Source organism: Cupriavidus sp. 01L415 (assembly GCF_056400065.1).
In genome coordinates this window covers 1-108,527 of record NZ_JBFTSP010000018.1, presented here as the reverse complement: position 1 = coordinate 108,527, position 108,527 = coordinate 1, and the positions used below count along the sequence as shown (strand labels likewise).

Sequence of the window (108,527 nt, the reverse complement as noted above, 5' to 3'; positions counted from 1 at the left end):
TCATGTCCCCCTCCATCAATCCCCAGTTCTGTCTGCCGCTGCGCTCCAGAGGAGCCCAACAATTGTCAGAATCGCCCGGGAGGAACGCTGCGCTGCAACGCGTTACTTGACGCACTTTGCATGGCGGCCGAACCTTGAGAAAGCACTCTAAGTCTAGGTCATAACTTCACGCCCCTACATATCTTTTGCGAAACAGCAACAGTGGGAAGGCAGGCCATTAGATGTCCGCATGCGCCTCCCGGGCGCTAGTGATTACGCACTGCAGTATGCTGCGGCCCACAGTCGCGTTAGTAGCAATAGAGAAACGGCCAAAATTTGCAGAAGGTTGACCACGCGCTTAGCGGCACCGGCAATGCCGCCACAAGTGTCCGATCCTGCGCGCGCTGGAAGGCGTACTTGGGTACCCGGCGACGATCGACTAGCCTGAATGTCTTGGGGCGCTGCGTTACTTAATTTCAGCTTTTGAGGCAGGTGCAAGATGGACGAACTCAATTCTCCGCAGGAGTGTGCACTGGTGCTGGTGGATCCGCAGGCGGGCCTGGGATTCGCGGTGCAGTCCATGGACCGCCAGCAGCTACTCAATAATCTCGTGGCACTTGTCGAGACCGCCCGGACATTTGACGTCCCCACGATTCTCTCGACCTCGGCAACGAAGGTGTATAGCGGTCCTCCGTTTCCGGCCATTCGCGAGCTGTTGCCCGACGTTCCGGTGTACGATCGGCGCTCCATGAACCTATGGGAAGACGATGCCGCGCGGCAGGCAGTGATTGCCACCGGCAGGAAGAAGCTGCTGTTCGCGGGCATGCTGACGGAAGCCTGTGTGTGCTTCCCGGTCCTCTGCTGCCTGGCCGAGGGTTACCAGGTCTTTGTCGTGGCGGACGCCTGCGGCGGGGCGACCATCGATTCCCACCACTACGCACTGGACCGCATGCGTTCCAAAGGCGCGGAGGTGACGAGCTGGTTGCAGGTCCTGCTCGAGTTCCAGAGGGACTGGACGCGCAAGGAAACCTACGACCGGGCTCGCGGACTGGTGGAGCGCTTTGGCGGGGGCTATGGCATGGGCCTCAAGTACGCCAGGGATATGTTGGTCAAGCCATAATTCGGGCGCCTGTTTTCGACCGAGCTCGGACATAGGCCCATAGAATTCCTTTTTGGGCCGCATGGCGCTACCGCTAAATGCAGCTACCGACCCTCAGTCGTACACCTGGTTGTTTCAAGTGTCCGTTTCGGCGCCGTCATCGGACATTTGAAATTCTATTGGAGTGCGGATCGAAGGCGAGTTAGCGGTATCCGAATTGCGGTTGGCAGGCTTCCCGGGCACCGACGTCGCGACAACGTGTCTCGCCAACGTCTCCACACTTTCTTCCGATAAGTCATCGACGGTAATGATGCGTCGATTTGCCCAGTCGTAAAAGTGCTTTCGCTGGGATCGTGAATACGCAGGATCGTAGTGCCTGGTCGTTAGCTCGCCGAACAGGTCGGACAGATTGCCAAGCCGTGCCATGCTCTGCCAGGCTGCGATGGTGTCCTTGCCGTGCAATGGCTTGAGGATTTCGAGTTGTCCCGCTAGCCATTCGGGGCGGTCGCCCAGATAGGCATAGTCGCGCAATAGAAGCGCCAGGCGCGCGGGTAGCGATACCATGATCTCGACGCAAGGGCTTGCACGCATGCGCTCGACCAGCGGCACGGGTACGTTGAGGCGTCCGATGCGCGCTCCTTCGCCCTCCACAAAAAGTGGCCGAGACAAATCAATCTTCTCGATGACGGCCGCGATGCTGGTCTCGAATGCGATTTGAGAAGGCTGCTGGACGCTGGGAATCGCCCCAAGGAGGGAACCCCTATGCCGGGCTAGAGCTTCAAGATCCAGCGTTTGTTCGCCTTGCGCGGCCAGAGCCTGCAGGATCCGGGTTTTACCGCTCCCAGTCGCGCCGCAGATCACGATCAGCGGCAGTATTGGGGCGTGCGTTGTGATGGCGTCGATCACATGACGTCGCCACGCCTTATAGCCGCCGGCAAGTTGCTGGGCATCCCAACCGACCATACGTAGCCAGGTGGTCATGGCGCCACTGCGCATGCCACCCCGCCAACAGTAGATAAGTGGCCTCCAGTTGGAAGGACGCTCCGCGAAAACCCCACGCAGGTAGCGAGCCAGATTGGCCGCCACCATGGCGCCGCCGATCCGGCGAGCCTCAAATGCACCGACCTGTTTATACAATGTCCCCACGATGCGGCGCTCTTCGTTGTCGAGTACTGGGCAGTTCAATGCTCCAGGGATGTGGTCCAACTCGAACTCTGCTGGCGAGCGCGCGTCAATTATCGTGTCGAAAGTATGGCGATCGGTAACGCGTACAGGGGATTTCATGGCAGGACCACCAGCCCGGGCTCGCCGGCCTCGATCCGTCCGATGACAGCGGCGTCGACGAAGCCCTGCTCCTGAAATAGGCGCACGACGTTGTCTGCAGCCTGCGGCGCGCAACTGACGAGTAACCCGCCGCTGGTTTGCGGATCAGTGAGCAGCGACTGGGCGATCGCAGGCAGCGCAGTGTCAAGCTGAATCTCGCTGCCGTAGCTCTCCCAATTGCGCCGGGATGCGCCAGTGATATTGCCCTGCTCCGCGAGCGGCGCTATCCCGGGCAACAGCGGCAGACGGCCCCAATGAAGCACCGCCCTCAGGCCTGCGCCCCTGGCCAGTTCCAGCGTATGACCGGCGATGCCAAAGCCGGTCACATCGGTAAGCGCGTGGACATCCTCTAGTTCTGCAAGCGCAATGCCAGGGGTATTCAGCTTCGTGGTGGCATCGATCAGATGGCCGTACCCAGCTTCGCTGAGTGCGCCCTTTTTTAGCGCTGCGGACATGACGCCCACGCCCAGCGGCTTGCCAAGAACAAGCACATCGCCAGCGCGGGCATCGCGGTTGCGCCGGATCCTGGATGGGTGCGCCAGCCCCATGACGACCAGCCCGTAAATGGGCTCAATCGAATCGATGGTATGCCCGCCCGCGATCGGAATGCCGGCTGCGCGACATACGGATTGACCCCCCTCAAGCACCTTGCCGATCACCTCCACCGGCAACTGATTGATCGGCATGGCGACCAATGCAAGCGCCATGATAGGTCGCCCGCCCATTGCATAGATGTCGCTGATCGCATTCGTGGCAGCTATGCGGCCGAAGTCGAACGGATCATCCACGATCGGCATGAAGAAATCGGTTGTCGCAATGAGCGCCTGCTCCGCATTGAGTTGATAGACCGCTGCATCATCGGACGTTTCGATGCCAACGAGCAACTCCTTGGGCATGAATCCTGCCCCGCTGCCACGCAGGATTTCTGAGAGGACTCCCGGGGCGATTTTGCAACCACAGCCCCCGCCGTGAGAGAAGCTGGTCAGCCGCACTTGCGGCGGAATTGCCTGGTCCTGGGGAGTGGAGTTCATGCTTGTCTCGGTGCCGATGGAGCGGCACCAGCGCTATGGTGGAAACGCCATTATCGCCTTTCCGAAACCGCTGACAGGAGGAAGGCTCGACCGAGGTAGGGCAGCGCAGAGCAGAACGTTGGATCGGAGCAAGGGCAACGCCTGAGCTACGGATCTTCGCTTCCTGAACTTTAGGGGGTGCGGGCAGGAAGTGACAGACCCATTCGCATTGATCGGTGGGCGGCCGACTGACCGAAGAGCGTCTGGATATGGCCACTAGGCCACGACTGGCCGATGTCCGCTTGTGACCGGCAAGCGCCTGATCGACCCCGAGATCAGCTACGCCGGCGCCAGCCGGCAGGAGCCGAACTCGGTCGTCAGACCATCGGCCTGCCCAAGGCGGACCCTGCTGGACCGAGGATGACTAGTCGCAGCGTGTACTGCGGACCACGCAACGCATGGCGCAAAGATTGGTGCCGATGTGACAACAGCGTGGGCACCGTGGCAGCACTACTGACATGCCGTGCCTCAGTCTAGGATTCACTCCACGCAGTTTCTGCGGCAAGCAGAGCAGCGCAGGTTCGGTGAACGCAACGTCAGTCAGTTCACCCAGTATTCATTTTGACCCAACGTCTTAACGAGTTTCACCAGCCCTCAGAACTATCTAAGAAATTCATGGCAGTGCGTCTACTGCATCTGCTCGTGTTACGGAATTGAATGGAGAATCATTGTGTGTGAGACCCCAGAATTTCACGGCCGCCGTACTTTCTTGAAGAGCACGGTTGCCGCCGCCGCAGTTGCGTCTAGCCAACTGCCCTCGCTGGCCAACGCAGCGCCGGCCGGTGGCGTCGCCAAGTACGCAGATCCGTCCAAACCGGCGCTGCCCAAGACGGGCATGAAGCTTGACCTCGCGCGCGTTGCGTTCGTCGTCATCGATCCGCAGATCGATTTCATGAGTCCGAAGGGCAAGGCGTGGCCGGTGGTGGGTGAAAGCGTGACCGAGCAGAACATGGTGCAGAACCTGCTGCGCCTGTTCCAGGCGTCCAAGAAGGCCGGCATTACGGTGGCGATTTCTCCCCATTACTACTACCCGCAGGACCATCGGTGGCAGTTCCAGGGTGGGGCGGAGATATTCCAGCACAACCTCGGCCTGTTCGACCGTCCGAGCGCGCTGTCGCTTGAAGGCTTCCGTGGGTCGGGCTCGGACTTCCTCCCGGAGTTCAAACCGTACATCGAGGATGGCAAGACCATCATCTGCTCGCCGCACAAGCTCTATGGCCCGCAGGTCAACGACCTGAAGCTCCAGTTGGGCAAGCAGCGGGTGGACCAGGTCATTCTCGCGGGCATGCTGGCCAACCTGTGCGTGGAGTCGCATCTGCGCGATCTGCTCGAGCAGGGCTTTGAGGTGGCGGTGGTGCGTGACGCCGTAGCCGGGCCGAAGCTACCAGAAGGCGACGGCTATGGCGCTGCGCTGGTCAATTACCGCTTCATCGCCAATGGGGTCTGGACCACGGACGATACGGTAAAGATGCTGGAAGGCAAGGCGGCCTGACGCATTCCGACCCCGGCGCCCAGTCATGGGTGTCGGGGCAGCGCGATCTGAGCATAAAGCGCAGAATCTGCAGCGACTCTCGGTTAGTCGGCCGGATGTCTATGCTATGGCCAAACCGGTACGCAGGTAGCGGGAAGGTGCAGCCCATGGACGCGCACACCTCAAGGTACAACGTATGGACATCAGGGATGGATAAAGTTAGATCCCCCGACAGGCTGTTGTTGACTGTGGATTCAACTGGTCGATGCAACGGATGAGCTTCGCGCCTCGTCCGCTAGGCAAAGAGTGTGATGCTCAAGATGTCAAATCGCGTGAGCGCAGCCAAGTGAGCCATGCTTGATCTTCGATTTCATAGGTACCACGCGATTCCTTCCACAGGATCTCGCGCTCACGCAAGGCATCAATGGCATTCTGAACGGTAGCGGTGTTCACTGTTGCGTCCGGAGGAAGGAGCGACTTGTAGGCGCTTATAGCAGCCTCGCCAAACGGGGAAAACTGTCCCGCCTTCGACGCCATAACCCGTACCACGGCCTGTTGCACGGGCGACAGAGATTCAAAGTCGCTCTCGATGTCATGCCACAACCGTTCCTGAATCAGTGTGGCGTCCTCTCTTAGGCGCTGGCTCAGATAGGGAGATTCGTTAGCGATTGCGATGGACGAGATCAAATGACGGAGCAACTCCGGTCGATGACCCACCATCACAAATGCGTCAAAGACGGCGTCCGGCTCGAATTGGTTGCTTGGCGCAAGTGCTTGATTTACGCTCGCCGTGTACTCGTCGGTGAAGCTGCGATCCAGCAACGGGAAAGGGGTGACCAGCGAGCCAAAGAACGGCATGCGCGAATTCATGACCAAATGAGCGAGTTTGTCGCGGCTCGATCCGGTAAAGACCAGCATGAGTTCGGGAGCTTTGCCGGAAACGTTTATTGCGTCGCGAGCGGCCTTGAGACCGAACATCGCTTCTAGTCCTTTGTCGGTCGTGAGCGCATGTTGTGCCTCATCGACGATCAGCAGCACAGGCTTGTTAGCGGCCTTTCGCAACGCTTGCAAGGCTTGCGTGAGCGTGACGCCCGCCGGCAGTCCCGTGGCGCTCACATCGAGGCCTAACGTTCCCATGACCGTCACCTTGGTCAGGCCAACTGCCTTGGCTGCTTTGCTGACGATGCCGGCGAAGTCCGCGATCTTGCGTTTAATGCCGTCCGCAATGAGTTCGCCAGGATCCTGCGCCTTGTTCGACCACAAGTCCACATACACCGTTGTCCAGCCCCGGCTTTCCGCTGCAGGAACGAGATCCTCCCGGAGAAAGGTCGATTTCCCGACCCGTCGAGGGGCTGCCAGAAAGAGCCCCGAGCGCGCATCCAACAGGGCTTCGCCGGTCAATGCCGCGCAGAAGCTGGCGGCCAAGGCGGGGCGACGAAACGTATAGCGCGCGGAAGCGGGGCTCGGCTGAGTCATAGGAGGGAGCAGAAAGATTTATCGCTAATTATCTTACGACGATAAATTATCGACGTCAAATAAATGATGATAAATGACTCATGAGGCTTTTTTTTACGCTTATCCTTATGGCCTACCGCCGAAATGTTGTTGAGTGAGAGAGCGCTGACCCTAAGCGGCTTTTGCCGGTCCATGCTAATCGCCGTCCAAATGCCTTTTCCAGTTGATCGGCGCGCCGCAGATCGTCGTCGTGCAAGTAGCGCGAGGTGATCGTGATGGACGCATGGCGCAGCCGGCTAAGGATCTGAGGGCCATGAGTGACCTCTTGGTTCCTCCGGCCATCCGGGCCTACCTGCCATTTGAATTCCGTGAATGGGGGAAATTTTGTCTGCGTGCGTACGAAGGCGTGCCGGTTCGTTCCGTCCTACCGCCAAATCGGGCCATCGACTTGAGCGGTGATTGGATCCCGGGGCAGCGGGTCGTTTATTGAGCTTACGATACTTCTGTTCCCATCGGATTGGTTGCAACACTGACGTGTGATGTACTAATCACCCTAATTAGGGTAAGGTCGGACATCCTGTTAGTAAGCGCTTGTCGGTACGATGCCCAACGGCGATTCCGGGGATAGCGCTGGCAGCGTTTGTCGACGGATGATCGGCGATCAGGTGCTGTACGGCTCGGGATTGGCTATGTCGACGCACATCTGCTGGGCGGCGTAGCCCGTCTTCTCGAATTCTCGGTCAATCGGGCCGTGACGACGTCGAAAGGGTGCGCCCAGCGTTAATGGGCCCCTCAGGGCTACCTTCTGTCCGCTTTGTTGGCTCAAATGGGTGCTTACGCACCCGCCAGGCGCATCGCCTTCATTGTCTTCGAGAAGCCGAGAATTCTGAGCACGCGCTTGAGGTTGTACGCGAGAACATGCAGGCTCATTTCAGTACCTACATTGGGTAGCGTGCGCGTAAGGAAGTGCGCGTAGCCCATCCAATGCTTGAAGGTTCCGAAGACATGCTCGACGGTTCTCCTTCGAACCGTCATTGCATCGGGAGTCTTATCAAGCCGGCGCTGGACTGCCTCTAGCACTTCCTCATGCTCCCATCTGGAGATGCGTCGGTAAGGACTCGGTGTGCATTGCGATCTCATGGCGCACTGCGGACAAGCACTACTCCAATAGCGGCGTAGCCGCAGTCCATGTTCCTCTCTCGTAAAGCGGTAGATCGCGCGTTCATCAGCGGGACACTGATATTCGTCGTCTCGGGCAATGTAGATGAAGTCGGCCCTATCAAACCGACCTCCCGCCTTCGCGCTAGACGTCGCTGGCTTGGGCAAGATGACAGCAATGTCCGTATCCGCGCATGCCTTGATCTCCTGCGCACTGAAGTAGCCACGATCGGCTATTCCCATTGCATCGCGAGCGGCTCGAGCCATCGCGCTGAGTTGCGCCTGATCGGTGCCTATATTGGTGACCTCATGAGAGACGATCAGATGGTGCTCGGCATCTACGGCCATGCGTCCATTCAAACCAGAACATGAGGACAAGGACTTTAGTGCTCTGAAGGATCCGAGCGGAAGGCTTATCTATGTGGGTGGAAGCCTTGGCCCTCCGACATGTCGATAGCTCGGAAATCACGATCACCCACGACACAGCGGACTGGCGGCCGGTGCCTTCGAGTAGATGGATTCGTCGAGCTATTAGCCGAGACTGGCCGAGTTATGTTGAGAGGGCGCAGACCGGCGCTTCCGGTCCATGGCAGTCGTTCGGCGCGTTCGTCAGAGACGCACTAACAGACGGAAAAGCGGATCGAAATCTGTCTATTCGACCCGCAACATCCCCTTCATCGTCGGATGGAGGCCACAGATATAGGGATAGGCCCCCCTTTGGGTCGCCCTGTACTTCCACGACTTGCCTGGCGCAATGCTTTTCGAGTCGAAGGCAGCGGCTTGGGCCGTCACCGTATGGGGGAAGGGGTCCTTGTTGACCCAGACAACCGTATCGCCCACCTTGATAGCCAGTTCCTGCGGCGAGTATTGAGTACTGTCTATCGTGACCGTGTGGGATGCCGGCCCGGCGCTGATGGTCCGCACCGGGCCGGCGAGCATCAATCCCAATGTCATCAGCAGGGGGATAGACGGGTTTCGCATGGTCTGAAGGAGTTACTTCTTGGCAAGCTCGGTCTGGATATGCTTTGCGTGCTCCAGATGCGCGACAAAAGCCGGGCGCACCTTGACCAACAATGCCTTCAGTTCCTCGTTCTTGGCGCTCGGAATGAGCGTTTTGTCCATGGCATCGAGCACCGACTGATGATAGGAGACCTCATTGTCGATGTAGGCGCTATCGAATTCTGCACCCTTGAGACCCTTTAGTTTCTGGATGTTCTTTTCGCCGCCCGACTTGAGGCTCTGGCTGGTAGGATTGTCCTCAGGCGTGACTTTCAGTTTCTTTACCAGGACGGTGGCCGATTTGTTGACACCGGTATGGTCGGTGACCATCTGCTTGCCGAATGCCTTTACGTCCTTGCTCGATCCTTTGGATTCGGCAAGCTTGCCAGCATCGATATCAACCTGGTTTGCCGTGACCACGATGGAGGCAATCTGAGCGTCGTTGGGGGCGGGTTCCTGCGCCGTGGCTGCATAGGCCGCAAAGATGAACATGCCGGGTAAAAGAATGCTTGCGATTTTCATCATGTTTGCTCTCCGATTGGTTAGTGCCCGATACACGGCTCACTCCGAATGTCGTCGCCATCAAAGCGGACAGACCATCCGCGCAGGTGAAGGGCGCCGAGCACACGATGGACCCCCGCGTCACAACGCGGACCTGAAAGCCGAACGTACTTTGAAGGTAGGGCTTCACCCCTTTCGGCAAGGGACTGACGCAGCATCGTGCGAGCTCGCAAGAAGCGCGTCTTGACCACGTCGTTGCTAACACCCTGCGGATTCAACCTAACCCAACTTTCGGCATCCGCAAAGATCCCTTGCGCAAATTGCGTACCCTGGCCAGAGTGAGGCAAGTGCAATGGGGGATCCCTTTGATGTGGAATCATGGCTCAGAGTGGCGCGCGTCCTGATTTCTCAGGCCTTTTTCACATAAGAGTTGCACCAACCATTTGCCGCAACTTGCTTACCACCGAAGATGGGGCAGGGTCCCCACGCGTCGCTGACCTTGCCTTGAAACAATTGGCAGTTACTGCACTTCTGGCTGGCCTCGTGTTTAGGAAACTTGGCCTTATCCACCTTTGTTGTGTCGTGCTTATATCCGAGTGAAACGGCTTGGGGATCGCTTGCATCAAGCTTTCCCGCTTGTGCGTTCGCCGGCGACTCGATGCCGGTCACTGCGGCCGTTACAACGCTCGATACTCCCTTCAGAAATGTTCGTCGAGTTGTCATCGCAGCACCTCCAGTTGAGAGGATCGTTGGGCGGCTTGCTTCGCGCCGACGGCATAGGCCCCCATTCTTCACGGTAGACGCTCGCGCTGGAAACACAAGCCTGATCCCGCGGATGGTCTCCGTGACCAGGTCGATGCCATGCCGCCCGCGCAGCTTTCGGCCGCAAGTGTGGAACGGAAGTCAGCATAGGTTCGATTCCACAACCGGCGCGGCGTCTGCCGTGGACTCAGGCCGAGCCGTGTTGCTGCGATACCTCGTCTTCAGATGTCCGTCCGCCGAGGAGCGTGCTGGCGCGCACCGCTGGCATTGCTACAATTCGGAAATACATCCCATCTTGATATATTTCCAGACGCCCAGAGGACCATCAATGGAAATGGATGTGAGCGATGCGCTGTCTCTTGTGACCCTCGAACAGGCGATTGTCGAAGCTGAAGCACGTTTATGCCGCCAGCGAGCCACGCTTGCGGAGCTGGACGCAGCCGCCGCCCCGATCGAGGCCTGTCGATCACTCATTGCAGCGCTGGAGGCAACGCTGGAGCGGCTAAGGGCTGCACGCATCGACGCCATTCGGGCTGAAGCATCCTCTCGCGTAACTCGATCTCCCGATGGGTCACCCGGGCCAATCGGTTGATGGGCCACGGCTGGAGGGGCCACAGACGCCTCAGTGATGTGCCGCTCCCCAGCCTTGCGACTGCGAGAGTCGGCAGCAGCTAACAACGGGAGAAACTGGCGTGCCCCCCAGTTGAGGGTGGCCCAAAGGCCCATTACCGGCTGAGCGCCCTAGATCGAGAGCAACCTGAGAGTGGTCGGCTCGGCCCGGGGGGGGTACCTGAAACCCCGGCGGCCGCTGCATCAGCCATTTCATCGCGAACGTAAGAGGGACCTTGAATTGCAATGCGCTGCGCGAGATCTGCTGCGGTACCCCGTCCCAGCGCAGTGAAGCTGCGCTGGCAAGTCGCAGCCAATTCGCGTGCCGCAATGTCCAGCCGCTGCGTTCCATGAGGCGTTTGCCTGCGCGTTCCTCAAGCTGGATACCTGTTGGCTGACGGCGCTCTGCGAGACACGCGGTGCCTCGACGGCGCGGGTGAAGCTGAGGTGGGCTGCCGCCTATGGGGCGCTATTGCCGGCATGACTAGCTTTGGATCTGGAAAGCGCTTACTGAGTCGGATGCCGGTCTGCTTCTGCTAGCAAGGTGAAGATGGCACGATGTGCGGTCGGCCGTCGTAGGACCGCCCCCATCGGACTCGTGTGCAACCTGCACGCTCCCGGTGCGTCCGCCATTTCGTCATCGCGCCGGATCAGCGACGAATCGCTTATGGTGGCTGGCGGCGCAAGCGCGAAGACGCTGGCGACTGCCAAACGAAATTAATGTGGGCACGACGTAATGGTGCCGCGATTCGCCTCGGACGTCACTTGCCTTTCAATCCGTCGCGCCAGGCGATCGCTTCGAGTTCGACCCGGACTGCGTCTTCGACGGCAATTACGGGGTGCGCCCGGAATTCAAATGCAGGGAATGTTGAGCAAGCCTTGTGAACCGTCAACGGATCGTCGCAGTCCACCAGCATATGCCCACCCCACTCACCCACGCGAATAACGAATAACTCGATCTTGAAATTGTCTGGCGCCTTCCATTGACCAAACACATCAAGGATTCGCTTTGGGGCATTCTCATACTCCGTGGCCGAGCCTTGTGGGCGTTCGAACCAACTGATTATGTATTTTTTGCCACCCTCGCTTAAAGCGTGGACGTCATCAGAACGGTATTTTCTGGACGGACTAGCGAATGAGCGCCATGAACTTTCGTGGCCCGTGTGCCAAGTTAGTTCGAAGCTTTAGGTCATCGCCAAAGACATGCCGAGCAAACGAATTTGCGGCATGCGGGTTCCGGCGTCGGCAAGTCCTCGGGCCGATGCCCGCTGGCCCGTTCGCAGTACGACGGTTTGCCAGCAAGCCCGCGTCGTCCAGATTGTGCTTTTCGAGCATGCGGGCGCGACTAGGGCACGGCTTCAAGAAAGAGTCCTCCATCGAGGAGACGGCCAGCGGGTGCGGTTCTTGGATTTCGACTGCGGTCGATCGATCGCTATTGCATGGTCCCCCGATCTCACTCCCGCCCAGGGGGTGATGCATGAGAAAAGTACTGCTGCGGTTCCTCGCTCCGCTTGAGGCAACCGTGATATACCCCATTGCCTCATTGAGCAGGCGACCGTGTGGTCCGTCAACCTCTACTTCTTGGGCCCATCCCCGGATTTGGAAGCCAACCTGATCAACCCCGAGGTTTGCCGCGCTCAAGGCAAACCTGCGCGAGCGAGGCTAGGGCGGTCCACCGCGTGGACTGGGCACCGCGGTGACTTCCACACTGTCGCTTTCGGCGTTAGGGGCGGCGGTCCGCACTGTATCCCCGGATGAATAACGGCTCGCCATGGGACAAGCTATTTATCGTCGCGCGGCAGCGAGACCTCTCCGGACCCCAAATTGCCGCACTTGACGGCGCACTTATTCAGGCCTATAACCATCCCACCGGATGGTATTGGGATGGTAAATGGATGGGTATGCAGACGTGGCCGGCGCTCAGCTTCCCTGAATTGCAAACTAGGAGAAAAATGGAAAGGCCTTATAACGCACAAATATCGACGCTTAGGCCGAAAGGAGGCGAGACGGAGAAAATCACCATCAACCTCGGCCCGGTCGATCTGGGCCGGATCGATTTGTTGGTGGAGGAAGGCTTCTATTCCAACCGAACCGATCTGATCCGCACCGCCATCCGCAACCAGCTAGCCGTCCACGCGCAGGCGATTCAGGAAACGGCAACGCGGCGGGCGCTGGTGCTGGGACTTCAGCATTTCTCTAAGCAAGACCTCGAGGCGGCATTGAAGGCCAACGAGAAACTGGCCATTCATGTGCTCGGTTTGGCGAGCATTGCATCGGATGTCAGCCCCGAACTGGCGTCGGCGACGATCGAGTCGGTCGTGGTGTTAGGCGCCTTTCACGCGCCAGCCGCCGTCAAAGCGGCGTTGGCTGGGCGCATACGGTAGTACGCGGCAATCTCGCCGCACCTGGTTCGCCAGGCCTGCAGAGACCTCAACATGAAGATGAACGACGCCTTCCTTGCCTCGATGCATGAGGCCATGCACCTGCTGCAGACAGCGGGCCCGATGGAGGCGACAGCCGTCATCCAGCGCGCACTTCGCGGCCAATCGCCAACTGGCGACACAGGCAAAGCGCGAGCGCCGATGCCGGCGCAAGTGGTCCAATCTTTGTTGACGGACAACACGTTGCAGGGCCGGTCCCATACAGCGCCATCTGGGGAATCCGCCGCGCCGCGCCGCGCGCCACCGACTGCAATGCCCGGCCACTTCAGCCGGCACACCTATGCCAACCAGGCCGGGCAACGGTCCTACAAGATCTACATCCCGGCCGGGCATTTGCAGAAGCCGATGCCATTGGTGGTCATGCTGCACGGCTGCACGCAGGATGCCGATGATTTTGCCGCCGGCACACGCATGAACGCGCTTGCGGACAAACTCGGCTTTGCGGTGGTGTACCCGAACCAGTCCGCCGATGCCAACACGTCGAAGTGCTGGAACTGGTTTCGTCCTGGCGACCAGCAAGCCGACCGGGGCGAGCCGTCGATCATCGCCGGCATCACCCGCCAGGTCATAGCCAGTAACCGCATTGATCCGGATCGGGTCTATGTCGCGGGGCTGTCTGCCGGTGGCGCGATGGCGGCGGTGCTGATTCAGCAGTATCCAGATATTTTTGCCGCCGGCGGGGTCCATTCGGGCCTGCCGATGGGGTGCGCGCATGACCTGCCTTCGGCGCTGGCGGCCATGAAGGGTGGCAAGGGACTTGGCGCTTCCAGACGAGGCGTCGCGCCCCCGGTGCGGCCGGTGCGTCCACTGATCGTGTTTCACGGCGATGCGGATCACACCGTGCATGCGTCGAACGGGGCGCGACTGATCGAGCCATATGAACAAGGCCACGATCACAAGCACACTGTGTGGGACACCGTCCGCGCGGGCCATGCCTACACACGATACCGGATCTCGCCGCCTGGCGGTGTGGATGCAGAATACTGGCTGATTCACGGTGCTGGGCATGCCTGGGCCGGTGGCGGCAGCGGCGGGTCATATACCGACGCAAAAGGGCCGGATGCCAGCACGGAAATGCTGCGATTTTTTCTCGCCCATCCTCGGCATTCCTGACGTTCCTGCGTCGCGCAAAAAAGACCGTGAGACATATCAAACGCGTGCGAGGGGCATGGCTGGCCGTCCTCGCTCGTGTTGACGGTGGTCTGCGGCCTGGTCGTCTCCAACTTCATTGACTCGGAAAAGCTCATCGAGCACTGATTCGAGTCATGGGATGGCACCTAAAGCGGTATGGGGGTATGAGTGCGACCTGACACGCGTTGCAGTGTCTGGCGAATGACCGGAGCTTGCCAATTGTCCCGACACGCCCGTTGGCTGTCGGGAAATATCGGGTGGCCGGCGAGAATGATTTCTTCGGCACCATGCTGAACGATGCGAGGACGCTGTCCCGTTCGTAGCCACCTTCGGCACGCCGAATGATCAGCGCGAAGTAGTCCGGCCACGCCTAGGCCAGAAAGGTAGATTCGTCAGACTGCCACCTTCTTCGCATCCTCGCGCTGCCACCAGCGGTGCTGTCCTACAGCGTCCAGGAATTCCCGATGGTGCTTGCCGTGCTCGCCCTTGCCGACAATTAGGCCTGGGCCGGCAAATCCGCCCTCGATGCCAGCGCGCCGTGCCGCCTCCGCTATCAGCATTGCGCCGTTGCCACCCGCGCCGACTGCCTTATAGTGTTTGTATGCCTCGCTGACGAACAGCAGCGCGGCGGGATCGGGGTCCGCTGGAGGATTGTTGTCATCGGCAACGTAAACGGCATCGAACAGTACCGAGCCGACCGATGCGAGCGCGTGATCCACGGGCAATGACATGCCGCTGGTCGTGGTGACGCTGCTCGCGCGTGGCCCGACGAGTCGAATGTTCGCGCCTGAGGCGTTGGCCAGCTGCTTCAGGGAATCGATGACGGCGTCGTTCACGCCGTCGTTGACAAGTACGGCAATGTTGCGGCCCGTGATGTCGCCCTTGGGCTGCGCATCGAGACTGAGCGCTGGCGAGGCTTCGATGCCGTAGTCGTCGATCTGGATGTCCGGGCCAACGGGCTGTACGTCGATGCCCAGGTTTTGCGCAACGCCTTCGGCAAGTTCCCGGGCGATATGCACAATCTGGCCGACCACACGCGCGCGGATGGCTGAATCCAGTACTTTCGACAACTCGAACGAATAGGCCGCGATGATTTGCTGCTGCTCGACATTGGACTGGCTACGCCAGAAGAGGTTGGCCTGCGAAAAATGATCGGCAAACGTCTGGCTGCGGACCCGGGCCTTGACCGCGCCGTCCTCGGCGGGGACAGGAAAGTGCCGATAGGCGTCCTTGTCACCCGCAAGGAACGGGCATCCGCCGCTCACCGAGTTGGGCTGGTAGCTTTCCTTGCCCTGCACGATGGTTTGCCGCATGAAGCCGTCACGCTGATTGTTGTGGACCGGGCACAGCGGTCGGTTGATCGGCAACTCGTGGAAGTTGGGGCCACCCAACCGTGTGATCTGCGTATCGATGTACGAGAATAGCCGTGCGTGAAGCAACGGGTCATTGGTGAAATCCATGCCGGGCAGGATATGCCCCGGGTGGAAAGCCACTTGTTCGGTTTCGGCAAAAAAATTGTCAGGGTTGCGGTCCAGCACCATCCGGCCCACACGCCGCACCGGCACCAGTTCTTCAGGGATCAGCTTGGTGGGATCTTGGAGATCAAAGCCGAGCGTGAGCATGTCGGTCTCTGGCACCAGCTGCACGCCGAATTCATATTGTGGATAGTGACCTGCCTCAATCGATTCCCAAAGGTCGCGCCGATGGAAATCGGGGTCCTTCCCGTTGATCTTGAGCGCTTCGTCCCAGACGAGCGAATGTGCGCCGCCCACGGGCTTCCAATGGTATTTCACGAGCGTGGCTTCGCCCCTCGCGCTGATCAGGCGGAACGTGTGCACGCCGAAACCCTCCATCGTACGGAAACTGCGTGGAAGCGCGCGCCCCGACATCGTCCACAGCACCATGTGCATCGACTCGGGTTGCAGCGAAACGAAGTCCCAGAACGTATCGTGCGCCGAAGCAGCTTGCGGGATTTCGTTGTGAGGTTCCGGCTTGACTGCGTGCACGAAGTCCGGGAACTTGATGCCATCCTGGATAAAGAACACCGGCATGTTGTTGCCGACCAGATCGAAGTTGCCTTGCCGCGTGTAGAACCTGGTGGCAAAGCCGCGTACGTCGCGCGCCAGGTCGGCCGATCCCCTCGATCCGGCCACCGTGGAAAACCGCACGAATACGGGCGTCTTCTCGCCGACGCGGGTTAGCAGATCGGCCGTCGTGTAATCCTCCAGGGACTCGTCGAGTTCGAAATAGCCGTGTGCCGCAGCGCCACGTGCATGAACCACACGCTCCGGTATGCGTTCGTGATCGAAGTGTGTAATCTTTTCACGGAGGTGGAAATCTTCCAGCAGGGTGGGGCCGCGCAGCCCAAGCTTCAGCGAATCGTCATCCTGTGGAATCTGCAGACCCTGGTTGGTGGTGAGCGTCTTGCCGGCATTCGATTCCAGGTTGCCGACGCTTGGCGAACCCAGTCGTCCGGGCCGAGTGGCAAGCCGGTCGGCGACGGCTTTCTCGTAAGTGCCGTCGTGATTGCTGCCGGCCGCACGGTTCTGGCTGGGGTTCGTATCGGGGCCCTGTTTCGCGGTCGACACCGGATTCTGTCCGCGATGCGCTTTCTCGCCGGTTGGCTTGCTCTTCTGGGACGGCTGTTTGGGCATGGCTGTATCTCCTCACGCAATGACAACTGTGGAATCGTGAGCGCTGCAGAATGTGTGCCACGCATTCAAACGCTAACGTCGATAGGGGGGCGCGCTGGCCTAGCGTGTTGGGTGGCGAGGGGGTGGCGGGGAAATGGCGCTGCAGGCGCGCGAAGCCCGAAACCGTCGACTTGTGTTGATTCCCAGACTTGGTGGCCGTTTCAAACAGACCTTGGCGTCGTTGCCAGTGGTTGCCACACTCGCTTGCCGATGGGCGAGCGGACAACCGTGTCGTTTGTGAGAATGCGCCGACAGCCAAACGGGACGCGCCACGCTGGCGGGCCGGCGCGGACACACCCTATCCTTGAGGGTATTCGACGACAAGGGAGATGACTTGGACTGGCTCGACGCGCTGCAATGGCCCGCCATGGCCATCACGGTAGCGGCCACGTGGCTGGTGGGTAGCCGCTCGACGGGACGGCGCCGGATTGGCTTCTGGGTGTTCCTGATCAGCAATGCGATGTGGGTGGGGTGGGGCCTGCACACCAGCGCCTGGGCGCTCGTGGTGCTGCAACTCGCGCTGGCCGCGCTCAACATACGGGGCATGGCGGAGGCCCGCAAGGAGCGGCGCGCGGCAGTCAATGGAGAACGACAATCCGCCGCATGAACAAGGATGCATGCCGATGGCGCACGATGAAGGCGCGCGCGGCGATCTGATCGTGGCGCGGCCGGAAGGGCTCTACTGTCCGCCCGGCGATTTCTATATCGATCCCTGGCGGCCGGTCGAGCGTGCCGTCATCACCCATGCTCATTCCGACCATGCCCGCCTGGGCCACGGCGACTATCTCTGCGCAGAGCCGGGCCGTGGCGTGCTGCTGGCCCGCCTGCCCGGCATCACGCTCGATACGCTGCCCTATGGCGCCAACATCCACCACCATGGCGTCACACTGAGCCTGCATCCGGCCGGGCACGTCCTGGGGTCGGCGCAGGTGCGGCTGGAACATGCGGGGCGGGTCTGGGTGGCCTCGGGCGACTACAAGGTAGAGGCCGACGGGACCTGCGACCCGTTCGAGCCGGTGCGCTGCGACACCTTCATCACCGAAAGCACGTTCGGCCTGCCGATCTACCGCTGGCCCGCTCAAGTTGACCTGATGGCCGAGATCTTCGCGTGGTGGCAAGGCAACGCGACGGCAGGGCGCGCGAGCGTGTTTCTCTATTCGGACCAGGTCGTGTCGACTTCCCGTAGCAAATGGCCGGCCAGGATGTAGTCCCCGAGCCTGGCGGCTTTTGCTTCGAGGGCCTCAAGTTCGCATACAGGCATGCCGCCGAGCTCAAACTGACAGTAGAGATTTCGTTGCCGGAACGTCACTTTTTGTCGCTTCAAGCCGGCAGCGAGCGCCGTTGGCGATTTGACAGCAATGCTCTCATGTCCACGATACTCCACGCGGATGCCAGCCAGGCGCCTGAGTTCGGCGGCGTCTCGCCAGCCAGTCTCGTAGTCGAGTTCGACGAGTCCAACCCCGGCAGCCTTGAGCAGGCAAATGGCCTCTCCTTTGGTCGTAGCTCGTGCCGTTGTCATTGTCGCTCCCGTTTGAAATGGTCTGTGGTGGCCCGCCGATTGGCATTTATCGTTTTGCGCTACGGGTATGCGCATTTTTTGCACACCGCTCGGTGAGTGCCCATCCCCCTTTTTGGATGAGCGTATGCGCCGATCATCAGGCGCAACTCACTCGCGACCGTCATCCTCCTTGACCTGCCTTTGTTGCCAACAGTCTCAGGCCGCCAAGTTTCCTGTTCGCGTGGCGCGTCGCTAAGAGACTATGCCTCCCGCTATTCGCCCAAGGAGATGCCGAACGGTCGGTCTGCACTGCGGAACAATTGAGAATGCATCATGTGGTGATACATGAGACAGCCCACCATCAGTCGATTGCATTACGGCCCGTAAGAGCAGCCGGGCACGCGCAGGCCTCTCCCTTTGCTTCAGATCGTACTCGAGTCGCGCCGCGCATGTCGGACCAGTAGGGGTCACGGTCGTAGTTCGTCCAGCGGGTTGTGCCAGGTGAAGAGCCCGGCCGCGGCTCGTTCACGTCCCGAGCGGCCACTGTGCGACAGGGCACATTCCGAAAGGGTGCGTTCGTCAGGCTGCTATTTAAAATTGCAGACGTACGACTAGCCGACATGAAGGGGTCTGTCATGTATGCAGCAAACTACAGGGGTTATACCGTGCGCGGATTTGCATTGCCCACGGGCGATGGTAATTTTCTTGCATCAGGTGGCGTTGACAAGAGCAGCAGGCGGCTGGAGGAGTCGGAAGGCCTCGGTTGCTTTTCCTCGAAGGATGCGGCCGCCGAAACCGCTCTCGCGTGGGCGAAGGCGTGAGCTAGCGCAGCACTGGCTGCCGCTGGCCGCTATTGGGGCACCTTATTTGGGGAATGGGAGGCGTTCGGCCACTTTCTGGACATGGCGCTAAGCTTTGTACTCGTTACGGTGGTGTTCGCCATGATCTACAAGATCATGCCGCATGCGGACGTCCGCTGGCCCGACGTGTGGCTGGGGGCCGCCGTTACGTCGATCCTGTTCTCAATCGGTAAGCTGCTGATCGGGCTTTACATTGGAAAGACTGGGGTCGCAACGGGCTATGGGGCAGCAGGCTCCCTGGTGGTCGTGTTGGTATGGGTCTACTACTCCGCGCAGATATTTCTGTTAGGCGCTGAATTCACCTGGCTATATGCCAACCAGTTTGGCTCGCTGCGCGGCCGGCGTGACGAGTCTCAAGCTTGCCCGGCATCGGTGCGACGTGCCCGACAGCGTCGATTGCCTCGAGCCTCATCTGGGTGATGACCGCGAGAATTCACCACTTCGCATGCCGCGTCCGGCGGCTTCAACAATTGCTGCAGCCGTGGACATCAGCCGACTGAATCACCGTCTGCAAAGCTGTAAGACCTGCTGGCAGGCGCAGGCCCTACTACTGGCTCCGCTTCCTAATCAGAGCGCGCCACGCACGTCGGTCCAGTAAGGATCACGCTCGTAGTAGCGGTAGACCGATGTCGCCCATTGGGGATCGGCCATGCTTGGCCAACTGTCCTTGTTAAACCCTGGGGCGTTCTTGATGCGTTCCGCCGTCAGGCCCAACCGGAAGCACTTTTCGTCGGTATCCATGACCAGTGCGCTCCATGGAATGGCGTGTAGGGTATCCCCGATGCCCAGGAAGCCGCCCGTGGTCAGCACGGCGTATGCCACTCGTCCGCTTTGTACGTCGATCATGATCTCGCTGATCTGGCCGACATGCTCATTGTCGGAAGCGTAGACCTTGGTCCCGTCCAGGCTGGAGGCAGCCATGACTTCAGGGCCGGGGCCTTCGCCCAGACCGCTGCCGACGATGGTAGCGCCTTGGCTGGGATCAAGGGTGGGGTTATTGGGGTTCATGGCCGTCTCCGGTTGTGGATTGGAGCCCGATATGGCGCAACAAACATGCCTGCGGCGGATCTGCGGCCGCGAGGCGTCGTTGCCACACCAGAGAGTTGTGCCGGTATCCAGTCTGCGCGACACATCGCGCGCAACGCAGCGGGCTTCGCCCGGCAACCCGCGTGAGGATCGTTCGGATGCGACTTCTCCGTTTATTCCGCGAGAACGGTTTTTTTTGCCAAACCGTAATGCCGTTGGGAGCTTCCTGGGTCGGCTCGTTCCTTGCTCGGATATCCGCGAGGATGTGAGGGAGCCTATAATGAGCGCCTTAGTCAAAACGATCGCGAAGCCGCTCGTACCGCTTCTGATAGGCATCGCCGGCGATGCTTGCCTGCGCTGGTATTGCAGCCGTTCAGGCACGACTCCGCAGAGATAACGTCACCGCCGCGGCCGCCCGCGCGATCCCCCGAAAGTTCGGCAGATGGTCAACATGAACCGGAAGGGTAGCCTTGTCCAGTCGGCTATTTCGCACCTCTTACAGCTGCCGAAGAACTGCTGGCCAATAACGGGGTCGGAGGCCGTTTAGTACGACATAGCAATTGCCTAACGCCTTGCCATTGTTGGCGAGCAGCATTGCAGGTTTTACACCCGAGCCAGGCGCGGCACCGCTCGTTTTGCCTCGTGCCGGGGCGTGGTGGTCCCGGCGATGCACACGCGGATCTCGCGCGAGATCTCGGTCGGTGGACACCGCAAACGAGCCGCACGAGACTGGCTGGTGGGCGGGCATTGCCGGCCGGGTTGCGCAATATCGCGTGTTCATTGAACAGTTCGGCTTCCCAGCCAAGCGCGGGCGCACGCCCAGCCACGCGCGGCACGGGGCGTGGAGGGCCGAGGAGTTGCGCGCCGCCGCCCTAGTTGGCCAACCGGTCGCGGCCGAATCCCCCGGCTGGTACGCCGCGGGGCCTGCAGGTGGGCGCGGCGCCGGACCCACAAGACGCCGCGCTCAAGGCCGCTAGGAAGCCGCGCCGGTCTTTCCGCATCGCGTCATTTAACCAGCCCTGCCGACTGAGGCAGAATTGAAGTTGCTTTGCCTTTCCAAGGAAGGATGATGCTATTTGCAGAAGGTCCCTCGGTTGTCGCCAAGTCCTATGACGCCAGCATGGGCGAGCAGATGTGATTGCTGTGAGTCGTAGCCGAGTTCGCTGAACTCCTTGCGGCACGCCTCGATCAGCAATTTGCATACCTTCCAGTGAAAATCCGCCGCGTTCTTTGGCCCGTTCCTTGCCGAGCAGTCTGAACAGGGCCCCCATTTAGGAGCGCGCCATGACTACCTTTTTCAACCGGGGTGTAAAAGCGCTGTTTCATAGGCGTAGCAGCGATGATTGTCGGTGCCGAAGTCGCCGCTATTCAGGGTCGGTTCCAACGTAAGGACGATGCCGTTGCCGCTGCCGTTTCGCGATCCTTCGGAAAATCAAATGGCCAATGGATGGCGAAATAGAAGGCGCTCCTTATGAGGAGCCCTCTCGCCGAAGTTCGCGCATACCAGGGATCGATTCGCCTTCGAGATTCTCGCCGCCAAACGCCTTAATTGGTGGTGGTAACCAGCACATTCCCGCGCCGCGCCAACACACTCACCACTACGCTACCGCCAGCACGCCGAAGCAAAACATCGGCCGATTGCTCGCCCAGTGTCAGACCATGCAGAGCCACTTCATCCATGAATGCGGGAAGACATGGGTGACGGAAGATGATCTCGCGGGCGGCAACGTCGAAATCCAGACTCAGGCAGGTGCAATAACGACAGTGGAGTTGCCGCGGACCAGGCTTGCGGACTACAGGCCACCGGATAGAGAGTTGGACCGCGGTTTCGCCGACGCACAAAACCACAGAACAGTTCCGGCAGCCGACGCAAGTCGATATGCGTGGCGGCCGCGAAGAGGCCCTCGAAGATGCGCAAGGTAGCGTCATGCAGCCCGTAGCGCGCGAGCCCTGCTGCGATGATGGCGTTATCGTGCGGCCAGACTGATCCATTGTGATAGCTCATGGGGTTGTAGCGCGCCTCCGTCGAGGCCACCGTGCGCACACCCCACCCGGAAAAGGATGCGCTCGCCATGAGCGTGGCCGCAACAGGCGCAGCGCGTTCTGGCAAGGCGATGCCGGTGTAGAGCGCGTGGCCCGCATTGGACGTCCGCACGCGACAGGGCCGCTTGTCGCCATCAAGCGCCAAGGCGTAGGTTCCGAGTTCGGGATCAAAGAAAACCTGATCAAAGTGCGCGCGCAGATCCTGTGCCTTGATGTCCAATGCGGCGACCAGCTCACCGTGACCCAATTGGTGTGCAATGCGGGCGGCCGCAATCCAGGCGCCGTAAACATAGGCCTGCACTTCCACGAGGGCAATGGGGCCATGCGCGAGCGTGCCGTCTGCATGGAAGATGGAATCACGACTGTCCTTCCAACCTTGATTGAGCAGCCCCTCCGCAGTATGGCGTCCATACTCGAAAAAGCCATCGCCGTCCCGATCTCCGTAATGCTCGATCCACTGCAGTGCGGCGTCGATATGGGGCCATAGCTCACGCACCGTGATGATGTCACGGGTGCGGTCCAGGTAGGCACCCGCGAGCATGACGAACAACGGCGTGGAATCAACACTCCCGTAATAGCGTCGGAACGGCACTTCGCCCAGGATGGCCATTTCCCCCTGGCGGCTTTCATGGAGGATCTTCCCCGGTTCTGCATCCGCCGCGGCGTCCACTGCTGTGGCCTGATGGGCGGCGAGATAGCACAGGACTCCGCGTGCGATGCCCGGGTCCAGCCACAGGGTTTCGAGCGCCGTGATCAGTGCATCGCGGCCAAAGAAGGTGCTGAACCACGGGATCCCGGCATAGGGATAAGGTCCGCAAGGCGTCTGGGTGTTCAGCATGTAAAGGTCCGACATGCTGCGGCCCGCCGCCTCGTTGAAGATCTCGTTGGAGGTGGTTACCGTCGCCGCGCCCGCCGACAGCGCTTGTAGGGAGCGCCGCGCGGCGCGCAGTGCCGTGGGAAACGCCCGACGCGGCGAGCGTCCATCCCGACGCGCGCCGGCACAGCAGACTTCGATGTACAGCAAATGGGTTTTCTGAGGGGCCAACTCCAGTTCGAAGACCGCCTCATCGTCAGTCAGACTTGTGGGTGGCGGATCGAAGCAAAGCTGTGTGGTGCGCGCGTGACCATCCAGTCCGGTATAGGACAGTGTGGCTCCGCCGCTGCATAGCTCCGTTGGATGACTTAACCCGCGGTTCACACGACGGGCGCCTCGCACCTCGAACAAATCGGCGAAATCGGCGGCAAAGGCCAGTTCGAGCCTGACGTGTCGGGGGCTGTCGTCATAATTCCTCACGGCCAGGCGTTCGTAGCAGGTATCGTCCCACAGGAAGCGCGAGCGTCGCAGGTGAATGAGATCGTGTGCCATCGCCAGCCGCCCGCTGGCATCGAAGAGGTCGGGGTTAGTCAGGTCAAAAGTGAGCGCGGCATTGTCGTCACGCAGCACGGAACTGAGCAGGATCGGACGCCAGCCTCCGAAGGTCAGATAGAAGTGCGACAAGTGACGGGTATCGCAGTAGTAAAGTCCATCCGAACCGCCTACGTCCGAGATCGCGTCGCCGTGCTGGTCGAACACCCCAAAAATGTCGCCGTGCTTGAGCGTACGGGGACGGCTTTCGCGCAGAGAGCGCGAGGCTGCAACGATGATGGGAGCAGCCGGAGTCGCTTCGGGCTTCTGCCCGCCCCCGTCTTCCGGAGTATCTAGCATCGTTTCCCCCGCGGGATCAAGCAGCGACGTGCAAGTCGGGGGGCGGCAGCGCCACGCGGTTGGCCGGCACCGGCTCGTACTTGCTGCAGTTGTAGAGCGCAAGATAATCGTATGCCATGCGTTCCGCGGTGAAACGCCGATTGAAGGTACGGCGTACGCCAGCGCGGTCAATCGCGCCGATGTGCCGGACAGCAGCCACCGCCTCCTCCACCGAATCCACAATGGATCCGGTTACACCATCATCCACGACTTCTGCCACCGAACCCCGCCGGAAGGCGATGACAGGCGTGCCGCATGCCATAGATTCAATCATGACGAGTCCGAAGGGCTCTGGCCAGTCGACAGGGAACAGCAGCGCGATCGCGTCGCCAAGAAAGCGCGTTTTCTCGCGCTCGCCGATCTCGCCGATGTACTCGACATTCGGGTGGCGCTCGATCAGTGGTGCGATCGTTGTGTCCCAGTACGGCTGGTCAACGCGGTCCACCTTCGCTGCAATCTTGAGCGCCATGCCCGCGCGCACGGCAATCTCGATGGCGCGGTCGGGTCGTTTCTCGGGGGAAATCCTGCCGAGGAAAGCTAGATAACCGCCGTGTGCAACGGCATTGAACGGAAGGAGGCATTCTGGCAACCCATGGTAGACATTGCCCAGCCAGGAGACTGGCGGCATAGGGCGCCGTTGCTCGATCGAAATGGACACCAGCGGGACGTCAGCGAACGCAGTATAGAAGTGCCTTAGATCAGGCAGGTCTAGCCGTCCGTGCAGCGTGGTCACCGTGCGGTGGGAAAAGCTCCTGATGAGTGGAAAGTGCAACAGGTCAGTATGAAAGTGCAGCACGTCGAACTCGTCCGCCCGCTGGCGGACCTCGTCCAGCATCATCAGATAGTAGGGCAATGGGTCCCTGACGCTGGGATTCGACCGTAGAGCCCGGTCGACGCAACTGACAAGGTGGGCGGGCGTCGATGAATCACCACTGGCAAACAGCGTCACATCGTGACCCAACCGGACGAGTTCGTCGGTGAGATAGGCGACGACGCGCTCGGTACCGCCATATTGCGTGGGCGGACAGCATTCCTGAAGCGGCGCAATTTGTGCGATCTTCATCTTCGAGATCTCCCGAACCGCTGAGAATAGAACTCGCGCGAGCGCTGCGTCCGATCGCCGTGAGTACAGGAAATGGTCGCTCGCCCATTGGCAAAGCAAAGGACATGCCGGTCCAAATTGCCACGCCAGCACTACCGCGACTCGCCGGGCAGGAGCCAATCCTTGGTTTGGTTCTGCCGCCAGCATTGCGGCTGCATGCCCTGAGGAAACTCGCCGCCGGGCGTGGATGCGCGGCAATGCTGTGGCCTCTTTGGGAGGCTCCGTCGCTTTTCTGACGCTCATTCTTACGACTGGCCTGTGGCCTTCGAAAATACGATGCCGGCCACGGAAGCAATCCCGACACCAAAAAATTCCCGATTTTGTAAAGCGGCAAAAAATCGATCCGTCGGCGCGTCTCGCTGACGCTCGTCTGGCGTCGCCCGATCAGCGTCCATGCCGGGCATGAAAGCTGCACTGCTTCTCGTTAGCGCGCAAGGATCCGCCTTCGCGCCAAGACGTTTAGCCATCTAGTACGGAGGAGGATCATGGAACAGTTAGAAACGGAAAGCACGCTTATCAGGGGCTTGGGAACGAGCCTAGAAAGGGAGACCTCGACGAGCAATGGGGAGTACCTTTCCAAGGTCCCGAGCGGTGGCGCAGATGGCGCGTCGGCTTCAATGGAGAAAACCGCATCGCAGGCCCTTTCAGACGCGCTTGACAAGCTGTTGGAGCGCCTTCCCGGCTTGGTTGGAGAAGACCGGACCAAGGCGAAGAAAGAATTTCTTGAGTTCGCGGCAAAGTCCCACAGTCGCCCCATGGAACTCGTCGCCAAGTCGGCGGAAGTCGCCAAGCGCGTCACCGGCGGCGTCAAGCAGGAGTGGGAAGCAGGGCGAGAGCGTGCAGATTCGTACGTTCATGCCAATCCATTCCGCGCGGTGGGCATCGCCGTGGGGATTGGTGTGTTGCTAGGTGCGATAGGGGTTGCCAGTTTGCATCGGCATTGAGTCGAAGGGTTAATTGCCAACCTCTCGTAGGACGTAAGCCCCAGAGAGGGCTGGCAGCTAATATTGGCAGGCGGTGGAAGCCGTGCTAAGAAAGTAGCGAGGCGGCTGCCAGGCCGCTTCGCCAACAATATGCCGCGGCCGGGGACCAATCTTGGCTCGGGAGACGCCCTACACGAATGGCGTAGGAGGTCTGCAGCACGCGGCCCCCCGCAGCTGTCGGTTTCGGTCCTGCGGAGCATTTTTGGGCCGCCGCTGGCCTCAAGGACTGACGTGCCATCTGGGGATGTCGCTCCCGGAGGTTGCTCCAGCTCGCAGCTCGCTGAAACGCGCGATTGCCGGCAAGGCGGAATGCGACGCGCCGCTGCCTGTCCAGATCCCGCTGCTCGCTCGATGACAAACTCATCGAAGTGGCGTCGGGTAGATGTCGGCCGAAACGTTCTCGTACCGGGTCCATCTCTGCGTCACCGCGCGAGTGATGGACGTGGAATGGGAACACGGAAGACTTACCGCTCCGCACCTGGATCGGACACGCTCTCCCGCGTATCGAGGCTTCGACCCATCGCACCCCTACCGGCCTCTGGTGGAGTCGGTCTGGCGCCGGTAGTGATACCGGGTTATGAAGTCAAATTTTGCGGCAGTTTGCCGCCATTAGCCGCAAGTTCGGCCATGACCTTCTTGTGCAGCCAGACGTTCATCGCGGCCGAGTCGTTGAAGTCTCCCGAATAGTTCAACTCCTTCGCCAATTCTTTGCGGTGTTCCAGACTGCTGTCGATACCGAGCGCCTTCATGGTATCGACGATCGAGGTTCGCCAGTTCAGTTGTTGCCCAGCTTCGCTTACGGCCTTGTCCATCACCGCCTCGACATCGACGGCGGACAGCGGCTTGGCCGGGCTGGCGGGGACTGCGGTGGCTGGGGCCGTTGCGCCCGAGTCAGGCAGATTCGGGCTGGCTCCCTGTGGCGTGGTGGGAGGCGTCCCGGTTGTGGTTCCCGCCTGCTGGGTCGGCTGGGATCTGTGGAGGAGCTTGTTCATCATGTCTTTGAAAATGCTCATAGCGCGACTCTCTAAAGCAATGGTTATTCGGGCGCCGCGTTGCGGCGCATGCGGGAGCTTCAACTGAGCAATTTCTGTTCCGACCCGGGCTGGGCGGGGCCCCGCCCCAGTCAACATTTGTATGGCTCGATATCGCGGGGTACTTCGGTTGCTGTCGAGACACAGGGCCGCACTTGGAACCTTCGCCACCGCGACGCCCGCGATGTTCTGTCTGGGTTGCCACACTGGATATCGTTGCTGGTGACGGCAATGCTTGCCTTGTGAGAAGCAGATCGCGGGCCGATATTCGGTAGGTCCTATCGAAATTGCAAAAATTGGAGTAGCAAAATTACCCCTGAGCCTGCGTGACGTGGCAGGAATTGTGTCTGCCCGTGAGGATGCGCAAGAGTGTGCGTCCACCGAGAATACGGCGCACGGCTTGGCATGCTGGTTGCAGAAATCGCTACATTCGATGCGATCGACACGGAGGATGAAATGTCCACGATCACTGCGAGCTTTTCCGAGCGGTCTGCAGCAGCCATTGCCTGTCAGGATCTGAGAGAGACTTATCCCGGCCTCGCCGTTACCGTGCAGCTTTCAGCGAAGTCGGGGGGCGAGGATAGCGAGGATGGTTTTATGCCCGCACTTCGCAGTCTGATGGTGGAAATCGTGGGCGCTCAGCACCCGGACGGCCACGAGGACTCAGGTGGCGATTCCGCGAAGCTGATCGTCACCGGCGTGGACATGTTGCACCTGGAAGGCGTGGAGGCCCTGCTATCGAAGCATCATCCAATGCTCATCAATGAATCGACAGAGAGAGCAGGCCATGACGGCAAATAGAGTAGTCCTTCGGGCGGCTGTGCCGGTCCTCGCCCAGGCGTTGGCATTTCTCTTGGGAATGGCGTGGGCAGCTTGGCAACGACGAAGGCGCACTGTCTCGCCTGCCGCCTCTCTTTGTCGACCTGGAAACCCCGATAATTCAGATACTAGCCCCTGATTCCGCGGGCGATTGAGAGGTGGAGAAAGTTCTGACTCCCGAGGGTTGTGCCACTGTGGGCGAGCTATGCGCTGGCGCATCGGAACAAGTCGGATGCCTTCATATGCGTCAGCTGTTTGTGGGCTCCAGGGATCCACACACCGCTTCGAGTTTTGCGAAACTGGCGTAAAGGCCACTGGGTTACGAAGCAGGCGCTTCGGAAACGATTTGAAGATGCAGACCGCTCCGGCGTCGCGCCGACGGGCGGTGTCAGCATTTGGGCGGCTTGCGGTTGATTGCGGGTGGAGAACGGCAGACGCAGAGGGGAATTGCAGATATTGCCGACGGTCACCCCTTGGCTCGCGGCGTCCTCGTTGGCCTCTGCGGCGCCTATGCGCAGATTGTCGACGCGATTACAGAGGTGCTGGAGGGAGCGCCAGCGCGCTGCCGGTCAGCCTAGGGAGGCGTCATGAACCCGTTTCGGGCAGGGAAACACAGCACCGTGATTGTTGGCTCAGCCAACATGACCCGCGGCGGATTTCTCTGAATCACGAGGCCTCAGCCTTAATTCCAGATCCGCACGGGAATCTGGTGGCTTCAGTCACTCAACACTTTCCACGTAATAGCCGGCAATTGATCCAGACCGGAACTCAGCTAGGCAACTACTGTGCGAACAATTGCGACGCCGGACAAGTACCAAAAATAAAGTTGTAATGGAAAGATGAGATGTGCTCCGCGGTTCAGTTCTTGCCATGGGGATGCGGACATCAGCCGCCGCATGTGGCCGCGTGTTGGCGTGCGGCCGGCATACACATCGGCCGCAATTTCCCCTTGACATACAGATCTGTCTACTCAACACTAGTAGACAGATCTGTCTCATTCGGTTTTTGGTGAGGCAGGTTTTTCAGAATCACCTGATTCCCGCCTTCCAAGGAGCTTTCCCATGTCGAGCCAACCTGAAGTCCGCCCGCCGCTGCCCCCGTTTACGCGTGAAACCGCCATCGCCAAGGTCCGTGGTGCCGAAGACGGCTGGAACAGCCGCGATCCCAACCGTGTGGCGCTGGCCTACACCGTCGACAGCGCGTGGCGCAACCGCGCGGAATTCGTCAATGGCCGTGAAGCTATCGTCGCCTTCCTCGCGCGCAAATGGCAAAAGGAGCTGGACTACCGGCTGATCAAGGAATTGTGGGCGTACGAGGGTAACCGCATCGCGGTGCGCTTCGCCTACGAGTGGCACGATGATTCCGGCAACTGGTACCGGTCGTACGGCAATGAGAACTGGGAATTTGACGAGAATGGCCTGATGCAGCGCCGCTTTGCCTGCATCAACGACGCGCCGATCCGCGAGGCGGACCGCAAGTATTTCTGGCCGCTGGGCCGTCGCCCGGACGACCATCCTGGCCTGAGCGACCTCGGTTTCTGAGAGGCACCTGGAAACAAAAAAGGGGCGATGGCATTGCTCCATCGCCCCCTTTGATGCCGGCCGGATACCAGGGTGTTACTGCATCGCGTCGAGATTGCCGATTCGCACGAGCATTTCCGTGAACATCTGCATGTCCAGGTTCAGGTCGGCCACTTCCTTATATTCCTTGGCGTTGTGCGCGGTGTACTTCTTGCCGGGCATGGCCGGGCCGAAGTTGATGGCGTTTGGCATCAGCTTGGCGGTGGTGCTGCCGGCGGTGGGCACCGGCTTGGCCTCGAGCCCGGTGGTGTCGCCGTAGATATTGAGCAGCGTGGAAAGCCAGGCACCCTTGGGATCGCGCGCCATCCAGTTGCCCTGGTCGTGCTGGATCTCCACGGTCGAGTGCGTGGCGGTAGCCCAGGTGTTGATGCGGGCGGCGATCTTCGCGCGCAGCTCGTCCGGCGTGGTGCCGCGCGGCATGCGCACATTGGTCGTCACTTCCAGCTTGCCGTTGCGCTCGCGGATCAGCGTGGGCGACATCGTCAGCGGGCCCATGAAGTCATCGCGGTAGTCGACTTCCATCTTCTCGCCGAGGTAGCCGGTGCCGTAGAGATCGCCAAGGTAGCGGATCGCGCGCGCGTACTGGTTATCGGCAAACGCCACACCGGACGATTGCAGGAACAGCGCCAGTCGGGGCACCGGATTCACGCCTTCCTCGGGCCGGGAGCCGTGCGCCGAGGAACCCGTCACCTTGATGTCGATGCCGTCGGCGCCGCGCGCGACGTCGATCGAGAACTTGCCTTGCGCCTCGTGCTGGCTGATGAACCCCGCGCGTGCCTTTTCCAGCGCCGCAGCCACGGCGGCCAGGTCGCCACCGGTGATGCGTGCCGTGGCCGTCTGCGGGATCGCGTTGGCCGATGCCGCGCCCGCCATGGCAACGATCGCCGCCGTCTTGCCGTCCGCCGGCTGGTTCGGGAAGCGGACCGTCAGCGCGCCGGAGCCTTTCTCCGCCACGACGGCCGGGTACTTGCTGTCGAGCACGATGTTGTACTCGGGCAGGGTGGCGTGTTCGCGGTAGTACTTCATGCCGTCGCCGCCGGTTTCCTCGGTGGTCTCGATCATCAGGCGGATCGTGCGGGCCAGCGGCACGCCGCTCTCGCGCACGGTCTTCATGGCAAAGAGCGCGGCCGCGATGGAACCCTTGTCGTCGATCGTGCCGCGCCCGTAGAGGTAGTCGCCCACGCGCGTGACCTTGAACGGATCCAGCTTCGTGCCATCGTCGAGCACCCATTCGTCGGCCACCACGGGCACCACGTCCGCATGCGTCAGGATGCCGAACGTCTCCTTGCCGGTGCCGGGCAGGGTGACCTCGAACACGCGGTTATCCACGTTGCGGAACGCGAGGCCATATTCCTTCGCCATCTTTTCGACGAGCTTGCCGAATTCGATGATGGCCGGGCTCTCGTGCGGCGGCACGCGGTCGTCGCGCACGGTGCGGATGGCGACCATCTCGCTGATGCTGTCCAGCACGGCCTTTTCGTTGTGGAGGCGGTTATAGACGCCCAGCAGGCGGCCGATGTTGGTCAGGTCGTCGCCCTTGAGCGGGCGCTTGGCGCGATACGCGCCGACGGCGGGGGCCAGCTTCGGGTCGGCCTTCACGGCCGCGTTCAGGAAGGCGTTGAAGCTGACCGGCGGGGTGGCGGTGCCGGTGGCGACCAGGCGGTCCAGTTCGGTCTTGCCGATGGTGGCGGCCAGCGCGGCCTGGGTGGCGGACTGGATCAGCAGGGCGGCAGCCAGCATGGCGGCCAGTGGCAGGCGGGTCATGGATTGTCTCTTCGATGTTTTTGCGTGCCCGAATGATAGCGATCCCGGAGGGCCTGCGAAAGCGCCTTCAAGTCATCGTCGATAGTCTGTGTCAATCGGAGATGGCTGATTGATAATAGTTATTCCTAATCGAGGTGGTTGAAATGATGAATTGTACAAATCACTTCGGCATCTTCAGAATTCACCCCATCGCTGCAACACGTAGCGCCCCTTTAAACCCCCTGGAGTCATACCGATGCTGCAATCCCGTGAAGGCCAACGCGTTCCCAACGTGACGTTCCGTGTACGTGACAACAATGAGTGGAAGAACGTGACCACGGCCGACCTGTTCGACGGCAAGACTGTTGCAGTGTTCTCGCTGCCGGGCGCCTTCACCCCGACGTGCTCGTCGACCCACCTGCCGCGCTACAACGAACTGGCGCCGGTCTTTGCCAAGCACGGCGTGGACGCCATTCTGTGCGTGTCCGTCAACGACACGTTCGTCATGAACGAATGGGCCAAGGACCAGGAGTCCGAGAACATCGTCATGATCCCCGACGGCAATGGCGAATTCACCGACGGCATGGGCATGCTGGTCGACAAGGCCGACCTGGGCTTCGGCAAGCGCAGCTGGCGCTATTCGATGCTGGTCAAGAACGGCGTGGTGGACAAGATGTTCATCGAGCCGGAAGAGCCGGGCGACCCGTTCAAGGTGTCCGACGCCGACACGATGCTGAACTACATCGCGCCGAACGCCAAGAAGCCGGATCAGGTGGTGGTGTTCTCGAAGATTGGTTGTTCGTTCTGCGCCAAGGCCAAGCAGCAGCTGTCCGACAACGGCTACGAGTACATCGACGTGCCGCTGGAGCACAAGATCCGCGGCAAGGTGCTCGGCGCGGTCTCGGGCAACATGACCGCCCCGCAAATCTTCATCAACGGCACGCTGATTGGCGGCGCCGAAGCGCTCGAGCAATACCTGGGCCGCTGATTCTGGCCCCACCCGGGTCCGGTTCCCCGGCCGGAACCCGGGATTTTTCCCCGCGTGACCGCTCGCGCAGTCCGGCAGTCGCCGGACCCGATGGCATCGTCTTGCCCGTTGCAGGACAACCCCGTGCCATCGCGTCCAACGATTGATGCAGATTCGCCAAGTTCTCAGATCAGGAAAACGCAAAATGAAGACCATCCAGACCGATGTCGCCGTGATTGGTGCGGGCACCGCGGGACTCGCGGCGTACCGCGCCGCCATCGCGGCCGGCAAGCGCGCCGTGATTATCGAAGGAGGCGCCTATGGCACCACCTGCGCCCGGGTGGGATGCATGCCGTCGAAGCTGCTGATCGCGGCCGCCGAGGCCGCTCACGAGGCGCGCCACACCGCCGCGTTCGGCGTGCATGTGGATGGCCCGGTCCGGATCGATGGCCGCGAAGTCATGGCGCGTGTGCGCAGCGAACGTGACCGCTTCGTCGGCTTCGTGGTGCGCGGCGTGGAGAACATTCCCGAATGCGATCGCCTGCTTGGCCATGCGCAGTTCATCGACAACACGATCCTGCAAGTGGGCGCCGATACGACGGTGCGCGCCAGCCGCGTGGTCATCGCCACGGGTTCGCGTCCGGCGGTGCCGAAGGCCTTCGACGTCTTTGGCGATCGCCTGATCATCAACGACGACGTGTTCGCGTGGGAAGACCTGCCGCGCAGCGTGGCGGTCTTTGGCCCGGGCGTGATCGGGCTGGAGCTGGGGCAGGCGCTGTCGCGCCTCGGCGTGAGGGTGCGTGTCTTCGGCGTGAGTGGTTCCGTCGGACCGCTCAGCGACCCGGCGATCCGCGCGTATGCGACGCAGGCCTTCAACCAGGAGTTCTCGTTGCTTCCGGATGTGCGGGTGTCCGACATGCGTCGCGAAGGCGACGAGGCTGTGATTACCTTCGAGGATGCCGATGGAACGGTCGTGACCGAGCGCTTTGCATACGTGCTGGCCGCCACGGGTCGCCGGCCCAATGTCGACAAGCTGGCGCTGGAAAATACGGCGCTCGCGCTGGACGCGCGTGGTGTGCCGGTGTTCGATCCGGTGACGCTGCAGTGTGGCGATGCGCCCGTGTTTATCGCCGGCGATGCCAACGACGTGCTGCCGTTGCTGCATGAGGCCGCAGACGAGGGCAGGGTAGCGGGCGAAAACGCCGCCAGCTGGCCGCAAGTCCGCCCGTTGGCGCGCCGTGCGCCGCTGGCCGTGGTGTTCTCCGATCCGCAGATTGCGATGGTCGGCCAGCGCTTTGCGGACCTCACGCCGGGCAGCTTCGTGACGGGTGAAGTCAGCTTCGAGGATCAGGGGCGCAGCCGCGTGATGCTGAAGAACCGGGGCCTGATGCACGTGTACGCCGACCGGGCCACCGGGCGCTTCCTGGGCGCCGAGTGGATGGGCCCGCGCGCCGAGAACATCGCGCATCTGCTGGCGTGGGCTTACCAGCAGGGCCTGACCATCGCACAGATGCTGGCCATGCCGTTCTACCACCCGGTGGTGGAAGAGGGGCTGCGCACCGCACTGCGTGATGCCGATGCCCGGCTGACGCAGCTGAAGCAAGCGGCCTGATCGCCGCAGTACCAGGGGTCTGGTTGGATGGGCCGGTCGCGCAGCTTGCGGCCGGCCTTTCTGTTTTCATCCGGCATGCGTGCTGACATTGGCACCGATGGAATCCCGCAGCCAGATCGCCCGCAGTCACGCTGTCGATAAACCAGTCGTCTATAGACAGGTCTGTCTCCTATAATGGCAACTGTCAATGCACACGCTCCCTCCCGCCATGATCCAATCCTCCGCTCGTGATCGCATCCTTGAGACGGCCGCACGCCTGTTCTATCGCGACGGCTATCGGGCTACCGGCATCGACAAGATCATTGCCGAGTCCGGCGTGGCCAAGATGTCGCTGTATCGCCACTTTGCGTCCAAGAACGACCTGATCCACGCCTTCCTCACGCGGCGCCATGATGGCTGGATGGGGTGGTTCGAGGCGTCCGTGCGGCGCCGGCTGGATGCCCGACCGAACCTCGATGTGCTGGCTGATGCGCTCGGCGAGTGGTTCGAGACCGAGGACTACCGTGGCTGCGCCTTTATCAATATGGTGGCGGAAGCGGGCGGTGGCGCTGGGGAAGATCCGCGTCTGGTCGAGCAGGCGGTGGCGCACAAGGCATCGCTCGCGACGTTCGTGGCGGAGGTGGCGCGCACATGCGGGCTGGAGCATCCGGATGACGTCGCGGAAGAGGCCATGCTGTGCATCGAAGGCATGATCGTGCGGTACCAGATGTCACCGGACACCGGTGTGATCGATGCCGGGCGTCGTCTTCTCGGCCGCATCCACACTTCTCACACGCCACGCGCCGCTGCATAAATGCCCTGAAGCGCCTTCAGCGTGCCCTGCGTAATCTCCTGAAACACTGCCAACACGAATCCTTCTCGCGCATCACGGTAAGATTCGGCCCGTGTGTGGCAGCCGGGCGCCCCCGTCCGGCGGCACGCAGTGGGATGCACGGAAGTGAACGCAGTAAACAACAATCAGCGCCGGACCGAGGTCGATCTGATCCGCGGGATCGCGCTGCTCTTTATCGTGGTCGATCATGTCAACGGCAGCGTGCTGGCTGACTACACGATCCGCAATTTCACCCTGTTCGACGCCGCCGAGGTTTTTGTCTTCCTGGCCGGCTATTCCGCGGGCGCGGCTTACCTGGCGATGGAAGCCCGCGTGGGTGCCAGCGCCGCGCGCCGACGGTTGCGGCGGCGCGGCTGGGAGATCTACAAGGCTTTCGTCCTGACGGGTTTGCTGATGCTGCTGTTCGGCTTCCTGCTGGCGATGTGCAGGATTCCCGCGCCAGCCGTACGTGCCACCGAGGCGCCGGTCTTCATGGCCCAGCCGCTCGAAACCCTGCTGGAAGTCGTCAGCCTGGCGCGCCAGCCGTTCGTCTCCGATGTGCTGCCGATGTACGCGGTCTTTATCGGGCTGGCGCCGCTGGCTATCCGCTGGTCGCGCGCGCAACCGCTGGCGTTTGTCTGCGGCAGCGTCGCGCTGTGGCTGATGGCGCCCGCGCTGTTGCCGCTGCTGCCCAGCAGCGAGGCGCGTGGCTGGAGCTTCAATCCGTTTGCCTGGCAGCTCATGTTCACCCTCGGCCTGATCGCACGGCTGCGGCCGGATTTCGTGCTGCCGCAACAGCCGATCGTCCGGTGGGCATTCACGATCAGCGCCGTGGCCGTGGCGCTGGCCGGCGTCGCGCTGGCGTATCTGTGGATGCGTCCTCACGTCTATGAGGCATGGCTGCCCGCGTGGGTGCCGTCGATGGTATTCCCGCTGCCCAAGCAGAGCCTCGCCTTCCTGCGCGTGGTCAGCTTCCTGGGGCTCGCCTGGCTGGTCTATCTGGCCATTCGCGCGGGATGGGTGGAAAAGCTCGCGGGACTGATGGGGCCCGTGGTCCAGATCGGTCGCCACAGCCTGTTCTGCTTTGTGCTCGGCGCGGTGGTGTCGGTGACGATCGAGGGCTTTACGTATGGCATCGCCGGCGGCCGGCCCACGCGCCCGGTGGCCCTCGGTGGCGACCTGGTGGCCGTGGCGATGCTGCTGGTGATCGGCGGCTGGTGGGGGCGGCGCAAAGAGGCCCGCAAGAACGCGGATCGACCGGTGATGCCCAAGAAGTCCCCGGCCGCCTGATTCACAAAACTGCTGCGACCCCGCTCAGCCGAGGTCGCCGCCGCCGACGGGAACGACGGTCCCAGTCATGTACGAGGCTTCGTCGGAGGCCAGGAACAGGATCACGCCGACCTGCTCGGCGATGGTGCCGTAGCGGTGCATCAGGCTGGACGCTACGGTCTGGTCGACGATCGCCTGGTACCACGTCGCGTCCTGCGCGGACTGCGGCGCCGCATTCAGCGAATTGCGCGGAATCTTGCGCGGCGGGGCTTCGGTGCCACCCGTCGCGACGGCATTCACGCGAATCCCGTCCTCCGCATGTTCGAACGCCAGGCTCGCGGTCAGCGCGTTGACGCCACCCTTTGCCGCCGCGTAGGGCACGCGGTAAATGCTGCGCGTGGCGATCGACGATACGTTGACGATCACCCCCGCGCGCCGCGCCACCATGCCCGGCAACACCGCGCGGCAACCCCACAGCGTGGGAAACAGCGAGCGCCGGATCTCGGCCTCGATCTCTTGTTCGGCGTAGTGTTCATAGGGTTTGGCCCAGATGGTGCCGCCGACGTTGTTGACGAGGATGTCGACACGGCCGAACGCCTCCGTTGCCGCGCGGACCATCGACGTGGCACCGGCGAAGGTTTCCAGGTCGGCGATCACGGCGATGGCCGCGCCGCCTGCGGCCAGGATCTCGGCAGCCACTTCATCGACCAGCGGCGCGCGATCCACCAGCACCACGCTCGCACCTTCCGAGGCCGCCCGCAGCGCCACGCCGCGGCCGATGCCTTGCGCCGCGCCGGTCACGATCATCGTCCGGCCCTCGAATCGCCCGGCGACCCGCGCCGGCACCCGCTCTTCCAATCGTTGCGCCTGCTGCATCATGCCTCCACGCTGGCCGAGAACTTCTCGTAGTAGAACCCGGCGGGTTCGATGCCGGACGCCTGCAGCCAGGTCCGCACCGCCTCCACCATTGCCACCGGTCCGCACAGGTAGATATCGACGTCGCCGCCGTTCAGCCAGGCCGCATCCACGTGGGCGGTGACATAGCCCTTGCGCGCATGCTCGCTGGCCGCATCGGCCACGCAGGTCCGGTATTCGAAGCCGTCGATCTTCGCGCCGGCGGCGTCGAGTTTTTCCGTGGCGACGAGATCGATGTCATGCGTCACGCCGTACACCATCCGCACGGGCTGCGTGCTGCCGGACGCGCCCAGCACGTCGAGCATCGACAGGAATGGTGCGATGCCGGTGCCGCCCGCCAGGAACAGCACGGGCCGCGTGACCGGGCGCAGGTAGAAGCTGCCGAACGGGCCGGAGAAGGCCATGCGCTGGCCGCTGCGCGCGTCGCGGGTCAGGTAGCTGCTCATGCGGCCATCGGGCACGTTGCGCACCACGAAGGCAGCACGTTCGGCGCCCGGTGCGGAGCTGAACGAATACGCGCGCGTCATGCCGCTGCCGGGGATTTCCACGTTGACATATTGCCCGGGCAGGAAGCTCAGGGCCGACGGCTCGTCGAGGTCGATCGAGAAGCCGATGGTCGAGTCGGAGAGCGGTGCCACGGCGGCGATGGCGCCTTCGAAGCGCGTCACGCCGGTTTTGCATGCGGTGGAAGATGCCGCCACGCGGATCACGCAATCCGAGCGCGGACGGGTCTGGCACGCCAGCACGTAGCCCTTGGACGCTTCCTCGGCGGTCAGCGCATCCTCGATGTAGCTCGACTCCGGCAGATCATAGGCGCCGGACTCGCACAGGCCCCGGCAGGTGCCGCAGGCGCCGTCGCGACAATCCAGCGGGATGTTGATCTGCTGGCGATAGGCGGCATCAGACAGCGTTTCGTGCTCGCCGCACGTGATAAAGCGGGTGACGCCATCTTCGAATTGCAGGGCGATCGTATGTTCCATGGCCTTGTCCTCCAGCCGGATTCAGATGTGATAGATGTCGATGACCTGATGGATGTAGTCGTTCTTGAGCACGACGTACTTGTTCAGGATGCGCGGGGTGCCGGTGGAAAAATCGATCACGTAGCGCGACATACCGAAGTAGCTGTAGTTGGTCTGGTAGCGGTGCGCGAGGGTGTGCCAGTTGAAGCGCACCGTGGCGACATGGCCGTCGACCTGTTCGATCTCGATGTTGCTGAGGTTGTGGCTGGTGCGCGTGTCGGGGATCGTCGCGCTCGATCGTTCCGTCTTGATGCGGAACACGCGGTCTTCCAGCCCCTGGCGACTCGGGTAGAAGATCAGCGAAATCTCGCGCTGCGGATCGGTCACGAGCTTGCCATCGTCGTCCCAGCACGGCATCCAGAACTGGGCCTCGGGGTGGTAGCAGGTCAGCCACTCGTCCCAGTGCTCGTCGTCGAGCAGGCGGCTTTCGCGGTAGAGGAAGGCCGTCACGTCGGCCAGTTGGATCGCGGCGGCGCTCATTCGGCATCTCCCTGCGCCACGGCGCGCTTCATGGTTTCCAGCCAGTAGCGATGCTGCACGGTGTAGAGACCTTCGTCCTCAGTGCGCAGGCCGCTCATCACGGGCTTCAGGCCGATGCGTTGCGCGGCCTCGTCCGGGCCGTCGATCCAGTGCGTGGCGCCACGGCACATATCGTTCCAGGCCAGCGCCTGCCCCGCGTAGCCCTGCTGGCAGGCGCGGAACTCTTCCAGGTCGTCCGGCGTGGCCATGCCGCTCACGTTGAAGAAGTCCTCGTACTGGCGGATGCGGCGCGCGCGGGCCTCGTCGGGTTCCCCCTTCGGCGCGATGCAGTAGATGGTGACTTCGGTCTGGTCCACCGAGATCGGACGCAGCAGGCGGATCTGCGATCCGAACTGGTCCATCAGGTAGACGTTGGGATACAGGCAGAGGTTGCGCGAATTCTGGATCATCCAGTCGGCGGTTTCCGGGCCGCAGCGCTCGGCAAACTCGTCACGGCGCGAGAAATTGGGGCGATCTTCCGGATTGGCCCAACGCGTCCACAGCAGCATGTGGCCGTGGTCGAACGCATAGAAGCCACCGCCTTGCTTGCCCCACTTCCCGGCGTCCATGGCGCGGATCTTGTCTTCCTGCTCGTTCTGCTGCTTGCGGTGGTTCGTGGTGGCGGCGTAGTTCCAGTGCACGGCGGAGACATGGTAGCCATCGGCGCCGTTCTCGGCCTGCAGCTTCCAGTTGCCGGCGAACGTGTAGGTCGACGAGCCGCGCAGCACCTCCAGGCCATCGGGCGACTGGTCGGCGATCATGTCAATGATGCGCGCGGCATCGCCGAGAAATTCGGCCAGCGGCAGCACATCGTCATTGAGGCTGCCGAACAGGAAGCCGCGATAGTTTTCAAAGCGCGTCACCTTCTTCAGGTCGTGCGAGCCCTCCTTGTTGAAGCATTCCGGATAGCCGGCCTGCTCGGGGTCCTTCACCTTGAGCAGCTTGCCGCTGTTGTTGAAGGTCCAGCCGTGGAACGGGCACGTATAGGTGGCCTTGTTGCCGCGCTTGTGGCGGCAGAGCATCGCGCCGCGATGGCTGCAGGCGTTGATGAAGGCATTCAGCTCGCCCTGGCGATTGCGGGCGATCACCACCGGCTGGCGGCCGATATGCGTGGTGTAGTAGTCGTTGTTGTTGGGGATCTGGCTTTCATGCGCCAGGTAGATCCAGTTGCCCTCGAAGATGTGCTTCATCTCCAGGTCGAACAGTGCTTCGTCGGTGAATGCGCTGCGGTGCAGGCGGTAGTCACCGGTGGCCTTGTCTTCGACCAGGAACTTGTCGAGGTCTTCCACGCGACGCGGACGAGCGGTGCCCGCTCCGGTATCCAGATGGATCGGAATCATGTTGTCTCCTGCCGGGTATTTCCCGGCCGCACACGCGGCGGCCGGCGATGACGAATGAGGGAGGGGGCGGACGCCGCTGGCGTCTGCTGATACCGCGTCAGGCGGCGGCGCGCAGGCGTTCGACTTCGGCGGGCGGGGCGTCGGCCACTTCGCGGATCAGGCGGAAGTCGAAGTCGATCGATACGTAGGGCTGGTCCACGCCGTGCTTGTCGAGTTGCGCAGGGTCGTCGATGCGCGTCACCGCCGGCACCAGGCCGTCGCGGCTGGCAAAGGCGAAGTCATCCCACAGGTATTCGTCGCCGTCGATGTTGATCTGCGTGGTCAGCTTGCGGTGGTCGGGTGCGGAGACGAAGAAGTGGATGTGCGCGGGACGGCGGCCGTGGCGCGCCAGCAGGTCCAGCAGGCGCTGCGTGGTGCCTTGCGGCGGGCAGCCGTAGCCCATCGGCACATTGCTGCGGAACTGGTAGCGGCCGTTGGCGTCGGTGACGATGGTGCGGCGCAGGTTGAAAGCGGATTGCGTGGTATCAAAGAACGAGTAGTTGCCGAGCAGGTTGGCGTGCCAGACTTCGACCTTGGCGCCGGGCAGCGGCTTGCCGTCGGTATCGTAGACGGTGCCCTGCATGAAGAGGATGTCGCCCTTGCCGTCCTCGCTGCCGTCATCCAGGCGCGCGAAGCCGGTGGATTCCGGGGCGCCGGCCACATAGAGGGGGCCTTCGATCGTGCGCGGCGTGCCGCCGGTCAGGCCGGCGCGGGCCTCGGCTTCATCGGCGCGGATATCCAGGAAGCGCTCCAGGCCCAGGCCGGCGGCCAGCAGTCCCAGCTCATGGGTCGCGCCCGCTTCGGCGAAATATTCGAGGCCCTTCCAGACTTCGCTCGGGCTCAGGTCCAGATCCTCGATGGCCTTGAACAGGTCCGTGGTCAGGCGGACGACCACCTGCTGGACGCGCGGGTTGGGGGTGCCTTGCGTGGCGGTATCAACAAGGAACTGCTTCACCAGCGCTGCGATCTCGGCGTGCGTCATTTGTCTCGCTCCAGATGTCTTGTGTGGGATGTCGAACGATCGGTCAGTTAATGCCCTGCGGGTATCAAGGCTTGCTGTCCGACTTGGTACAGAGCATAGTTGACGGGTATTTTGGCCGTCCAAGACTGATTTAGTATCTGGACAATACCGTTGAGGTATGGAAGTGGAATTGAGACATTTGCGGTACTTCGTGGCGGTGGCGGAGGAACGGAACTTCACACGCGCCGCCGAACGGCTCCATATCGCCCAGCCACCGCTCTCGCGGCAGATCCAGCAACTAGAGGAAACGCTCGGGGTGTCGCTGTTCGAGCGGAACTCGCGGCCGCTCAAGCTGACCGACACCGGGCGGTTCTTCTACACGCACGCGCTGCAGTTGCTGGCGCAGACGGCCGAATTGGAGGCGATGACGCGGCGCGTCGGCAAGATCGAGCGGACCATGTCGATTGGCTTTGTCGGCTCGACGTTGTATGGAATGCTCCCGCGCATCATCCGGCGCTTTCGCACCGAGCACAGCGACATCGAACTGACGCTGCACGAGATGTCCACCATGGACCAGATCAAGGCGCTCAAGGAAGGGCGCATCGATGTGGGCTTCGGACGCATCCGGCACGATGACCCCGGCGTGCGCCGCGTGGTGCTGCGCGAGGAGCGGATGATCGTGGCGTTGCCGCTGGGGCATCCGTTGTCGGTAGGGCGCCAGGTGCTGTCGCTGCACGACCTGCTCGATGAGACGCTGATCATTTTCCCCAAGGCGCCGCGCCCGAGCTTTGCCGACCAAGTGCTGGCAGGATTTCATGACCGCGCGTTGCGGCCGGGCAAGATCCAGGAGGTGAGGGAGCTGCAGATCGCGCTGGGGCTGGTGGCGGCCGGGGAGGGCGTCTCCGTGGTGCCGAGCAGCGTCTATGGGCTCAAGCGTGACGACGTGACCTACCTGGAGCTGGACGACCCCAAGCTGGTATCGCCGATCATCATGAGCATGCGCACGCTGGACGAATCCGCCGACCTGCGCGCGATGCTCGACATGATCTATCGGCTCTACGAGGAAATCGGCATGGAGTACCTGCCGCCGGCGCAGGAGTAGCCCTCGAAGGAACGGCGCTTCGGCGTGGCCTCAGGCCTTGCCCTGCTGCATCACCCAGGCCACGGCCCGCGCCAAGTACGGCGAGCCATCGCCGGCCCGGTAGCTCATGATCACCGGCGAAACAAAGCCGGGCACCTCGATCGGCACATAGCGGACGTCGTCACGATGCAGGCGCTGCACCGATGCAGGCACCAGCGTCAGGCCCAGCCCCGCCGCCACCAGCCCCAGCGCAGTCTGCAGTTCGTTGGCTTCCTGAACCACGCGCGGCTGCAGCCCCTGTGCCCGGAACAGCGACAGCACGTGGTCCGCGTAGCTGGGGCGCGGACGGGCCGGATAGAGGATCAAAGGCTGGCGGGCGAGCGCCTCGGCATCGAGTGGCGACTCGAGCGGCGGCGCCGACATCGGCATGGCCGCCACCAGCGGCTCCGCCATCACCACCTGCTGGACGATGGTGGGGTCGTTCAACGCCAGCCGGCCGAACGCCAGGTCGATGCGGCCGGACTTCAAGGCCTCCAGCTGCTGCACCGTGATCATCTCGGTCAGGCCGACCTCCACCTGGCTATCGTCGCCACGCAATTCGCGGATCAGTTCCGGCAGCACCCCATACAACACCGACGGCACGAAGCCGATGCCGAACCACCGTTTCTCGTTGCGGCCGATCCGGCGCGTGCCGTCCAGCGTTTCCTCCAGCCGCTGGGTCAGCTGCAGCGATTGTTCCAGCAGGAAGCGTCCGGCCTCGGTCAGTTTCAGCCCCCGCCCGACGCGGTCGAACAGCGCCACGCCGACTTCTTCCTCGAACTGGCGGATCTGGCGCGACAGCGGCGGCTGCGCCATATGCAGCTTTTCCGCCGCCCGCGTCACATTCAGTTCCTGGGCGACGGTCTGGAAATAGCGGAGGTGGCGGAGTTCCATGGTCTGTCCGTTGATGGCGCGGCCTGAATGCGAGGCATACCCATAAGGTATGGAATCAGACATCATCGGTCTTGGACGCCAGCAAAGTCAAGGACCATACTCCAATCCACTCGTCTCACTGCATCAGGAAGGTATGACTACGACAATTTCCGCCATCGAGGCCATTCTGGTCGATCTCCCGACAATCCGGGCCCACCAACTGGCCATGGCCACGATGCAGCAGCAGACGCTGGTGATCGTGCGGCTGCGCTGCAGCGACGGCACCGAGGGCATCGGGGAGGCCACGACCATCGGCGGCCTGTCCTACGGCGACGAAAGCCCCGAGGGCATCAAGCTGACGATCGACACATACCTGGCGCCCGCGCTGGTCGGCCAGGACGCCACCAACGTGCACGCCGCGATGGCTCGCCTGAACAAGGTGGCGCGCGGCAACCGCTTTGCCAAGTCCGCGCTGGAGTCCGCGTTGCTTGACGCGCAGGGCAAGCGCCTGGGCGTGCCGCTGGCCACGCTGCTGGGTGGAGCTGTGCGCGACACGCTGCCGGTGCTCTGGACCCTCGCCAGCGGCGACACCGCCCGTGACATCGAGGAAGCAGAGCGCCTGCTGGCCGAGCGCCGCCACAACACGTTCAAGCTCAAGATCGGCCGTCGCAGCGTGCGTGACGACGTGGCACACGTTGCCGCCATCAAGCGCGCGCTGGGCGACCGCGCCCGCGTGACCGTCGACGTCAACCAGGCGTGGAACGAGGCCGATGCCGCCACCGGCATCGCCATGCTGGAAGCCGCAGGCATCGACCTGATCGAGCAGCCCACGCCCCGCGAGCAACGCACGGCGCTGGCCCGGCTGGCGGCGCGTTTCATCGTGCCGATCATGGCCGACGAAGCCGTGACGGGACCGGAGGACGCGATGGAGCTGGCACGGATCGGCGGCGCGGATGTGTTTGCGCTCAAGATCGCCAAGTCCGGCGGTATCTTCGGCATGCTGCGCACGGCAGCGGTGGGGGATGCGGCGGGCATCGCGCTGTATGGCGGCACGATGCTGGAAGGCAGCGTCGGCACCATCGCCGCGGCCCACGGGTTCTGCACGTTGCCGCAACTGGCGTGGGGCACGGAGCTGTTCGGGCCGCTGTTGCTGAAGGACGACGTAGTCACCGCGCGACCCACCTACCAGGACTTCGCGCTGCACCTGCCGCAGGGGCCGGGGCTCGGCCTGTCGCTGGACGAAGACAAGCTCGCGCACTATCGTCGCAAGGCCGCCTGAAGGCGCGCACCGAACATTCAACTCAGGAGACCACCGTGCTGTTCCTCGTCAGGATGGACGTCAATATTCCGCACGACATGTCGGCCGCACAGGCCGATGAGATCAAGGCCCGCGAAAAGGCCTACGCGCAGGACCTGCAGCGCCAGGGCAAGTGGCAGGCGCTGTATCGCGTGGTGGGCGAATACGCCAACTACAGCGTGTTCGATGTGGAATCGAACGATGAACTGCATACGCTGCTGTCCGGCCTGCCGCTGTTCTCCTACATGAAGATTCACGTCACGCCGCTGGCCAGGCACCCCTCGTCGATCCGCTGACCGGATCACGCTGAAAAAGGAATGGAGACAATGAAGTTCTCGTCGTTGAGCGCGGCGCTGTTCGCTGCCGCCGCACTGGCATCTGGCGCTGCCCACGCTGCCTACCCCGATCATCCGATTCGCTGGATCGTGCCGTTCCCGGCCGGCGGCGCCATGGACAATATTGCCCGCACGCTGGGCGAGGACATGGCGAAGACGCTTGGCCAGGCGGTGGTGGTGGAAAACCGCCCCGGCGCCGGCGGCAATATTGGCGCGGAACTGGTGGCGCGTGCCCCCGCCGATGGCTACACGCTGATCATCGTGGCCAACGGCATGGCGGTGAATCCGGCGCTGTACGGCAAGCTCAGCTATGACCCGGTCAAGGACTTCGCCCCGGTTTCCCTGCTGGCCGTGGTCCCCAATGTGCTGGTGACCAACAAGGCGAAGACGCCGGCCAGAACGGTCAACGAGGTGATCGCCAACGCTCGCGCCAAGCCCGGCAAGTACACCTATGCATCGGCCGGCAACGGTACGTCGATTCACCTGGCCGGCGAGCTGTTCACGTCGATGGCGCACGTGGATCTGCTCCACATCCCCTACAAGGGATCGGGCCCGGCGATGACCGACCTGCTCGGCGGGCAGGTGGACTATATGTTCGACAGCATCACCTCCGCCAAGCCGCATATCGACAGCGGCAAGCTGGTGCCGATCGCCGTCACGACGAGCAAGCGGTCGTCGGCGCTGCCGAACGTGCCGACCGTCGCGGAAGCGGGCTTGCCCGGCTATGAGTTGTCGCCGTGGTTTGCGGCGTTCGTGCCGGCGCGGACGCCGCAGCCGGTCATCGATGCGCTGAACAAGGCGATGCTGGACGCGCTGAAGAAGCCGTCGGTGCAGCAGCGGCTGGCGGGCATCGGCGCGGAACCGATCGGCAGCACGCCGGCGGGCCTGAAGGATCATCTGGCGAAGGAAACGGTCAAGTGGGGCGCGCTGATTCGCGAGCGAGGCATCCATGCCGACTGAGCCGACCCGCAATCTCCACTACGTACTGGAAGGCGCCAGCGACAAGCCGGTGCTGGTGATGTCGAACTCGCTGGGGACCACGCTCGAGATGTGGGACCCGCAGATGGCCGCGCTGACCGCGCAGTATCGTGTGCTGCGTTATGACACGCGCGGGCACGGCCGCTCCGCGCTGCCGGCGGCATCGTTCGGCATGCATGAGCTGGCGGAAGACGTGATCGCGATCATGGACCACGCGGGCATCGAGCGCGCCCATTTCTGTGGGCTGTCGATGGGCGGCATGACCGGCATGGTGCTGGCGCGGCATCACGCGGCGCGCTTCCGCCGGTTCGTGCTGGCCAACACCGCCGCGCTGATCGGTCCCGCGTCCGTGTGGGATACGCGCATCGAGACCGTGCGACGCGACGGCATGAGCGCCATTGTCGATGGCGTGCTGGCGCGCTGGTTTACCGAGGACTATCTGCTGACCCGGCGCGACGAGATGGCGCCCGTGCGCCGGATGCTGGAGACCACGAGCGCCGATGGCTACACCGCCAACTGCGCCGCCGTGCGGGATGCGGACCTGCGTGCGCTGCTGCCGGAGATCGATGCGCCAGTGCTGGTGATTGCCGGCGAGCACGATCTGGCGACGACGGCCGCGCAAGGCGGGCTGGTGGCCGGGGCGATTGACGGCGCGTATTACCTGTCGCTGTCGGCCGCGCACCTTTCCAACTGGGAACTGCCGGAAGCGTTCGGCGACGCGGTGCTCGGCTTCCTGGCGCAGCGCTAGCCGCCGTGGTTGCGTCGCCTGCCGCGTTGCCCGCCGTGTCGCCAGCGGATCAGGGCACGATAGTCAGGAACAGGTAGGCGGCAAAGATCACCAGATGGACCACGCCTTGCAGGATCGTGGTCCGTCCGCTCCCCAGCGTCAGCGACGAGACGATCATCGTCAGGAACAGCAGCACCATTTCCTTGGGGCCGAGCCCCAGTTCCAGCGGCCGGCCCAGCGTGATGAACACGGCCGCCACGGTCGGAATCGTCAGGCCGATGCTGGCCAGCGCCGAGCCGAGCGCCAGGTTCATGCTGGTCTGGAGCCGGTCCAGCCGCGCCGCGCGCATCGCGGCCAGGCCTTCGGGCAGCAGCACCAGCGCAGCAATCACCACGCCCACCACGGCGCCCGGCAGGCCGGCGTTCAGCACGGCCGCTTCCACCGACGGCGATAGCATCTTGGCCAGCGCGACGACGGCCACCAGGCACACGACCAGCAACGCGCCGCTGGCTGCGGCCACGCGCGCCGGAGGCGGCGGCGCGTGGTCGTCCTCGTTCGAGCTGCCTTCGACCAGGAAGTAATCGCGGTGTCGGATGGTCTGCACGAACACGAAGGCCCCGTAGAGGATCAGCGACATCGCGCCGGAAAACGCCAGCTGGGACGACGTCAGCACCGGCCCCGGTATGGAGCTGGTGAAATTGGGTAGCACCATCGTCAGGACCAGCAGCGCCACCAGCGTCGCCATCGCGGCGGTGGCACCCGGGGCCTGGAAGGCCTGCTCGCGATGATGCAGGCCGCCGACGAACAGGCAGAGCCCCACGATGCCGTTGCAGATGATCATCACGGCGGCGAACACGGTATCGCGCGCCAGCCCCGCCTTTTCCGGGCCGGAGGACAGCATCACGGACACGATCAGCGCCACTTCGATCACCGTCACGGCAATCGCCAGCACCAGCGTGCCGAATGGCTCCCCGACCTTGTGGGCGACAACCTCGGCGTGGTGCACCGCCGAAAACACGGCGCCGGCCAGTGCCGCCGCCATGACCGCGATCAGCCAGCCGTGTCCCGGCAGCATGACGCCCACGCCAAAGGCGACCCAGGCGGCCAGCGGCGCCCAGACTGTCCACGCCGGCAATGTGTTGGAAGTAGCCATCCGTTATCCCTCATTTTTCTGTGGATGCCGCGCGCAGGGCGCCCTCCGGCGCATTGTGCAGCAGAAGGCCGCGCACCGGTAGGCCGGCGCGCGCGCGGAAAAGCTAAGGCAGCGGCGGACGGCAGCAGTTCCCGCGTCGCCGGCGATGGCGCGCGGAGCAAGGGAAAAGGGCGGGGGACAGTGGCCGGATGTCAGTCCGGTGACAACGGTCGCGTGGGCGGGTCGGGGCGTTTGGTGTCGCCGGACTCCGGCTCCCGAAGCGCGGGGTGATGAAGATAGATCCAGCGCGCGGCGACGATCACCGCGATCAGGAAGGCAAGACCATACCCGACAAAAGAGACTGCGTTTTGCATTGTTCTGACCTGGTTGAGCCGGCTCTGATGGCCGGTATCAGGGCAGTATGGGCAGCCAGCGCTACGGCTGACACCCTCTGTCAGTGGGGCGCCCGCGTCACCCAATCGGGGGCTGCGAGGCGCGCGGAATCGGGGTGCGGAAGCTGACGGAGGCGGTGAGGGGGGGCGGCGGGCGAGCCCGCGAAGATGGGGGACGGGGTCCGGGCTCAGGTCGGAGGGCTCAGAACAGGGACCCCGTTCCCGACGGATCGGGCTTTTCGCCGCGCTTGCTGCCGCTCTCCTCGCCGCTTGCCTGCCCCGCGGGCGGCGCCGCGGACCGCGCGGGCGCAACCACAGGCGCCGGCTCGGCACGCATCCGCCCGGCGGGGAACAGACGCAGGAAGCTGCGCGCCAGTTCCGGGTCGCGGCAGCGCAGCCAGTCGTCCCAGTCCGGCTCCGGCACGACGACCACTGAGCGCTTCTCCGTCCCCGGCCGGTGCATGCGATTCAGGATGGGATGCAAATCCGCGTTGACCGTCAGCAACGTGAACGAGACGGCGTCATCGGGCCACGCTCGCCAGAGACCGGCGATGCCGAAACCCTCGGTCTCCGGCAGCCAGATCTTCCAGCGCACCGGTTTACCCGGCGATTCCGGCGTGCCGTCCTCGGGATACGCAAATTCGTAGAACGCGCTCGCCGGCACCAGGCAGAGCTGGCCCTGGCGCCAGGGCTTCGCGAAGGTCGGGCGCTCCCCAACGGTCTCGCTGCGGGCATTGGTCGTGTCGTAGCGGCGCGCGCCGGGCGGCGTGCGCGTGCGCGGCACCATGCCGAACGTGGCGAGCGTGCTTTCACGGGGACCGTCAACGGCCGCGCGAATGAGCGGCGCCGCGTAATCGGGATAGATCTCCTCCTTGTAGAGCCCCGGCGGCGGCTCCACGCCGAAGATCTCGCGCAATATCCGCTGCTGTACCGGCGCGTAGTTCGTGCACATCGCAGGGCTCCCGGAGGGTCGGCTCGGGCGTCTATCGTCGGCGTGCCGGCCGCACGCGTCAAGGACCATGGTGTTTCCCGCTATTGCCTCCGCCGCCGGCCGCGTCCACACTCGGGCGCATGGCGGGGCAACACCGCCCGCACGATTATCCAGGAGACAAGCAATGCGCGACTACGCTGAAGCCATGGCGGGCTTTTCCTATGCGGATACGATCGGGAGCCAGCTTGATGGCAATCTCGCATCGATGAACGCGTGCATCGAATGCTGTGACCGTCATGCCTTGCCGGGACGCATCGCGCTGTTCTGGGAAGGCCGCGACGGCAGCGCGGAGACCTATACCTTCGCCCAGTTGCAGGCGCTGTCGGCCCGCTTCGCCAACTTCCTGCGTGCACGGGGCGTGCAGCCCGGCGACCGCGTGGCCGGGCTGCTGCCGCGCACGCCAGAATTGCTCGCGACGATCCTCGGCACCTGGCGCGCCGGCGCGGTCTACCAGCCACTCTTTACCGCGTTTGGCCCCAAGGCCATCGAACACCGCCTGCAATCGTCGGGCGCAAAACTCGTGGTCACCGATGGTGGCAATCGCGCCAAGCTCGATGACGTGGCGGGCTGCCCCGAGATCATGACGGTGGGCGGCGCGAAGGGCCGTGGCATCGTGCGCGGGGACTTCAGCTTCTGGGCGGAAATGGACCGCCAGCCCGCCGCGTTCGCACCGATGATGCGCACGGGCGACGATCCCTTCCTGCTGATGTTCACGTCCGGCACCACCGGCCCGGCCAAGCCGCTGCAGGTGCCGCTGAAAGCCATCGCGGCATTCATGGGCTATATGCGCGACGCCATCGACCTGCGTCCCGAGGATGCGTTCTGGAACCTGGCCGATCCGGGCTGGGCCTACGGTCTCTACTACGCGGTGACGGGGCCGCTGGCGCTGGGCCATCCCACCACCTTCTACGATGGCCCGTTCAGCGTGGAAAGCACCTGCCGTGTCATCGACAAGTACGGCATCACGAACCTCGCCGGATCGCCCACCGCATACCGGCTGTTGATCGCCGGCGGGGAGGCCGCCTCAGGCCCGTTGCGCGGCAAGCTGCGCGCGGTCAGCAGTGCGGGCGAGCCGCTCAATCCGGAAGTCATCCGCTGGTTCGCCAGCGAACTCGGCACCACGATCCACGATCACTACGGCCAGACGGAGCTCGGCATGGTGCTATGTAATCACCACGCGCTGCGCCACCCGGTGCACCCCGGCGCCGCGGGATTCTCCAGCCCGGGCCACCGGGTTGTGGTGGTCGATGACGAGATGAACGAGCAGCCGCCGGGCAGTCCGGGCACGCTAGCGGTGGACATGTCGCAATCGCCGATGTGCTGGTTTGGCGGCTATCACGGCACGCCGACGCACAGCTTCGTCAAGCAGTATTACCTCACCGGCGATTCCGCGGAGCTCAACCCGGATGGCAGCATCAGCTTCATCGGCCGTGCCGACGATGTCATCACCACGTCGGGCTACCGCGTGGGACCGTTCGATGTGGAAAGCGCGCTGATCGAGCACCCGGCGGTGGTGGAGACCGCCGTCATCGGCAAGCCGGACCCCGAGCGTACCGAGATCATCAAGGCATTCGTGGTGCTGGGCCCGCGACATGCACCATCGCCGGAACTGGCGGAAGAACTCCGCTTGCACGTGCGTAACCGGCTGGCCGCGCACGCCTACCCGCGCGAGATCGAGTTCGTGGCCGAACTGCCCAAGACGCCGAGCGGCAAGGTGCAGCGCTTCATCCTGCGCAACCAGGAGAAGGCGAAGCTGGCCTCATAGCGATGATTGGATCACTCGGCGTGGGCGGTTGACGGCCCGCGCCGCTTCGCTCCTGACTTTCCGCATCACTTCGCGCATCACTTTCCACACCACTTCCCGCGTCCTTTCCCACGTCAGTTCATGAGGACAGCGCCCGGCACGGGCGTTGTCGGACGCGGCTGCATGACGGCGCGCGTATTGCGTCGATGTCGCACGCATGGGCCCGCTTTCTCTCCGGCACGCTACCTATAATGCGTAGACGGACCCCGGCCTTCCGCCGTGCGTGTCCGCGCTACGCGTGCTCGCAGGCAGGGGCGCGCTCCATCCCATCTCCACGTCCAATGGGGAGACAGACATCATGCAGAGTAGCGAAGCTGTGCTGACGCAGGCCCGTGCCGCGTTGGCGCATGTGCCTTATCACGGTCACCACATCCATCCCATTATTAACCTGCGCATCTCTGACGGCGCGCTGATCCTAGAAGGAGAAGTGGCTCATATCGTGGACAAGACCCTGGCGGCTGCGCAACTGCGGCGCGTGGAGGGCGTAACGACCGTGATCGATCACCTGCGCGTGACGGATGGCAGCCCGCCCGTGGGGGACGGCGAGTTGCGCGATGCCGTCTGCGAGCGATTGCTCAACGCGATCGACTTTCGCAACTGCAAGATCTGCGCGAAGGTGAAAGGGCATGTGGAGCCGGTCCGCGAGGCCGTGGGGGAGCGCAGCGGATGGATCGAGGTATTCGCGAGCGACGGTGTCGTGACGTTGAACGGGCAGGTGATCAGCCTCTCGCACATGCGGCTGGCGGGCGTGCTGGCATGGTGGTCACGTGGCTGCCGCTGCGTGGTCAATGATCTGGTCGTGGCGCCTGCGGAGCGCGATAGCGATGAGGAAATCACCGAAGCCCTGCAACTGGTGCTGGAGACCGATCCCTTTGTCGATGCCGCGCGCATCAGAGTGCGGACGGAGAACAAGGTGGTGACGCTGGACGGCTATGCGTCCAGCGAGGGCGCGCGTAAGCAGGTGGAGCGCGACGCCTGGTATGTGCAGGGCGTGGAAAACGTCGTCAATCACGTTGCCTTGAGCAGCTAGCGCGCAACGCGCTGTCTTGCTCGCCCCCGGGCTGTCCGCGGGATCCTCCCGCCGGGCAGCCGGTACCTCCTCCATGTGTCAGTGCGGCCGCCTTGCACACAAGGTAAACCGCGCAAATGCCTGGCGCGCAAATACCAGGCGCGCGCGGCGCCCAGCATCGACAGGTTCATTGCTCCCCAATCGCAGTCGGAACGCCGCGCAATGACTGTCGCTGCAGGCAGCGTCGAGAAACCGCTTGCCGCGCAGCGTTACCCCGACAAGCACGCGGGCACATTCCACACGTGGCGTCTGCGCGAAGTCCGACGGAGACGGCGTGCGTGGCGGGATTGGCCCGTGAATCGGCCAGATTGACGCTCCCCCGAAGACCGTGCAAGCGCTAGCATCCGAGGTTTCCAACTGCACAAGAACAGGAGATCTCATGCCGCTTTCCCTTCGTCGCATTGCTGTCGCCGCGGCCCTAGCCTTCGCTTGCGGCAGCGCCATGGCCGCTGGCCCCGACGCCGGCCTGCTGGACGCCGCGCGTGCGGCCCAGCCGGCCGTGGTGCAGTCGCTGAAGGACATGGTGTCGATCGAATCCGGCAGCGCCGACGGCGAAGGGCTCGCACGGATGGCGGCCTTCACCGGCAAGCGCCTCGCCGCGTTGGGTGCGAAGGTCGAGCGCCTGCCGGCGACGCGCGGCGCCGGCGGCATGGTCAAGGCAACGCTGACGGGCACCGGCAAGCGGCGCATCATGCTGATCGCCCATATGGACACGGTGTATCCGGCCAATATCCTCGCGACGCAGCCGATCCGCGAGGAGGGAAACCGCCTGTACGGCCCGGGCATCGCCGACGACAAGGGCGGCATCGCCGTGATCCTGCACGCGCTGGAAATCCTCAAGGCGAAGGGCTGGAACGACTATGCGCAACTGACGGTGCTGCTGAATTCGGACGAGGAGGTGGGGTCGGTGGGATCGGGCGAAACCATCGCCGCGCTGGCCGACCAGCATGACGTGGTGCTGTCCTGCGAGCCGAACGTCGCCAAGGCTGTGGCGAAGTCCGAGTCGCTGCTGCTCGGCGCGGCCGGGACCGCATCCGCGACCATGAGCGTCAAGGGCCGGTCGTCGCATGCGGGCGCGGCGCCGGAGCTGGGCCGCAACGCCCTGCTGGAGCTGGCTTACCAGCTGCAGCAAACGCGCGACGTGGCCACCACCGTGCCGGGGTCGCAACTGAACTGGACGACGGCGAAGGCGGGCGATGCGCGTAACCAGATCCCGGAGACGGCCAGCGCGTTCGGCGACGTGCGCGTGACGGCCGGCGGCGCCGCGCAAAAATTGCAGGCGGCCCTGCAGGAGAAGGTCAGCGCCGGCCATCTGGTGCCGGATACGCAGACCACGGTGACGATGGAGGAGGGACGTCCCGCCTATGTCGCCGATGCGCGCGCGAAGGAACTGGCTCGGCGCGCCCAGCAGATCTATGCCGAACTGGACGGGCGCACGCTGATGCTGATTCCCGGCACGGGCGGCGGCACGGATGCGGGCTACGCCGGTCGCTCCGGCAAGGCGGTGGTGCTGGAAAGCTTCGGGTTGTCAGGGTTTGGCTATCACGCACGCGACGAGTACATCGAACTCGACTCGATCGTGCCGCGCCTCTACCTGATGACGCGCATGCTGCAGGAGATCGGCCGCCAGTGAGCGGCTGTGTGGCAGCGTGAAGGACCACCCCCGCGCGGGGGGTGTTTCGGGAGTCGTTGCCTTTCGCGTCAGGCGGCGGCTAGCTGCTGGGGTACCGCACCAAAATGCGGATGGCGCGAGAACACGTCGGCCGCCCAGTTGACGAACACGCGGACCTTGGCGGACAGGTGCCGGTTCTGCGGATACATCGCGGAGATCGGCAACTCGTCGGTTTGCCAGTCGGCCATGACTTCCACCAATCGCCCGCTGTTGACGTACGGCTCCGCCATCGCGCGTGCAATGCGGGCGATGCCGTGGCCTTCCAGCGTGCAGCCCACGTAGACGTCGGCGTCATTGGTCGAGATGGCCGACGGCAGCAGGATTTCGCTGCGCTCCCCGCCACGTGTCAGCGTCCAGGGCATTTCGCGTCCGGTCCGGTTGGACAGGTAGTTGACGCCCTTGTGCTGGGCCAACTCCGTGAGGTCGCCCGGTGTGCCAAATCGCCGCAGGTAGATGGGCGATGCATAGTAGGCCAGCTTCAGCTGGCCGATACGCCGCGCCACCATGTTTTCATCGAGCGTACCCACGCGCAGCACCACGTCCACGCCTTCCTTGAGCAGGTCGATGGGCTTGCCATTGATGGTCAGCTCCAGCTTCAGCTCGGGATAGGCGTTGAAAAAGTCGTGCAGGTGGGGAACGAGCACCATCTGGGCCAGTCCGGCGGTGGTGTCCACCGCCAGTGTTCCGCGCGGCGAGTTGTTGTGTCGCGTGAGGGACTGCTCGGCTTCGTCCACATCCGCCAGGATGCGCACGCAGCGTTCGTAATAGGCGGCGCCATCCGTGGTCACGCTGATGCGACGCGTGGTCCGGTGCAGCAGCTTGACGCCCAGATGGGTTTCCAGGTTCTGGATGAGCCGGGTGAGCGTTGCCTTGGGGAGGTCCAGAGACTCCGCCGCGCGCGCAAAGCTGCCGACATCCACCACCCGGGTGAATGCCTGCATAGAGACAAGACGATCCATGATGTTGCTTCCGAAAGGGGTGAGACCGGGCTACTACGTTCCGAAGGATGGTGTCTGGCGGGAGCGGCTCTGCTGCATGTCAAGTGCGCGGCCTGGATTGGCTGCCGGCGGTCCGCCAGTGGCGGCCGGAGCGGGGAGGGGTGGAGGGTTGGGGGCTCGGCGCCGCGCTGTTCCCCACGTCGCGCGCACACCGAAGGACCGGAGTGAATCACATTTCGGGTGTCCTTGCCAAGACGTGTGGTTTCACTTCGCTGATTATTCCACTCCAGAAACAGTGAGTTGGCAATCTGTTGCTTTATCCCACTGCTGTCAATCACCATAATCCGTTGCATCGCAACACAGTATCGGCGGCCCGTGCAGGCGTCGTACCCACCATGTCCAAGACCGTGTCCCCCCGTACCACCGCCGCAACGTCGGCCGCAGGCAAGGGAGAAGGGCGTGTGGACCAGCATATCGTTTCCAGCGGAGACCGCGAGATACAGGTCTGCGTGTGCTATCCGGCCGGTTACGCGCCGGGAGCCGGGGCCGCGTTGCTGCCGTGGCTGGTGTACCTGCACACGGGCGGCTTTGTGGACGGTGGCGTGGATGCGGCCAGGCAACTGGTGCGGGACCTGGCGGAGTCGGTCCCGGCCGTGGTGGTGACGCCAGCCTATTCGCTGGCCCCGGATCACCCGTTCCCGGCGGCGCCCGAAGATGCGGTCAATACCGTGGCGTGGGTGATCAAGCATGCGCGCCGCCTGAAGCTGGACAAGCTTCGTTTTGCGCTGGTCGGCGAGGAAGCCGGCGGCAACCTGGCGATTGCGCTGTCGCAGATGCTGCGCGACCGCGCCATGCCCCAGCCGGTCGGCCAGTGGCTGATCCGGCCCGTGACGGACCCGTGCCTGCAGCATGCGTCGATGGCCGCCAAGGGGCAGGTGCCGATGGAAATGTTGCGCCGGCTGGCCTGCAACTACCGGGACTATCTCCCGACGCCGGCCGCCAGCGTGCACCCGTATGCCGCGCCGGCACTGGCCTCCCGCCTGGTGGGGCTGCCCCGGACGCTGGTGCAGGTGGCCGAACAGGATGCGTTGCGTGCCGAAGGCGAAGCGTTCGCCGCGCGGCTCGTGAAGGCCGGCATTCCGGCCAGGACTCTGATCATGCCCGGTGGCTGCGGCGACGGGGTGGAACAATCCCATGAGAAGTGCCAGGCATGGGTCAACGAAGGTGCGCGGTTCCTGCGCGAATGTTTCGCACAGGCCGACGACGCCTCATAACCGGCCCGAACGCCGGCCCGGCGCGAGAAGCAATCAGTAAGCGTCCGGAGTTTCCTCGTCAGCGCCCTTTGAGGCTGGCAGCGGTATTGGCATAGCCCCGGTCATCCCGGCCGGGACGAACCCTTATTTCCCCTGATTTCCGGGCCTCGCAGGCCCGGCGGGACGCGTTCGGCCTTTTGCTTTTCCAGTTGAAGAAAACCCGACAGAAATACGGAGTGAAGAAAATGAATCATCAGTCTCGACGCACGCTGATCGCCATTGCCATCGTGGCAGTCCTTGGCGCCGGCGTGGCCACCTCGGTGCTGCGGCCCTGGCATGGCGGGGAAGCCCAGGCCAACACCCCGCCGCCGGCGGCTCCCGTGGAAGTCGCGGCGGCCGTGGGCCAGACCATCACCGAATGGGATGAATTCTCCGGCCGGCTGGAAGCCGTGGATCGAGTGGAAATCCGCCCGCGTGTTTCCGGCACCATCGAAACGGTCCACTTCCGCGAGGGTTCCATCGTGAAGAAGGGCGATCCGCTCTTCACCATCGATCCTCGCCCGTATGCGGCGGAAGTCGCCCGCGCCGAAGCCGCGGTGGCTGCCGCGCAGGTCCGCGCCTCGCATGCCCAGTCCGAAAAGATCCGTGCGCAGCGCCTGCTGGACGACAACGCGATCTCGCGCCGCGAATTCGACGAGCGGATCAACGCCGCGAGCGAAACCACGGCCGACGTGCGCGGCGCGCAGGCCGCGCTGGAGGTGGCCCGGCTGAACCTGGGCTACACGCGCATCGTTGCCCCGGTCGCGGGCAAGGTGTCGCGTGCCGAGATCACGGTGGGCAACCTGGTGGCCGCCGGTGCGGCGTCCCCGGCGCTGACCACGGTGGTGTCGGTGTCCCCGGTCTACGCCAGCTTCGATGTGGATGAGCAGAGCTACCTGCGCTACACGGCGCCGGGTGCCGGCGGCGGCAAGAACGACCTGCCGGTGTTCCTGGGCCTGGCCAACGAGGACGGCAACCCGCACAAGGGCAAGATTCATTCGGTCGACAACCGGCTCGATACGCGCAGCGGCACCATCCGTGTGCGCGCCATCTTCGACAACGAGGATGGACGCCTGCTGCCGGGCCTGTACGCCAAGGTCAAGCTCGGTGGCGGCACGCCGCATCCCGCCGTGCTGATCAACGATCGTGCGATCGGCACCGACCAGGGCAAGAAGTTCGTGCTGGTGGTCGACAAGACCAACAAGCTGGAGTATCGCGAAGTGGACCTCGGCCCGTCGTATGAAGGGCTGCGCGTGATCCGCAAGGGCCTGCAGCCGGGCGAGAACATCGTGGTCAATGGCCTGATGCGTGTGCGCCCCGGTGTCACGGTGGCGCCCAAGCCGGTGTCGATGGCCTATCGCAGCGAACTGGAGCCGCGCGGCAATACGCCCGATCGCAAGCAGGCCGCGTACGGCAAGCCCGCTGAAAAGCCTGCCGGCCAGGTCGTGAGCGACAACGACAAGAAGCCGTCGGCCGGGCAAGTGAGCTGAGCCCCGCTCCGCCCGCACCGCTAGCCTATTTTTTCCCCCGCTGCACCACATGGCGTCCGCTCCGGCGGACGGCCAGGGGGGGTTTTCGCCGAGACCAAGATGAATCTCTCGAAATTCTTTATCGATCGCCCGATTTTTGCGGGCGTGTTGTCGGTGCTGATCTTCCTGATCGGCGCCATCTCGATGTTCAAGTTACCGATTTCGGAGTACCCGGAAGTGGTGCCGCCTTCGGTGGTGGTGCGCGCGCAGTTCCCGGGCGCCAACCCGAAGGTGATCGCCGAGACGGTGGCCACGCCGCTGGAAGAGCAGATCAACGGCGTCGAGGACATGCTCTACATGAACTCGCAGGCCAACAGCGACGGCACGCTGACGCTGACCGTGACCTTCAAGCTGGGTACTGATCCGGACAAGGCACAGCAGCTGGTGCAGAACCGCGTCTCGCAAGCCGAGCCGCGCTTGCCGGAGGACGTCCGCCGCCTGGGCATCACGACCGTCAAGAGCTCGCCAGACCTGACCATGGTGGTCCACCTGGTTTCGCCGAACGACCGCTATGACATGACGTACCTGCGCAACTATGCGCTGATCAACGTGAAGGACCGCCTGGCGCGGATCCAGGGCGTGGGTCAGGTGCAGATGTTCGGCTCGGGTGACTACTCGATGCGGGTCTGGCTGAATCCGGAGAAGATCGCCGAGCGCCACCTGGCGGCGTCCGACGTGGTCCGCGCCATCCGCGAGCAGAACGTGCAGGTGGCGGCCGGGGTGATCGGCCAGTCGCCGTCGCTGCCGGGGACCGACCTGCAACTGTCGGTCAACGCACAAGGCCGTCTGCAGACCGTGGAAGAGTTTGGCGACATCATCGTCAAGACCTCGTCCGACGGTGCCGTGACGTACCTGAAGGACATCGCCCGCATCGAACTGGGCGCATCGGAATACGCGCTGCGCTCGCTGCTGGACAACAAGTCCGCCGTGGCGCTGCCGATCTTCCAGTCGCCGGGTTCCAACGCCATCCAGATCTCGGATGACGTGCGCAAGACCATGCAGGAGCTCAAGGAAAACATGCCGGAAGGCGTGGACTACAGCATCGTCTATGACCCCACGCAGTTCGTGCGTCACAGCATCGAGGCGGTGGTTCACACGCTGTTCGAAGCCATCGCGCTGGTGGTGCTGGTGGTGATCCTGTTCCTGCAGACCTGGCGCGCGTCGATCATTCCGCTGCTGGCGGTGCCGGTGTCGATCGTCGGTACGTTCGGCCTGATGCACGTATTCGGCTTCTCCATCAACGCGCTGTCGCTGTTCGGCCTGGTGCTGGCAATCGGCATCGTGGTGGACGATGCGATCGTGGTGGTGGAAAACGTCGAGCGGAACATCGAAGAGGGGCTATCGCCCAAGGAAGCGACGTACAAGGCCATGCGCGAAGTGAGCGGCCCGATCATCGCGATCGCGCTGACCCTGATTGCCGTGTTCGTGCCGCTGGCCTTCATGACGGGCCTGACCGGCCAGTTCTACAAGCAGTTCGCGCTGACGATCTCGATCTCGACGATCATCTCGGCCTTCAACTCGCTGACGTTGTCGCCGGCGCTGTCGGCCCTGCTGCTGCGCGGCCATGACGCACCGAAGGACTGGTTGTCGCGCGCGATGGACCGCGTGCTGGGCCGCTTCTTCGCCGGCTTCAACCGCTTCTTCGGCCGCAGCGCCGAGAACTACGGCCGTGGCGTGAAGGGCGTGATCCGTCGCAAGGGCTCGGTGTTCGGCGTCTACGCGCTGATGCTGGTGGCCACGTGGGGCGTCTTCCAGATGGTGCCGAAGGGCTTCGTGCCGGCGCAGGACAAGCAGTACCTGGTGAGCTTTGCCAAGCTGCCTGACGGCGCCACGCTGGACCGCACCGAGGACGTAATCCGCCGCATGTCGGACATCGCGCTGAAGCACCCGGGCGTGGAATCGGCGGTGGCTTTCCCGGGCCTGTCGATCAATGGCTTCACCAACAGCCCGAGCGCCGGCATCGTGTTCGTCACGCTGGACCCATTCGACAAGCGCAAGAGCAAGGAGCTGTCGGGCAATGCGATTGCGGCCGACCTGAACAAGCAGTATGGGTCGATCCAGGATGCGTTCATCGCGGTGTTCCCGCCCCCGCCCGTGCAGGGCCTGGGCACCATCGGCGGCTTCAAGCTGATGATCGAGGATCGTGCGGCGCTGGGCTATGACGCGCTGTTCGATGCGACCAACGCGTTCATGGGCAAGGCGCGCGCCACGCCGGAGCTGGCTGGCATCTTCAGCAACTACCAGGTGAACGTGCCGCAGCTGGACGTGCAGCTTGACCGCACCAAGGCCAAGCAGCTCGGCGTGCCGGTGACGGATGTGTTCGATACGCTGCAGACCTATCTTGGCTCCGCGTACGTCAACGACTTCAACAAGTTCGGCCGTACGTATCAGGTCAAGGTGCAGGCGGACGCGCAGTTCCGCCAGCATGGGGAGGACATCCTGCAGCTGAAGACGCGCAACGCCGCCGGTGAAATGGTGCCGCTGTCGTCGCTGGTGAAGGTCAAGCAGAGCTTCGGTCCGGACAGCGTGATCCGCTACAACGGTTTCACCGCCGCCGACATGAACGGTGGCCCCGCGCCGGGCTTCTCGTCCGGTCAGGCGCAGGCCGCTGCCGAGCGCATTGCCGCCGAGACGCTGCCGAAGGGCATCAAGTTCGAATGGACCGAGCTGACCTATCAGGACATCCTGGCCGGCAACGCGGGCGTGTGGATCTTCCCGCTGTGCGTGCTGCTGGTGTTCCTGGTGCTGGCCGCCCAGTACGAGAGCCTGACGCTGCCGCTGGCCGTGATCCTGATCGTGCCGATGAGCCTGCTGGCCGCCATGACCGGGGTCTGGCTTACGCGTGGTGACAACAACATCTTCACGCAGATCGGTTTCATCGTGCTGGTGGGCTTGTCCGCGAAGAACGCGATCCTGATCGTGGAATTCGCCCGGGAACTGGAGCATCACGGCCGAACGGTGGTGCAGGCCGCGATCGAAGCCAGCCGCCTGCGTCTGCGCCCGATCCTGATGACGTCGTTCGCGTTCATCATGGGTGTGGTGCCGCTGGTGGTGTCCACCGGTGCCGGCTCGGAGATGCGCCATGCCATGGGCGTGGCCGTGTTCGCCGGGATGCTGGGCGTGACGTTCTTCGGCCTGTTCCTGACGCCGGTGTTCTATGTGGCTTTGCGCCTGTGGGCCACGCGCGGCCAGCGCCGCGAGGCGCGCGAGCAGGATGGATCGGCCTCGCACGCCGTGGCATCCGCCGAGTAAGGATCATCAATATGACTAACGCAATGACGCAATACCTGCCCCGCCTGGCCACGCTGGCCGCCGCGCTGGTGCTGGCGGGCTGCTCGCTGGCACCGACCTACAAGGTGCCCGAGACCGCCAATGTGCCGGCGTACAAGGAAGCCGAGGCCGCGCAGGCCGAAGGCGCGCAGTGGAAGACGGCCACGCCGGCCGAGGGCCAGCAGCGCGGCGAGTGGTGGAAGGTCTTCGGCGATGCCGACCTGGACCGCCTGATCGTCGCCGCCAACGGCAACAACCAGGACCTGGCCGCCGCCGCGGCTCGCCTGAAGCAGGCGCGTGCCTTTACCGGTGCGACCGAGGCGGATCTCTATCCGCAGCTGAGCGTGGGCCTGGACCCGACGCGCTCGCAGCCCTCGGCCGCGTCGCAGGGCTTGCCCGATGGCACCCGCGTGGCGCCGCAGACCGTGCTCAAGGCGCGCGCGTTCGCCAGCTACGAGCTCGATCTGTTCGGGCGCGTGGCCAGCAGCGTGAACGCCGCGCGTGCCGAAGAGCAGGGCGCCGCGGATCTGTATCGCTCGGTGCAGCTCGCCCTGCAGGCCGATACGGCGCAGGCGTATTTCGCGCTGCGCACGCTGGACAGCGATCGTGAACTGCTGAACGCGACGATCAAGCTGCGCGAGGATGCGCTGTCGCTGCTGAAGAAGCGCTATGACGCCGGCGAGACCACGGACCTTGACCCGGCCCGCGCCGAAGCCGAACTCGGTACGGCGCGTGCCGACCTGGCCGGCATCGAGCGACGCCGCGCCAATCAGGAGCATGCGCTGGCGGTGCTGACCGGCGTGCCGCCGGCCCAGTTCTCGCTGGCCGCGCGGCCGTTCGATACGGCGCCGGTGGCCGTGCCGCCGGGCCTGCCGTCGGAGTTGCTCGAACGTCGTCCCGATATCGCGGCGGCGGAGCGGCAGATGGCAGCCGCCAATGCGCGCATCGGCATTGCGAAGGCCGCGTTCTTCCCGCGCATCTCGCTGACGGCGCTGTTGGGCTTCGAATCGGCGGATCTGTCGAACCTGTTCAAGTGGTCGTCGCGCACGTGGATGCTCGGGCCGCTGGTGGGGTCGACGATCGCGCAGACGGTGTTCGACGGTGGCCGCAACAGCTCGAACCTTGTGGGCGCGCGTGCGGCGCACGAGGAAAGCGTGGCGCGCTACCGGCAGACCGTGCTGGTGGCCTTCCGGGAAGTCGAGGACAGCCTGGCCGATGTACGCTGGCTGAGCCAGCAGGGCGCGGCGCTGGACAGCGCACTGGCGGGCGCAAAGCGTGCGCAACGCACCTCGCGCAGCCGCTACGACGCCGGCGCGGTCGACTACCTGACCGTGATCGATGCCGATCGCACCGTGCTGCAGTCGCAGCGCGACGCGAACGCTGTGGCGGGTTTGCGTGCCGCGGCGACGGTGTCGCTGGTGCGCAGCCTCGGCGGTGGCTGGGGGCCGTTGCCGGAAGCGGTGGCGGTCAATGACGCGGGCGCTGCGAAGAAGGCTGCCAACTGAGCGAGCGCAAGGTCGCGCCCGACGCGGTGCGACCCACAAAGCCGTAACAAGTCGTAAGCCCCTAGCGGGCAGGGCTGGCGCGATGTATCCGGAGCACTACACTGGATACATCGCGCCAGTTTTCTTTTCGAGGCTGGCGCAACGGAGCGTCTGTGCCATGACCTCTCGCCCGGGATTGTTTCGTGTGCTGGTGGCGATCGTCGTGATCGTCGCGGCATTGTTCGTGCCACTGCCCTGGCAACCGCTCACCCGCATCCATAGCGAAGTCACGATTGACCGCCCGCCGGCGGTCGTCTTCGACTACGTTTCCACGCCGGCCAACTGGCCACTCTGGCATCCCTCCTCACTGGGCGTCACGGGCGCCACGGACCATTCGCTGCGTCCTGGCGAACGCGTGACCGAAGCGTTCCGCGTGGCCGGGAGAGAGGGCACCGTGGTCTGGACCGTCGCGAACCGGCAGGCGCCGCGCGCGTGGGCGATTGAAGGCGAAATCGACGGCCGGGCCGCCGGCACCGTGGTCTACACCCTGACGCCGGACGGGCAGGGTACGCGATTCGAACGCGAGTTCACCTATCGCGCTCCCACGCTGCTGTTTTCGTTGCTGAACTGGGTGGCGCTGCGCCAGCGCGTGGACAGTGAATCGGCGGAGGCCGTACGGCGCCTCAAGGCCAGGCTGGAAGGAGGAACCTAGCACCATGACATCCAGAATCCTCATTGCCATGACTTGCGCGCTGCTGGGTGCGGCGTTGCCGCCATCGGCGGATGCGCAGCCATCGACCACCGGTTCGATCGCGGTGGGCGGCTCGGCTCACGTCAAGGGGCCGGTCACGGTCCACGGCACGCTGAGCGTCGATGGCAGCGTCTATGCCCAGGGGCCGGTGACCGCCGCGTGGTTTTCGTCGCCGGGGCGCGGCTATCCGCGCCCCCCGGAGCGGTCACTGCTCAAGGTGTTTCATGGGCCCCTGACGGTACACGGTTCGATGGTCGTGCACGGCGATCTTCACGTCGATGGTCCGATTACCGTGGATGGCCCCATCGAAGCGGGCGGCGGCATCGACGCCGCCGGTCCGATGGTGGAGCGGCAGCGCTGAAACGCGGGACGGGAAGTGGCGCCGGCGATGTTGCACAATGGCGACTTCGTCGACTTCCCGGATTCCCGTCATGGCACAAGCCAGCACCCAGCTGGGCCTGAAATCGATCGCCCTGTTCGAGGCCGCCAAGGGCGCGTTGGTCATCCTGGCAGGCATCGGCCTGGTGGCGCTGCTGCATCGCGATGCGCAGGCGCTGGCCGAGGCCATCGTCAGCCGCTTCCATATCAACCCGGCCAGCCGGTATCCGACCATTTTCCTGTCACTGCTGGCGCATCCGACCGATGGCCGTCTGTGGGCCATTGGCGGCTCGGCGGCCGTGTACGCATTGATGCGCTTCGCGGAAGCCTATGGACTGTGGCGGGGTCGCGCCTGGGGCAACTGGATCGGGGTGTGGTCCGGCGGCATCTATATCCCCGTCGAACTCTATGAGGCGATCCGCCACCCGAACTGGCTGCACGTCGGGCTGGCCGTCGCCAACACGCTGGTGGTGATCTATCTGTTGCAGGGGCTGGCCCGGCACAAGGTCAGTGGATGATGCGCCACTGGAAAAAAATACGAGTCGGCGAAGGAAATGCTGTAAGGGCGGGCAGAGCGTGGCGACCAACGGGAGATTCTCTCGCGTTGTTCCACCACCACCTGCATCAGGAGACTCGCCATGACCCGCACCTTTGCCAAGACCCTTCTCGTCGTTGCCGCCTCGCTCGCCGCCATCACCGCCGCCCACGCACAGGGCCCGCGCGACAGCACTTTCACCGGCGACAAGTACGGCTACAACTTCCGCTCGACGGACCCCTTCACGGACGGCGCGCGCAAGGACATGCGCGATACGTTCACGGACGGCGCACGCGCGGGAAAGGTTGATGCCTTTACCGATGGCGCCCGCACCATCGCTGGTCTGGACCGCACGGGCGTGTCGTCCGACCCCGCCCGGATGGTCGATGTGTTCACTGATGGTGCCCGCACCGTTGCAGGTCTCGACCGCACCGGCGTTTCATCCGATCCCGCCCGGATCGTCGATGTGTTCACCGACGGTGCCCGCACCCTCGCAGGTCTCGACCGCGTCGGCGTTTCGTCCGACCCCGCTCGCAAGCTCGATACGTTCACTGATGGTGCCCGCATGCTCGCCGGCATGGATACGCGCGGCGTATCCGGTACGCCGGGCCGCACGATCGACCCGTACCTGGACGGTGCCAATGCCTGACACGACGCGCACGGCGCATGAGGGGCGGTGGTCCCCCACATGCGCCGTTCGCAGGCAAATCTGCTAAGGTAGACGGCACGCCGCTTTGCGGTTTGTCCAACCTGAACAGACAAGAGACCACCATGATTCATGAAATCGCCCAGATCACGATCAAGCCCGGCATGGAGGCACAGTTCGAAGCCGGCGTGGCCCAGGCCAAACCGCTGTTCCTGCGCGCACGCGGCTGCCACGCCATGAACCTGCAGCGCTGGATCGAGGAGCCGTCGCACTACACGCTGGTGGTGGCCTGGGAGACCGTGGAAGACCATATGGTCCATTTCCGCGAATCCGATGACTTCCAGACCTGGCGCAAGCTCGTGGGCGACTGCTTCTCGGCGCCGCCGCAGGTCCACCACGTCAACACGGTGCTCTGAGCGGCATCCGCCGCCAAAGGAGCCGTCGCATGTCGACGCCCCGGGAGCGCCCCCGGCATTTCTCGATGCTGCGCGATCTGCAGTTGGCCGACTTCTTTACGCTGGCCAACGCGGCGTGCGGCATGGGCTCGGTATTCTTTGCCATGTACTTCGTGGCGGAGCCCTCGCTCAGACATTTCTACATCGCGGCCGCGCTGGCGCCGGCCGCCTTTATCTTCGATGTGCTCGACGGTCGCATCGCCCGCTGGCGGCATGCCCACTCGGCACTGGGGCGGGAGCTCGATTCACTGTCTGACGTGATCTCGTTTGGCGTGGGTCCCGCGACGCTTGCGTTTGCCGCCGGCATGCGCGGCGGCTGGGACCTCGCGGCGCTGATCTACTTTGTCTGCTGCGGTGTCAGCCGTCTGGCGCGCTTCAACGTCACGGCGGAGACGCTGGCCGAAGACAGCGGCAAGGTGAAGTATTTCGAAGGCACGCCGATCCCGACCAGCGTGGTGCTGACCGGCATCCTGGCGTGGTGCGCGGTGGAGGGCCGCATCGGCGACGCGCTGTACGGCGGCGCGTGGTCCATCGGCGCCGCCACGCTGCATCCGCTGGCGCTGCTGTTCGTGCTGTCGGGCTCGCTGATGATCAGCAAGACGCTGCGCATTCCCAAGTTCTGATCGGTCCCGGTCCTCTCCCCCGAGGTCCGGGTGCCATTTCCCGCTTCATTTCGTACGTCGTTCGCATCGGATTTCGTGCTCAGGCGCGCAACTCGGCGCGCACGGAATGCGCGCGCCTGTGTGCGCCGGGCGGCAGCCCCGTGTGCTTGCGCACCAGCGTGCGGAATGCCGACATGTCCTGATAGCCGCATTGCTCGGCAATCGCCGTCAGGCTCAGTGTGGTGACTTCCAGCAAATGGCACGCGCGCTCGGCGCGAAGCTGGTGCAGGAACTGCAGCGGCGACATCCCCACCGATTTCAGGAAATGGCGCAGCAAGGTGCGTTCGCTGGTGGCTGCCACCGCCGCCAGCCGCGCCAGGTCGTAGGGTTCGGCCAGATGTTGCTGCAAATACCGGCGTGCGCGCAGCACCACGCTTTCGCGCGGCGGATCGCCGTGTTTCAGCCATACCTCCAGCGCCGCGCCGCGCTCGGGCTGGTCCAGCAGGGTATTGCCGACGGTGCGCGCCAGCGCGTTGCCGGCCGTCTGGGCCACGGCCTGCTGCATCAGCGCATGCACCTGATCCATCGCGCGTGCGCTGAGCAGGTTGCCGCTGCGGACGATCGCCTGGTCGGCCGGCAGCCGGCGCGCGGGCTCCGCCGCCCGCATCCAGTTGGCAATCAGCCACGGCACCGCCATGCGCCACGGTCCGGGCAGCGTCATCCCGACCAGCAACGCCACGGCCGTGAAGGGCGCTACCAGCAGCGCGCCATTGGCAGCGGCGCCGGCAAGGGCGGCACGTTCGCTGCCGATCTTTGACAGCAGCAGTTCCAGCCCGGCGATGTGATCGAACAGCGGCGGCGCGATGACCACCAGGCTGTCGCCATCCGCTTCGGCCAGCGCCCGCAGCCCCGAGACCTTCGTCCGCATGACCTCCGCCGCCGCATGCCAGCGCTCCGGTTCGGCGGCGACCAGTTGCCACTGAAACGGCGTCGCGCCGCCACGCCTGCGCGTCTGCATGGAGGCCAGCGTGTTGGCGATGGCCAGCGTGTCGGCCGCCACCGCGAGCGTGGAAATGGCGCTGGACGGGTAGCAGAGCAGGTAGGCAGTGGGCATGCGCGCGGGGTGGTGGCGTGGGGGCGTGGCGGGAATGACGCCAATTCTGGCGGGATTCCCGCTATCTGTCATGCCCCGATTTACCCGACCATTGCCAGCAGCGACAAGGGGTGGCGACGCCCCTGCGCCCAACAAGAATACGTACAACAGGAGAGAGACAGATGAAGCAACGCATCGCGCGAGGCGCAACCGTGCTCGGCACCGCCGCGCTGGCGGCCGCGGCCCTGGCAGGCTGCGCAACCGGGGGTGGCAACTGGAGCGAGCAAGGCCTGTCCGCCGAAATCCGGCGCACGTCCTTCGGTATTCCGCATATTCGCGCCAACGACTATGCCGGCGTCGCGTTCGGCATGGCCTACGCCTATGCGCAGGAAAACGTCTGCCTGATGGCGGACCAGGTCGTGACCGTGAGCGGCGAGCGCTCCGCGACGTTCGGGGCGGACGAGACCACGGAGGTCTCCTTCAAGCGCCTCCGCAACAGCGACGCCGATGCGTTCTTCCGCGCTATCATCGACGACGAGGCGATCCAGGCCAGCGTATCGAATCAATCGCCCGAAGCTCGTGAACTCCTGCGGGGCTACATCGCCGGTTACAACCGCTACCTGCGCGATACCCCGCCGTCGCAGCGCCCGGCCGCCTGCCGCAACGCGGCGTGGGTGCGCCCGATCACCGCGCTGGATATGGCCCGCCTGGCGGAGGAGAAAGGCATCCAGGCCAGCGCCGGCGCGCTTGCGGCCGGCATCGTGGCCGCGGCGCCGCCGGCCGCTGCGAAGGCCGCCGCCGTGCCGGCAACGCTGGACGTCGCCGCCATCGATTTCGATGCGGTCAATCGTGACCTGCAACTGCTCGACCCGCCCATCGGCAGCAACGGCTGGGCCTTTGGCAAGTCGGCCACCGCCAATGGCAAGGGGCTGCTGCTCGGCAACCCGCACTTCCCCTGGACCACGACCAACCGCTTCTTCGAAGCGCATCTGACCGTGCCGGGCAAGATGGACGTGATGGGCGCGTCGATCGCCTCGTTCCCGATCATCAGCATTGGTTTCAACAAGGACGTGGCGTGGACCCATACGGTGTCCACCGCGCGCCGCTTCACGCTGTTCGAGCTGAAACTGGCCGAGGGTGACCCGACGACCTACCTGATCGACGGCAAGCCGCACAAGATGACCACGAAGACGGTCCGCTACACGGCGCGGCTGGCGGATGGGCGGACGGAGTCGCGCACCCATACGTTCTACATGACCGAATACGGTCCGGTGCTGTCGATGCCGGCCGCCGGGCTGCCGTGGACGGCGCAGAAGGCTTACACGCTGCGCGATGCCAACCGGAACAACACGCGGTCGATCGACACGTGGCTGAATATCGCCCGTGCGACGAACGTCGGCGAGATTCGCGATGCCATCGGCAACCTCGGCATTCCGTGGGTCAACACCATTGCCACGGATCGCACGGGCCGCGCGATGTTTGCCGACGTGTCGGTGACGCCGAATGTCTCCACCGCCATGCTGGGCCAGTGCGCGCCGGCCGGCGATGGCGCGGTGCTGGCGAAGAAGCTGATGATCGGTACGGGCATGGTGCTGCTTGACGGCTCGCGCGGGGAGTGCAACTGGACCGTCGATGCGGCGTCGCCGGTGCCGGGGCTGGTGCCGCCGTCGGCCATGCCGGTGCTGATACGCGACGACTTCGTGGCCAACAGCAACGACAGTTCGTGGCTGACCAACCCCGCGCAGAAGCTTGAAGGCTTCTCGCCGGTGCTGGGGCCGCAGGCGGTGCCGCAGCGGCTGCGCACCCGCGTGGGTCTGATGGAAATCGGCAAGCGCCTGTCAGGCGTGGATGGCCTGCCCGGCAACCGGTTCGATGTGGAGAGCCTGCAGGCGGTGCTGTTCCGCGATCGCAACCTGGCCTCGGAGCTGGTGCTCGACGACCTGCTGCGCGCCTGTGGCGAAAATGCCGTGCTGGCCGACGGGGATCTGCGCGATGGTTGCGCGGCGCTGCGCAAGTGGGACCGCCGCAGCAACCTGGAAAGCCGTGCCGCGCCGCTGTTCCGCGAGTTCTGGATGCGTGCCCATACGATCCCGAACATCTACGCCGTCGCCTTCAATCCCGCCGATCCGGTCAACACGCCGCGCGGCCTGCATATGCAGGATGCGAAGCTCAATGCGGCGGTGTTCAAGGCGCTGAAAGACGCGGTGCAGGCCATGCACAAGGCCGGCTTTGCGCTGGACGCGCCGTTGGGCGAGGTCCAGGCCGCGAAGTCGCCGAACGGCCGCATCCCGCTGCATGGCGGGGAGGAGTACGAGGGCGTGCTGAACAAGCTGCAAAGCAAGCCGGTCTCGGCCGATGGCATGCAGGTCTACTTCGGCACCAGCTACGTGCAGACCGTGGGCTTCGACGACAACGGCCCGGTGGCGCAGGCGCTGCTGGTGTACGGCCAGTCGATCGATCCGGCCTCGCCGCACGCGTGGGACCAGATGCAGCAGTTCTCGGCCAAGCGCTGGATCTCGCTGCCGTTCTCGGAGCAGGCCGTCGCCACGGATCCCAGGCTGACCGTGACGAAGCTGAGCCAGTAACACGCTCGGGGTTGCCGGCATGACAAGGCCGTCCGACGCGCTCGCGCCGGACGGCCTTGTTTTCTTTGCGCGACGTCGATCCGCGCGACGTTCGGGCCTATGCCCGTCGGGAGCCTTTCAGTCGGTGACCAACAGGTGGCGCTTCATTTCACTTCCCATTATTACCATTCCTTTGCGTCGATGAACCGTGGATGCCGGTTTTCCGGTGCCAGGCGCGACTTGAGAGCAGCGTCTGCTTTGGGTTGCTGGAATGACTTGGCTAATCGGCGTTCTGCGGCCAGCGAGGGCGGTTCCGCCACTGGCATCGATTTGATGGAAGAGCCGGATAATACGAACCGTTCGCATCGAGGGGTTTGCGAGCGATCAAAGGGCCGCCTGAGTGCGACGCCGGGCGCCTGTCGCATCGCTTTTCGATGTCATCCGAAACCGGCCTTGCGTTTTGTATCGTCCGCTCTATAATTCATTCCGTACTGAACGATACAAAACAGGTTGAGGATGGCAAGACCACGACAATTCGATGCCGATGCGGCGCTCGCCGCCGCGCAGGATGCCTTCTGGGCCAAGGGCTACCAGGCCACGTCCACGCGCGAGCTAACCCAGGCGATGGGGCTGACGCAGCCCAGCCTCTACAACGCGTTTGGCGACAAGCGCTCGTTGTTCCTGCTGGCGCTGGACGACTACCTGAACCGCACGCTGCGCGAACGCATTGCGCGGATGGAATCCACGCTGCCGCCCGATCAGGCGCTGGTGGTGTTCTTCGCCGAAAGCGTGGAGCGTGCGACGAGCGATCCACGGCATCGCGGCTGCATGCTGATCAACGCCGCGCTGGATGCCTCGCAGGAGGATCCGGAACTCCGGCGCGTGGTGGCCGATGAACTGGCCACGCTGCGCGCCTTCTTCGAGCGAACCGTGCGCGCCGCGCAGGCCGCGGGCACGGTGCCCGCGTCGCACGATCCCGCCGATGTGTCGGCGATGTTGTTGACCGTGCAGGTCGGCTTGCGGGTGCTATCGCGCCTGATGGCGGACCGCGCCACGCTGGAGGCTTCCGTACGGCCGACGCTGGCGATGCTGGGCCTGAGGTCAACACAGCCAACACAGCCGACACCGCCTCACTGACGCGCCGCGCCGCTGGCGCGCTCGCTTTCCCGATTGAAATTTCCCTGCCGACGCGCAGCTGCCGCTGCGTGGTGGCCACGCTCGTTCTCAGGAGTTCTCCCATGTCTCACGATGCCGCCACTTCGGCACCGCCCTCCGACGCCACACTCGATGCCCGCGCGATGTATGCCGCGCTGGCCGGGCTGTGCGCCAGCCTTGTCGCCATCGGCCTGGCACGCTTTGCCTATACGCCGCTGATTCCGCCGCTGATCCAGGCGCACTGGTTCAGCGCGTCGGACGTGGTGACACTGGGCGCCGCCAACTTCGCGGGCTATCTGGCCGGCGCGCTGCTGGGCCGGCCGCTGGCTGCGCGGTTGTCGAACCGCCATGCATTGCGCTGGCTGATGGTCATTGCCACCATCGCCTTCTTTGCCTGCGCGTTCCCGGTGTCGGTCAGCTGGTTCTTCGGCTGGCGCTTCCTGTCGGGGCTGTCGGGCGGCGCGATCATGGTGCTGGTGGCCACGGCGATCCTGCCGCATATCGCCCCGGCTCGGCGCGGGTTTGTCAGCGGCATGATCTTCCTGGGGCTCGGGCTTGGCATTGCGGCGTCGGGCACGCTGGTGCCTGAGCTGCTGAAGCTGGGCCTGCGCGAGACGTGGATCGGGCTGGGCGCGGTGGCCCTGCTGCTGACGTCGTTCAGCTGGTTCGGCTGGCCGCCGGGCGATGCGCCTGCGGGATTGCCGCCTGCCACGGCGGCCGGGCATCACGCCGCGGACCACGCGCTGCACACGCACAAGTCCGCGCTGCGCGTGCTGTACGCGCAGTACGCCGCCAACGCGCTCGGGCTGGTGCCGGCGATGGTGCTGCTAGTCGACTATGTTGCGCGCGGCCTGGGGCAGGGCGCATCGGTGGGCGCGGGCTACTGGGTGCTCTATGGCGTGGCCGCCATCGTGGGGCCGCTGCTGAGCGGCTTCATGGGCGATCGCATCGGCTTCCGCAATGGTTACCGGCTGGCGCTGCTATTGCAGGGGCTGGCGGTGTTGCTGCTGGCGATGTCGGGCAGCTCGGTGGCGCTGGTGGTCGCGACCATCGTGCTGGGGGCCTTTACGCCGGGCATCGTGCCGCTGGTGCTGGGCCGCGTGCAGGAAATGCTGCCGCACGATCCTACGGCGCAGCGCGCGGCGTGGAGCCGGGCCACCACGGCGTTTGCGCTGTTCCAGATGCTGGCGGGCTATGGCTACTCGTACCTCTTCTCGCGGATGCACGAGAACTACGCGTTGATCTTTACGTGCGGGGCGGTGGCGCTGGGGCTGGCCCTGGTGGCGGATGTCGTGGTCCGCAAGGCGCCGGCCACGGTGGCCAATGTGGCCGAGGTGGCCTGACCCCCTTGCTATCCCATGTCGTGGACAGGGTCAGCATGGTTTTTCAGCAGCCCCTACAATCGCCGGAGACATTTTCAGGCCACGCTGGCGTCGATTTCGGCCACCGGCGTGCCATGACGTTTCAACAGGAATGCTTCATGCCTCATCTCTTTGATCCCTACAAGATCGGCAACCTCGAACTGGCCAATCGCATCGCCATTGCGCCGATGTGCCAGTACTCGGCGGAAGAGGGCTCGGCCACGGACTGGCACATGATTCACCTCGGCCATCTGGCGTTGTCGGGGGCGGGCATGCTGATTCTCGAGGCGACCGCGGTGTCGCCGGAAGCCCGCATCACCCCTGCCGACCTCGGCCTGTACAACGACGCCAACGAAGCCGCGCTGCGTCGCGTGCTGGATGCCGTGCGCATGCATTCGCCGATCGCGCTGACGATTCAGTTGGCACACGCAGGGCGCAAGGCGTCGAGCCATGCGCCGTGGGAAGGCGGCTCGCAGATTCGGCCGGACGCACCGCATGGCTGGCAAACGGTGGCCCCGTCGGCGGTGCCGCACGCCGAGGGTGAAGTCCCGCCGACGGCACTCGACAAGGCCGGCATGAAGAAGATCCGCGATGACTTCGTGGCTGCCGCAAAGCGCGCGGCGCGACTCGGGCTGGAAGGCATCGAGGTGCATGGCGCGCATGGCTATCTGCTGCACCAGTTCCTGTCGCCGCTGGCCAATCACCGCACGGACGAGTACGGTGGCAGCCTGGAAAACCGCATGCGTTTTCCGCTCGAAGTCTTCGACGCGGTGCGTGAAGCGTTTCCGGCCGACAAGCCGGTGTGGATGCGCGTGTCCGCCACCGACTGGGTGCCCAACGGCTGGGACATCGAAGGCACGATCGCGCTGTCCCACGCACTGAAGGCGCGCGGCTGCGCGGCGGTGCATGTGAGTACCGGTGGCGTGTCGCCGCAGCAGGCCATCAAGCTCGGCCCCGGCTACCAGGTGCCATACGCGCAGCGCGTGAAGGCGGAGGTGGGGCTGCCGACGATTGCCGTGGGCCTGATCACGGAACCGGAGCAGGCCGAAGCGATCATCGCCAACAACGAGGCGGACGTGATCTCGATCGCGCGCGCCATGCTGTATGACCCGCGCTGGCCGTGGCACGCGGCCGCCACGCTGGGCGCAAGCGTCAGCGCGCCGAAGCAATACTGGCGATCGCAGCCGCGCGGATTGGCGGACCTGTTCAAGGACGCGCACTTCGGCCAGCGCTGAGCGCCGCGTGCGCACAAAGAGCGCATAAAGAGCGCACAGAAAGAGGAGACACCATGAAAGCGCGCGTGACGATGATTACGCTGGGCGTCGATGACCTGGAGCGCGCGTACCGCTTCTATCGGGATGGACTCGGGTTCCCGTCGAAAGGCATTATCGGCAAGGAATTCGAGCACGGAGCAGTGGCGTTCTTCGACCTGCAGGAGGGGTTGAAGCTGGCGGTGTGGCCGCGCGCGAGCCTGGCTCACGACACCGGCCTGCAGGTGTCGCCACCCGCGCCGACGGACCTGTCGCTTGGCCATAACGTGTGGTCGCGGGAGGAAGTGGACGAAGCCATGGCCCGCGCGCTGGCGGCCGGCGCCACCATCGTCAAGCCGGCGCACAACACCTTCTGGGGCGGATACGCCGGCTATTTCCAGGACCCCGACCAGCACGTCTGGGAAGTGGCCTGGAACCCGCAACTGCTGCCGGCGGACTGAGCTCCGCGAGCTGCGGCACGGCAGTTACGCCACAGTATCCGGCCGGGATCGAACCAGGTCCCGGGTCCAGTCCCCGTGCGCGATGCGCTGGATTTCCCGCGGTGCGGCATCGCCGGTGGCGTCCGCCCACCTTGTATTTCCAGCTTGACTTTCCGGGCCGCGCAAGGCGGTCCGGGGGCGTGATGAACACGTCACCGCTGCGGCATCGCAGCATCCTCGAACTATCAAAAACGAAGGGATTTCCATGATTGCCGCGCGCAGGCACCCGCGCGACCATGGCCTCAGTAGATTGCGTTGGGCAGTACCGCGGGCGCCCCACTGAGCCAGCCCGCCATCACAGAAGTAGTCGTAGAACGAACTCTGGGAGACATCCATGCAAGTCTATGACGGCCTCGTCTTTGTTTGCGCCATGATGCTTATCTGCATGTACGCCTACTTGGGTGTGCAATCGCAGAGCGCGGCCCTGAAATACGGCTCCCCGGCGATTGTCGGCTTGCTGACGGTCGTCTACGCGCTGTTGCCGATGCGCATGATCGGCTGACGTTGCTGACCGAGCCGTGACGGTTGGGCGGATCCAGGCCGGATAACCGCTTCGGCCCACTGCGGCGCCTCAAAAAAGTGCGGTGGCCCTCTCGAGCCACCGTACCTGTCCTGCGCTGTCGCGCCGGCGCTGCCGCCTGCGCAACCTGTCTCGGCTAGACTGCCTTGGCCAACCCCTCCTGGCGACCCTATCGCAGCGACAGCCAGATCGCTTTCGGTTCCGTGAAGTTCTCGATCGCGGCGTCGCCGTGCTCGCGCCCGAGGCCCGAATCTCCCGAGCCGCCCCACGGCAGGCGCACGTCCGTGTAGCCATAGGTATTGATCCACACCGTGCCCGCGCGCAGTTCGCCGGCCACCTTGTGCACGCGTGCGATGTCCGCGCTCCATACGCCCGCGGCCAGGCTGAACGCGGTGCCGTTGGCAATGCGCACGGCATCCGCTTCATCGTCGAACGGAATCACGCTGGCCACCGGGCCGAAGATTTCCTCCTGCGAGATGCGCATTTCGTGCTCGACATTGGCGAACACGGTGGGCTCCACATAGAAGCCGCGCTCGCCGATACGCGCGCCGCCCGTCACCGCGCTGGCGCCTTCGCGCTTGCCAATCTCCACATAGTCCAGCACGGTCTTCATTTGCGCGGCGGAAACCACCGGGCCCATCGTCGTGTCGGGTGCCGACGGGTCGCCGACGCGAACGGCCTTTGCCCGTGACGCCAGCCGTTCGACCACTTCGTCATACACCTGCCGTTGCGCCAGGATGCGCGATCCTGCCGAGCAGACCTGGCCTGCATTGAAGAAGATGCCCGATGCCGCCGCGCGGGTGGCGGCGTCCACGTTCGCATCGGCAAAGATCACGTTGGCGGATTTGCCGCCGAGCTCCAGCGTCACGCGCTTGAAGTTGGCCGCGGCGCCCTGCATGATGCCGCGCCCCACACCGGGAGACCCGGTGAACGTGACTTTGTCGATGCCAGGGTGCGCCACCAGCGTGTTGCCCACCACGCTGCCCTTGCCGGTCACCACATTGAACACGCCGGGTGGCAGCCCGGCCTCCAGCGCCAGTTCGCCCACGCGCAGCATGGTCAGCGGCGTGATTTCCGCCGGCTTGACGATCAGCGTGCAGCCACAGGCCAGCGCCGGCGCGATCTTCCACATGCCGATCATCAGCGGGAAATTCCACGGCACGATGGCCGCCACCACGCCCACGGGCTCGCGCACCGTATAGGTCAGCGCATCGGGCCGGGTGGGCACCACCTGACCGTTGATCTTGTCGCACCAGCCTGCGTAATAGCGCACCGTATCGATCACGGCGGGCATGTCCTGCCGCCGCACGGCGGCCAGCGGCTTGCCGGCGTCCAGGCTTTCCAGCGCCACCAGTTCTTCCGCGTGGGCTTCCAGCAGGTCGGCAAAGCGATACAGGATGCGGCCCCGGTCCGCCGCGCGCATGGCGTTCCAGACTTTCAATGCGCCGCGGGCGGCCTGCACGGCCAGATCCACGTCCGCCGCGTTGCCCTGGGCAACCAGCGCGATGGCGTCTTCAGTGGCGGGATTGATGTCGGTGGAGTATTCGCCACCGCCGGGGGGCAGCCGCTTGCCGTCGATCAGCAGGTCATGCCGGGGCAGATCGCGGGTGGAGGGGGTCGACGGGGTCATGGAAGGCTCCTCGCTGCAAAGTCATGGTCGGGATGACGTGAGCGTTGGCCGGTAGGATCAGGCCCGCTTTGTCTTGCAGTGTGGGCGTGGGCCTACCCTAAGTCCAATTAATAGGAATGATCCATTCATACGTTAAGCGCATGAATGCGGCCTGACGTTATTGTTCGGCCCGGCTCCATTCAGACTCGCGCATCAGCGTGCTGATGGCCGCATGAAGCTCGCCCGGCACCACGGGCTTGTGGAGCAGCGCGGTGCCGTCGGCGTGCGCGTTGCGCAGGCGGTCGGCGGCGGTGTCGCCGGTAATGATGATGGCCGGCAAGCGGCGGCCCACGCGACTGCGGATCGCTGCAATCGCCTCGTGTCCCGTGCGATGGCCGCGCAGCCGGTAGTCGGCCAGGATCAGGTCTGGCGGGAAATCGTCCAGCAGGGCCAGCGCCTCGTCCTCGTTCTCGGCGGTCCGGCACGGGCAATTCCAGATGGCCAGCAGGCCCGCCATGGCTTCGCGGATGGCCGCGTCGTCATCGATCACAAGCACGCGCAAGCCGTCCAGCCGCATGGCGATCTGTGGATCGGCGGCTTCCTCGGGTGCCGTCCAGGCCAGCGGCAGGCGCAGGCGGAAGACCGATCCCCGGTCCGGCGTGGAGGCCAGCGTCACGCGCGTCTGCATCGTGCGCGCCAACCCTTCGACGATGGCCAGCCCCAGTCCCAGCCCCTTGCGCTGGTCGCGCTCCGGATTCCCGAGCTGGTGGAATTCACGGAAGATGTCGCGGTGCTGCGCGGTCGGAATGCCGATGCCCGTATCCCAGACCTCCACGGACACGTGGAAGCGTCGCGGCCGGCAGGCCACCAGGACGCCGCCGGCGCGCGTGTAGCGGATGGCGTTGGCGATCAGGTTGCGCAGGATCAGCTCCACCAGCGAGGGGTCGCCGAACAGCGTGGCGGTGGTATCGCGCGTGCGATAGACCAGGCCGCGCGCATTGGCCTGCGGCGCGAACTCGTTTTCCAGTTTGTGCAGCAGCGGCTGCAGCCGGAACGGACGCGGGCGCGGGGTGACCACGCCGGCTTCCAGCTTGGAGAAATCGAGCAGCGTGTTCAGCATCTCGCGTGCCGCGCCCGATGACGCTTCGATATGGGTCAGCAACTGGCGCTGGTGGGCGTCCAGCGTGGTCCGGCTCAGGGAAACCACGAAGAGCCCCAACGCGTGAAGCGGCTGGCGCAGGTCATGGCTGGCCGATGCCAGGAACACCGACTTGGCGCGGTTGGCTTCCTCCGCCTGCCGCTGGGCCTGGCCGGCGCGCGCGGTCTGGTCGCGCAATTGCGAGATCAGCTCGAGGTTTTCAAAGCGCAGGGCGATGGCATGCCGCGCCACGCGCGCGTAGTTGCGCGCGAAGATCATCAGCACCACCAGGTAGAGCGGGGTGCCAAGGAACATCGGCAGGTAGGCGATATCGCCGGTGGCCAGGAAGACGATCCAGACGGGGACGATGGCCGGCACAAAGAAGCCGACCGCCACCGGCAGGCAGGCCGAGAACACCGCCAGTGCGGCCGCGCTCATGCCGGCGATCAGGGACAGCACGCAGATCACCACGGCGGGTGAGCGGATGTCGAGGTACAGCCAGGCGACCAGCCCCCACAGGCTGCCGATCAGGACCAGCATCGCGGTCATCGCGCGCGCGTACCGGCCGGAGCGCGCTTCGGTCAGCCGGTCCGGCACGGCGAGCCGGCCAAAGTGGGCGATGGCGCAGGCCACGACCATCGTCGCGGCCCACGGCAGGGCGCCGGGATGCCCACCGGTGATGGCCAGCCCGGAGGCCAGGATCATCGCCGCAAGCGAGCAGCCGAGCATGGCAATGCCAAAGCTTTGGTCGATCAGCTCCATCTGCGCCGTTAGCAGGCGCGGCTCGTCGTAGCGAGGCAGCAGAGCGAGCGTCATGCGATCGCCGGGATGCGGTTAGCGCTGTGCCTGTACCAGCCCGCGACGCTGGGCTTCCAGGATCGCCTCCACGCGGCTGACCACGCCGAGATGATCCAGGATGGCGGCCACGTGCACGCGCACGGTGTTTTCCGACAAACCAAGGTGATACGCGATGACCTTGTTGGAGCGGCCCAGGTTCAGCTGGCTCAGCACCTCCAGCTGGCGCGCGGTGAGCTGGCTGAGTTGGTAGGTCGGCGACGGCGCCGTGCCATCGCAGTTGCCATCGGCCGTGAAATGGGTGCCGCCTGCCAGGCAGCAGGCGATGGCTTCCTCGATTTCGCGTGCATCGGCGGACTTTGGCAGGAAGCCGGCGATGTCCTTGCGCGCCTCTGCGGGGATCGCGTCCGGCCCGGAGGTGCCGGAGACGATCAGGATCTTCGCGGTGGCAAAGTGTCGGCGCAAGACCCTGACGCCCTCGATGCCGTTAAGCCCGGGCATCTGGATATCGAGCAGCAGGATGTCGACTTCCTTGTCGCCATGTTGCTGCGCGGCCTCCATGACCGAGCCCGCTTCGATGATCGACGCCACGCTGGGGCTGTCCGCCAGCAGCAGCTTCAGCCCGGTGCGAAACAGGGTGTGGTCGTCGATCAGCAGGAGTCGGGCACGCGGCATAGGTGGGCGCGGGGGCGCAGGGGGCGGAGTGAACGATTGGACTCGATTCTGACGTGCTTGTCCATGCACCTATGCAGGGCGTTGCTCATTCGTGCGGGGTAGTCCGGAAAGATTATTGGTGCTTTCCGAAACGGGTGCCACGATGGCGGCGTGGACGAATTCCGCGACTAGTCCATACCACTTTGAATACCCACTCCACCCGGCTGTGGGTATTTTTTTAACAGCACAAAAAGCAAATGCAGTGAATGCCGCCGCGCCTGGCGAGCGTCATCCTGACTGCAGGGGGCACGAGGCGCCGGTCAGGCAGGCGGGGACAGCGCCCCGGCCGTGACGTCCCAGGTCTGCGTGCCAAGGAACCAGCGCGCCGCATGCGCGCCATGCAGGGTGTAGCGATCGTCCGACACCCGGACCCAGTCGCCCTCGGGCAGCCCCAGCACCGGTGTGGCCGGCGACATCGTGGTGAACTCCGCCAGCCGCTGGTCGCGCGTCTCGCCCCGGAATCCGGGCACCAGCACGTTGAAATAGTGCGGATTGATCTGGAACGGCACCAACCCCAGCGCTTCGAAGCCGCCCGGGTCCACCACCGGCATGTCGTTGGTGGTGCGGATGGTCGGCGTCGCCAGATTGGAGCCCGCGCTCCAGCCGATATAGCGCGCCGCGCCGCTGCGCACCCGCGCGGCCATCGGTGCCAGCAGCCCTTGCTGGCGCAACACCTGCAGCAGCCGGAAGGTATTCCCGCCGCCGACCACGATCAGCTTGGCGGCGTTGACCGCGGCGAGTGCGTCTTTCTCTTCATGCAACGACCGGATGGGGATCCCCAGCGGGACGAAGGCCTCTCGCACCTGCGCGGCGTATTCGTCCCAGTCGCGCGTGACACCGGCAAACGGCACGAACAGCGCCTCGGTTTGTCCATCGGCCAGTTCGGTAATGGCGTCGGCCGCATGGACGAGATAGCCGTCGTCGGAGGTGGAGTTGCTGAGGAGAAGGAGGTCCATGTCGAGGGAATCGCCGCCGTTCCGTCATGCGGAACAGCGGTCCGGGGAATTGGGTAAGCCGGTGATGGTACCCAAGGTGACAGGCGCATGACAACTCGCGGGCCCGATGGTTGCCATCCTTTCTGGCAGCGCTGGCGTGTCCCCCGTACGTTCCCGATTCCCGTTCGCTCAGTCGGGCCACGGCCCGTTGCGCCTCCTAATCGATCAGCCGCCCGTCTGCATCGTAAAAGGGATGCAGCGGACCATAGTCGCCGCTGGCCGCCGCGTGGGTGACGAGCCCATGCACCGGATGCCACCAGTGCAGCAGGAACCCGGGGGGCTCCATGCGAAAGCGCGACACCGCTTGCGGGTCAAGATCCAGCGCCACCTGATGCGCGGGGCCCGGCGCCGTCATGGCGATGGTGCCGCCGAAGCGCCGGATGATATGGCGGTGGAGGTGCCCGCACACCACACGTTCCACCTGCGGATGGCGCGCGATCACGGCTTCCAGCGCGGCGGCATTCTCCAGCCCCTGCTGATCCATGTGGCCGATTCCGGTATGAAACGGTGGGTGGTGCAGCATGACCAGCGTCGGTTGCGCGGACGCGGCGGCGAGCGTGGCGTCGAGCCAGGCCAGCCCGTCGGCTTCCACGCGTCCGCCCGGCTGGCCGGGCACCGTGCAGTCGAGGGCCACCAGCCGAAGCGGGCCCGCATCCACGGCGTAGTGGATCGGCGTCTCCCCGTCGCCGTTGACGAACAGATAGTCGTGATCGGCGAAGACACGGCGCAGCGATGTGCGATGGTCGTGGTTACCGGGCAGCAGCCTGATGGGCATCGGCAGGCGCTGCAGGATGTCGCGCAGGAAGCGGTACTCGTGCTCGCTGCCGAAGTCGACCAGGTCCCCGGTGATGATCACCGTGTCCGGCTGCTGCGGCGCAGCCAGCAGCGTGTCGATCGCGCGATGCAGTGCCCCGGCCGTATCCACCAGCCGATACGAGCGCTTGCCGCCGGCCTTGATATGCAGGTCCGTGAGCTGGGCGACGAGATAGGGCGCGCCGGCCGCCGCCGGCAGCGCGGACGTGGCGGACGGAGAGGCCGAAGCGGACGGAGCGGACGAGGAGGACATTGCGGAAGATGCGGCGGTGGTCATGCGGCTTGCGGCAGGGTGATCAGGAGGCCGGTGTCGATGCGCAGGCTCACGCGTTCGCCGGGCTGCCATCCATCGCGGCGAGCGGTATCGACGACCAGCGGTGCGGCGGCGCCCACATCGACGAGCACCCGCGTATGGTTGCCCAGGAACAGCGCCGTGACGACGGTGCCCTCGACGTGGGCGTTGTCGGCGTGCACCAGCGCGACGTCCTCGGGGCGGAACATCAGGCGCGCTTCGGGCGTCACGGGCGTCTCCGTGGGCGGACCCATCGGCACGGTGCCACCGGGCACGCGCCAGAGTCCCGCTTCGGCCGTGGCCGGCAGGTGGTTCATCGTGCCGATGAAATCGGCGACGAACGCGTTGGCCGGCGCGCGATAGATCTCCTGCGGCGTGCCGGACTGCGCGATGCGGCCGCGGTCCATGACGATGATGCGGTCGCCCAGCGCCATTGCTTCGGCCTGGTCGTGCGTCACGTAGACGGCGGTGATATGCAGGCTGCGCAGCAACTGGTTGATGTCAGCACGCAGGGCATCGCGCAGCTTGGCGTCCAACGCCGTCAGCGGCTCGTCCAGCAACAGCACGCGCGGCTGCACGGCGATGGCGCGGGCGAGTGCCACGCGCTGGCGCTGGCCGCCGGAGAGCTGGTCGACGCGGCGGTCGGCAAGCGGCCCCAGATGCATCATCGCCAGCATGTCGTCGACGCGGCGCCGGCGCGCGGGGGCGTCCACGCGCCGCACCCGCAGGCCATAGCCGATGTTCTCGGCCACGGTCATGTTGGGGAACAGCGCGTAGTTCTGGAACACCATGCCCACGCCGCGCGCCTCGATCGGCTGCTCAGTCACGCGGGTATCGCCAAACCAGACCTCGCCGCCGGCATCCGGCTGCTCGAGCCCGGCAATGATGCGCAGCGTGGTGGTCTTGCCGCAACCGGACGGCCCCAGCAGCACGAGGGTTTCGCCCGCGCCGATCTCCAGGTCCAGCGGCTGGAGGGCCAGCGTGCCGTCCGCGAAGGTCTTCGCGCACTGGCGCAGGCGGATGGTGGTGGGCTCATGCATGGCGGGTCTCGGCGGGGTTGGGCGTCGCGGAAGCGGCTGCCGGGGGAGTGGGGGAAATGAGTCTCGAGGACGCGGCCGATAGCGTGGCCACGTCCGGGTCCGCAACGTGCCGCCGCGCGCGGGCTCCCATCGCCGAGAGCGCCTGCATCAGCACCAGCAGCGGAATGATCATCACGAAGAAGACGATGGTGTACGCGGAGCCGATCTCCAGCCGCATCGACGCGTAGCTGTCGGCCAGGCCCACGGGCAGGGTTTGCGTGGTCGGCGTGTGCAGCATCCAGGTCAGGTTGAACTCGCCGACCGACAGCGTGACCACCGTCAGCGCGCCGGCCAGGATGCCCTGGCGGCAGTTGGGCAGGACCACGGTGAAGAACCGCTGCAAGCGCGTGGCACCCAGGCTGGCGGCGGCATCCTCCAGCGTGCGGATGTCGATGGCGGCGAGGATCGCCAGCACGGATCGCACCATGAACGGCAAGGTGAACAGCACATGGCCGATCAGGATGAACACCCAGCTCGTGCGCAGGCCCTGCCAGGTGCCGTACAGCAGAATCAGGCCCAGTGCCGTGGCCAGGCCGGGCAGCGCCACGGGCAGCATCAGCAGTTCCTCGATCAGCCGCGTCACGCGGTTGCGGCGCAGCGCCATGTAGTAGGCGGCGGGCACGCCGATCACGAGCGTGCAGGCGAGGCATGCGATGGCGATGCCGAGCGACAAGAAGATGGTGTTGCGATAGAGCGACCAGACTTCCAGCAGCCAGCGCGTGGTGAGTCCGCTGGCCACGCCCACGAAGATGTTATTGGTCAGGCCCGCCAGCACGGACAGCGCCACCGGGACGGTCATGAAGACGCAGACCGCGAGCGTGAGCGCCAGTTGCAGCCAGTAGCCGGCGCGGCGACGGGGGGAGGTCATGGACAGGCTCCTCAGGCCGTGGCGGCGACGGCGTCGCCGGAATACCAGCGCGCCAGCGCCAGCAGGGCCCAGGTGACCGCGCCCAGCAGGATCGAGAGCGCGGCGGCCGTGCCGAAGTTGGCGTAGTTGGTGAATTCGTTGTAGATGGTCAGCGGCAGCACATCGAGCTGCGTGGCCAGCGTGAAGGCGGTGCCAAAGGCGCCCATACTGGTGGCAAAGCAGATCGCGCCGCTGGAGAGCATGGCGGGCATCAGCGCCGGCAGCATGACGTCGCGCACCACGCGCCATGGGGTGGCGCCGAGCGATCGCGCGGCTTCCTCCAGCGAGGTGTCGAGCTTTTCGACGGCGGCCATCACGGTCAGGATCACGCGCGGAATCGAGAAATACAGATAACCGACGAACAGGCCGGCCAGCCCGTAGGCAAAGGTCCAGCGGTCGCCGGCCACCACGTCGCCGATCATCGCCAGCAGCCCGTTGCGACCCCCAAGCATGATCACCATGAAGCCGATCACCACGCCGGGAAACGCCAGGGGAAAGGTGAGCATCGCCACCAGCACCGGTTTGCCGGGCACGGGATGGCGCTGCAGGAACGTGCCGGCGATGCCGGCAATGACCAGCGTGGCCAGCGTCACCGTGGCGGACAGCAGCACCGTGACCAGCAGGCTGTGCAGGTAGCGCGTGCTGGTGAGCACCGTCCAGTAGACGCCCGCGCCTTCCTTGCCGGTCAGACTGACTTCGACCAGCCGCGCCATCGGCAGGCAGAAGAACGCCAGGAAGACCACCAGTGCGGGCACGGCGAAGAGGAACAGGGGCGGAGATCGCTTGGTCATGGCAGTGACGGGGCGGTGGTGGATCAAGTCATCAGGGGGCGTTTCCCCTCCGCCATTGCGGACGCATTGGACGGAGGGGAGACAGCCTGCATGCTACGTGCGGTGTCCGGATGCGTCCGGATCAGCGGACTTCCTTCAGGTACTGATCGCTGAAGGCCTTCTGCGCGGCGGCCATCTTGGCGAAGTCCACCGGCTTGGCGCGCGCATAGTCGGCCGCCGGCAGGAAGCGCGCCTGCACCTCCTTGGGCATCGGCACGTTGCGCACCGGACGCAGGTAGGCGTTGGCCCACAGCGCCTGGCCGGCATCGGACAGCACGAAGTCCAGCACCTTGCGGCCCTCGGCCTCATGCGGCGCCTTGTTGACCAGGCTCATGACGTATGGCACCACCAGCGAGCCTTCCTTCGGGATCACGAACGCCACGTTCGCGTTGTCCTTGTAGCGCGCGCGATAGGCGTTGAAGTCGTAGTCCAGCAGGATGGGAATCTCGCCCGACAGCACGCGTGCGTAGGCGGTCTGCTTCGGCACGATCGGCTGGTTCTTCTGCAGGTCCTTGAAGTAYTTGAAGGCCGGGCCGAAGTTGTCCATCGATCCGCCCATGGCCTGGTTCACCGCCACGGCGCCCACATAGCCGACAAACGCGCTGGCCGGGTCCAGGTAGCCAATCAGGCCCTTGTACTCCGGCTTGAGCAGATCCGCCCACGACTGCGGCACGGGCTTGCCGCGCAGCGCATCCACGTTGACCATGAATCCCAGCGTGCCCGAGTGGATGGCAAACCAGTTGCCTTGCGGGTCCTTCAGGCCGTCCGGAATCTCGTTCCAGTTGGCAGGCTTGTACGGCTGCGTCACGCCGTCGGCCTTGGCCTGGATGCCGAAGGTCACGCCGAGGTAGGTCACGTCGGCGACAGGGCTGGCTTTTTCCGCCACCAGTTGCGCCAGCGACTGGCCGGAATTCTTGTTGTCCAGCGGCACGGTGACGCCGGTCTTTTCCTTGATGGCGCGAATCTGCGCGGCCCAGTCGGCCCATTCGGGCGGGCAGTTGTAGCAGATGGCGGTCTGTGCGGCCACGCCCTGGCTGAATGCGGCGGCCGTCACGGCCATGGCCAGCCAGCGCAGCGGACGGCGCCAGGAGGATTGCGTTGACATGTAAGGCTCCCTGGTGGAAATCGAACGAAGAAAGAGACGACGAAAAGTCAAACAGCGAACGGAAAACAGCAACATGCAAAAGGCAGACTTCTGGCTACGCCGTCCGCGAGATCGGCGCGGTGGAAGCCGGACTGGCCGGCGCGGCAACCGTGCCGTTCACGCGCAAGGCATGCGGCAACAGCGTGACGCAAGGCTCGGCACTGGCGACGGCTTCCGCGCGCGTAGCGGCGCGCAGGCGGGACACGATGTGCCGGATCGCACCGGCGCCAATCTCGCTATTGGGTTGCACCACGGTCGCCAGCGGCGGCTCCACGAGCGTACCGAGCGCGATGCCGTCATACCCGAGCACGGACACATCGCGCGGCACGCGCAGGCCCAGCCGCTTGAGGTCGGAGATCACGCCGATCGCCAGCAGGTCATTGGTGCAGAACAACGCCGTCGGCGCGTCCGGTGCCTGCATCAGCGCGCGGATCTGTCCGGCGTTGCTGGCGGTATGGGAGGGCAGGCAGACCGGCGCCATCGCCGGCAAGCCGTGCGCGCGCATCGCGTCCTCGTAGCCCGCAAAACGCTGGCGCGCACGATCGGACGCCGTGAACGATCCGGATGCCACGGCGATGCGGCGATGCCCGGCGGCAATCAGGGCCTTGACCCCTTCGCATGCGCTGGCGCGGTTGTCGACGGAAACCGAGTGACGTCGGCCCTGCGGCGCGGCCTGGTTGTAGGCCAGCACGTACGGGATGGCCTCGGCGTCGAGCTGGTCCAGCACCTGGCTGTGCGCGGCGTCCGCCAYGGTCAGCACCATGCCGTCGACGCGATGGCGCAGCAGATACTCCACACGCTCGCGTTCGCGGGCGGGGTCGTAGCCGCTGGTCACCAGCATCAGGGAATAACTGGCCGCCAGCGCGGCTTCCTCGATGCCGCGCCAGCATTCCGCGAACACCGCGTTTTCCAGCGTGGGCAGCATGACGCCGATGATCCGCGTCTGCTGGGATCGCAATTTGGCGCCCAGCAGGTTGGGCCGGAATGCAAGCCGCTGTGCGGCATCGTGCACGCGCTGCGCGGTGGCCTCGCGCACCAGTTGGGGATGGCTGAACACGCGGGACGCTGTAGCCAGCGACACCCGGGCCGCCAGCGCGACGTCGGCCAGCGTGACGCCGCTGCCGGGTTCGGCGGAGGCGATGCGTGGTGGCGAAGCTGGACGGCGGGATGTTGGCATGGGCTCCTCAACTGGCTCAGTCGCAACTTTGAAAACGTTTTCATTGAAGCGCCGAAAAATCAGGCGTCAAGGTTTTCCGTCGCTGCACTGCCGCATCAGAAGGGAGTGATCGAGGCCGCGGACGGGTCTTGCGCCTGTGTTTGCGGGATGCATTCTCGTCGCCAGATGTGACGGACTGATGACAGCGCGGCCGCCGGATCGGCGGCGTCCAGCGGGTAGCGGGCGACGCGGATTGAAGCCGCTTTGAAGTCGTTTCGAAGCCGGGTTGAAGCCCGGTTCAGCCGATCACTGCGTGGAGCCGATGGTGCCCGTGGCCAACGCCAGTGCGGCGGCGGCGGCCAGCGCGCCGCTATAGGCATCGGCTGACGCATTGCGCGCCAGCAGCAGCTGGTTCTGCGCGAGATTGGCCTCGATCACCGAACCCACCCCCTTGCGATACGCGGCAAATGCCGCGTCATAGGTGGTCTGGGCGGCATCGGCCAGTGCCCGGGCGGCGTCATACGTGGCCAGGCTCGTTTCCAGCGCGCTCTGGCTGACCACGATCTGCCGGACGGATTCCTCCTTGGCGCGCGCAAGCTTCGCGGACGCGCTATCCACGTCGTTGCGCGCCTGCGCCAGCACCGCCGAGCGTAGCCCGCCGTCGTAGATGGGCACCGTCACGCCCAGGAACACGCTGTTGCCGTAGCGGTAGCCATTGAGGTTGACCGTGGGCGGCTGCTGGCCCACCGGCGGTATCGCCGTGATGGCCGACCCGCCCGATGCGTAGGACGCGAACGCGGACATGAATACCTTCGGCAGGAACGCTGCCTCGGCGGACCTGACCCTGGCCTGATTGGCGCGCTCCACGGCATATGCGCCTAGCACGTCGGGCCGCTGCGCGATCGCCGTTTCCACGATTTGCTCCACGGAACTGCGCAGCGCAGGTGACAGCGGCCGCGCGGGCATTTCGGCAATGCGCAGCTTCGACAGCGGTGAAATGCCGATGGCGGTGACCAGGCCCAGATACGCGTCGGTTTCCGCGCCCTGCGCCTGCACCATCGCCAGGTTGGTTTGCGCGCGATTCTGCGTCGCCTGCGCGACTTCCACTACGGTGCCGATGCCGCGGGCGTAGCGGACCTTGGCCGCGGCCAGCACCGCATCCGCGTTGGTCAGCGCCTGCTGGACGGTCCCCGAGCGCGAACGGGCCGCCTGATAGCGATAGAACGCCACGCTGACGTCGTGGATGATGCGCTGATGCAAGGCCGTGAACGCAATGTTCGCGGCAATCGTGGTTTGCTCCGCGGCCTCGACGAGGCCCGCACGCTCCCCGAAATCGAACAGCAGCCACTGCAGTGACAACACAGATACGGCGCCGTCGTGCGAGATATCGGCGCCCGCCTGCCCCAGCGCGGTCGACGTCGACAGATGCCCATTTTGGTAGCCGCCCATCGCCGCCACCGAAATCTGCGGCAGATAGCTGCTGCGGGCGATGCCCGCGGCCAGCGCTGCATTGCGAGCGTCGTTCCACGCGACGCGCGTCAGCGGGTTGGACGATTCGGCCATGTCGATCAGCTCGGGCAGCGAATACGCGTGGCCGGGCTCGAGGGCCGCCGGCGGCGCAATGGTCGCCAGCGCCCGGTTGGCCGGCAGTGTGTAGTCCGATGGCTGGCTCGCGGGCGCCGGCTTGCTGGCCGCACCAGCCACGATTTCCCCGCTTGCCGTGGTGGGCGGCTGCCACGGCCGGTCAGGCTGCGGCGGCGCAAGATCGAGCGCGGACGTGGCACAGCCCGCCAGGGTCAGCGCCACAAGCGCGGGCACGAGTATGAGCGGGAGTGCCTGCGGGTCAGGTTTGCGCATGGGAGGAAGGGGATGTGCCCGGGGCATCGGGCGGCACTTCGGCCAATCGTTTGTCGACGAGCGCCAGCAGTGCGTCGCGTGTCTGGGTGTCGTGATCTGTCATGGGATGCGCGGGTGCCGTGCTGCGGGCCGCTCCGCCGGCGTCGGTGACGGTGGCTTCGGCAGGGCGCAGCGCGCGCAGGCTGGCCGCCACAGCGGGGTCGCCCGGAAAGCGTTCGGCCAGCAGGAAGAGGGGGCCGGCGATGGCATCGAGCACGCCCAGACGCCGCCGGCAATCATCGACCCACGATGACGCGGGCCCCACCGATGCGGGCTCATAGCGCGCAAGAACCAGATCCTGCGCGATGGCGCCTTGCAGGCCGAGCGCGGTGGCAGCGTGCTGGCGGCGCGCATCGGGCAGGCGCGCATCGACCAGTTGCTGCCACTGGCGCGCCAATGCGGCCAGTGCCGCCTCGATACGCCCGGTGATGCTGACCGGCCAGACTCGCGTGAATACCAGATAGACCACCAGGTTGCCGATGATGATGCCGATGACGCGATCGCGCGCAATGGTCAGGTCGAAGCCCGGCGCCGGCCCCTGAATCACGCAGAGGTAGAACGCAAACGCGATCTGGAAGCCCGCGTAAGCGATGCGCGGCGATCCCTGCGCGACCCACGCCGACAGCCACGTGCCCACGAAAACCAGCGCCAGCAGGCCGCCCACCGACGACAGGGCCGGCACGATATAGACGAGGGCCGCGGTGCCCACCACCGCGCCGATCAGGCATCCGGCCAGCCGCAGCGTGAGCTTTTCGACGGATTCCGCCGCCGTTCCCAGCGATACGAGATAGCAGGTGATGAAGCAGGTGTGGATGCCCGGCCAGTTCAGTTGCTGATAGAGCAGGTAGCAGAACATCGCCGCGCCGGTGGTTTTCAGCGCGTAGTGGATATGGGTGCGGTTGGTGAAGGCGTCGGCATCGAGGAAGCCGCCAGCTTTTGCGGGTGGCGGCGCGGTGTGCGGCACCGCCGCCTCGTCCGGCTCCGCGTAGCGCTCGATGGCGCTGCGCAGCGCCCGCCGGACGGACTGCTGGACCGGTGGCAATTCCGCGTCTGGCAGGGAGAGCGCAATTTCCACCGGATAACCGCCCGCATCGAGCATGCGGGCCATGGCGTCGAGCGTATTGGCGATCGGCTCGACCTGCGCTGCCGGCAGCGCGGCACCCTGTTGCCGGCAGGCGACGTCGGCCGCCATCAGGATCGCCATGGTCGACGCCACCGCCTGGCGCAGCGCCACGACGTCCGCCGCGCTCGCGCTGCCTTCAAACTTCGCCAGCTTCAGCCAGCCGGCCACGGGCTGCACACCATCGCGCAATACGGCGCCAAGCGCGGTACCGTCCGATGCCGGATCGCGCAGGCTTTGCGCCGCCACGCGGAGGCAGTGCGCCAGCCGGTCGCAGGCCAGCCGGCGTGGCGACGGCCCGAGTACCAGGTTGACGACGATATTCGTGCCGATCGGAATCGCCACCATCAGCCACGCATAGAGCAGGCCGCGCGTGGCAAGCTCGCCGGCGGGCACCAGCCCGAGTTCGTCCAGCCCGAAGCCGACGATCATCGCCACGATGGCGCCCACGGGGCGAAGCTTGCTGGCCGACGTGAGGAACAGCAGGGCGGCGGACACCACGGCCATGCACGCCACGCGCAGCATCGGATTGTCGAGCGTGTAAGCGCCCAGCAGGATCACCAGTCCGATGATGATGCTGATCAGGATCAGCATCGCCGCGCTCATCACGATGCTGCTGGTGCGGTCGGCCCGGTTGATGAAGAAGATGACGTACGCGGAAATGGCGGCTTCCGGCGTGCCATACATCGCCGTGATGAGCACCGTCAGTGTGCTGGCGGCCGCAATGCGCGTGGTAGCCGCCGTGCGCCCCGGAAACGGCGCCAGCAACGCACCAATATCGGGCACGCCGAGACGCAGCCTCTCAGTGGCAGGCTGCGCCATGCCGGACCTCGACGGTTGCGCTGGCACCCACCCGGGCCAATGTTTCCGCCGGCGCCTCCAGCTTGATCCGCACCGGGAAGCGTCGGGCCACCCGCACCCAGTTCACCGATGCCTGCACATAGGGCAGGGAACGCGGCAGGTTGATCCGGTCGGTGTCGGTGATCCCCGCGCCAATGCCCTCGACCACCCCGCGCATGGCCTGGCGCCGGTCGATCATCGAATACACCGTGGCGCAATCGCCAATGCGGATGTCCGCCAGCTGGGTTTCGCGGAAGTTCGCCACGGCAAACCACTCGCCGGTATGCACGAGCACGAACAGGGACTGATTGGGAATCACGACTTCGCCGGGCAGGACCGTGAGCCCGGTCACCCGGCCATCGTGCGGGGCATGGACCACGGTGTCGTCCAGCGCGCGCTGGGCGATTGCCAGCGCGGCCTCGCGCGCGTGGACGGTGGCAATCGCGTCGGCCTCATTGCCCACGGCCTGCGCTGTCGTGGCACGCTGCACCTGCGCCTGCTTCAGCGACACGGCCGCATCGCGCTTGGCCACTTCGGCCTGGTCCAGCTGCTGCTTCGGAACATAGCCATCGGCGGCCAGAGGCCGCAGCCGTTCCACGGTGCGCGTGGCCAGCGCGTAATTCTGCTCGGCGCGGTCGATCTGGTCGGACGCCACCGACGCCGTGCCGCGCTCCGTGCCGATGGCCCGGCGCCGGGTGCCCAGCATGGCCTGGGCGAGTTCCAGGTCGGCCGTCGCCTGGGCCACGGCGAGGCGGTAGGGCACGGGATCGATTTCAAACAGGATGGCGCCCTTGGAGACCTGCTGGTTCTCCGTTACCAGGATCCGGGCAATGCGTCCGCCGACGGGAGAGGCGACGTGCACCAGATCGGCATCGAGCGATGCATCGTCGGACGACGGATAACGGATCGTGCGCTGGTAGGCGTAGATGGAAAGAAGGACGGCAAGCAGGACAATTGCCAGGGCAATCAATTTCCCGCGCATCGGGCCGCGGCGGACGCCAGCCATTTTCATAGGATGTGCCCCGTGCCGAATAACCAGACGATTTCGGCAATCATCAGGCCGATCGCCGTGTTGACCAGTAACTGTAGACCCACGATTTCCGCCCAGCCAGTCGCGATAAACACCCGCCAGGCGATCAAGGCGCCCGCAATGCCAAGCACTGCGGCGAGTAGCCAGAGCGGGAAGTAGGCCCCGAACAGACTGAATGAGGGGGCCCCGGCACAACCAGACAGCGAAGCGGCCAACGCGACGAGCGCAAGCGAGCGTGCCATGGGATTGGGGGGATTGGGTTCAGGGGGTTTGGGGGCGCCGATGCCGGATTGTAAGGGACAAAGGGAGTTCGGACTAGCCGTGCGGCAGGTTCGATCTTTGGTTCAGGCGTTCCGAACCTTGACAGACGCGCTGGCGGGTGATTTGCCGGCGTGATTTGCCGCCGAATAGTTCGGCGGCATCCCGTCGACAACGCAAACAGTTCACCGGAACGAGGCGCGAATCTCCTCGATGGTTTGCTGCGGGTTCTGCAGGTGCGGGTAGTGCCCGATGCCAGGAAGCAGGGTAAGTTCCGCGTGGGCCTTCTCGGCGAACTCGACGCCCATTTCCTTTTTGATGTAGATGTCCTGCTCGCCCCAGATTACCTTGATGGGTGTCTTGAGCTTCGCCAGGTTCGCCTCGAGATAATCCTCATCGCGGGTGAAGTGCGAATAGTAGTGGTAGAACGCGTCGGCGGATGTCAGCTCTCCGTTCTGCCAGCCACGAGCCATGTCCGCCTTGAATTCCGGAGCCAGCGCATAGTGCGACGCCGCGGGCAATCCGCGCGTGAATGCATTTTCGAGAATCTCGTCGCGCGACTTGTTGAAGGCCGACCGGACCGCGTCCGCCGACTTCGGCTCCTTCAGGCCTTGCAGACGTTCCTGCATGAATTGCGGTCGGTTGAACGGTGCAAAGTCGCCAACGATGATGCGCCTTGCAATCATCGGGTCGTCAATCGCAGCAAGCAACGCCGGCAATGCGCCGATGTCGGTTGCGTAGATCACCAGATTTTGCTTGTCGATCCCGGCTTGCTCGATATACCCCTTCAGCACATTGGCGTAGTCCCGTGGCGCGTAGGCGAACTTGTCGGCGGAGGGGCGGGATGACTGGCCGTATCCCGGCCAGTCGAATGCATGGACTTCGTATTCCTGACCCAGCGTCGCGGCAATATCCTTCCATGCGTAGAGCGTCTCGGGAAAGCCATGCACGAATAGCACAGTGCCCTTTGGCCTGGCGTTATGTACGACCAGCCGCCTGAGTTTGAGATCGGGACGGATCTGCACATACCCGATTTCGGGCACCGATTTAGCCGATGAAGTCATGTTCGCGCAGCCTGCCGCCAGCGCGGCGAGCAGCACGGCCGTGGCCGTGGCGCAGATGGCGCCAGAGCGTCGAAACGAGCGGCCAGCCGTGGATGTTGTCGTCATACCTTTCACCTTTCCATCATCACTGAAAAACAGGCTCCAGCCAATGCGGAGGATTCTGTTGCATATGCAGCATTGAAGGATCGGCATGTATCTGGTCTATGGTGCTCCACAGGTTCGAACGTATCGTTACGTATCCGTGACCGCATTCAATACATTTCCCTACAGACATCGGCGGATGTGATGCGTAAGGGAAGTTGGCCCCGGAATCCGGCTTGTTCAAGGCAAAGGTTGGCGTCAGCGATTACGGCGGAGCGTCGGTGGTCAGCACATAGGACGCGCCGTGGCTGCCATGGCACTGGCCCATTACCGTCAGGCCCTGGTAACCGAAATCGCAATGCAGATTGGCGCCGTCCGATGCGAACAGAAGCGCCTGGCCTGAGGAGCCGGGCGACGTCCACGCGGCAGGCTGGAACGATCTGCCTTTGGATTCCGTGAACATGGGACGCCAGGTCGACTGGTTCGTCACGTAGCTGCCCGAGTAGGCTTTGCCGTCTATCGCCCCCGATACGGTGCGTGAGGCAGGATTGACACTGAAGTGGCTGGCGTTGCCGGAGGCGTCGATCAGGGCGACCTGCGTGACGCAGCCTGCGACCAGCCATGACAGGGTGAGGATGGCGTATTTCATGGGACGCTAGCTTATGCCCAGGTTGCGCCATCCGTTTACCCCGCTGCCGATACTGCGCCGCTTTTGGCGGAAGCGGCCTGATGAATTCCAGGCCCTGTCGCCAAATGCCCCGCGTGCGCCGCTTTCCGTCGAGGACCTCGCGGCGCGTGCGGCATGCGCAAGATTCAGAAGTGTCTCATTGTCAGCGCGACGCCGTGGTGCACGCGAAGTTGCGCGCGTCGTCGATGCTGCCGCTGCCCTTGTACGTTGCCTGCTTCGGATACGCGCACAGGGGGCGCGTGCGGCTGGTGCCATCTGTTACCTGCGCTGCGGTGGCCAGACCTCCGGTCTTGCTTTCCAGGCCCTTGGCCGCTGCCACGATCTGGTCGGGCGCCTGACCCTTTTCCACCCAGTTTTCAAGGGCACCGATGGCGTCGAACGTGTTCGGCCCGATGCCGCCGCGGCAATGGCCCATGCCCGGCGACAAGAACAGTCGTGCGAAGTCGGGGGTATGGCTGACGGTCCGCGTGACGGCTGCGTAGTAGTGGATCGTGTCATTCGCGTTGCCGATCGGATCGGCCAGGCCGTGATACAGGATCAGCTTGCCGCCGCGCCGCTTGAATGCGGTCAGGTCCGGATCGACGGAGTCGACGAGCGGGCCGATTTGCGCCTTCACATGGTCCACATCGCGGTCCCAGTCGAAGCTGCGCCAGTCCCAGTTGGCATCCTTGTATACCCAGTCGCGGAAGAATTCGGTGCGGAACGCCTGCGGGCCCTCGATGGCATAGCCCCAGCCGCCGAGGTAGCCGAACTCGCTTCCGACCGGCCAGCCCGGATAGATCTGCGCCTTGGTGCGCGGATTGCGCGCGCCTGCGTAAAGCCGCCTGAGGGTATCGACCTGCGGCCCGGTCAGGCAGGTATCGGCGTCGGCATTGCCCTTGCACTGAAGCACCCTCGGGTCGAAGCGACACTGGGCGGGATCGCCGATCAGCCCGTCCACCAGTCCGTCCCTGGCGTCGCACGCGGCAATCGCCGCACGATTGATCGCTGGCAGCTTCGACGGCGGGATATAGCCGGGCTGGGTCTTCAGGTTCTGGGTCGCCATCCACAGGAACCCCTCGTTCAGCGCCGTGCGATTGTTACCCGGCGCGCCGGCAATGATGCCGTCGAAGTCCTCGGGATAGCGCTGTGCGGCGGCAAGGCCCTGGCCGCCACCGGTCGAGCAGCCGAAATAGTAGGCGTGGGTAGCATCGCGCTGTTCAAAGGCGGTAATCAGCGCACGCGCCGCAACCGCTGCAGCGTGGACGGAGCGATAGGCCCAGTCGGCGATCTTCTCGGGGTGGCCCACGCCCCAGTTCAGGTTCTCGTTGCGATAGCCGGCCTTGTCGGCATGTCCGCTGTCGCTGGAGATCACGGCGTAGCCGCGGCGCACGGCGGGTTCCAGTTCGTCGTAGCGGATCGCTCCGACGTAGCCGCCGTTGCCGACCACGAGCATCTTGCCGTTCCACGCGTCGGCGGGTGGCATCCAGAGTTCAAAGCCGATATCGGAGTCGGTGGTCGGCGTCAGTCGGCCGGAGACGCGGCAGAACGTCGGCAAGTCGCCAATCTTGTGGCCATTGGGCAATGCCAGCGTCCCGGGAGTTTGTTGCGCGGCGGCAGTCAGGGTCACGCCGGGCAGGCTTGCTTCCATCAGCGTTTCGCAGGCCGTGGCCGCGCGGGCGGCAGGGGAGAGCGTCAGCGCGCCCGCCAGCAGTGCGGCGGCCGGTGTCCACTGTTTCAGAAAACTGGCAGTCAGGGGCATCAGCTTTGTCTCGGGTTCTCAACGCGTGGCGCGTCGGTTTTGTTCTAGCGGTTGCCGGCGGAGGGCTGGCACGCCCATTCTTGACGAAACGACCATAAAAGAAAAATGGATTCTCTTTTAGGGAACCTAAAGAAAAGTTTTATGATGAGCCCCTCCCAAGGCTCACCGATTTCCCCATGAGCGCGATCCGCATGCTCAAGACCTTCATCGCCGTGGCCGACCACGGCTCGTTTGCCGCCGCCGCTGAGCGTGTGGCGCTGACGCCAGCTGCCGTGGGTGCACAAATGCGGGCGCTGGAGGATCTGCTCAGGCGGCCGCTGTTCGATCGCACCGGGCGCGCCGTCACGTTCACGCCTGCGGGCGTGGCGCTGGTGGCGCGAGCGCGGCGGCTGATCGCCGACTACGAGGACTTGCTGGCCGAAGCACCCGCCAGCGACGAAATCGCCGGCACGGTGACCATCGGCGCCATCGTCTCCGCCATGGGCGCACTGGCCACCAGCGTGGTGGACCTCAAGGTGCCCTATCCGTTGCTCGATATCCGTATCGAAAACGGGCGACAGCCCGATCTCTACGCCAAAGTGCTGACCGGCGAACTGGATGCGGCCATCATCGTGGAATCCACCCGACCGGATGGCCGCGCTGCAATCTGGTCGCACCTGTATAGCGAGCCACTGATGCTCGTCGCCAATGCCCGCGTGGCGCTCCCCGGCGTCGATGCCATGGATCTGCTGCGCAGCCAGCCCTTTATCCGGTTCGACCGCGCGGTGACCACGGGTGCGCGAATCGACCTGCTGTTGCGTCGGTGTGGCATACAACCCAACGAGCTGGTGGCCATGAATTCGCTACCGGCCATCGTCGAACTGGTCCGCCAGGGCGCGGGGGTCTCCATCGCGCCCGTGCTGCGTCATTTCGGGTGGGATCGCGACCCCGCGCTGCGTCTGTTGCCGCTGCCGGGCAAGCCTTGGGCACGGCGCGTCGGCATGCTTGAGAGCACCCGCCGGATGTCCGTGACATCGGTAATCCGCGAGCATTTCGTGCGCAAGCATGGGTGCGATACGAGGTAACCGCAGCAGGCACGGGGCGCATGATAATATTCGCATGCGAACTAAACGCCATCTCTTGTGCCTTCCCCAACATGGAACATCGCCTCGTTTATCTATTGAATGTCGGCCAGCGCCGGCTGCAACGGTGGTCGCAAGCGCGAACAACCGCCGGAGGCGTGACAGCAGCCCAGGGCGGGCTGCTTTTCTTTCTGGGTGCGAACGACGGGGCGCTGATGAGCGAGGCGGCCGCAGCGCTGGATCTGGGAGCGCCCGGCATGAGCGGACTGGCCGACCGGACCGAAAGGGCGGGGCTGATCGAACGCCGGCCGGACGAGACGGATCGCCGCGCTTCGCGCCTGTGGCTGACGGAGGCGGGACGCGCGGCTCGCCAGCGCTCCAAGACCGGCATGAAGGCGTTGAATGCCAGGCTGACCGAAGGTTTCACCGAGGCCGAGATCGACGTGGTGGCGCGGTGGCTGACCAGCCTGCAGACGAAATTTCCGACCGTCGGCGAGGGCGAGGAGTAGCCTCGGGAGCCGTAAGGCAGCGAGGCATTCGACTTGGAGGCGCTATCTGGCGCTTCTTACTGGGCGACCTTGGTGAAGTCCGGCTTGCGCTTCTCCGCGAAGGCCGAAAAGGCTTCCCTGGCTTCGGCGCTTGCCAGCCGCTCCTGGAACCTGGCGCTTTCGCTGTCCATCTGCGAAACCAGCTTCTCCGCGTCGCGCATGAGTTTTTTCATCGCACTCAGGGAGCCGGCGGGCTTGGCGGCAAGCTTCTCGGCCATCCGGCGCGCTTCCGCCCGCAGCTGGTCATTGGCGCAAACCTTGTTCGCGATGCCCCACGCCACAGCGGTTTGCGCATCGAGCGGCTCGCCCATCGCAAACATCTCGAAGGCCCTGACGTGCCCGATGCACAGGGGTAGCAGGTAACTCGAAGCCGCTTCGGGCACAAGGGCCAGGTTGACGAAAGGCGTGATCAGTTGCGCGTCCTGCGCCAGCACGACGTAGTCGCAATGCAGCAGCATGGTGGTGCCGACGCCGACGGCCTTGCCGTTGACCGCGGCGACAATCGGCACGGTCGAGTTGGCCAGGGCGTGCAGAAAGCGGTGTACATGGCGTTCGCCGGGGCCCTTTCCCGCCGCGATCGCCGCGAACTCGGCCACATCATTCCCCGCCGTATAGATGTCCCCATCACCCTGCAGCAGCAACACACGGATATTGCTGTCGTGCTGTGCCTGCTCGATCGTGTCGGCGAGGACGCCGTACATCTCGTTCGTCAAGGCGTTCTTCTTGTCCGGCCGGGCAAACGTGATGGTCAGAATGCCGCCGGTCAGTTCAGTGCGAATTTCCGAGGTCATGATCGGTCTCCAGGTGGTTGCGTGATGCCGGGCAGGCATCCGGTTTAAGTTCGCATGCGAAGTATATAGATAATTCGCACGCGAAGTAAACCGCCGGAGCGCTCAATACAATGTTGCGGCACTGCGCGTTACAGGACGTAGAGCATGCCGATGGCAACGAGACAGGCTGACACGGCGAAGTAATACCGGAAGCCATGCGCGCTGCTGTGGCATTCATGGGGAGCCGCCGAACCCGTCAGTTGCCTCGGCATGAATGCCTCATTTCGTGGTGGTTACCGGTTTCAGCTTGATGACGCGGGAAATCTGCCCAAGCGTAAAGCCGCTGTTGACCACATACGGCGCGCATGCGAGCGGCGACGTCAGGGACTCCGCCGCAGTGAACTGCCCGAGATAGCGATACTTGTCCGTCTCCCGTCTGACAAATACCGGGATGGCTTCCGACTGCGTGGCCAGCGTCCTGCCGGCGGCACGGGCCGCTGCGCCACTGCTGCAAAGAATGGCCTCCGGGGCGTGAGGGTTGAGGTCCGGTCGCAGACATACCGCCACCACCTTGCCATTCTTTGTAGGAAGAAACGCTTGCTTGCTACCGCCACAGATCGAATGGATATGCTCGCGGGTGTATTCCTTGCCAATCTCAAACATGAATGATCTCCGAACAGATGCGCACTGGAAAAAGCAGCATCAGGACAGAGACGATATCGAGATCGGCATAAATGCCACGAAGAAGCTGGGGCGTGGAGGATCAACGGCCCGTATCTTTTCTCGCCCGCCACGCAGGGGCGAGAAATCAGAAGCGGTAGCTGGCAAAGAGCCGGCAAACGGAAGCCGCGTCGGGGCAGTCTCTCAGTAGCGCGCGGAAGCGTGCATCGCAGAAGTACCGTGCGACGCTGGCCAGCAAGTGCAGGTGAGCGTTGTTATCCCATTCCGGCGAGAGGATGAAAACCAGGTTGTCAACGCTACGGCCGTCCGGCGCATGAAACGCGACGGGTTCCCGGGTACGTACATAGAAAGCCAATGCTTGCGGAAGACCTCGGACGCGGCCGTGCGGTACGGCAATCCCTTGACCGAGCCCCGTGGAACCGAGCGCTTCCCGTTCCGCCAGGGCCGCCGTCACGGCCTCTGCTTCGAGGCCGAAACGTTGCGCGGCGAGCGCACCGACCTGGCGAAACAATTCAGGCTGGTCCGACGCATGCAGGTCAAGTGCCACATGCGCTTCGCACAGCATCTCGCCAAGCGATCGAGGCCGGAAATCGTCGGCGCTGGGCCATTGCTTCGGACGCGTGCCATGAACCAGATCCATCCATGCACCAGACGGCGATTCAGGAATCTCCACCACGTGACCGAATTCCGCGCCCGGTGCCACATCGCGAATACGCCGCAGGGCATTGGGGATGACCACTCGCGGCAGGGTCAGGGAAAGACGCATCCGCGAGCCCCCGGGCAGCAAGGAAAGGCTGATGGTCCATGACTGCCCGCTGCAGTCTCTTGTCAGGGCCTGGCGCAGTGGCACGGCGTGCTGGACATCGACGACGATATGCATCGTCACCGCACGCACCGACGGCAGGGGGCGAAGCGTATCCGCCTGCTCGCGCAAAGGTCGTCGCTCGGGCGACAAGGAAGTCATGCCAGTGCACCCACTGTACGTGTGGCGTAATCCACCCGCGCACACTCCCGGCCGGCGCGGTCATAGGTCACCAGCGTCGCGCCTTCGCCCCGGGCCAACACCGTCCCGGCCATGACAGCAACCTCGCGATCCGCGTGATGCGAGTCGGCGTAACGTGCGCCTTCATGAATCACATCCCAGCCATCGCGATATGGGACAACTTGTATCTGTGTCGTCATAGACCTCCAGAACCGAACAATCACTACTGAAGAATAGATCGATGACTGAATGGTAGAGGGAGGGGAATCAAGTTGCCGTATCAGGGCACAGTGAACACATCAAAAAGACGTAAAGGGAAGTGATGCCACCTCGCCCACGTGGGGCGGCCCCGCGCGTCAGTTTTCCATCGTCATATTCCTGGCGAACCATTGCTTCAGCGCCAACTCGCCAGCCTGAAGCTGTGTCGACTTCGGATGCACAAGGTAGTACCCGTGAGATAACGGCATGGCTTTGCCAAACGGATCGACCAGCAATCCGTTGGCGATCTCGGACTCGACGAGGATGGCGCTCGTCAGCACGACGCCCTGCGCGCGCACTGCCGCCTCGATCGCCATCAGCGACTGATCGAACTGGATGCCCGCGATCGCTTCGACCTGCCCGTCGGAGAGCGTGCCAAAGCGTGCCAGCCAGGCTGCCCAGTGAGGATGCAGCGTGTTGTGCAGCAATGTCGCCGACTGAAGATCGTCGGGCCGCTTCAGCCGCCATTTCCTGGCGTACGCCGGACTGCAGTACGCACGTGCCTCATCCGGGCAAAGCAACTGCACCGACAGGTGGGGATCGATGCCGTCGAAGTGTCGGATTGCCAGATCCACGGCATCGAGTTCGAAGTCCACCAGCGCGGTCGAGGTGCTCAGGTTCAGTGCGATGCCCGGATGCGCTTGCAGGAAATCCGCCATGCGCGGCGCGAACCACTTCGCGGCGAAGCTGGGCGGCATCGAGAGCCGCACGGCCTTGTGCTTGCGCTCGCGCAAGCGACGGCTCGCATGCACGATCTCGGCAAGCGCGGGCTGGATTTGCGCCATGTATGCCAGTCCTTCCGCAGTCGGCGTCACTTGACGTATCTGCCGTACGAACAGCGCCACGCCAAGCCAGTCTTCGAGCTTCTGGACCTGCTGGCCGACCGCGCCGGGCGTGACCCCGAGTTCCTCGGCAGCCAGAGTAAAACTGCCGCATCGCATGGCGGCTTCCGTGGCTACCAGGGCTTTCAAGGGAGGGATGGGGCGCATGGCGTAGTTTTTCTATTTCATCGGGCAAATATAATCGTTTGTACCCGATCGACGGCGTCACCACAATAAGGTCTGTCATTGCCCTCCGATGCCTCGCCATGAACCCCGCTCATCTCGCCTTTGCTGCGCTTGGCCTCATCTGGGGCACCAACTTCCTGTTCATGAAGTGGGCCAGCGTCTACCTCTCCGCCAGCCAGATCGTCTTCCTGCGCGTGTTGTTCGGATTCCTGCCGCTCCTGGCGTGCGCGCTGGTCGCCGGTGCGCTGAAATGGCGCCATTTGCGGCATGCGCACCACTTCATGGTGATGGCCCTGCTGGCCACCGTGATCTACTACTACGCCTTCGCGAAGGGTTCTTCGCTTCTTGCCTCGGGCGTCGCCGGAATGCTGAGTGGCGCCATTCCACTTGTTTCCTTCGTTTGTGCCTGGATACTCCTGAGGCAGGAGCGCCCGACGACACGGATGCTGGCCGGCATCGTCGGTGGATTCGTCGGCGTGCTGCTGATTGCGCAGCCGTGGCGCGCGAGCGATGCCGGCGTGGATCCGGTTGGCGTGGCCTATATGCTCGCGGGTTCCCTCAGCGTCGGTTGCTCGTTCGTGTACGCGCGGCGTTTCCTGTCGAATCTCGATATGTCGCCACTGGCACTTTCGACGTGGCAGATCGGCTTTGCGCTCGTGGTCGTTGCATGCATTGCCGACTTCCACGGCATCACACGCGTGATCGACGACAGGCGGGCATTGATCGGCCTGTTGTTTGGCCTTGGCCTGTGCGGCACAGGGCTCGCGTACCTTCTTTACTACTTCATCGTCGGCCGGCTTGGCGCATTGGCGGCATCGAGCGTTACCTATATCCCGCCCGTGGTGGCGCTGCTCATGGGAACGATGGTCGCTGGCGAGCCGCTGCATCCCGTCGATGTGGTCGCCATGGTCACCATCCTTGGCGGCGTTTACCTGCTGCAGCGTCGGGGGCCCGCAAAGCCGGAAAGCCCTGTGGCAAAGCCGACGGCTCCGCCCCGCACTATCGTTGACGCAAGTTCCAACTGAACGCCATTTGTACCCGCCGCGCACAACTGTTTGTCCCGCCGGTGTCTTCGAGCGTCAATCGGAATCGCCTAGATTGGAGTACACGGCCGTAGCCGGAAGTTCAGTCGTCAATGAAGTGGGAAGGGAGTGCCATGGGCAATCATCATCGGGTGTTCTTGATCACCGGCGTCAGTTCAGGATTTGGACGCGCCTTCGCCGAAGCTGCGCTGGCGGCCGGCCATACCGTACTCGGCACCGTGAGGACCGAGGCCGCACGGATCGAGTTCGATCGGCTGCACGAGAGCCGCGCGCACGGCGTGGTGCTGGACGTCACCGACCTCGCTGCAGTCGCGCCCACGGTCGACCAGGCCATCGAGCAATACGGGCCGGTCGACGTCCTGGTGAACAACGCCGGATATGGTCACGAAGGCACGATGGAAGAATCGTCGCTTGACGATCTACTCAGGCAGTTCGATGTCAACGTGTTCGGCGCGGTGGCGATGATGAAGGCCGTGCTGCCCGGCATGCGGCGCCGCCGGGCGGGGCACATCATCAACATTACGTCGATGGCCGGTCATATTGGCCTGCCGGGCATTACGTATTACTCGGGCAGCAAGTTCGCACTCGAGGGCATCTCGCAGGCGCTCGCCGCCGAAGTACGTGGTTTCGGCATCAAGGTGACCGCCGTGGCCCCGGGCTCGTTCCGCACCGATTGGGCGGGGCGTTCCATGGTGCGCGCCGAACGCAGCATCGATGATTACGATGCCGTATTCAACCGGCTCCGCGAGGGCCGCCTGGCAAGGAACGGCAAGCAGGCAGGTGATCCCGCCAAGGCGGCTGCCGTGCTGTTATCGCTGGTCGAGAGTGAAAACCCACCGACCCACCTGTTGCTGGGCAACGATGCCTTCGATCTGGTGACGGCGAGGCGAGCGGCGATGGATAAGGAGCTTCACGCCTCGGAGGCCATTTCCAGAAGCACCGATTTTTCGTGATGGCGCAGTGTCGGGCCAGCCCATGCTGCCCGGCACAGCCGCTGAGAAGATCTGGATTGACCGGCGTCGGCCCGGGGTGCACCGCAGCATGAATCCTGCGTCCCGGGTCTGCCGGCGCCTGAGTGGCCCCCTGGCCGCAACGTCAAGCCGTGAATGCACGTCTTGGATGCCCGCAAACCATTGTTTTTGCTGGGCTTTCATCCTGATGTCGCAAGGGAAATATCTGTCCGGAAAGTTTTTGTAACTGGGCGACGGCATCGTGCTGTCAACCATCCGCGGGCTTATGCGTCAAACCGGCATCCCGGTTGCATGCGAGAGGCCTTCCCACATGGCTCACCCCAATCCTCGGGCACGCTGGACCCAGCGGCTGGCGTCGTGGCTCGCGTTGCCGCTGTTGTTGGCGGCATGTGCGCAGCCCGCATCGTCCCCGGATGCCGCCGCCGCTGCAGGTGCCAAAGGCAGCCTGTCCGCCGCGGACCTGCGCTGGCTCAACACGATCAGCTTCGGTGCTGACCAGGCCAGTGTCCAGCGGCTGCAGGCGATTGGCCGCCAGCGCTACCTGGAAGAACAGCTGACGCTGCCCGTGGCCGATCCACCGGCGCTGGCGTCCGCCATCGCGGCATTGCCGGTCAGCCAGGCCGACGCGCTGGCGCGCCAGCAGGCCCTGCGCGCCGAGCGCCAGCGCATCGACGCGCTCAGTGACGAGACCGAGAAGCAGCAGGCGCGTCAGGCCCTGAACCGGCAGGGGCGGGATCTGGTGATCGATGCCGGCCGCCGCCACCTGCTGCGCGCGCTGTACTCGCCGGCGCAACTGCGGGAGCAGATGACGTGGTTCTGGATGAATCATTTCAGCGTCTATGCCGGCAAGGGGCAGGTGCGGCTGGCGCTGCCCGACTACGAAGACAAGGTGATTCGCCCGCGCGCGCTGGGCAAGTTCCGCGACCTGGTCATGGCCACGGTCACCGCGCCCGCCATGCTCCTGTATCTCGACAATGCGCAGAGCGCCGTCAATCGCATCAACGAGAACTATGCGCGCGAGCTGATGGAGTTGCACACGCTCGGCGTCTCCGGCGGGCCCAGCGGGTCCCAATACACACAGCAGGACGTCCAGGAGCTGGCGCGGGTGCTGACCGGCGTCGGCGTCAACCTGCGCGGCGAGCCGCCCCGGCTGGGGCCGGCGCGGGCGGGGTTGTATCGCGGCGAAGGGCTGTTCGAATTCAACCCGAACCGGCATGACTTCGGTCCGAAGACGCTGCTGGGCCAGCGCATCGATCCGTCAGGCTTTGCCGAAGTGGAACAAGCCGTGGCGATCCTGTCGCGCCAGCCGGCCACGGCGCGGTTCATCTCGGCCAAGTTCGCCACCTACTTCCTTGCCGACAGTCCGCCGCCGGCGCTGGTGGATCGCATGGCCGGCACATTCGTTCGTACGGACGGCGATATCGGCGCGGTGCTGACCACGCTGTTCCTGTCGAAGGAATTCGACCGCCTGCCTGCGGCGGGCACCCGCAAGTTCAAGGACCCGATGGTGTTCGTGGTGTCATCAATGCGGCTGGCCTACGACGGGCGGCCGGTCACGAACCTGCGGCCGGTGTTCAACTGGCTCAACCAGCTGGGCGAGCCGCTCTATGGCCATGTGGCGCCCGATGGCTATCCGGCCATGGAAAGCGCCTGGGCCAGCTCGGGCCAGATGGTGCGGCGCTTCGAGATCGCACGTGCGATCGGCAGCGGTCCGGCCGGCCTGTTCGCCGGGGAGGATGGACAGCCAGCCACGCGGCGAGGATTCCCAGTGCCGAACAGCCGTATGTTCTACGACACCATCGAGGCCACGCTCAGCCCCGGCACACGCGATGCGCTGGCGCAGGCCGCGTCGCAGGGGGAGTGGAATGCGGTGTTGCTGAGTTCGCCGGAATGGATGCAACGATGACAGCGCACGGCACGACGGCGCAGGCGACGACCGTTGCAACAGCCGATGCAACGCGCACGAACCCGGGCGACGCCACGCGCGAGACAAGGAGCGGGCAATGAATCGACGGAACTGGCTCAGGACGATGGGTGGTGCGGGACTGGCGCTGACGCTGCCGGCAGTGACTTCGCGCGTGTTCGCGCTGCCCGCGCAGGCCGATGCGCGTTTCCTGCTGGTGTTCCTGCGCGGTGGCTATGACGCGGCCAATGTGCTGGTGCCTGCGGGCAGCGATTTCTACTACGCGTCGCGACCCAATATCGCGATCCGCCGGCCGGTGGCGCCGGACAGCACACCGGACCTGGCAGCGGCCTTGTCGCTTTCGCTGCCCAGGTCGGGGAGTGGAGAGGGCGTCGACACGTGGGCGCTGCATCCCGTGCTGGGCGCGACGGTGCTGCCGCTGTGGCAGCGTCAGGAGCTGGCCTTCGTGCCTTTTGCGGGCACGGACGACATGTCGCGCAGCCATTTCGAGACGCAGGACGGGATCGAGGCTGGCTTGTCCGGCGATGCCCACACCGGCGGCGTGCCGCGCGGCAGTGGCTTCCTGAATCGGCTGGCGCAGTCGATGGGCGGACAGGCGGCGCCCGTCGCCTTCACCGATGGCCTGCCGATGGTGCTGTCCGGTGGTGTCAGCGTGCCCAACGTATCGCTCAAGGGCCCCGGCCGCACGCCGTTCGATGCGCGGCAAACCAGCCTGCTCGCGCAGATGTACCAGGGCACGCGCTTTGAGTCGCTGATCGCCGAGGGCTTCGAGTTGCGTCAGACCGTGGCGGAGCAGGCGGAAGCCATGCGCCGGCATGAGGCCGCGATGCAGGCCGGCGGCGAATCGATGGCGGGGCGGATGCAGGAGATGCAGGCGGCCAACCGGCGGTCCCTGAGCGCGCGCGGGTTCGAGCAGGAAGCGCGCCGCATGGCCGGGCTGATGCGCGACAAGTTTAACGTCGGCTTTATCGATGTGGGCGGCTGGGATACCCACGTCAACGAGGGCGGCGCGCAGGGGCAACTCGCAAACCTGCTGGATAACCTCGGGCGGGGGCTTTCCGGTTTCGCCGAGGAAATGGGGCCGGCCTGGCGCCAGACCACGGTCGTCGTGATCTCCGAATTCGGCCGTACTTTCCGCGAAAACGGGACGCGCGGCACCGATCACGGGCACGGCACGGTGTACTGGGTGGCGGGCGGTGCCGTGCGTGGCGGGCGCATCGTCGGCGAGCAGGTGGCCGTGTCGCAGTCGACGCTCAATCAGAACCGCGACTGGCCGGTGCTCAACGACTACCGGGCCATCCTGGGCGGTGTGTTCCGTCGTCTGTATGGATTGGACGAGAGCCGCCTGGCACAGGTGTTTCCGGGCAGCCGGCCGCGCGATATCGGGCTGGTCTGAGCGTGTCCCGCGTGCGTTGTCAGGGCACGCGCGAGGCAGCCGGGGCATACCCCCGGCAAGTGGGGGCTCAAGTCGGGGCGTGATCGCGCCGTTAGTCAGCGGTGGGAGTGGCTTTCGCCCACAGCACGATCCACAGCCAGTTTGAGTGCAAGCCTTGTCGCGACCTCTGACGCCCTCTATTGCCGATTGCCTCGAACACCAACGCCTGCGGCCGGTATTCCAGCCGATCGGGTCACTCGCCACTGGCGAGGTGATGGGATATGAGGCGCTGATCCGCGGCCCCGCCGGCACGCCGCTGGAAAGTCCCATCGCGCTGTTTGCGGAAGCGGCGCGCGCGGGCTGCCTGGTCCGGCTGGAGCGGCTGGCCTCGCGCATTGCCATCGCCGCGTTCATGCGCGCCAGGCTGCCCGGCAAGCTCTTCCTGAACTACAGCGCCGATTCGATTCGCGAGATCGACGGTTCCCGCGAGGAGGTGAGGGCGTTCCTGCAAAGCCAGGGCCTCACCACCGACCGCATCGTGATCGAGTTGACGGAGCAGGCGCCGCTCGGCTCGCTGGAAACGCTGGCGCAAGCTGTCGCCGCGATCCGTGGCCGGGGTGCCCAGTTTGCGCTGGACGACTACGGCACCGGCCATGCCAACCTCGGGCAGTGGATTGCGCTGAAACCCGACTACGTCAAGATCGCCCGAGTGGTGGTGGATGGCGTGGTGTCGTCGCCGTTCCAGCTGGAGGCATTGCGTGCGATGTGCCAGCTGGCAAAAATCGGCAACACCGCGCTGGTGGCGGAAGGCATCGAACAGGAAGCCGACCTGCTTATCTGCCGTGACCTCGGCATCCACTATGCGCAAGGCTATCTGCTGGCGCGGCCCACGGCGGAACCGCCGCTGACGCTGTCCGAAGCCTCGCTGCGCGCCCTGCGTTCGGGGCCCATCGAGGTGCTGCCCGGTGGCGCCGTAGAGGCGCCTTGCGGCGGCTCGCCCGCACGTCGGTTGCGCTCCGGGGAGTAGTCGCGGCAGGTTGCCCGATTCAGTTCCGGTCGAAAGCCGTCACCTTGGGCAGCACCACCGCAAGATAGTCGACCATGGTGCGTACCGCCGGCAGCAGACCGGTGCGATACGGAATCAGGGCCGTGATGCGGGCATCCGCGGCCATCCAGTCAGGCAGGATCTGCCGCAGCGTGCCGTCCTTCAGTTCAGCCTGGCAGATATATCCGGGCAGGGCCGCAATGCCGATGTTCGCGCAGGCGGCTTCCTTCACCGAAATCAGGCTGTTGCTCTGGAATCTCGGATCGATCGGCACGGTGACCACGCGATTATCCGGACCCTGCAGTTGCCACTGTTGCGCCCCTTTGCCGGTGATGGAGATGATCGAGTGGGACACCAGGTCTTCCGGCTGTTCCGGCTGGGATGTCCTTTCCAGATACTCCGAGCCCGCGAAGAGAAACCACGGCGCCTTGGCTAGCGGATGCTGGACCAGATTGGAGTCCTGGAGCTGGCCGGTATGGCCCCGGATCGCCAGGTCGAACCCCTCTCCCACGATATCCACCATCCGGTCCGTCGCGGATTCGACAATCTTCACCTTGGGGTGGCTGGAGAGAAAGGTGGGCAGCACGTGGCGTAGCGCAAACTGCGCAATCTCGGCGGCGGTCGTGACGCGGATGATGCCGCTCGGTTCCGCAAGCCGCTGACGCATGGCCTCTTCGGCAACCTCCGCGCTCCGCAGCAGGGCCATGGCGTACTGGTAGAACTCCTGGCCCACCTCGGTCATGGCGAACTGGCGCGAGGTCCGGTTGATGAGCCGGACGCCCAGCGACGCTTCCAGCTCCTTGACCCGATGGCTCAGCGTCGACTTCGGCAGCCGCAGCATCTCGCCGGCCGAGGTGAATCCGCCACGGTCAACCACCTGTACGAAGAAATAGACGTCCTTCAGATCCAGCATTGCATGGGGGCGCACTGGCCATTGCCGGCGATGGCAACGGCTGTGGTGGGGGCTGTAATTAGGGCCCGATCATACTCCACGCCCCGTGCGCGGTGCCATCCGGGCAAACCTTGGTGCACGCCACCTCGCACGCCCCGCGATCGTTCGATTTTGCCGAACCTTGCGTACACGTTATGACGGCTTCCCAATCGATATTGAACGCTTAAGCTTGTCGCACCAGAGCGGCCCCCCACGCTGTCTCTTTCTGGTACGTCAATATTCAAAATGGAGAAGACAATGTCGATGATCAAGGGATTTCATCACCTGACTGCGGGTGTCAGACACGCTCAGGAAGATGTGGATTTCTATGTCAAGCTGCTTGGCCAGAGCCTGGTGAAGAAGACCGTTCTGCTTGATGGCGAGGACCCGATCTATCACCTGTATTACGGCAATGCGAACGGCGATCCGGGCACGCTGGTGACGTCGTTTCCGTTCCGCCAGCGCGGCGTGATGGCGCGCCCCGGCTCGGGCCAGGTCAGGGTCATCAACTACTCGGTCCCCAAGGGCTCGCTCGCGTTCTGGCGCAACCGCTTCGATGCGATGAACATCGCGTATGACACCGAGATCACCGAGCGGTTTGATGAGCGGCGCCAGCGGTTCCATCATCCATGCGGCATCGAGTTCGATCTCGTCGAGACGGATCTCGATATGCGCCCCGCCTGCGTGGCGAGCGACATTCCTGAAGCCTGTGCGATCCGGGGTGTGCATAGCATCACGCTGTCGCTGCGCGAAGTCGAGGAATCGATCCGCTTCATGAGCGAAGCCGTCGGCTTCCGCCAGGTGGGTCAGTCAGGGCCTTACTATCGCTTCGAAACGCACACCGGCGGCCCCGGCATGGTCGTCGAGTTCCAGCATGAGCCCGACCGGCTCCAGGGGTCGTCGGTCTATGGCGAAGGCACGATCCATCATGTCGCCTTCGCGGTGGACAGCATGGACCAGCAGATGATCCTCAAGGAAAAGTTCATGGCGCTGGGCTACATCGACACCTCCGAGTCGGTAAACCGCAACTACTTCCGTTCGATGTATTTCAAGATGCCGGGCGGCGTGATGTTCGAGGCGGCGACCACCGATATCGGCTTCGCGATCGATGAAAAGCCCGGCCACTTTGGCGAGGAATTCCAGCTCCCGCCCTGGCTGGTGGATCGCAAGGACGAACTGCTCGGCCGCCTCGAGCCCATCTCCGTTTAACCGTATTCACGCTGTCAGGATCACAAATGCAGAAACCGAAAGTACTGATCGTCTTCTACTCGCGCAACAGCTCGACGGAATTGCTGGCCAAGGCTGTGGCCGAAGGCGCCATCGAGGCCGGCGCCGAAGTGCGCATGCGGCGCGCGCGCGAGGTTGTCGGCCACGACGTCATGCGTCAGGCGCCGGGCTGGCTTGAGAACGCCACGGAGATGAATGCCAAATACGAAGCGCCGACCGAGGCCGACGCCGAGTGGGCCGATGCCATCGTGTTCGGCACGCCGACGCGATTCGGCTCGATCTCGACGGAGCTCAAGGCCTATATCGACGGGCTCGGTGGCCTGTGGTTTCAGGGCAAGCTGAACGGCAAGGTGGGATCGGTCTTCGGTTCCACGTCATCGCGCCACGGCGGCAACGAATCCACGCTGCTGTCGATCTATACGCCGATGGCACACCTGGGGCTGATCATCGTGCCGCTGGGCTATGCCGACGCCGCGATGTTCAAGGCCGGCACGCCCTATGGCGCCACTCATGTCTCGCAGCTCGACGCCGTGAAGCCCGATGAAGACCACTTGGCGGTTGCCCGGTTCCAGGGCCGCAGGGTGACGACCGTCGCGCGTTCCTTGCATTGCGCGCAGGAGCCCGTGGCAGCCTGACGCGCATCGCTCGCGCAGTGTCGCGCTAGTGGCGGCACTGCGGCGACGTTGCGTGACATTGCGGCGACACCCGCCAGTCCGATCGCGTGCCGCGCCGGCAATCGGTAACAGCCCGCGCACGCATCGGGCCATGGTATAGGATGGTTCGGTCGATATGAACGGCTTTACGCCTGACTCGCGGGGTCATGTATGGCTAATCGATCACTGAACATAGCGAGCGAGTTGAACGACGAGCAGCGCTCGGTCAACGCGTCTTTGCCAGCGCCTCCGCGATGAACAGCAGGGGAATGGCCACCAGGGTCAGGTGGCACGGTTTGCATTCCGGGATCTGCTGGCATTAAGTGACCCCTTGGGTCATCGCCCCTGCGTCAACACGGTGCCTGCAGCGCAGGCTCCGTCATCAAGCAAGGGCTCCCTGGTGTTCTTAATGTTATAGGCAACTAGTGTCGTGAGTTAGAAATTCATTGAATAAAATCCCACCTGTAGTACCGTGCAAGTCGATACCACGGACCCGAGGTGGCGACGATGCGCGGAAGACCCAAGGCGGAACTCATATTGAGCGAGGCGGAGCGCGAGCAGCTCACGGCGCGGCGC

General features: G+C 64.5%; 96 protein-coding genes and 2 pseudogenes. 48 read left to right on the top strand and 50 right to left on the bottom strand.

From position 1 onward, the window contains the following. Window positions 1–478: 478 nt before the first annotated feature. A complete protein-coding gene (locus AC1DOX_RS22080; protein ID WP_441620564.1) occupies window positions 479–1,099 on the top strand; it encodes a hydrolase in 621 nt (206 codons plus the stop codon). 114 nt (window positions 1,100–1,213) lie between these two features. On the opposite strand, the gene mnmH is transcribed toward AC1DOX_RS22080, so the two are convergent. Both mnmH and selD read right to left on the bottom strand, forming a co-directional pair. Then, entirely contained in the window at window positions 1,214–2,362 is a 1,149-nt protein-coding gene (gene mnmH / locus AC1DOX_RS22075; RefSeq protein ID WP_441620566.1) for a tRNA 2-selenouridine(34) synthase MnmH, read from the bottom strand. Further along, window positions 2,359–3,432: a selenide, water dikinase SelD gene (gene selD / locus AC1DOX_RS22070; RefSeq protein WP_441620568.1), complete on the bottom strand. Its 1,074-nt coding sequence runs from the start codon at window positions 3,430–3,432 to the stop codon at window positions 2,359–2,361. Before selD ends, mnmH begins: the two co-directional genes overlap by 4 nt. Before the next feature lie 748 nt (window positions 3,433–4,180). On the opposite strand from selD, the gene AC1DOX_RS22065 reads away from it, so the two are divergent. Further along, window positions 4,181–4,963: a cysteine hydrolase family protein gene (locus AC1DOX_RS22065; protein WP_441620570.1), complete on the top strand. Its 783-nt coding sequence runs from the start codon at window positions 4,181–4,183 to the stop codon at window positions 4,961–4,963. A 294-nt stretch (window positions 4,964–5,257) separates the two neighbouring features. Here the strand turns inward: AC1DOX_RS22065 and AC1DOX_RS22060 are convergent, their stop codons facing one another. The 6 genes and pseudogenes from AC1DOX_RS22060 to AC1DOX_RS22035 all read right to left on the bottom strand — a co-directional run bounded on the left by AC1DOX_RS22060 (window position 5,258) and on the right by AC1DOX_RS22035 (window position 11,490). Beyond that, a complete protein-coding gene (locus tag AC1DOX_RS22060) occupies window positions 5,258–6,418 on the bottom strand; it encodes an ATP-binding protein (protein WP_441620572.1) in 1,161 nt (386 codons plus the stop codon). An 813-nt stretch (window positions 6,419–7,231) separates the two neighbouring features. Further along, window positions 7,232–7,918, bottom strand: a pseudogene (locus AC1DOX_RS22055) (transposase); the annotation flags it as partial. Window positions 7,919–8,206: 288 nt separating this feature from the next. Beyond that, window positions 8,207–8,536, bottom strand: a complete 330-nt coding sequence (locus AC1DOX_RS22050) for a cupredoxin domain-containing protein (protein WP_441620574.1) — start codon at window positions 8,534–8,536, stop codon at window positions 8,207–8,209. Between the two features lie 12 nt (window positions 8,537–8,548). After that, window positions 8,549–9,046, bottom strand: coding sequence for a DUF4142 domain-containing protein (locus tag AC1DOX_RS22045; RefSeq protein WP_441620730.1), 498 nt, complete (start codon window positions 9,044–9,046; stop codon window positions 8,549–8,551). A 417-nt stretch (window positions 9,047–9,463) separates the two neighbouring features. Further along, a complete protein-coding gene (locus AC1DOX_RS22040; RefSeq protein ID WP_441620576.1) occupies window positions 9,464–9,778 on the bottom strand; it encodes a high-potential iron-sulfur protein in 315 nt (104 codons plus the stop codon). 1,409 nt (window positions 9,779–11,187) lie between these two features. Then, on the bottom strand, window positions 11,188–11,490 hold the full coding sequence (locus AC1DOX_RS22035) for a DUF3303 domain-containing protein (protein WP_477112583.1): 303 nt from the start codon (window positions 11,488–11,490) through the stop codon (window positions 11,188–11,190). An 888-nt stretch (window positions 11,491–12,378) separates the two neighbouring features. Between AC1DOX_RS22035 and AC1DOX_RS22030 the strand changes: the two genes are divergently transcribed. Continuing rightward, window positions 12,379–12,810 (top strand): CopG family transcriptional regulator, encoded by a 432-nt coding sequence (locus AC1DOX_RS22030; RefSeq protein ID WP_441620734.1) that lies wholly within the window; start codon window positions 12,379–12,381, stop codon window positions 12,808–12,810. A 51-nt stretch (window positions 12,811–12,861) separates the two neighbouring features. Beyond that, complete coding sequence (locus AC1DOX_RS22025) at window positions 12,862–13,980, top strand: extracellular catalytic domain type 1 short-chain-length polyhydroxyalkanoate depolymerase (RefSeq protein WP_441620578.1); 1,119 nt, start codon at window positions 12,862–12,864, stop codon at window positions 13,978–13,980. A gap of 410 nt (window positions 13,981–14,390) precedes the next feature. Here AC1DOX_RS22025 and AC1DOX_RS22020 read toward each other — a convergent pair whose 3' ends face one another. Next, window positions 14,391–16,652, bottom strand: a complete 2,262-nt coding sequence (locus AC1DOX_RS22020) for a catalase (RefSeq protein WP_441620580.1) — start codon at window positions 16,650–16,652, stop codon at window positions 14,391–14,393. 373 nt (window positions 16,653–17,025) lie between these two features. Here AC1DOX_RS22020 and AC1DOX_RS22015 point away from each other — a divergent pair, with 373 nt between their 5' ends. Further along, window positions 17,026–17,298, top strand: a complete 273-nt coding sequence (locus tag AC1DOX_RS22015; RefSeq protein WP_441620582.1) for a hypothetical protein — start codon at window positions 17,026–17,028, stop codon at window positions 17,296–17,298. 16 nt (window positions 17,299–17,314) lie between these two features. Beyond that, window positions 17,315–17,845, top strand: a pseudogene (locus tag AC1DOX_RS22010) (DNA ligase-associated DEXH box helicase); the annotation flags it as partial. On the opposite strand, the gene AC1DOX_RS22005 reads toward AC1DOX_RS22010, so the two are convergent. Further along, window positions 17,845–18,210, bottom strand: a complete 366-nt coding sequence (locus tag AC1DOX_RS22005) for a PHA-granule associated protein 4 (protein ID WP_441620584.1) — start codon at window positions 18,208–18,210, stop codon at window positions 17,845–17,847. The pseudogene AC1DOX_RS22010 and the gene AC1DOX_RS22005 overlap by 1 nt on opposite strands. A gap of 614 nt (window positions 18,211–18,824) precedes the next feature. Between AC1DOX_RS22005 and AC1DOX_RS22000 the strand changes: the two genes are divergently transcribed. Both AC1DOX_RS22000 and AC1DOX_RS21995 read left to right on the top strand, forming a co-directional pair. Beyond that, complete coding sequence (locus AC1DOX_RS22000; protein ID WP_477101641.1) at window positions 18,825–19,010, top strand: hypothetical protein; 186 nt, start codon at window positions 18,825–18,827, stop codon at window positions 19,008–19,010. 12 nt (window positions 19,011–19,022) lie between these two features. After that, window positions 19,023–19,469, top strand: coding sequence for a YhjD/YihY/BrkB family envelope integrity protein (locus tag AC1DOX_RS21995; protein WP_441620736.1), 447 nt, complete (start codon window positions 19,023–19,025; stop codon window positions 19,467–19,469). A gap of 147 nt (window positions 19,470–19,616) precedes the next feature. Here the strand turns inward: AC1DOX_RS21995 and AC1DOX_RS21990 are convergent, their stop codons facing one another. From AC1DOX_RS21990 to AC1DOX_RS21980, 3 genes are all read right to left on the bottom strand, one after another. After that, the gene (locus AC1DOX_RS21990; protein ID WP_441620585.1) at window positions 19,617–20,057 is read right to left on the bottom strand and encodes a PRC-barrel domain-containing protein; all 441 of its coding nucleotides are present in this window, start codon (window positions 20,055–20,057) and stop codon (window positions 19,617–19,619) included. A gap of 1,690 nt (window positions 20,058–21,747) precedes the next feature. Beyond that, window positions 21,748–23,823 carry an amylo-alpha-1,6-glucosidase gene (locus AC1DOX_RS21985; protein ID WP_441620587.1) on the bottom strand — a complete coding sequence of 692 codons (2,076 nt, stop codon included), beginning with the start codon at window positions 23,821–23,823 and terminating at the stop codon, window positions 21,748–21,750. Between the two features lie 16 nt (window positions 23,824–23,839). Continuing rightward, window positions 23,840–24,925 carry a glycosyltransferase family 4 protein gene (locus AC1DOX_RS21980; protein ID WP_441620589.1) on the bottom strand — a complete coding sequence of 362 codons (1,086 nt, stop codon included), beginning with the start codon at window positions 24,923–24,925 and terminating at the stop codon, window positions 23,840–23,842. Between the two features lie 524 nt (window positions 24,926–25,449). On the opposite strand from AC1DOX_RS21980, the gene AC1DOX_RS21975 reads away from it, so the two are divergent. Continuing rightward, on the top strand, window positions 25,450–25,908 hold the full coding sequence (locus tag AC1DOX_RS21975; RefSeq protein WP_441620591.1) for an ElaB/YgaM/YqjD family protein: 459 nt from the start codon (window positions 25,450–25,452) through the stop codon (window positions 25,906–25,908). A 614-nt stretch (window positions 25,909–26,522) separates the two neighbouring features. Here the strand turns inward: AC1DOX_RS21975 and AC1DOX_RS21970 are convergent. Beyond that, a complete protein-coding gene (locus AC1DOX_RS21970; protein WP_441620593.1) occupies window positions 26,523–26,960 on the bottom strand; it encodes a DUF3597 domain-containing protein in 438 nt (145 codons plus the stop codon). 423 nt (window positions 26,961–27,383) lie between these two features. Here AC1DOX_RS21970 and AC1DOX_RS21965 point away from each other — a divergent pair, with 423 nt between their 5' ends. Together AC1DOX_RS21965 and AC1DOX_RS21960 are read left to right on the top strand one after the other, a co-directional pair. Beyond that, entirely contained in the window at window positions 27,384–27,779 is a 396-nt protein-coding gene (locus tag AC1DOX_RS21965) for a hypothetical protein (protein WP_441620595.1), read from the top strand. Window positions 27,780–28,858: 1,079 nt separating this feature from the next. Further along, window positions 28,859–29,338, top strand: a complete 480-nt coding sequence (locus AC1DOX_RS21960) for a nuclear transport factor 2 family protein (RefSeq protein ID WP_441620597.1) — start codon at window positions 28,859–28,861, stop codon at window positions 29,336–29,338. 75 nt (window positions 29,339–29,413) lie between these two features. Here the strand turns inward: AC1DOX_RS21960 and AC1DOX_RS21955 are convergent, their stop codons facing one another. Then, window positions 29,414–31,141 (bottom strand): dipeptidase, encoded by a 1,728-nt coding sequence (locus AC1DOX_RS21955; RefSeq protein WP_477114055.1) that lies wholly within the window; start codon window positions 31,139–31,141, stop codon window positions 29,414–29,416. A gap of 235 nt (window positions 31,142–31,376) precedes the next feature. Between AC1DOX_RS21955 and AC1DOX_RS21950 the strand changes: the two genes are divergently transcribed. The 4 genes from AC1DOX_RS21950 to AC1DOX_RS21935 all read left to right on the top strand — a co-directional run bounded on the left by AC1DOX_RS21950 (window position 31,377) and on the right by AC1DOX_RS21935 (window position 35,800). Then, window positions 31,377–32,108, top strand: a complete 732-nt coding sequence (locus tag AC1DOX_RS21950) for a glutathione peroxidase (RefSeq protein WP_441620601.1) — start codon at window positions 31,377–31,379, stop codon at window positions 32,106–32,108. A 184-nt stretch (window positions 32,109–32,292) separates the two neighbouring features. Then, window positions 32,293–33,699 carry a dihydrolipoyl dehydrogenase gene (locus tag AC1DOX_RS21945; protein ID WP_441620603.1) on the top strand — a complete coding sequence of 469 codons (1,407 nt, stop codon included), beginning with the start codon at window positions 32,293–32,295 and terminating at the stop codon, window positions 33,697–33,699. Between the two features lie 208 nt (window positions 33,700–33,907). Continuing rightward, window positions 33,908–34,492: a TetR/AcrR family transcriptional regulator gene (locus tag AC1DOX_RS21940; protein WP_441620605.1), complete on the top strand. Its 585-nt coding sequence runs from the start codon at window positions 33,908–33,910 to the stop codon at window positions 34,490–34,492. Window positions 34,493–34,636: 144 nt separating this feature from the next. Continuing rightward, window positions 34,637–35,800 carry an OpgC domain-containing protein gene (locus AC1DOX_RS21935; RefSeq protein WP_441620607.1) on the top strand — a complete coding sequence of 388 codons (1,164 nt, stop codon included), beginning with the start codon at window positions 34,637–34,639 and terminating at the stop codon, window positions 35,798–35,800. A 24-nt stretch (window positions 35,801–35,824) separates the two neighbouring features. Here the strand turns inward: AC1DOX_RS21935 and AC1DOX_RS21930 are convergent, their stop codons facing one another. From AC1DOX_RS21930 to catA, 5 genes are all read right to left on the bottom strand, one after another. After that, a complete protein-coding gene (locus tag AC1DOX_RS21930; protein WP_441620609.1) occupies window positions 35,825–36,655 on the bottom strand; it encodes a 1,6-dihydroxycyclohexa-2,4-diene-1-carboxylate dehydrogenase in 831 nt (276 codons plus the stop codon). Continuing rightward, window positions 36,655–37,674, bottom strand: coding sequence for a benzoate 1,2-dioxygenase electron transfer component BenC (gene benC, locus AC1DOX_RS21925; RefSeq protein WP_441620611.1), 1,020 nt, complete (start codon window positions 37,672–37,674; stop codon window positions 36,655–36,657). The genes AC1DOX_RS21930 and benC overlap by 1 nt, the downstream gene beginning before the upstream one ends. A gap of 21 nt (window positions 37,675–37,695) precedes the next feature. Beyond that, window positions 37,696–38,193 (bottom strand): benzoate 1,2-dioxygenase small subunit, encoded by a 498-nt coding sequence (gene benB / locus AC1DOX_RS21920; RefSeq protein WP_441620613.1) that lies wholly within the window; start codon window positions 38,191–38,193, stop codon window positions 37,696–37,698. Further along, on the bottom strand, window positions 38,190–39,572 hold the full coding sequence (gene benA, locus AC1DOX_RS21915) for a benzoate 1,2-dioxygenase large subunit (protein WP_441620615.1): 1,383 nt from the start codon (window positions 39,570–39,572) through the stop codon (window positions 38,190–38,192). Before benA ends, benB begins: the two co-directional genes overlap by 4 nt. Before the next feature lie 97 nt (window positions 39,573–39,669). Then, complete coding sequence (catA, locus tag AC1DOX_RS21910; RefSeq protein ID WP_441620617.1) at window positions 39,670–40,593, bottom strand: catechol 1,2-dioxygenase; 924 nt, start codon at window positions 40,591–40,593, stop codon at window positions 39,670–39,672. A gap of 163 nt (window positions 40,594–40,756) precedes the next feature. Here catA and AC1DOX_RS21905 point away from each other — a divergent pair, with 163 nt between their 5' ends. Further along, window positions 40,757–41,674, top strand: coding sequence for a LysR family transcriptional regulator (locus AC1DOX_RS21905; RefSeq protein WP_092143596.1), 918 nt, complete (start codon window positions 40,757–40,759; stop codon window positions 41,672–41,674). Between the two features lie 30 nt (window positions 41,675–41,704). Here AC1DOX_RS21905 and AC1DOX_RS21900 read toward each other — a convergent pair whose 3' ends face one another. Then, window positions 41,705–42,586, bottom strand: a complete 882-nt coding sequence (locus tag AC1DOX_RS21900; protein ID WP_477101550.1) for a LysR family transcriptional regulator — start codon at window positions 42,584–42,586, stop codon at window positions 41,705–41,707. Between the two features lie 133 nt (window positions 42,587–42,719). Here AC1DOX_RS21900 and AC1DOX_RS21895 point away from each other — a divergent pair, with 133 nt between their 5' ends. From AC1DOX_RS21895 to pcaD, 4 genes are read left to right on the top strand one after another with little or no spacing between them, the layout of a single operon-like run. Beyond that, window positions 42,720–43,844 carry a muconate/chloromuconate family cycloisomerase gene (locus AC1DOX_RS21895; protein ID WP_441620622.1) on the top strand — a complete coding sequence of 375 codons (1,125 nt, stop codon included), beginning with the start codon at window positions 42,720–42,722 and terminating at the stop codon, window positions 43,842–43,844. 35 nt (window positions 43,845–43,879) lie between these two features. Continuing rightward, window positions 43,880–44,158, top strand: a complete 279-nt coding sequence (gene catC, locus AC1DOX_RS21890; RefSeq protein WP_441620624.1) for a muconolactone Delta-isomerase — start codon at window positions 43,880–43,882, stop codon at window positions 44,156–44,158. A gap of 21 nt (window positions 44,159–44,179) precedes the next feature. Next, window positions 44,180–45,157 (top strand): tripartite tricarboxylate transporter substrate binding protein, encoded by a 978-nt coding sequence (locus AC1DOX_RS21885; protein ID WP_441620626.1) that lies wholly within the window; start codon window positions 44,180–44,182, stop codon window positions 45,155–45,157. Further along, window positions 45,147–45,923 carry a 3-oxoadipate enol-lactonase gene (gene pcaD / locus AC1DOX_RS21880; RefSeq protein ID WP_441620628.1) on the top strand — a complete coding sequence of 259 codons (777 nt, stop codon included), beginning with the start codon at window positions 45,147–45,149 and terminating at the stop codon, window positions 45,921–45,923. The genes AC1DOX_RS21885 and pcaD overlap by 11 nt, the downstream gene beginning before the upstream one ends. A gap of 49 nt (window positions 45,924–45,972) precedes the next feature. Here pcaD and AC1DOX_RS21875 read toward each other — a convergent pair whose 3' ends face one another. The 3 genes from AC1DOX_RS21875 to AC1DOX_RS21865 form a co-directional block, all read right to left on the bottom strand. Next, window positions 45,973–47,055: a calcium:cation antiporter gene (locus AC1DOX_RS21875; RefSeq protein WP_441620630.1), complete on the bottom strand. Its 1,083-nt coding sequence runs from the start codon at window positions 47,053–47,055 to the stop codon at window positions 45,973–45,975. Window positions 47,056–47,246: 191 nt separating this feature from the next. Then, window positions 47,247–47,408, bottom strand: a complete 162-nt coding sequence (locus AC1DOX_RS21870) for a hypothetical protein (protein ID WP_176861108.1) — start codon at window positions 47,406–47,408, stop codon at window positions 47,247–47,249. A 220-nt stretch (window positions 47,409–47,628) separates the two neighbouring features. Further along, window positions 47,629–48,378, bottom strand: coding sequence for an SOS response-associated peptidase (locus AC1DOX_RS21865; protein ID WP_441620632.1), 750 nt, complete (start codon window positions 48,376–48,378; stop codon window positions 47,629–47,631). Window positions 48,379–48,541: 163 nt separating this feature from the next. On the opposite strand from AC1DOX_RS21865, the gene AC1DOX_RS21860 reads away from it, so the two are divergent. The 3 genes from AC1DOX_RS21860 to AC1DOX_RS21850 all read left to right on the top strand — a co-directional run bounded on the left by AC1DOX_RS21860 (window position 48,542) and on the right by AC1DOX_RS21850 (window position 52,923). Next, window positions 48,542–50,182, top strand: coding sequence for an AMP-binding protein (locus tag AC1DOX_RS21860; protein ID WP_441620634.1), 1,641 nt, complete (start codon window positions 48,542–48,544; stop codon window positions 50,180–50,182). A gap of 337 nt (window positions 50,183–50,519) precedes the next feature. Next, entirely contained in the window at window positions 50,520–51,251 is a 732-nt protein-coding gene (locus tag AC1DOX_RS21855; RefSeq protein WP_441620636.1) for a BON domain-containing protein, read from the top strand. 418 nt (window positions 51,252–51,669) lie between these two features. After that, complete coding sequence (locus AC1DOX_RS21850) at window positions 51,670–52,923, top strand: M20/M25/M40 family metallo-hydrolase (protein WP_441620638.1); 1,254 nt, start codon at window positions 51,670–51,672, stop codon at window positions 52,921–52,923. A gap of 68 nt (window positions 52,924–52,991) precedes the next feature. Here the strand turns inward: AC1DOX_RS21850 and AC1DOX_RS21845 are convergent, their stop codons facing one another. Further along, window positions 52,992–53,921, bottom strand: a complete 930-nt coding sequence (locus AC1DOX_RS21845) for a LysR family transcriptional regulator (RefSeq protein WP_092143577.1) — start codon at window positions 53,919–53,921, stop codon at window positions 52,992–52,994. 374 nt (window positions 53,922–54,295) lie between these two features. Between AC1DOX_RS21845 and AC1DOX_RS21840 the strand changes: the two genes are divergently transcribed. The 10 genes from AC1DOX_RS21840 to AC1DOX_RS21795 all read left to right on the top strand — a co-directional run bounded on the left by AC1DOX_RS21840 (window position 54,296) and on the right by AC1DOX_RS21795 (window position 64,863). Further along, the gene (locus tag AC1DOX_RS21840; RefSeq protein ID WP_441620641.1) at window positions 54,296–55,174 is read left to right on the top strand and encodes an alpha/beta hydrolase; all 879 of its coding nucleotides are present in this window, start codon (window positions 54,296–54,298) and stop codon (window positions 55,172–55,174) included. A gap of 224 nt (window positions 55,175–55,398) precedes the next feature. Next, a complete protein-coding gene (locus AC1DOX_RS21835; protein WP_441620643.1) occupies window positions 55,399–56,682 on the top strand; it encodes an efflux RND transporter periplasmic adaptor subunit in 1,284 nt (427 codons plus the stop codon). A gap of 99 nt (window positions 56,683–56,781) precedes the next feature. After that, window positions 56,782–59,973: an efflux RND transporter permease subunit gene (locus tag AC1DOX_RS21830; RefSeq protein ID WP_441620645.1), complete on the top strand. Its 3,192-nt coding sequence runs from the start codon at window positions 56,782–56,784 to the stop codon at window positions 59,971–59,973. 11 nt (window positions 59,974–59,984) lie between these two features. After that, a complete protein-coding gene (locus AC1DOX_RS21825) occupies window positions 59,985–61,496 on the top strand; it encodes an efflux transporter outer membrane subunit (RefSeq protein WP_477101552.1) in 1,512 nt (503 codons plus the stop codon). Between the two features lie 157 nt (window positions 61,497–61,653). Beyond that, window positions 61,654–62,187 carry an SRPBCC family protein gene (locus tag AC1DOX_RS21820; RefSeq protein ID WP_092142984.1) on the top strand — a complete coding sequence of 178 codons (534 nt, stop codon included), beginning with the start codon at window positions 61,654–61,656 and terminating at the stop codon, window positions 62,185–62,187. Between the two features lie 4 nt (window positions 62,188–62,191). After that, the gene (locus AC1DOX_RS21815) at window positions 62,192–62,587 is read left to right on the top strand and encodes a hypothetical protein (RefSeq protein ID WP_441620649.1); all 396 of its coding nucleotides are present in this window, start codon (window positions 62,192–62,194) and stop codon (window positions 62,585–62,587) included. A gap of 70 nt (window positions 62,588–62,657) precedes the next feature. Beyond that, a complete protein-coding gene (locus tag AC1DOX_RS21810) occupies window positions 62,658–63,122 on the top strand; it encodes a DUF2127 domain-containing protein (RefSeq protein ID WP_092142990.1) in 465 nt (154 codons plus the stop codon). 120 nt (window positions 63,123–63,242) lie between these two features. Further along, entirely contained in the window at window positions 63,243–63,788 is a 546-nt protein-coding gene (locus AC1DOX_RS21805; RefSeq protein ID WP_441620652.1) for a copper resistance protein CopQ, read from the top strand. 122 nt (window positions 63,789–63,910) lie between these two features. Then, window positions 63,911–64,201 (top strand): putative quinol monooxygenase, encoded by a 291-nt coding sequence (locus tag AC1DOX_RS21800; RefSeq protein WP_441620654.1) that lies wholly within the window; start codon window positions 63,911–63,913, stop codon window positions 64,199–64,201. Window positions 64,202–64,230: 29 nt separating this feature from the next. After that, on the top strand, window positions 64,231–64,863 hold the full coding sequence (locus tag AC1DOX_RS21795; RefSeq protein ID WP_441620656.1) for a CDP-alcohol phosphatidyltransferase family protein: 633 nt from the start codon (window positions 64,231–64,233) through the stop codon (window positions 64,861–64,863). A gap of 79 nt (window positions 64,864–64,942) precedes the next feature. On the opposite strand, the gene AC1DOX_RS21790 is transcribed toward AC1DOX_RS21795, so the two are convergent. Beyond that, complete coding sequence (locus AC1DOX_RS21790) at window positions 64,943–65,956, bottom strand: helix-turn-helix domain-containing protein (protein WP_441620658.1); 1,014 nt, start codon at window positions 65,954–65,956, stop codon at window positions 64,943–64,945. A 161-nt stretch (window positions 65,957–66,117) separates the two neighbouring features. Here AC1DOX_RS21790 and AC1DOX_RS21785 point away from each other — a divergent pair, with 161 nt between their 5' ends. From AC1DOX_RS21785 to AC1DOX_RS21760, 6 genes are all read left to right on the top strand, one after another. Further along, entirely contained in the window at window positions 66,118–68,520 is a 2,403-nt protein-coding gene (locus tag AC1DOX_RS21785; protein ID WP_477101553.1) for an acylase, read from the top strand. A 495-nt stretch (window positions 68,521–69,015) separates the two neighbouring features. Next, window positions 69,016–69,636 (top strand): TetR/AcrR family transcriptional regulator, encoded by a 621-nt coding sequence (locus AC1DOX_RS21780; protein WP_441620662.1) that lies wholly within the window; start codon window positions 69,016–69,018, stop codon window positions 69,634–69,636. 101 nt (window positions 69,637–69,737) lie between these two features. Beyond that, window positions 69,738–70,997 carry a YbfB/YjiJ family MFS transporter gene (locus tag AC1DOX_RS21775; RefSeq protein ID WP_441620664.1) on the top strand — a complete coding sequence of 420 codons (1,260 nt, stop codon included), beginning with the start codon at window positions 69,738–69,740 and terminating at the stop codon, window positions 70,995–70,997. A gap of 137 nt (window positions 70,998–71,134) precedes the next feature. Then, entirely contained in the window at window positions 71,135–72,250 is a 1,116-nt protein-coding gene (locus AC1DOX_RS21770) for an NADH:flavin oxidoreductase/NADH oxidase (RefSeq protein WP_441620666.1), read from the top strand. A 53-nt stretch (window positions 72,251–72,303) separates the two neighbouring features. Then, window positions 72,304–72,726: a VOC family protein gene (locus AC1DOX_RS21765; protein WP_441620668.1), complete on the top strand. Its 423-nt coding sequence runs from the start codon at window positions 72,304–72,306 to the stop codon at window positions 72,724–72,726. 373 nt (window positions 72,727–73,099) lie between these two features. After that, entirely contained in the window at window positions 73,100–73,267 is a 168-nt protein-coding gene (locus tag AC1DOX_RS21760; protein ID WP_176861094.1) for a hypothetical protein, read from the top strand. 187 nt (window positions 73,268–73,454) lie between these two features. Here AC1DOX_RS21760 and AC1DOX_RS21755 read toward each other — a convergent pair whose 3' ends face one another. From AC1DOX_RS21755 to AC1DOX_RS21675, 17 genes are all read right to left on the bottom strand, one after another. Then, window positions 73,455–74,915, bottom strand: coding sequence for an aldehyde dehydrogenase family protein (locus tag AC1DOX_RS21755; protein ID WP_441620671.1), 1,461 nt, complete (start codon window positions 74,913–74,915; stop codon window positions 73,455–73,457). A gap of 157 nt (window positions 74,916–75,072) precedes the next feature. Beyond that, a complete protein-coding gene (locus AC1DOX_RS21750) occupies window positions 75,073–76,848 on the bottom strand; it encodes an ATP-binding response regulator (protein WP_441620673.1) in 1,776 nt (591 codons plus the stop codon). 18 nt (window positions 76,849–76,866) lie between these two features. Beyond that, window positions 76,867–77,502 carry a response regulator gene (locus tag AC1DOX_RS21745; RefSeq protein ID WP_441620675.1) on the bottom strand — a complete coding sequence of 212 codons (636 nt, stop codon included), beginning with the start codon at window positions 77,500–77,502 and terminating at the stop codon, window positions 76,867–76,869. A gap of 299 nt (window positions 77,503–77,801) precedes the next feature. Then, window positions 77,802–78,497, bottom strand: coding sequence for a dipeptidase PepE (pepE, locus tag AC1DOX_RS21740; protein ID WP_441620677.1), 696 nt, complete (start codon window positions 78,495–78,497; stop codon window positions 77,802–77,804). Between the two features lie 196 nt (window positions 78,498–78,693). After that, on the bottom strand, window positions 78,694–79,602 hold the full coding sequence (locus AC1DOX_RS21735) for a phosphodiesterase (RefSeq protein WP_441620679.1): 909 nt from the start codon (window positions 79,600–79,602) through the stop codon (window positions 78,694–78,696). A 20-nt stretch (window positions 79,603–79,622) separates the two neighbouring features. After that, window positions 79,623–80,681: an ABC transporter ATP-binding protein gene (locus AC1DOX_RS21730; protein ID WP_477114054.1), complete on the bottom strand. Its 1,059-nt coding sequence runs from the start codon at window positions 80,679–80,681 to the stop codon at window positions 79,623–79,625. Then, entirely contained in the window at window positions 80,674–81,588 is a 915-nt protein-coding gene (locus AC1DOX_RS21725) for an ABC transporter permease (protein WP_441620683.1), read from the bottom strand. Before AC1DOX_RS21725 ends, AC1DOX_RS21730 begins: the two co-directional genes overlap by 8 nt. A gap of 11 nt (window positions 81,589–81,599) precedes the next feature. After that, on the bottom strand, window positions 81,600–82,418 hold the full coding sequence (locus AC1DOX_RS21720) for an ABC transporter permease (RefSeq protein ID WP_441620685.1): 819 nt from the start codon (window positions 82,416–82,418) through the stop codon (window positions 81,600–81,602). Window positions 82,419–82,539: 121 nt separating this feature from the next. After that, a complete protein-coding gene (locus tag AC1DOX_RS21715) occupies window positions 82,540–83,562 on the bottom strand; it encodes an ABC transporter substrate-binding protein (protein WP_441620687.1) in 1,023 nt (340 codons plus the stop codon). A gap of 94 nt (window positions 83,563–83,656) precedes the next feature. Next, window positions 83,657–84,778, bottom strand: coding sequence for a substrate-binding domain-containing protein (locus AC1DOX_RS21710; RefSeq protein WP_477114053.1), 1,122 nt, complete (start codon window positions 84,776–84,778; stop codon window positions 83,657–83,659). A 285-nt stretch (window positions 84,779–85,063) separates the two neighbouring features. Beyond that, on the bottom strand, window positions 85,064–86,614 hold the full coding sequence (locus AC1DOX_RS21705) for a TolC family protein (RefSeq protein WP_441620691.1): 1,551 nt from the start codon (window positions 86,612–86,614) through the stop codon (window positions 85,064–85,066). After that, window positions 86,601–88,595 carry an FUSC family protein gene (locus tag AC1DOX_RS21700; protein ID WP_441620693.1) on the bottom strand — a complete coding sequence of 665 codons (1,995 nt, stop codon included), beginning with the start codon at window positions 88,593–88,595 and terminating at the stop codon, window positions 86,601–86,603. The genes AC1DOX_RS21705 and AC1DOX_RS21700 overlap by 14 nt, the downstream gene beginning before the upstream one ends. Further along, complete coding sequence (gene mdtN / locus AC1DOX_RS21695; RefSeq protein ID WP_441620695.1) at window positions 88,576–89,625, bottom strand: multidrug transporter subunit MdtN; 1,050 nt, start codon at window positions 89,623–89,625, stop codon at window positions 88,576–88,578. The genes AC1DOX_RS21700 and mdtN overlap by 20 nt, the downstream gene beginning before the upstream one ends. Further along, complete coding sequence (locus AC1DOX_RS21690; RefSeq protein WP_092143056.1) at window positions 89,622–89,885, bottom strand: hypothetical protein; 264 nt, start codon at window positions 89,883–89,885, stop codon at window positions 89,622–89,624. The genes mdtN and AC1DOX_RS21690 overlap by 4 nt, the downstream gene beginning before the upstream one ends. Before the next feature lie 201 nt (window positions 89,886–90,086). Then, complete coding sequence (locus tag AC1DOX_RS21685) at window positions 90,087–91,157, bottom strand: alpha/beta fold hydrolase (RefSeq protein ID WP_441620698.1); 1,071 nt, start codon at window positions 91,155–91,157, stop codon at window positions 90,087–90,089. A 154-nt stretch (window positions 91,158–91,311) separates the two neighbouring features. Then, window positions 91,312–91,695, bottom strand: coding sequence for a hypothetical protein (locus AC1DOX_RS21680; protein ID WP_441620700.1), 384 nt, complete (start codon window positions 91,693–91,695; stop codon window positions 91,312–91,314). A 181-nt stretch (window positions 91,696–91,876) separates the two neighbouring features. Continuing rightward, complete coding sequence (locus tag AC1DOX_RS21675; RefSeq protein ID WP_441620702.1) at window positions 91,877–93,475, bottom strand: tannase/feruloyl esterase family alpha/beta hydrolase; 1,599 nt, start codon at window positions 93,473–93,475, stop codon at window positions 91,877–91,879. 176 nt (window positions 93,476–93,651) lie between these two features. On the opposite strand from AC1DOX_RS21675, the gene AC1DOX_RS21670 reads away from it, so the two are divergent. Both AC1DOX_RS21670 and AC1DOX_RS21665 read left to right on the top strand, forming a co-directional pair. Further along, on the top strand, window positions 93,652–94,539 hold the full coding sequence (locus AC1DOX_RS21670) for a LysR family transcriptional regulator (protein WP_441620704.1): 888 nt from the start codon (window positions 93,652–93,654) through the stop codon (window positions 94,537–94,539). Window positions 94,540–94,610: 71 nt separating this feature from the next. Next, a complete protein-coding gene (locus AC1DOX_RS21665; RefSeq protein WP_441620706.1) occupies window positions 94,611–95,045 on the top strand; it encodes a MarR family winged helix-turn-helix transcriptional regulator in 435 nt (144 codons plus the stop codon). 56 nt (window positions 95,046–95,101) lie between these two features. On the opposite strand, the gene AC1DOX_RS21660 is transcribed toward AC1DOX_RS21665, so the two are convergent. The 6 genes from AC1DOX_RS21660 to AC1DOX_RS21635 all read right to left on the bottom strand — a co-directional run bounded on the left by AC1DOX_RS21660 (window position 95,102) and on the right by AC1DOX_RS21635 (window position 98,764). Beyond that, a complete protein-coding gene (locus tag AC1DOX_RS21660; protein ID WP_441620738.1) occupies window positions 95,102–95,875 on the bottom strand; it encodes an enoyl-CoA hydratase in 774 nt (257 codons plus the stop codon). A 128-nt stretch (window positions 95,876–96,003) separates the two neighbouring features. Then, the gene (locus tag AC1DOX_RS21655) at window positions 96,004–96,126 is read right to left on the bottom strand and encodes a hypothetical protein (protein ID WP_441620708.1); all 123 of its coding nucleotides are present in this window, start codon (window positions 96,124–96,126) and stop codon (window positions 96,004–96,006) included. Between the two features lie 7 nt (window positions 96,127–96,133). Further along, the gene (locus AC1DOX_RS21650) at window positions 96,134–96,517 is read right to left on the bottom strand and encodes a DUF6697 family protein (RefSeq protein WP_441620710.1); all 384 of its coding nucleotides are present in this window, start codon (window positions 96,515–96,517) and stop codon (window positions 96,134–96,136) included. Between the two features lie 145 nt (window positions 96,518–96,662). Next, window positions 96,663–97,499 (bottom strand): PTS sugar transporter subunit IIA, encoded by an 837-nt coding sequence (locus AC1DOX_RS21645; protein WP_441620712.1) that lies wholly within the window; start codon window positions 97,497–97,499, stop codon window positions 96,663–96,665. Next, window positions 97,496–97,717, bottom strand: coding sequence for a DUF2188 domain-containing protein (locus tag AC1DOX_RS21640; protein ID WP_441620714.1), 222 nt, complete (start codon window positions 97,715–97,717; stop codon window positions 97,496–97,498). Before AC1DOX_RS21640 ends, AC1DOX_RS21645 begins: the two co-directional genes overlap by 4 nt. Window positions 97,718–97,873: 156 nt before the next feature. After that, window positions 97,874–98,764, bottom strand: a complete 891-nt coding sequence (locus tag AC1DOX_RS21635) for a LysR substrate-binding domain-containing protein (protein ID WP_441620716.1) — start codon at window positions 98,762–98,764, stop codon at window positions 97,874–97,876. 98 nt (window positions 98,765–98,862) lie between these two features. Between AC1DOX_RS21635 and AC1DOX_RS21630 the strand changes: the two genes are divergently transcribed. From AC1DOX_RS21630 to AC1DOX_RS21610, 5 genes are all read left to right on the top strand, one after another. Beyond that, window positions 98,863–99,807 carry a DMT family transporter gene (locus tag AC1DOX_RS21630; protein ID WP_441620718.1) on the top strand — a complete coding sequence of 315 codons (945 nt, stop codon included), beginning with the start codon at window positions 98,863–98,865 and terminating at the stop codon, window positions 99,805–99,807. A 131-nt stretch (window positions 99,808–99,938) separates the two neighbouring features. Further along, entirely contained in the window at window positions 99,939–100,778 is an 840-nt protein-coding gene (locus AC1DOX_RS21625) for an oxidoreductase (RefSeq protein WP_441620720.1), read from the top strand. Window positions 100,779–101,106: 328 nt separating this feature from the next. Further along, a complete protein-coding gene (locus tag AC1DOX_RS21620) occupies window positions 101,107–102,702 on the top strand; it encodes a DUF1800 domain-containing protein (protein WP_441620722.1) in 1,596 nt (531 codons plus the stop codon). Window positions 102,703–102,799: 97 nt separating this feature from the next. After that, complete coding sequence (locus tag AC1DOX_RS21615) at window positions 102,800–104,116, top strand: DUF1501 domain-containing protein (protein ID WP_441620724.1); 1,317 nt, start codon at window positions 102,800–102,802, stop codon at window positions 104,114–104,116. A 154-nt stretch (window positions 104,117–104,270) separates the two neighbouring features. After that, a complete protein-coding gene (locus AC1DOX_RS21610) occupies window positions 104,271–105,122 on the top strand; it encodes an EAL domain-containing protein (RefSeq protein WP_255371511.1) in 852 nt (283 codons plus the stop codon). 19 nt (window positions 105,123–105,141) lie between these two features. Here the strand turns inward: AC1DOX_RS21610 and AC1DOX_RS21605 are convergent, their stop codons facing one another. After that, window positions 105,142–106,053, bottom strand: coding sequence for a LysR substrate-binding domain-containing protein (locus AC1DOX_RS21605; protein WP_092143101.1), 912 nt, complete (start codon window positions 106,051–106,053; stop codon window positions 105,142–105,144). Window positions 106,054–106,329: 276 nt separating this feature from the next. On the opposite strand from AC1DOX_RS21605, the gene AC1DOX_RS21600 reads away from it, so the two are divergent. Continuing rightward, window positions 106,330–107,280 carry a ring-cleaving dioxygenase gene (locus tag AC1DOX_RS21600; protein WP_441620726.1) on the top strand — a complete coding sequence of 317 codons (951 nt, stop codon included), beginning with the start codon at window positions 106,330–106,332 and terminating at the stop codon, window positions 107,278–107,280. Window positions 107,281–107,306: 26 nt separating this feature from the next. Then, window positions 107,307–107,933, top strand: a complete 627-nt coding sequence (gene wrbA, locus AC1DOX_RS21595; protein WP_441620728.1) for an NAD(P)H:quinone oxidoreductase — start codon at window positions 107,307–107,309, stop codon at window positions 107,931–107,933. The last annotated feature ends 594 nt before the right edge of the window (window positions 107,934–108,527 follow it).

Excerpts from the sequence above, each read along its gene's own strand:
- AC1DOX_RS22080 (WP_441620564.1), top strand. The coding sequence starts at position 479 with ATGGACGAACTCAATTCTCCGCAGGAGTGTGCACTGGTGCTGGTGGAT.
- mnmH (WP_441620566.1), bottom strand. The coding sequence starts at position 2,362 with ATGAAATCCCCTGTACGCGTTACCGATCGCCATACTTTCGACACGATA.
- selD (WP_441620568.1), bottom strand. The coding sequence starts at position 3,432 with ATGAACTCCACTCCCCAGGACCAGGCAATTCCGCCGCAAGTGCGGCTG.
- AC1DOX_RS22060 (WP_441620572.1), bottom strand. The coding sequence starts at position 6,418 with ATGACTCAGCCGAGCCCCGCTTCCGCGCGCTATACGTTTCGTCGCCCC.
- AC1DOX_RS22050 (WP_441620574.1), bottom strand. The coding sequence starts at position 8,536 with ATGCGAAACCCGTCTATCCCCCTGCTGATGACATTGGGATTGATGCTC.
- AC1DOX_RS22045 (WP_441620730.1), bottom strand. The coding sequence starts at position 9,046 with ATGTTCATCTTTGCGGCCTATGCAGCCACGGCGCAGGAACCCGCCCCC.
- AC1DOX_RS22040 (WP_441620576.1), bottom strand. The coding sequence starts at position 9,778 with ATGACAACTCGACGAACATTTCTGAAGGGAGTATCGAGCGTTGTAACG.
- AC1DOX_RS22030 (WP_441620734.1), top strand. The coding sequence starts at position 12,379 with ATGGAAAGGCCTTATAACGCACAAATATCGACGCTTAGGCCGAAAGGA.
- AC1DOX_RS22025 (WP_441620578.1), top strand. The coding sequence starts at position 12,862 with ATGAAGATGAACGACGCCTTCCTTGCCTCGATGCATGAGGCCATGCAC.
- AC1DOX_RS22020 (WP_441620580.1), bottom strand. The coding sequence starts at position 16,652 with ATGCCCAAACAGCCGTCCCAGAAGAGCAAGCCAACCGGCGAGAAAGCG.
- AC1DOX_RS22005 (WP_441620584.1), bottom strand. The coding sequence starts at position 18,210 with ATGACAACGGCACGAGCTACGACCAAAGGAGAGGCCATTTGCCTGCTC.
- AC1DOX_RS22000 (WP_477101641.1), top strand. The coding sequence starts at position 18,825 with ATGTATGCAGCAAACTACAGGGGTTATACCGTGCGCGGATTTGCATTG.
- AC1DOX_RS21990 (WP_441620585.1), bottom strand. The coding sequence starts at position 20,057 with ATGAACCCCAATAACCCCACCCTTGATCCCAGCCAAGGCGCTACCATC.
- AC1DOX_RS21985 (WP_441620587.1), bottom strand. The coding sequence starts at position 23,823 with ATGCTAGATACTCCGGAAGACGGGGGCGGGCAGAAGCCCGAAGCGACT.
- AC1DOX_RS21980 (WP_441620589.1), bottom strand. The coding sequence starts at position 24,925 with ATGAAGATCGCACAAATTGCGCCGCTTCAGGAATGCTGTCCGCCCACG.
- AC1DOX_RS21975 (WP_441620591.1), top strand. The coding sequence starts at position 25,450 with ATGGAACAGTTAGAAACGGAAAGCACGCTTATCAGGGGCTTGGGAACG.
- AC1DOX_RS21970 (WP_441620593.1), bottom strand. The coding sequence starts at position 26,960 with ATGAGCATTTTCAAAGACATGATGAACAAGCTCCTCCACAGATCCCAG.
- AC1DOX_RS21965 (WP_441620595.1), top strand. The coding sequence starts at position 27,384 with ATGCTGGTTGCAGAAATCGCTACATTCGATGCGATCGACACGGAGGAT.
- AC1DOX_RS21960 (WP_441620597.1), top strand. The coding sequence starts at position 28,859 with ATGTCGAGCCAACCTGAAGTCCGCCCGCCGCTGCCCCCGTTTACGCGT.
- AC1DOX_RS21955 (WP_477114055.1), bottom strand. The coding sequence starts at position 31,141 with ATGACCCGCCTGCCACTGGCCGCCATGCTGGCTGCCGCCCTGCTGATC.
- AC1DOX_RS21950 (WP_441620601.1), top strand. The coding sequence starts at position 31,377 with ATGCTGCAATCCCGTGAAGGCCAACGCGTTCCCAACGTGACGTTCCGT.
- AC1DOX_RS21945 (WP_441620603.1), top strand. The coding sequence starts at position 32,293 with ATGAAGACCATCCAGACCGATGTCGCCGTGATTGGTGCGGGCACCGCG.
- AC1DOX_RS21940 (WP_441620605.1), top strand. The coding sequence starts at position 33,908 with ATGATCCAATCCTCCGCTCGTGATCGCATCCTTGAGACGGCCGCACGC.
- AC1DOX_RS21930 (WP_441620609.1), bottom strand. The coding sequence starts at position 36,655 with ATGCAGCAGGCGCAACGATTGGAAGAGCGGGTGCCGGCGCGGGTCGCC.
- benC (WP_441620611.1), bottom strand. The coding sequence starts at position 37,674 with ATGGAACATACGATCGCCCTGCAATTCGAAGATGGCGTCACCCGCTTT.
- benB (WP_441620613.1), bottom strand. The coding sequence starts at position 38,193 with ATGAGCGCCGCCGCGATCCAACTGGCCGACGTGACGGCCTTCCTCTAC.
- benA (WP_441620615.1), bottom strand. The coding sequence starts at position 39,572 with ATGATTCCGATCCATCTGGATACCGGAGCGGGCACCGCTCGTCCGCGT.
- catA (WP_441620617.1), bottom strand. The coding sequence starts at position 40,593 with ATGACGCACGCCGAGATCGCAGCGCTGGTGAAGCAGTTCCTTGTTGAT.
- AC1DOX_RS21900 (WP_477101550.1), bottom strand. The coding sequence starts at position 42,586 with ATGGAACTCCGCCACCTCCGCTATTTCCAGACCGTCGCCCAGGAACTG.
- AC1DOX_RS21895 (WP_441620622.1), top strand. The coding sequence starts at position 42,720 with ATGACTACGACAATTTCCGCCATCGAGGCCATTCTGGTCGATCTCCCG.
- AC1DOX_RS21885 (WP_441620626.1), top strand. The coding sequence starts at position 44,180 with ATGGAGACAATGAAGTTCTCGTCGTTGAGCGCGGCGCTGTTCGCTGCC.
- pcaD (WP_441620628.1), top strand. The coding sequence starts at position 45,147 with ATGCCGACTGAGCCGACCCGCAATCTCCACTACGTACTGGAAGGCGCC.
- AC1DOX_RS21875 (WP_441620630.1), bottom strand. The coding sequence starts at position 47,055 with ATGGCTACTTCCAACACATTGCCGGCGTGGACAGTCTGGGCGCCGCTG.
- AC1DOX_RS21870 (WP_176861108.1), bottom strand. The coding sequence starts at position 47,408 with ATGCAAAACGCAGTCTCTTTTGTCGGGTATGGTCTTGCCTTCCTGATC.
- AC1DOX_RS21865 (WP_441620632.1), bottom strand. The coding sequence starts at position 48,378 with ATGTGCACGAACTACGCGCCGGTACAGCAGCGGATATTGCGCGAGATC.
- AC1DOX_RS21860 (WP_441620634.1), top strand. The coding sequence starts at position 48,542 with ATGCGCGACTACGCTGAAGCCATGGCGGGCTTTTCCTATGCGGATACG.
- AC1DOX_RS21855 (WP_441620636.1), top strand. The coding sequence starts at position 50,520 with ATGCAGAGTAGCGAAGCTGTGCTGACGCAGGCCCGTGCCGCGTTGGCG.
- AC1DOX_RS21850 (WP_441620638.1), top strand. The coding sequence starts at position 51,670 with ATGCCGCTTTCCCTTCGTCGCATTGCTGTCGCCGCGGCCCTAGCCTTC.
- AC1DOX_RS21845 (WP_092143577.1), bottom strand. The coding sequence starts at position 53,921 with ATGGATCGTCTTGTCTCTATGCAGGCATTCACCCGGGTGGTGGATGTC.
- AC1DOX_RS21840 (WP_441620641.1), top strand. The coding sequence starts at position 54,296 with ATGTCCAAGACCGTGTCCCCCCGTACCACCGCCGCAACGTCGGCCGCA.
- AC1DOX_RS21835 (WP_441620643.1), top strand. The coding sequence starts at position 55,399 with ATGAATCATCAGTCTCGACGCACGCTGATCGCCATTGCCATCGTGGCA.
- AC1DOX_RS21830 (WP_441620645.1), top strand. The coding sequence starts at position 56,782 with ATGAATCTCTCGAAATTCTTTATCGATCGCCCGATTTTTGCGGGCGTG.
- AC1DOX_RS21825 (WP_477101552.1), top strand. The coding sequence starts at position 59,985 with ATGACTAACGCAATGACGCAATACCTGCCCCGCCTGGCCACGCTGGCC.
- AC1DOX_RS21820 (WP_092142984.1), top strand. The coding sequence starts at position 61,654 with ATGACCTCTCGCCCGGGATTGTTTCGTGTGCTGGTGGCGATCGTCGTG.
- AC1DOX_RS21815 (WP_441620649.1), top strand. The coding sequence starts at position 62,192 with ATGACATCCAGAATCCTCATTGCCATGACTTGCGCGCTGCTGGGTGCG.
- AC1DOX_RS21810 (WP_092142990.1), top strand. The coding sequence starts at position 62,658 with ATGGCACAAGCCAGCACCCAGCTGGGCCTGAAATCGATCGCCCTGTTC.
- AC1DOX_RS21805 (WP_441620652.1), top strand. The coding sequence starts at position 63,243 with ATGACCCGCACCTTTGCCAAGACCCTTCTCGTCGTTGCCGCCTCGCTC.
- AC1DOX_RS21800 (WP_441620654.1), top strand. The coding sequence starts at position 63,911 with ATGATTCATGAAATCGCCCAGATCACGATCAAGCCCGGCATGGAGGCA.
- AC1DOX_RS21795 (WP_441620656.1), top strand. The coding sequence starts at position 64,231 with ATGTCGACGCCCCGGGAGCGCCCCCGGCATTTCTCGATGCTGCGCGAT.
- AC1DOX_RS21790 (WP_441620658.1), bottom strand. The coding sequence starts at position 65,956 with ATGCCCACTGCCTACCTGCTCTGCTACCCGTCCAGCGCCATTTCCACG.
- AC1DOX_RS21785 (WP_477101553.1), top strand. The coding sequence starts at position 66,118 with ATGAAGCAACGCATCGCGCGAGGCGCAACCGTGCTCGGCACCGCCGCG.
- AC1DOX_RS21780 (WP_441620662.1), top strand. The coding sequence starts at position 69,016 with ATGGCAAGACCACGACAATTCGATGCCGATGCGGCGCTCGCCGCCGCG.
- AC1DOX_RS21775 (WP_441620664.1), top strand. The coding sequence starts at position 69,738 with ATGTCTCACGATGCCGCCACTTCGGCACCGCCCTCCGACGCCACACTC.
- AC1DOX_RS21770 (WP_441620666.1), top strand. The coding sequence starts at position 71,135 with ATGCCTCATCTCTTTGATCCCTACAAGATCGGCAACCTCGAACTGGCC.
- AC1DOX_RS21765 (WP_441620668.1), top strand. The coding sequence starts at position 72,304 with ATGAAAGCGCGCGTGACGATGATTACGCTGGGCGTCGATGACCTGGAG.
- AC1DOX_RS21760 (WP_176861094.1), top strand. The coding sequence starts at position 73,100 with ATGCAAGTCTATGACGGCCTCGTCTTTGTTTGCGCCATGATGCTTATC.
- AC1DOX_RS21755 (WP_441620671.1), bottom strand. The coding sequence starts at position 74,915 with ATGACCCCGTCGACCCCCTCCACCCGCGATCTGCCCCGGCATGACCTG.
- AC1DOX_RS21750 (WP_441620673.1), bottom strand. The coding sequence starts at position 76,848 with ATGACGCTCGCTCTGCTGCCTCGCTACGACGAGCCGCGCCTGCTAACG.
- AC1DOX_RS21745 (WP_441620675.1), bottom strand. The coding sequence starts at position 77,502 with ATGCCGCGTGCCCGACTCCTGCTGATCGACGACCACACCCTGTTTCGC.
- pepE (WP_441620677.1), bottom strand. The coding sequence starts at position 78,497 with ATGGACCTCCTTCTCCTCAGCAACTCCACCTCCGACGACGGCTATCTC.
- AC1DOX_RS21735 (WP_441620679.1), bottom strand. The coding sequence starts at position 79,602 with ATGTCCTCCTCGTCCGCTCCGTCCGCTTCGGCCTCTCCGTCCGCCACG.
- AC1DOX_RS21730 (WP_477114054.1), bottom strand. The coding sequence starts at position 80,681 with ATGCATGAGCCCACCACCATCCGCCTGCGCCAGTGCGCGAAGACCTTC.
- AC1DOX_RS21725 (WP_441620683.1), bottom strand. The coding sequence starts at position 81,588 with ATGACCTCCCCCCGTCGCCGCGCCGGCTACTGGCTGCAACTGGCGCTC.
- AC1DOX_RS21720 (WP_441620685.1), bottom strand. The coding sequence starts at position 82,418 with ATGACCAAGCGATCTCCGCCCCTGTTCCTCTTCGCCGTGCCCGCACTG.
- AC1DOX_RS21705 (WP_441620691.1), bottom strand. The coding sequence starts at position 86,614 with ATGCGCAAACCTGACCCGCAGGCACTCCCGCTCATACTCGTGCCCGCG.
- AC1DOX_RS21700 (WP_441620693.1), bottom strand. The coding sequence starts at position 88,595 with ATGGCGCAGCCTGCCACTGAGAGGCTGCGTCTCGGCGTGCCCGATATT.
- mdtN (WP_441620695.1), bottom strand. The coding sequence starts at position 89,625 with ATGAAAATGGCTGGCGTCCGCCGCGGCCCGATGCGCGGGAAATTGATT.
- AC1DOX_RS21690 (WP_092143056.1), bottom strand. The coding sequence starts at position 89,885 with ATGGCACGCTCGCTTGCGCTCGTCGCGTTGGCCGCTTCGCTGTCTGGT.
- AC1DOX_RS21685 (WP_441620698.1), bottom strand. The coding sequence starts at position 91,157 with ATGCCGATCCTTCAATGCTGCATATGCAACAGAATCCTCCGCATTGGC.
- AC1DOX_RS21680 (WP_441620700.1), bottom strand. The coding sequence starts at position 91,695 with ATGAAATACGCCATCCTCACCCTGTCATGGCTGGTCGCAGGCTGCGTC.
- AC1DOX_RS21675 (WP_441620702.1), bottom strand. The coding sequence starts at position 93,475 with ATGCCCCTGACTGCCAGTTTTCTGAAACAGTGGACACCGGCCGCCGCA.
- AC1DOX_RS21670 (WP_441620704.1), top strand. The coding sequence starts at position 93,652 with ATGAGCGCGATCCGCATGCTCAAGACCTTCATCGCCGTGGCCGACCAC.
- AC1DOX_RS21665 (WP_441620706.1), top strand. The coding sequence starts at position 94,611 with ATGGAACATCGCCTCGTTTATCTATTGAATGTCGGCCAGCGCCGGCTG.
- AC1DOX_RS21660 (WP_441620738.1), bottom strand. The coding sequence starts at position 95,875 with ATGACCTCGGAAATTCGCACTGAACTGACCGGCGGCATTCTGACCATC.
- AC1DOX_RS21655 (WP_441620708.1), bottom strand. The coding sequence starts at position 96,126 with ATGCCGAGGCAACTGACGGGTTCGGCGGCTCCCCATGAATGCCACAGC.
- AC1DOX_RS21650 (WP_441620710.1), bottom strand. The coding sequence starts at position 96,517 with ATGTTTGAGATTGGCAAGGAATACACCCGCGAGCATATCCATTCGATC.
- AC1DOX_RS21645 (WP_441620712.1), bottom strand. The coding sequence starts at position 97,499 with ATGACTTCCTTGTCGCCCGAGCGACGACCTTTGCGCGAGCAGGCGGAT.
- AC1DOX_RS21640 (WP_441620714.1), bottom strand. The coding sequence starts at position 97,717 with ATGACGACACAGATACAAGTTGTCCCATATCGCGATGGCTGGGATGTG.
- AC1DOX_RS21635 (WP_441620716.1), bottom strand. The coding sequence starts at position 98,764 with ATGCGCCCCATCCCTCCCTTGAAAGCCCTGGTAGCCACGGAAGCCGCC.
- AC1DOX_RS21630 (WP_441620718.1), top strand. The coding sequence starts at position 98,863 with ATGAACCCCGCTCATCTCGCCTTTGCTGCGCTTGGCCTCATCTGGGGC.
- AC1DOX_RS21625 (WP_441620720.1), top strand. The coding sequence starts at position 99,939 with ATGGGCAATCATCATCGGGTGTTCTTGATCACCGGCGTCAGTTCAGGA.
- AC1DOX_RS21620 (WP_441620722.1), top strand. The coding sequence starts at position 101,107 with ATGGCTCACCCCAATCCTCGGGCACGCTGGACCCAGCGGCTGGCGTCG.
- AC1DOX_RS21615 (WP_441620724.1), top strand. The coding sequence starts at position 102,800 with ATGAATCGACGGAACTGGCTCAGGACGATGGGTGGTGCGGGACTGGCG.
- AC1DOX_RS21605 (WP_092143101.1), bottom strand. The coding sequence starts at position 106,053 with ATGCTGGATCTGAAGGACGTCTATTTCTTCGTACAGGTGGTTGACCGT.
- AC1DOX_RS21600 (WP_441620726.1), top strand. The coding sequence starts at position 106,330 with ATGTCGATGATCAAGGGATTTCATCACCTGACTGCGGGTGTCAGACAC.
- wrbA (WP_441620728.1), top strand. The coding sequence starts at position 107,307 with ATGCAGAAACCGAAAGTACTGATCGTCTTCTACTCGCGCAACAGCTCG.